The 115,343-nt window shown below is 29.7% G+C and carries 128 protein-coding genes, 7 tRNA genes, 1 rRNA gene, 1 riboswitch and 1 other annotated feature; of the genes, 45 read left to right on the top strand and 91 right to left on the bottom strand.

Going from position 1 to position 115,343, the window contains the following annotated elements; translation table 11 throughout:
* Positions 1-30: 30 nt before the first annotated feature.
* From proC to V2W16_RS09515, 5 genes are all read right to left on the bottom strand, one after another.
* Positions 31-843, bottom strand: a complete 813-nt coding sequence (gene proC, locus V2W16_RS09535; protein ID WP_329384889.1) for a pyrroline-5-carboxylate reductase — start codon at positions 841-843, stop codon at positions 31-33.
* A gap of 13 nt (positions 844-856) precedes the next feature.
* Positions 857-1,552: a M48 family metallopeptidase gene (locus tag V2W16_RS09530; protein ID WP_329384886.1), complete on the bottom strand. Its 696-nt coding sequence runs from the start codon at positions 1,550-1,552 to the stop codon at positions 857-859.
* Between the two features lie 12 nt (positions 1,553-1,564).
* Positions 1,565-2,473, bottom strand: a complete 909-nt coding sequence (locus V2W16_RS09525; protein WP_329384883.1) for a magnesium transporter CorA family protein — start codon at positions 2,471-2,473, stop codon at positions 1,565-1,567.
* Positions 2,474-2,557: 84 nt separating this feature from the next.
* Positions 2,558-2,929 (bottom strand): RidA family protein, encoded by a 372-nt coding sequence (locus V2W16_RS09520; protein ID WP_329384880.1) that lies wholly within the window; start codon positions 2,927-2,929, stop codon positions 2,558-2,560.
* A gap of 15 nt (positions 2,930-2,944) precedes the next feature.
* A complete protein-coding gene (locus V2W16_RS09515; RefSeq protein WP_329384877.1) occupies positions 2,945-3,541 on the bottom strand; it encodes an HD domain-containing protein in 597 nt (198 codons plus the stop codon).
* Between the two features lie 157 nt (positions 3,542-3,698).
* Here V2W16_RS09515 and V2W16_RS09510 point away from each other — a divergent pair, with 157 nt between their 5' ends.
* The 4 genes from V2W16_RS09510 (at position 3,699) to V2W16_RS09495 (ending at position 5,356) form a co-directional block, all read left to right on the top strand.
* Positions 3,699-3,896: a spore coat associated protein CotJA gene (locus tag V2W16_RS09510; protein ID WP_329384874.1), complete on the top strand. Its 198-nt coding sequence runs from the start codon at positions 3,699-3,701 to the stop codon at positions 3,894-3,896.
* Complete coding sequence (locus V2W16_RS09505) at positions 3,887-4,216, top strand: spore coat protein CotJB (RefSeq protein ID WP_138269642.1); 330 nt, start codon at positions 3,887-3,889, stop codon at positions 4,214-4,216. The genes V2W16_RS09510 and V2W16_RS09505 overlap by 10 nt, the downstream gene beginning before the upstream one ends.
* Positions 4,216-4,788: a manganese catalase family protein gene (locus V2W16_RS09500; RefSeq protein ID WP_329384870.1), complete on the top strand. Its 573-nt coding sequence runs from the start codon at positions 4,216-4,218 to the stop codon at positions 4,786-4,788. The genes V2W16_RS09505 and V2W16_RS09500 overlap by 1 nt, the downstream gene beginning before the upstream one ends.
* Positions 4,789-4,930: 142 nt before the next feature.
* Positions 4,931-5,356, top strand: a complete 426-nt coding sequence (locus V2W16_RS09495; RefSeq protein ID WP_253229545.1) for a hypothetical protein — start codon at positions 4,931-4,933, stop codon at positions 5,354-5,356.
* A gap of 47 nt (positions 5,357-5,403) precedes the next feature.
* Here the strand turns inward: V2W16_RS09495 and V2W16_RS09490 are convergent, their stop codons facing one another.
* On the bottom strand, positions 5,404-6,438 hold the full coding sequence (locus V2W16_RS09490; protein WP_138269648.1) for an alcohol dehydrogenase catalytic domain-containing protein: 1,035 nt from the start codon (positions 6,436-6,438) through the stop codon (positions 5,404-5,406).
* Positions 6,439-6,637: 199 nt separating this feature from the next.
* Here V2W16_RS09490 and mtaB point away from each other — a divergent pair, with 199 nt between their 5' ends.
* Both mtaB and V2W16_RS09480 read left to right on the top strand, forming a co-directional pair.
* Positions 6,638-7,921 (top strand): tRNA (N(6)-L-threonylcarbamoyladenosine(37)-C(2))-methylthiotransferase MtaB, encoded by a 1,284-nt coding sequence (gene mtaB, locus V2W16_RS09485; RefSeq protein WP_329384865.1) that lies wholly within the window; start codon positions 6,638-6,640, stop codon positions 7,919-7,921.
* Positions 7,918-8,799 carry a PHP domain-containing protein gene (locus V2W16_RS09480; protein WP_329384862.1) on the top strand — a complete coding sequence of 294 codons (882 nt, stop codon included), beginning with the start codon at positions 7,918-7,920 and terminating at the stop codon, positions 8,797-8,799. Before mtaB ends, V2W16_RS09480 begins: the two co-directional genes overlap by 4 nt.
* 67 nt (positions 8,800-8,866) lie before the next feature.
* On the opposite strand, the gene V2W16_RS09475 is transcribed toward V2W16_RS09480, so the two are convergent.
* The 6 genes from V2W16_RS09475 to V2W16_RS09450 all read right to left on the bottom strand — a co-directional run bounded on the left by V2W16_RS09475 (position 8,867) and on the right by V2W16_RS09450 (position 14,193).
* Positions 8,867-10,039 (bottom strand): D-alanyl-D-alanine carboxypeptidase family protein, encoded by a 1,173-nt coding sequence (locus V2W16_RS09475; RefSeq protein ID WP_329384859.1) that lies wholly within the window; start codon positions 10,037-10,039, stop codon positions 8,867-8,869.
* A 54-nt stretch (positions 10,040-10,093) separates the two neighbouring features.
* The gene (spoIIM, locus tag V2W16_RS09470; protein ID WP_329384856.1) at positions 10,094-10,726 is read right to left on the bottom strand and encodes a stage II sporulation protein M; all 633 of its coding nucleotides are present in this window, start codon (positions 10,724-10,726) and stop codon (positions 10,094-10,096) included.
* An 85-nt stretch (positions 10,727-10,811) separates the two neighbouring features.
* Positions 10,812-11,348, bottom strand: a complete 537-nt coding sequence (locus tag V2W16_RS09465; protein ID WP_329384853.1) for an NUDIX hydrolase — start codon at positions 11,346-11,348, stop codon at positions 10,812-10,814.
* A complete protein-coding gene (gene nrdR, locus V2W16_RS09460) occupies positions 11,348-11,812 on the bottom strand; it encodes a transcriptional regulator NrdR (protein WP_329384850.1) in 465 nt (154 codons plus the stop codon). The genes V2W16_RS09465 and nrdR overlap by 1 nt, the downstream gene beginning before the upstream one ends.
* 127 nt (positions 11,813-11,939) lie before the next feature.
* Positions 11,940-13,475 (bottom strand): sodium/proline symporter PutP, encoded by a 1,536-nt coding sequence (gene putP / locus V2W16_RS09455; protein ID WP_329384848.1) that lies wholly within the window; start codon positions 13,473-13,475, stop codon positions 11,940-11,942.
* Positions 13,476-13,587: 112 nt separating this feature from the next.
* The gene (locus tag V2W16_RS09450) at positions 13,588-14,193 is read right to left on the bottom strand and encodes a DedA family protein (protein ID WP_329384845.1); all 606 of its coding nucleotides are present in this window, start codon (positions 14,191-14,193) and stop codon (positions 13,588-13,590) included.
* A 118-nt stretch (positions 14,194-14,311) separates the two neighbouring features.
* Between V2W16_RS09450 and V2W16_RS09445 the strand changes: the two genes are divergently transcribed.
* Both V2W16_RS09445 and V2W16_RS09440 read left to right on the top strand, forming a co-directional pair.
* The gene (locus V2W16_RS09445; protein ID WP_138268671.1) at positions 14,312-15,223 is read left to right on the top strand and encodes a LysR family transcriptional regulator; all 912 of its coding nucleotides are present in this window, start codon (positions 14,312-14,314) and stop codon (positions 15,221-15,223) included.
* 96 nt (positions 15,224-15,319) lie between these two features.
* Positions 15,320-16,444 carry a 5-methyltetrahydropteroyltriglutamate--homocysteine S-methyltransferase gene (locus V2W16_RS09440; RefSeq protein WP_329384840.1) on the top strand — a complete coding sequence of 375 codons (1,125 nt, stop codon included), beginning with the start codon at positions 15,320-15,322 and terminating at the stop codon, positions 16,442-16,444.
* A gap of 55 nt (positions 16,445-16,499) precedes the next feature.
* On the opposite strand, the gene V2W16_RS09435 is transcribed toward V2W16_RS09440, so the two are convergent.
* The 5 genes from V2W16_RS09435 to V2W16_RS09415 all read right to left on the bottom strand — a co-directional run bounded on the left by V2W16_RS09435 (position 16,500) and on the right by V2W16_RS09415 (position 21,105).
* Positions 16,500-16,763, bottom strand: a complete 264-nt coding sequence (locus V2W16_RS09435; RefSeq protein WP_138268669.1) for an HPr family phosphocarrier protein — start codon at positions 16,761-16,763, stop codon at positions 16,500-16,502.
* Positions 16,764-16,855: 92 nt separating this feature from the next.
* Entirely contained in the window at positions 16,856-17,497 is a 642-nt protein-coding gene (locus V2W16_RS09430; protein ID WP_329384836.1) for an O-methyltransferase, read from the bottom strand.
* Positions 17,498-17,500: 3 nt separating this feature from the next.
* The gene (gene mltG, locus V2W16_RS09425; protein WP_329384833.1) at positions 17,501-18,862 is read right to left on the bottom strand and encodes an endolytic transglycosylase MltG; all 1,362 of its coding nucleotides are present in this window, start codon (positions 18,860-18,862) and stop codon (positions 17,501-17,503) included.
* A 127-nt stretch (positions 18,863-18,989) separates the two neighbouring features.
* Positions 18,990-19,934: a TIGR03943 family putative permease subunit gene (locus V2W16_RS09420; RefSeq protein WP_138268666.1), complete on the bottom strand. Its 945-nt coding sequence runs from the start codon at positions 19,932-19,934 to the stop codon at positions 18,990-18,992.
* A gap of 13 nt (positions 19,935-19,947) precedes the next feature.
* Positions 19,948-21,105 carry a CobW family GTP-binding protein gene (locus tag V2W16_RS09415; RefSeq protein WP_329384830.1) on the bottom strand — a complete coding sequence of 386 codons (1,158 nt, stop codon included), beginning with the start codon at positions 21,103-21,105 and terminating at the stop codon, positions 19,948-19,950.
* A 338-nt stretch (positions 21,106-21,443) separates the two neighbouring features.
* Here V2W16_RS09415 and V2W16_RS09410 point away from each other — a divergent pair, with 338 nt between their 5' ends.
* From V2W16_RS09410 to V2W16_RS09385, 6 genes are all read left to right on the top strand, one after another.
* A complete protein-coding gene (locus V2W16_RS09410; RefSeq protein WP_329384827.1) occupies positions 21,444-22,706 on the top strand; it encodes a pyridoxal phosphate-dependent aminotransferase in 1,263 nt (420 codons plus the stop codon).
* A gap of 109 nt (positions 22,707-22,815) precedes the next feature.
* The gene (gene rpsT / locus V2W16_RS09405; protein WP_138268663.1) at positions 22,816-23,079 is read left to right on the top strand and encodes a 30S ribosomal protein S20; all 264 of its coding nucleotides are present in this window, start codon (positions 22,816-22,818) and stop codon (positions 23,077-23,079) included.
* Positions 23,080-23,147: 68 nt separating this feature from the next.
* Positions 23,148-23,534, top strand: coding sequence for a holo-ACP synthase (gene acpS, locus V2W16_RS09400; RefSeq protein ID WP_329384823.1), 387 nt, complete (start codon positions 23,148-23,150; stop codon positions 23,532-23,534).
* A gap of 325 nt (positions 23,535-23,859) precedes the next feature.
* Positions 23,860-25,689, top strand: coding sequence for a glutamine--fructose-6-phosphate transaminase (isomerizing) (gene glmS, locus V2W16_RS09395; RefSeq protein WP_329384820.1), 1,830 nt, complete (start codon positions 23,860-23,862; stop codon positions 25,687-25,689).
* A gap of 200 nt (positions 25,690-25,889) precedes the next feature.
* Positions 25,890-26,369: a QueT transporter family protein gene (locus tag V2W16_RS09390; RefSeq protein WP_329384816.1), complete on the top strand. Its 480-nt coding sequence runs from the start codon at positions 25,890-25,892 to the stop codon at positions 26,367-26,369.
* The gene (locus V2W16_RS09385) at positions 26,369-26,806 is read left to right on the top strand and encodes a nucleoside deaminase (protein ID WP_329384813.1); all 438 of its coding nucleotides are present in this window, start codon (positions 26,369-26,371) and stop codon (positions 26,804-26,806) included. The genes V2W16_RS09390 and V2W16_RS09385 overlap by 1 nt, the downstream gene beginning before the upstream one ends.
* 28 nt (positions 26,807-26,834) lie before the next feature.
* Here V2W16_RS09385 and V2W16_RS09380 read toward each other — a convergent pair whose 3' ends face one another.
* The 5 genes from V2W16_RS09380 to V2W16_RS09360 form a co-directional block, all read right to left on the bottom strand.
* Entirely contained in the window at positions 26,835-28,115 is a 1,281-nt protein-coding gene (locus tag V2W16_RS09380; RefSeq protein WP_329384810.1) for a patatin-like phospholipase domain-containing protein, read from the bottom strand.
* A 104-nt stretch (positions 28,116-28,219) separates the two neighbouring features.
* Positions 28,220-28,492: an HU family DNA-binding protein gene (locus tag V2W16_RS09375; RefSeq protein ID WP_329384807.1), complete on the bottom strand. Its 273-nt coding sequence runs from the start codon at positions 28,490-28,492 to the stop codon at positions 28,220-28,222.
* Positions 28,493-28,570: 78 nt separating this feature from the next.
* Positions 28,571-29,914 carry a nucleoside triphosphate pyrophosphohydrolase gene (gene mazG, locus V2W16_RS09370; protein WP_329384804.1) on the bottom strand — a complete coding sequence of 448 codons (1,344 nt, stop codon included), beginning with the start codon at positions 29,912-29,914 and terminating at the stop codon, positions 28,571-28,573.
* A 17-nt stretch (positions 29,915-29,931) separates the two neighbouring features.
* Positions 29,932-30,714 (bottom strand): ZIP family metal transporter, encoded by a 783-nt coding sequence (locus tag V2W16_RS09365; RefSeq protein WP_425353961.1) that lies wholly within the window; start codon positions 30,712-30,714, stop codon positions 29,932-29,934.
* Positions 30,715-30,876: 162 nt separating this feature from the next.
* Positions 30,877-31,260, bottom strand: coding sequence for a VOC family protein (locus V2W16_RS09360; protein ID WP_138268655.1), 384 nt, complete (start codon positions 31,258-31,260; stop codon positions 30,877-30,879).
* A gap of 148 nt (positions 31,261-31,408) precedes the next feature.
* Between V2W16_RS09360 and V2W16_RS09355 the strand changes: the two genes are divergently transcribed.
* Positions 31,409-31,783 carry a DUF4186 domain-containing protein gene (locus V2W16_RS09355; RefSeq protein ID WP_138268654.1) on the top strand — a complete coding sequence of 125 codons (375 nt, stop codon included), beginning with the start codon at positions 31,409-31,411 and terminating at the stop codon, positions 31,781-31,783.
* A gap of 18 nt (positions 31,784-31,801) precedes the next feature.
* Here V2W16_RS09355 and V2W16_RS09350 read toward each other — a convergent pair whose 3' ends face one another.
* From V2W16_RS09350 to V2W16_RS09330, 5 genes are all read right to left on the bottom strand, one after another.
* Positions 31,802-32,032 (bottom strand): KH domain-containing protein, encoded by a 231-nt coding sequence (locus V2W16_RS09350; protein WP_138268653.1) that lies wholly within the window; start codon positions 32,030-32,032, stop codon positions 31,802-31,804.
* A gap of 12 nt (positions 32,033-32,044) precedes the next feature.
* Positions 32,045-32,287, bottom strand: a complete 243-nt coding sequence (gene rpsP, locus V2W16_RS09345; RefSeq protein WP_138268652.1) for a 30S ribosomal protein S16 — start codon at positions 32,285-32,287, stop codon at positions 32,045-32,047.
* Between the two features lie 68 nt (positions 32,288-32,355).
* Entirely contained in the window at positions 32,356-33,678 is a 1,323-nt protein-coding gene (gene ffh, locus V2W16_RS09340; protein WP_138268651.1) for a signal recognition particle protein, read from the bottom strand.
* 10 nt (positions 33,679-33,688) lie between these two features.
* Positions 33,689-34,003: a YlxM family DNA-binding protein gene (ylxM, locus tag V2W16_RS09335; protein WP_138268650.1), complete on the bottom strand. Its 315-nt coding sequence runs from the start codon at positions 34,001-34,003 to the stop codon at positions 33,689-33,691.
* Between the two features lie 182 nt (positions 34,004-34,185).
* Positions 34,186-35,514: a RuBisCO large subunit C-terminal-like domain-containing protein gene (locus V2W16_RS09330; RefSeq protein WP_329384795.1), complete on the bottom strand. Its 1,329-nt coding sequence runs from the start codon at positions 35,512-35,514 to the stop codon at positions 34,186-34,188.
* A gap of 345 nt (positions 35,515-35,859) precedes the next feature.
* Here V2W16_RS09330 and V2W16_RS09325 point away from each other — a divergent pair, with 345 nt between their 5' ends.
* The 8 genes from V2W16_RS09325 to V2W16_RS09290 all read left to right on the top strand — a co-directional run bounded on the left by V2W16_RS09325 (position 35,860) and on the right by V2W16_RS09290 (position 38,162).
* Positions 35,860-37,029: a polysaccharide deacetylase family protein gene (locus tag V2W16_RS09325; RefSeq protein WP_329384792.1), complete on the top strand. Its 1,170-nt coding sequence runs from the start codon at positions 35,860-35,862 to the stop codon at positions 37,027-37,029.
* Between the two features lie 82 nt (positions 37,030-37,111).
* Positions 37,112-37,187 (top strand) — tRNA-Val (locus V2W16_RS09320).
* Positions 37,188-37,211: 24 nt separating this feature from the next.
* Positions 37,212-37,288: transfer RNA gene (locus tag V2W16_RS09315), tRNA-Asp, on the top strand.
* A 6-nt stretch (positions 37,289-37,294) separates the two neighbouring features.
* Positions 37,295-37,370: transfer RNA gene (locus V2W16_RS09310), tRNA-Phe, on the top strand.
* Between the two features lie 6 nt (positions 37,371-37,376).
* Positions 37,377-37,451: transfer RNA gene (locus V2W16_RS09305), tRNA-Gly, on the top strand.
* 9 nt (positions 37,452-37,460) lie between these two features.
* A tRNA-Cys gene (locus V2W16_RS09300) sits at positions 37,461-37,534 on the top strand.
* A gap of 11 nt (positions 37,535-37,545) precedes the next feature.
* Positions 37,546-37,634: transfer RNA gene (locus V2W16_RS09295), tRNA-Leu, on the top strand.
* Positions 37,635-37,733: 99 nt separating this feature from the next.
* Positions 37,734-38,162, top strand: coding sequence for a hypothetical protein (locus V2W16_RS09290; RefSeq protein WP_329384789.1), 429 nt, complete (start codon positions 37,734-37,736; stop codon positions 38,160-38,162).
* Positions 38,163-38,513: 351 nt separating this feature from the next.
* Here V2W16_RS09290 and V2W16_RS09285 read toward each other — a convergent pair whose 3' ends face one another.
* From V2W16_RS09285 to V2W16_RS09230, 12 genes are all read right to left on the bottom strand, one after another.
* The gene (locus V2W16_RS09285; protein ID WP_329384786.1) at positions 38,514-39,812 is read right to left on the bottom strand and encodes an NAD(P)H-dependent oxidoreductase; all 1,299 of its coding nucleotides are present in this window, start codon (positions 39,810-39,812) and stop codon (positions 38,514-38,516) included.
* Positions 39,812-40,183 carry a PTS glucitol/sorbitol transporter subunit IIA gene (locus V2W16_RS09280; RefSeq protein WP_253229563.1) on the bottom strand — a complete coding sequence of 124 codons (372 nt, stop codon included), beginning with the start codon at positions 40,181-40,183 and terminating at the stop codon, positions 39,812-39,814. Before V2W16_RS09280 ends, V2W16_RS09285 begins: the two co-directional genes overlap by 1 nt.
* A gap of 39 nt (positions 40,184-40,222) precedes the next feature.
* Complete coding sequence (gene srlE, locus V2W16_RS09275) at positions 40,223-41,209, bottom strand: PTS glucitol/sorbitol transporter subunit IIB (RefSeq protein ID WP_329384782.1); 987 nt, start codon at positions 41,207-41,209, stop codon at positions 40,223-40,225.
* 14 nt (positions 41,210-41,223) lie between these two features.
* Positions 41,224-41,751 (bottom strand): PTS glucitol/sorbitol transporter subunit IIC, encoded by a 528-nt coding sequence (gene srlA, locus V2W16_RS09270; protein WP_329384778.1) that lies wholly within the window; start codon positions 41,749-41,751, stop codon positions 41,224-41,226.
* A gap of 61 nt (positions 41,752-41,812) precedes the next feature.
* Positions 41,813-42,256: a transcriptional regulator GutM gene (locus V2W16_RS09265; protein WP_329384775.1), complete on the bottom strand. Its 444-nt coding sequence runs from the start codon at positions 42,254-42,256 to the stop codon at positions 41,813-41,815.
* Positions 42,257-42,270: 14 nt separating this feature from the next.
* On the bottom strand, positions 42,271-43,215 hold the full coding sequence (locus V2W16_RS09260) for a sugar-binding transcriptional regulator (RefSeq protein ID WP_329384772.1): 945 nt from the start codon (positions 43,213-43,215) through the stop codon (positions 42,271-42,273).
* Between the two features lie 172 nt (positions 43,216-43,387).
* Positions 43,388-44,788, bottom strand: a complete 1,401-nt coding sequence (locus tag V2W16_RS09255) for a polysaccharide deacetylase family protein (protein ID WP_329384769.1) — start codon at positions 44,786-44,788, stop codon at positions 43,388-43,390.
* A 122-nt stretch (positions 44,789-44,910) separates the two neighbouring features.
* Positions 44,911-45,690 carry a ParB/RepB/Spo0J family partition protein gene (locus tag V2W16_RS09250; protein ID WP_329384766.1) on the bottom strand — a complete coding sequence of 260 codons (780 nt, stop codon included), beginning with the start codon at positions 45,688-45,690 and terminating at the stop codon, positions 44,911-44,913.
* A 1-nt stretch (position 45,691) separates the two neighbouring features.
* Positions 45,692-47,578 carry a tRNA uridine-5-carboxymethylaminomethyl(34) synthesis enzyme MnmG gene (mnmG, locus tag V2W16_RS09245; protein WP_329384763.1) on the bottom strand — a complete coding sequence of 629 codons (1,887 nt, stop codon included), beginning with the start codon at positions 47,576-47,578 and terminating at the stop codon, positions 45,692-45,694.
* Between the two features lie 8 nt (positions 47,579-47,586).
* Positions 47,587-48,963, bottom strand: coding sequence for a tRNA uridine-5-carboxymethylaminomethyl(34) synthesis GTPase MnmE (gene mnmE, locus V2W16_RS09240; protein WP_329384760.1), 1,377 nt, complete (start codon positions 48,961-48,963; stop codon positions 47,587-47,589).
* A 161-nt stretch (positions 48,964-49,124) separates the two neighbouring features.
* Positions 49,125-49,715 (bottom strand): hypothetical protein, encoded by a 591-nt coding sequence (locus V2W16_RS09235; RefSeq protein ID WP_329384756.1) that lies wholly within the window; start codon positions 49,713-49,715, stop codon positions 49,125-49,127.
* A gap of 1 nt (position 49,716) precedes the next feature.
* Positions 49,717-50,670, bottom strand: coding sequence for a 3'-5' exoribonuclease YhaM family protein (locus V2W16_RS09230; protein WP_329384753.1), 954 nt, complete (start codon positions 50,668-50,670; stop codon positions 49,717-49,719).
* A gap of 94 nt (positions 50,671-50,764) precedes the next feature.
* On the opposite strand from V2W16_RS09230, the gene V2W16_RS09225 reads away from it, so the two are divergent.
* The 4 genes from V2W16_RS09225 to V2W16_RS09210 all read left to right on the top strand — a co-directional run bounded on the left by V2W16_RS09225 (position 50,765) and on the right by V2W16_RS09210 (position 54,328).
* Entirely contained in the window at positions 50,765-51,766 is a 1,002-nt protein-coding gene (locus V2W16_RS09225; RefSeq protein ID WP_138268635.1) for a DnaD domain-containing protein, read from the top strand.
* Between the two features lie 2 nt (positions 51,767-51,768).
* Positions 51,769-52,710, top strand: coding sequence for an ATP-binding protein (locus V2W16_RS09220; protein ID WP_138268634.1), 942 nt, complete (start codon positions 51,769-51,771; stop codon positions 52,708-52,710).
* Between the two features lie 95 nt (positions 52,711-52,805).
* On the top strand, positions 52,806-54,149 hold the full coding sequence (locus V2W16_RS09215) for a butyryl-CoA:acetate CoA-transferase (RefSeq protein WP_329384747.1): 1,344 nt from the start codon (positions 52,806-52,808) through the stop codon (positions 54,147-54,149).
* 2 nt (positions 54,150-54,151) lie between these two features.
* Positions 54,152-54,328, top strand: coding sequence for a DUF6440 family protein (locus V2W16_RS09210; RefSeq protein ID WP_329384743.1), 177 nt, complete (start codon positions 54,152-54,154; stop codon positions 54,326-54,328).
* Positions 54,329-54,339: 11 nt separating this feature from the next.
* On the opposite strand, the gene V2W16_RS09205 is transcribed toward V2W16_RS09210, so the two are convergent.
* The 6 genes from V2W16_RS09205 to V2W16_RS09180 form a co-directional block, all read right to left on the bottom strand.
* On the bottom strand, positions 54,340-54,783 hold the full coding sequence (locus tag V2W16_RS09205) for a helix-turn-helix domain-containing protein (RefSeq protein ID WP_329384739.1): 444 nt from the start codon (positions 54,781-54,783) through the stop codon (positions 54,340-54,342).
* Positions 54,784-54,901: 118 nt separating this feature from the next.
* Positions 54,902-55,297 (bottom strand): energy-coupled thiamine transporter ThiT, encoded by a 396-nt coding sequence (locus tag V2W16_RS09200; protein ID WP_329384736.1) that lies wholly within the window; start codon positions 55,295-55,297, stop codon positions 54,902-54,904.
* Positions 55,221-55,565 (bottom strand): hypothetical protein, encoded by a 345-nt coding sequence (locus V2W16_RS09195; RefSeq protein WP_329384733.1) that lies wholly within the window; start codon positions 55,563-55,565, stop codon positions 55,221-55,223. Before V2W16_RS09195 ends, V2W16_RS09200 begins: the two co-directional genes overlap by 77 nt.
* Positions 55,566-55,598: 33 nt before the next feature.
* A riboswitch (TPP riboswitch) is annotated at positions 55,599-55,699 on the bottom strand.
* A 58-nt stretch (positions 55,700-55,757) separates the two neighbouring features.
* A complete protein-coding gene (locus V2W16_RS09190) occupies positions 55,758-56,003 on the bottom strand; it encodes a helix-hairpin-helix domain-containing protein (RefSeq protein ID WP_253229577.1) in 246 nt (81 codons plus the stop codon).
* Between the two features lie 2 nt (positions 56,004-56,005).
* Positions 56,006-56,272 carry a hypothetical protein gene (locus tag V2W16_RS09185; protein WP_329384730.1) on the bottom strand — a complete coding sequence of 89 codons (267 nt, stop codon included), beginning with the start codon at positions 56,270-56,272 and terminating at the stop codon, positions 56,006-56,008.
* Between the two features lies 1 nt (position 56,273).
* Positions 56,274-56,564, bottom strand: a complete 291-nt coding sequence (locus tag V2W16_RS09180) for a NifU family protein (RefSeq protein WP_329384727.1) — start codon at positions 56,562-56,564, stop codon at positions 56,274-56,276.
* A 132-nt stretch (positions 56,565-56,696) separates the two neighbouring features.
* On the opposite strand from V2W16_RS09180, the gene V2W16_RS09175 reads away from it, so the two are divergent.
* A complete protein-coding gene (locus V2W16_RS09175) occupies positions 56,697-58,076 on the top strand; it encodes a sigma-54 interaction domain-containing protein (RefSeq protein ID WP_329384724.1) in 1,380 nt (459 codons plus the stop codon).
* Between the two features lie 13 nt (positions 58,077-58,089).
* Here V2W16_RS09175 and V2W16_RS09170 read toward each other — a convergent pair whose 3' ends face one another.
* The 3 genes from V2W16_RS09170 to metG are packed head-to-tail and all read right to left on the bottom strand — an operon-like array spanning position 58,090 to position 61,541.
* On the bottom strand, positions 58,090-58,938 hold the full coding sequence (locus V2W16_RS09170) for a bifunctional 5,10-methylenetetrahydrofolate dehydrogenase/5,10-methenyltetrahydrofolate cyclohydrolase (RefSeq protein ID WP_329384721.1): 849 nt from the start codon (positions 58,936-58,938) through the stop codon (positions 58,090-58,092).
* Between the two features lie 3 nt (positions 58,939-58,941).
* On the bottom strand, positions 58,942-59,580 hold the full coding sequence (locus V2W16_RS09165) for a cyclodeaminase/cyclohydrolase family protein (RefSeq protein ID WP_329384718.1): 639 nt from the start codon (positions 59,578-59,580) through the stop codon (positions 58,942-58,944).
* 5 nt (positions 59,581-59,585) lie between these two features.
* Entirely contained in the window at positions 59,586-61,541 is a 1,956-nt protein-coding gene (gene metG, locus V2W16_RS09160) for a methionine--tRNA ligase (RefSeq protein ID WP_329384715.1), read from the bottom strand.
* 204 nt (positions 61,542-61,745) lie between these two features.
* Between metG and V2W16_RS09155 the strand changes: the two genes are divergently transcribed.
* The 6 genes from V2W16_RS09155 to V2W16_RS09130 all read left to right on the top strand — a co-directional run bounded on the left by V2W16_RS09155 (position 61,746) and on the right by V2W16_RS09130 (position 68,957).
* Positions 61,746-63,905, top strand: coding sequence for a RelA/SpoT family protein (locus V2W16_RS09155; RefSeq protein ID WP_329384712.1), 2,160 nt, complete (start codon positions 61,746-61,748; stop codon positions 63,903-63,905).
* An 11-nt stretch (positions 63,906-63,916) separates the two neighbouring features.
* The gene (gene deoD, locus V2W16_RS09150) at positions 63,917-64,627 is read left to right on the top strand and encodes a purine-nucleoside phosphorylase (RefSeq protein ID WP_329384708.1); all 711 of its coding nucleotides are present in this window, start codon (positions 63,917-63,919) and stop codon (positions 64,625-64,627) included.
* Between the two features lie 179 nt (positions 64,628-64,806).
* On the top strand, positions 64,807-65,625 hold the full coding sequence (locus V2W16_RS09145; RefSeq protein WP_138268621.1) for a DUF8171 family membrane protein: 819 nt from the start codon (positions 64,807-64,809) through the stop codon (positions 65,623-65,625).
* Between the two features lie 5 nt (positions 65,626-65,630).
* Positions 65,631-67,325 carry an ABC transporter ATP-binding protein gene (locus tag V2W16_RS09140; RefSeq protein WP_138268620.1) on the top strand — a complete coding sequence of 565 codons (1,695 nt, stop codon included), beginning with the start codon at positions 65,631-65,633 and terminating at the stop codon, positions 67,323-67,325.
* Entirely contained in the window at positions 67,326-68,159 is an 834-nt protein-coding gene (locus V2W16_RS09135; RefSeq protein WP_138268619.1) for an energy-coupling factor transporter transmembrane component T family protein, read from the top strand.
* 9 nt (positions 68,160-68,168) lie between these two features.
* Positions 68,169-68,957, top strand: coding sequence for a PHP domain-containing protein (locus V2W16_RS09130; RefSeq protein ID WP_253229582.1), 789 nt, complete (start codon positions 68,169-68,171; stop codon positions 68,955-68,957).
* Between the two features lie 11 nt (positions 68,958-68,968).
* Here V2W16_RS09130 and V2W16_RS09125 read toward each other — a convergent pair whose 3' ends face one another.
* Positions 68,969-69,808 (bottom strand): MurR/RpiR family transcriptional regulator, encoded by an 840-nt coding sequence (locus V2W16_RS09125; RefSeq protein ID WP_138268776.1) that lies wholly within the window; start codon positions 69,806-69,808, stop codon positions 68,969-68,971.
* 153 nt (positions 69,809-69,961) lie between these two features.
* Here V2W16_RS09125 and glpK point away from each other — a divergent pair, with 153 nt between their 5' ends.
* A complete protein-coding gene (gene glpK / locus V2W16_RS09120; RefSeq protein WP_329384698.1) occupies positions 69,962-71,458 on the top strand; it encodes a glycerol kinase GlpK in 1,497 nt (498 codons plus the stop codon).
* 25 nt (positions 71,459-71,483) lie between these two features.
* On the opposite strand, the gene V2W16_RS09115 is transcribed toward glpK, so the two are convergent.
* The 4 genes from V2W16_RS09115 to V2W16_RS09100 all read right to left on the bottom strand — a co-directional run bounded on the left by V2W16_RS09115 (position 71,484) and on the right by V2W16_RS09100 (position 75,074).
* On the bottom strand, positions 71,484-72,263 hold the full coding sequence (locus V2W16_RS09115) for an ABC transporter ATP-binding protein (RefSeq protein WP_329384695.1): 780 nt from the start codon (positions 72,261-72,263) through the stop codon (positions 71,484-71,486).
* On the bottom strand, positions 72,260-73,138 hold the full coding sequence (locus V2W16_RS09110) for an ABC transporter permease (RefSeq protein WP_253229584.1): 879 nt from the start codon (positions 73,136-73,138) through the stop codon (positions 72,260-72,262). Before V2W16_RS09110 ends, V2W16_RS09115 begins: the two co-directional genes overlap by 4 nt.
* 117 nt (positions 73,139-73,255) lie before the next feature.
* Positions 73,256-74,269, bottom strand: coding sequence for an ABC transporter substrate-binding protein (locus V2W16_RS09105; protein ID WP_371922819.1), 1,014 nt, complete (start codon positions 74,267-74,269; stop codon positions 73,256-73,258).
* Between the two features lie 63 nt (positions 74,270-74,332).
* Positions 74,333-74,576 (bottom strand) — a binding site (T-box leader).
* A gap of 78 nt (positions 74,577-74,654) precedes the next feature.
* Positions 74,655-75,074, bottom strand: coding sequence for a hypothetical protein (locus tag V2W16_RS09100; RefSeq protein WP_329384690.1), 420 nt, complete (start codon positions 75,072-75,074; stop codon positions 74,655-74,657).
* 187 nt (positions 75,075-75,261) lie between these two features.
* Here V2W16_RS09100 and V2W16_RS09095 point away from each other — a divergent pair, with 187 nt between their 5' ends.
* The 4 genes from V2W16_RS09095 to V2W16_RS09080 all read left to right on the top strand — a co-directional run bounded on the left by V2W16_RS09095 (position 75,262) and on the right by V2W16_RS09080 (position 77,648).
* Positions 75,262-75,483, top strand: coding sequence for a hypothetical protein (locus tag V2W16_RS09095; protein WP_138268770.1), 222 nt, complete (start codon positions 75,262-75,264; stop codon positions 75,481-75,483).
* A 102-nt stretch (positions 75,484-75,585) separates the two neighbouring features.
* The gene (locus tag V2W16_RS09090; RefSeq protein ID WP_138268769.1) at positions 75,586-76,302 is read left to right on the top strand and encodes a GntR family transcriptional regulator; all 717 of its coding nucleotides are present in this window, start codon (positions 75,586-75,588) and stop codon (positions 76,300-76,302) included.
* A gap of 13 nt (positions 76,303-76,315) precedes the next feature.
* Positions 76,316-77,491, top strand: coding sequence for a sn-glycerol-1-phosphate dehydrogenase (locus tag V2W16_RS09085; protein ID WP_329384687.1), 1,176 nt, complete (start codon positions 76,316-76,318; stop codon positions 77,489-77,491).
* Positions 77,492-77,572: 81 nt separating this feature from the next.
* Positions 77,573-77,648: transfer RNA gene (locus tag V2W16_RS09080), tRNA-Lys, on the top strand.
* 95 nt (positions 77,649-77,743) lie between these two features.
* Here V2W16_RS09080 and atpD read toward each other — a convergent pair.
* The 15 genes from atpD to V2W16_RS09005 all read right to left on the bottom strand — a co-directional run bounded on the left by atpD (position 77,744) and on the right by V2W16_RS09005 (position 88,686).
* Entirely contained in the window at positions 77,744-79,150 is a 1,407-nt protein-coding gene (gene atpD, locus V2W16_RS09075; RefSeq protein WP_329384684.1) for a F0F1 ATP synthase subunit beta, read from the bottom strand.
* A 31-nt stretch (positions 79,151-79,181) separates the two neighbouring features.
* Positions 79,182-79,622: an ATP synthase F1 subunit epsilon gene (atpC, locus tag V2W16_RS09070; RefSeq protein WP_138268764.1), complete on the bottom strand. Its 441-nt coding sequence runs from the start codon at positions 79,620-79,622 to the stop codon at positions 79,182-79,184.
* A 12-nt stretch (positions 79,623-79,634) separates the two neighbouring features.
* The gene (gene atpG / locus V2W16_RS09065) at positions 79,635-80,504 is read right to left on the bottom strand and encodes an ATP synthase F1 subunit gamma (RefSeq protein WP_329384680.1); all 870 of its coding nucleotides are present in this window, start codon (positions 80,502-80,504) and stop codon (positions 79,635-79,637) included.
* Positions 80,505-80,518: 14 nt separating this feature from the next.
* Complete coding sequence (atpA, locus tag V2W16_RS09060) at positions 80,519-82,027, bottom strand: F0F1 ATP synthase subunit alpha (RefSeq protein WP_329384677.1); 1,509 nt, start codon at positions 82,025-82,027, stop codon at positions 80,519-80,521.
* A 14-nt stretch (positions 82,028-82,041) separates the two neighbouring features.
* The gene (gene atpH / locus V2W16_RS09055; RefSeq protein ID WP_329384674.1) at positions 82,042-82,584 is read right to left on the bottom strand and encodes an ATP synthase F1 subunit delta; all 543 of its coding nucleotides are present in this window, start codon (positions 82,582-82,584) and stop codon (positions 82,042-82,044) included.
* Complete coding sequence (gene atpF / locus V2W16_RS09050) at positions 82,577-83,095, bottom strand: F0F1 ATP synthase subunit B (RefSeq protein WP_329384670.1); 519 nt, start codon at positions 83,093-83,095, stop codon at positions 82,577-82,579. The genes atpH and atpF overlap by 8 nt, the downstream gene beginning before the upstream one ends.
* A 36-nt stretch (positions 83,096-83,131) precedes the next feature.
* The gene (atpE, locus tag V2W16_RS09045; RefSeq protein WP_138268759.1) at positions 83,132-83,386 is read right to left on the bottom strand and encodes an ATP synthase F0 subunit C; all 255 of its coding nucleotides are present in this window, start codon (positions 83,384-83,386) and stop codon (positions 83,132-83,134) included.
* 76 nt (positions 83,387-83,462) lie between these two features.
* Positions 83,463-84,269, bottom strand: coding sequence for a F0F1 ATP synthase subunit A (locus V2W16_RS09040; RefSeq protein WP_138268758.1), 807 nt, complete (start codon positions 84,267-84,269; stop codon positions 83,463-83,465).
* Between the two features lie 21 nt (positions 84,270-84,290).
* The gene (locus V2W16_RS09035; RefSeq protein WP_171020588.1) at positions 84,291-84,698 is read right to left on the bottom strand and encodes an ATP synthase subunit I; all 408 of its coding nucleotides are present in this window, start codon (positions 84,696-84,698) and stop codon (positions 84,291-84,293) included.
* Positions 84,699-84,767: 69 nt separating this feature from the next.
* Positions 84,768-85,001 (bottom strand): AtpZ/AtpI family protein, encoded by a 234-nt coding sequence (locus V2W16_RS09030; RefSeq protein WP_329384664.1) that lies wholly within the window; start codon positions 84,999-85,001, stop codon positions 84,768-84,770.
* On the bottom strand, positions 84,988-85,446 hold the full coding sequence (locus tag V2W16_RS09025; protein WP_138268755.1) for a deoxycytidylate deaminase: 459 nt from the start codon (positions 85,444-85,446) through the stop codon (positions 84,988-84,990). Before V2W16_RS09025 ends, V2W16_RS09030 begins: the two co-directional genes overlap by 14 nt.
* Positions 85,447-85,461: 15 nt before the next feature.
* On the bottom strand, positions 85,462-85,914 hold the full coding sequence (gene rpiB / locus V2W16_RS09020) for a ribose 5-phosphate isomerase B (protein ID WP_138268754.1): 453 nt from the start codon (positions 85,912-85,914) through the stop codon (positions 85,462-85,464).
* 62 nt (positions 85,915-85,976) lie between these two features.
* Entirely contained in the window at positions 85,977-86,999 is a 1,023-nt protein-coding gene (locus tag V2W16_RS09015) for an L-threonylcarbamoyladenylate synthase (RefSeq protein ID WP_329384661.1), read from the bottom strand.
* Between the two features lie 280 nt (positions 87,000-87,279).
* Positions 87,280-87,996, bottom strand: a complete 717-nt coding sequence (locus tag V2W16_RS09010) for an HAD family hydrolase (protein ID WP_138268752.1) — start codon at positions 87,994-87,996, stop codon at positions 87,280-87,282.
* Between the two features lie 21 nt (positions 87,997-88,017).
* Entirely contained in the window at positions 88,018-88,686 is a 669-nt protein-coding gene (locus tag V2W16_RS09005; protein ID WP_329384656.1) for an HAD family hydrolase, read from the bottom strand.
* 151 nt (positions 88,687-88,837) lie between these two features.
* Here V2W16_RS09005 and V2W16_RS09000 point away from each other — a divergent pair, with 151 nt between their 5' ends.
* The 3 genes from V2W16_RS09000 to V2W16_RS08990 all read left to right on the top strand — a co-directional run bounded on the left by V2W16_RS09000 (position 88,838) and on the right by V2W16_RS08990 (position 92,809).
* Positions 88,838-89,836 (top strand): polysaccharide deacetylase family protein, encoded by a 999-nt coding sequence (locus V2W16_RS09000; protein WP_329384653.1) that lies wholly within the window; start codon positions 88,838-88,840, stop codon positions 89,834-89,836.
* A gap of 170 nt (positions 89,837-90,006) precedes the next feature.
* Positions 90,007-91,455, top strand: coding sequence for a 4-hydroxyphenylacetate 3-hydroxylase family protein (locus V2W16_RS08995; protein ID WP_329384651.1), 1,449 nt, complete (start codon positions 90,007-90,009; stop codon positions 91,453-91,455).
* Positions 91,456-91,504: 49 nt separating this feature from the next.
* Positions 91,505-92,809, top strand: a complete 1,305-nt coding sequence (locus tag V2W16_RS08990) for an acetyl-CoA hydrolase/transferase family protein (protein ID WP_329384648.1) — start codon at positions 91,505-91,507, stop codon at positions 92,807-92,809.
* Positions 92,810-92,900: 91 nt separating this feature from the next.
* Here the strand turns inward: V2W16_RS08990 and V2W16_RS08985 are convergent, their stop codons facing one another.
* From V2W16_RS08985 to spoIIP, 9 genes are all read right to left on the bottom strand, one after another.
* On the bottom strand, positions 92,901-93,938 hold the full coding sequence (locus tag V2W16_RS08985; RefSeq protein ID WP_253229594.1) for an electron transfer flavoprotein subunit alpha/FixB family protein: 1,038 nt from the start codon (positions 93,936-93,938) through the stop codon (positions 92,901-92,903).
* Between the two features lie 25 nt (positions 93,939-93,963).
* The gene (locus V2W16_RS08980; RefSeq protein ID WP_138268746.1) at positions 93,964-94,746 is read right to left on the bottom strand and encodes an electron transfer flavoprotein subunit beta/FixA family protein; all 783 of its coding nucleotides are present in this window, start codon (positions 94,744-94,746) and stop codon (positions 93,964-93,966) included.
* A gap of 21 nt (positions 94,747-94,767) precedes the next feature.
* Positions 94,768-95,907 (bottom strand): acyl-CoA dehydrogenase, encoded by a 1,140-nt coding sequence (locus V2W16_RS08975; protein ID WP_138268745.1) that lies wholly within the window; start codon positions 95,905-95,907, stop codon positions 94,768-94,770.
* Between the two features lie 15 nt (positions 95,908-95,922).
* Positions 95,923-96,759, bottom strand: coding sequence for a 3-hydroxyacyl-CoA dehydrogenase family protein (locus tag V2W16_RS08970; RefSeq protein ID WP_138268744.1), 837 nt, complete (start codon positions 96,757-96,759; stop codon positions 95,923-95,925).
* Positions 96,760-96,825: 66 nt separating this feature from the next.
* Positions 96,826-97,596: an enoyl-CoA hydratase-related protein gene (locus tag V2W16_RS08965; RefSeq protein ID WP_138268743.1), complete on the bottom strand. Its 771-nt coding sequence runs from the start codon at positions 97,594-97,596 to the stop codon at positions 96,826-96,828.
* Positions 97,597-97,626: 30 nt separating this feature from the next.
* Complete coding sequence (locus V2W16_RS08960) at positions 97,627-98,808, bottom strand: acetyl-CoA C-acetyltransferase (RefSeq protein WP_329384639.1); 1,182 nt, start codon at positions 98,806-98,808, stop codon at positions 97,627-97,629.
* A 174-nt stretch (positions 98,809-98,982) separates the two neighbouring features.
* A complete protein-coding gene (locus tag V2W16_RS08955; protein ID WP_329384637.1) occupies positions 98,983-99,627 on the bottom strand; it encodes a redox-sensing transcriptional repressor Rex in 645 nt (214 codons plus the stop codon).
* Between the two features lie 119 nt (positions 99,628-99,746).
* On the bottom strand, positions 99,747-99,983 hold the full coding sequence (locus tag V2W16_RS08950; RefSeq protein WP_329384634.1) for a hypothetical protein: 237 nt from the start codon (positions 99,981-99,983) through the stop codon (positions 99,747-99,749).
* Position 99,984: 1 nt separating this feature from the next.
* Complete coding sequence (gene spoIIP / locus V2W16_RS08945; protein ID WP_329384630.1) at positions 99,985-100,971, bottom strand: stage II sporulation protein P; 987 nt, start codon at positions 100,969-100,971, stop codon at positions 99,985-99,987.
* A gap of 194 nt (positions 100,972-101,165) precedes the next feature.
* On the opposite strand from spoIIP, the gene V2W16_RS08940 reads away from it, so the two are divergent.
* The gene (locus tag V2W16_RS08940) at positions 101,166-102,458 is read left to right on the top strand and encodes an NAD(P)H-dependent oxidoreductase (RefSeq protein ID WP_253229597.1); all 1,293 of its coding nucleotides are present in this window, start codon (positions 101,166-101,168) and stop codon (positions 102,456-102,458) included.
* A 144-nt stretch (positions 102,459-102,602) separates the two neighbouring features.
* Positions 102,603-103,004, top strand: a complete 402-nt coding sequence (locus V2W16_RS08935; RefSeq protein ID WP_329384627.1) for a helix-turn-helix domain-containing protein — start codon at positions 102,603-102,605, stop codon at positions 103,002-103,004.
* Positions 103,005-103,032: 28 nt separating this feature from the next.
* On the opposite strand, the gene V2W16_RS08930 is transcribed toward V2W16_RS08935, so the two are convergent.
* The 10 genes from V2W16_RS08930 to V2W16_RS08885 form a co-directional block, all read right to left on the bottom strand.
* Complete coding sequence (locus tag V2W16_RS08930) at positions 103,033-103,479, bottom strand: Hsp20/alpha crystallin family protein (RefSeq protein ID WP_329384624.1); 447 nt, start codon at positions 103,477-103,479, stop codon at positions 103,033-103,035.
* A gap of 414 nt (positions 103,480-103,893) precedes the next feature.
* The gene (locus tag V2W16_RS08925) at positions 103,894-104,973 is read right to left on the bottom strand and encodes an FUSC family protein (RefSeq protein WP_329384621.1); all 1,080 of its coding nucleotides are present in this window, start codon (positions 104,971-104,973) and stop codon (positions 103,894-103,896) included.
* Positions 104,960-105,406: a MarR family winged helix-turn-helix transcriptional regulator gene (locus V2W16_RS08920; protein WP_329384618.1), complete on the bottom strand. Its 447-nt coding sequence runs from the start codon at positions 105,404-105,406 to the stop codon at positions 104,960-104,962. Before V2W16_RS08920 ends, V2W16_RS08925 begins: the two co-directional genes overlap by 14 nt.
* A gap of 322 nt (positions 105,407-105,728) precedes the next feature.
* Entirely contained in the window at positions 105,729-107,306 is a 1,578-nt protein-coding gene (locus V2W16_RS08915; protein WP_329384615.1) for an MBG domain-containing protein, read from the bottom strand.
* A complete protein-coding gene (locus tag V2W16_RS08910; protein ID WP_329384611.1) occupies positions 107,245-107,481 on the bottom strand; it encodes a hypothetical protein in 237 nt (78 codons plus the stop codon). The genes V2W16_RS08915 and V2W16_RS08910 overlap by 62 nt, the downstream gene beginning before the upstream one ends.
* Positions 107,482-107,718: 237 nt before the next feature.
* Positions 107,719-108,225 carry a hypothetical protein gene (locus V2W16_RS08905; RefSeq protein WP_329384608.1) on the bottom strand — a complete coding sequence of 169 codons (507 nt, stop codon included), beginning with the start codon at positions 108,223-108,225 and terminating at the stop codon, positions 107,719-107,721.
* A gap of 629 nt (positions 108,226-108,854) precedes the next feature.
* Positions 108,855-109,394 carry a DUF1697 domain-containing protein gene (locus V2W16_RS08900; protein ID WP_329384605.1) on the bottom strand — a complete coding sequence of 180 codons (540 nt, stop codon included), beginning with the start codon at positions 109,392-109,394 and terminating at the stop codon, positions 108,855-108,857.
* A gap of 107 nt (positions 109,395-109,501) precedes the next feature.
* The gene (locus V2W16_RS08895) at positions 109,502-110,134 is read right to left on the bottom strand and encodes an ABC-2 transporter permease (protein WP_138268733.1); all 633 of its coding nucleotides are present in this window, start codon (positions 110,132-110,134) and stop codon (positions 109,502-109,504) included.
* A gap of 1 nt (position 110,135) precedes the next feature.
* Positions 110,136-110,978, bottom strand: coding sequence for an ABC transporter ATP-binding protein (locus V2W16_RS08890; RefSeq protein WP_329384600.1), 843 nt, complete (start codon positions 110,976-110,978; stop codon positions 110,136-110,138).
* Positions 110,965-111,351: a GntR family transcriptional regulator gene (locus V2W16_RS08885; RefSeq protein ID WP_329384597.1), complete on the bottom strand. Its 387-nt coding sequence runs from the start codon at positions 111,349-111,351 to the stop codon at positions 110,965-110,967. The genes V2W16_RS08890 and V2W16_RS08885 overlap by 14 nt, the downstream gene beginning before the upstream one ends.
* 151 nt (positions 111,352-111,502) lie before the next feature.
* On the opposite strand from V2W16_RS08885, the gene V2W16_RS08880 reads away from it, so the two are divergent.
* A complete protein-coding gene (locus V2W16_RS08880; protein WP_329384594.1) occupies positions 111,503-111,970 on the top strand; it encodes a DUF1307 domain-containing protein in 468 nt (155 codons plus the stop codon).
* Between the two features lie 26 nt (positions 111,971-111,996).
* Here V2W16_RS08880 and V2W16_RS08875 read toward each other — a convergent pair whose 3' ends face one another.
* The 4 genes from V2W16_RS08875 to rrf all read right to left on the bottom strand — a co-directional run.
* Positions 111,997-112,650 carry a trimeric intracellular cation channel family protein gene (locus V2W16_RS08875; RefSeq protein ID WP_329384591.1) on the bottom strand — a complete coding sequence of 218 codons (654 nt, stop codon included), beginning with the start codon at positions 112,648-112,650 and terminating at the stop codon, positions 111,997-111,999.
* Positions 112,651-112,662: 12 nt separating this feature from the next.
* Entirely contained in the window at positions 112,663-113,361 is a 699-nt protein-coding gene (locus V2W16_RS08870) for a hypothetical protein (protein ID WP_329384588.1), read from the bottom strand.
* A 93-nt stretch (positions 113,362-113,454) separates the two neighbouring features.
* Positions 113,455-114,978, bottom strand: coding sequence for a L,D-transpeptidase family protein (locus V2W16_RS08865; protein ID WP_329384585.1), 1,524 nt, complete (start codon positions 114,976-114,978; stop codon positions 113,455-113,457).
* A gap of 257 nt (positions 114,979-115,235) precedes the next feature.
* A 5S ribosomal RNA gene (gene rrf / locus V2W16_RS08860) occupies positions 115,236-115,343 on the bottom strand; the annotation flags it as partial.

Below are 115,343 nucleotides of genomic sequence, written 5' to 3'. Positions count from 1 at the left end.
CAATATCTTTTTTAATCTTTTTTTATATTTTTATTTATTATTACTCATTTCTAAAGTTTTATTTATACTTGCAAGTAATGCATCTATTACAACTCCTCTGAAACCAGCCTGTTCAAGAGAATTTACACCTTTTATAGTCGTTCCCCCCGGAGAACAAACATTATCTTTTAATTTACCTGGATGTTCACCACTTTCTAAAACCATCTTTGCTGAACCAAGAACCATTTGTGCAGCAAGCTTATATGCTAAATCTCTCTTAACTCCACTTTCAACAGCGGCGTCTGCCAAAGCTTCAATATACATATATGTATAAGCAGGACCACATCCGCTTAGACTTCCGGCTGTATCAATTAGTGCTTCTTCCACTATTTCACTTTTACCAAAACTATTAAATATTTTTACTACATTTTCTACATCTTCATTTGTTGCTTTTTTATTCGCAGTTATAAGTCCCATTCCTTCTCCAACAAGTGCGGGAGTATTTGGCATGGTTCTTATTATTCTTAGTTCCCTACCAAACATATCTTCTATATTTTCTATTGTCTGCCCTGCTGCAATTGTTACAATAAGTTTATTTTCATCAACAACATCTTTTATTTCATCTATAACAGTTTTATAAACATTTGGTTTAACTGCTAAAAAGATAATATCTGTTTTTTTTGCAACATCTTTATTATCTTTGCTTGTATTTACACCATATTTTTCTTTAACCAAATTTATCGTCTTATCAGAAACCGCAGTGGCATATATATTGTCTTTACTTACAAGATTACTATCAATCATACCTCCAATAATAGCTTGTGCCATATTTCCACTGCCTATAAATCCTATTTTTAAATTCATAACTATCTCCTTTTTATATTAAAAACCATTTATTTGAATAATTAAAATTTTTCTTTAAATAATTTGAATATTCATCATAATTGGGACAAACCTTGTAAAGAAGTTCATAAAATCTTTTTTGATGATTCATTTGTTTTATATGACAAATCTCATGATATAAAACACTTTTTATAATTTCTATATCATATTTCATTAAAGCAAGATTTAAACATATTGAATTTGTTTTCTTTGAATAACTTCCAAACCTGCTTTTCATAAGTCGCACTTTAATATTAAAATCATTTTTTATTTCAATAATTTTAGCTTCTTGCATACATTCTTTAATAATATAGCAGTTTAAATTATTAAGAAACAACTCTCTTAAATATTTATTGATTAATTTTACCATACTTTCAACATCATCATATTTTGTATAAAGAAAAAAATAATTTTCTTTTAGTTCTATTTTATTTTTCTTATCTTTAATAACTTTTATTATATACTTTTTACCAAATATAGAAATTTTTCTTCCATTAATATCATAAACTTCATTTTTATTATTTATAGCTTTTAATCGTTTTTGAATCCAAGCATCTTTTTCATTTAATAAATCATAAATATATTTGTCTTTTACCCTTTTATTCGCATTTACAACCACATTTCCATTATCATCAACTCTTATATAAACATTTTTAATTTTTTTTCTGTTTATTATTATATTATAATCCATACTCTTCTCCATTTAATGAAAATGCTTCTTTATAAGATAATATCCAAGTCCCACTACGGATAAACTAAGAGATATTACAAAAAAATATCCATACCTCCATGTAAGTTCCGGCATATATTTAAAATTCATCCCATACCACCCTACAATTAACGTAAGTGGAGAAAACACAGCCGTAATAACTGTTAAAGTCTGCATTGTCTTGTTTTGCCTGATATCAGCTTGAGCTTGATATAAATCTCTAAGATGTCTGGTATACTCCATTAATGTATCGACTTTAGAGTTTAGTCTGCTAACTTTATTCGTAAAAATTTTAAAAAGTCCTTTATAAGAATTATTAAAGATATCCTCTTCATGTTCTTCAAAAACAAGCCCTACATCTACAAGCTGATCGTAATAATTATTAATAACCAAAAGCTGTCTTTTCATTGAAACAATAAGATAATTAAAATTTCTTAAATCGCCGTCAAGAACTTTATCCTCAAGGTTATTTATATTCTTTTCAAAATGCTCTAAGTAATTTAAATCTTCACTAATTAAAATATCCAAAAAATCATATAAAAAATGCGCTATGGATGGATTTTTCCACTGTCTTTGTTTGCTTATTTTTTCAATAATTGGAAGAACTATATTATCATCATCAATAAAATAAATTCTATGTTTTTTTAGATAATACCCAAACTTACCATTTAAACATTCTTCTCCCTTTTTAGGAATAAAAAATGTTCCCGCTATTATATCTTTATATACTTCAGACTTTGAAAAACTAATATTTTCAAAATCTATATAATAAGTATATATGGCATTTTGTTTACATGTTTCTTTCCATTCGTCAAGTGTTAGAACAATTAGAATATCTTCACTGTCAGATAAATTTTCTATACTGTCTATTTGTTCAAGTACATTAGAAACTCTATAATACATCCTATCACCTCATTAAAATTATGATACCACATATTATAAACTTTTATAATATAAATAATAAAAAAGGATGAAAGAATCATCCTTTTAAACTAAAGCTATTATTTCAACCTCAACTAAAACATCTTTTGGAAGCTTGCTTACTTCTACACATGAACGAGCAGGTTTGCTTACAAAATATTCGCTGTATACTTCGTTGAAATCATTAAAGTCATTAATATCACTTAAGAAACAAGTAGTTTTTACTACTTTAGAAAAATCACTTCCTGCTTCTTTTAAAATTTCACCAATATTTTCACAAACTCTCTTTGCTTGAACCTTAATATCTCCTTCCATTATTTCTCCACTTTCGGGAATAATTGGAATTTGACCTGATGCATATAACGTTCCATTTACTATAATTCCTTGTGAATATGGTCCTATTGCGGCAGGAGCCTTTTTTGTTGATACTACTTTCATATTATTACCTCTCTTTTATAAATTTTTTTCAAAATTTTCCATAAATTCATTTATTCTGTCTTCATTTGCTTTCATAGCTTCCAAAGTGTCACTTAAAAGTTCATTTAATTCAACACCCATCATTTCTGCACCTTTTTGTATAACATCTCTGTCACACCCTGCAGCAAAACCTCTGCTTTTAAATTTTTTCTTTAAACTTTTAAGGGGCATATCTTTAGTACTTTTAGAAGGACGCATTAACGCAGCAGCATTTATAATTCCGGTAAGTTCGTCTGTTGCAAACAAAACTTTTTCCATTTTTTCTGTGGGCTCTATATCACAGCATATTCCATAACCGTGAGAACAAACACTATGTATTATATCATCATTTACGTTTTCTTCTTTTAATATCATAACAGCCTTTTTACAATGTTCATTTGGATATAGTTCAAAATCAACATCATGAAGAAGTCCTACAATTTCCCAGTAATTTTTATCACCTTCTATACCTAATTTATCACAGTACCACCCCATAACCGAAGATACCGTAATTGCATGTCTTATATGAAAAATATCTTTATTGTATTTTTTTAATATTTCAAAAGCTTCATCAAATGTAATATTACTTTCCATTTTTCCTCCTATACGTTAAAAAATATTATAAACCCATTTAAAAGCATTATCAACATAAAAATTTACAAAAAATTGCGACAATTAAATTTAATTTATCACAATAAAAAAATAAATGAATATATTATATTGAAATCAAATTTATCGGGAGGATTTAAAATTGAATGAAAGAAATTACAAACCAATTGTTCCTTATATGCCTTTAATCCCTAAAATTGCAAATGCATATGTGCCATTTCAATTAAACAGCGATATGTATGATGCACAAGAAGGTTTAATGAAAAAAGGAACAATGTTTGAAGCTTTATATTCACCATTTAACACAAATTTAAAAGGAAGTGATACAGTATGCAAATAGATATGGGACACGGATGCAGCGGAGCAGACGGAACAAATAATAACGAAAATATAAATAATATGAGCATGGAAGAAATTTACAATAAAATAAAAATATATACTTTTGCAACTCAAGATACCGCTCTTTATTTAAATACACATCCAGGGGACATGGATGTACTAAAAAGACACAACGAATATTCAAAGAAATTAAAAGAAGTAAACGAAGCTTATGAAAAATTCAATAACCCTATTGACAATACAGGTAGCAGTGAGGGATTTTGGAAATATATAGAAGGTCCTTGGGCCGCTCAAAACATGAACTGGGAGGATAATGAATAATGTGGATTTATAAAAAAATGTTGCAACATCCCGTTACAGTTTCGGGAAAAGATTTGAGAATGGCAAAAAACGTATTAACACAATACGGCGGACCTGACGGTGAACTTGGTGCGTCTTTAAGATATTTAACACAAAGATTTTATATGCCACTAAAAGAAGGCACAGCCACACTTACAGATATAGGAAGCGAAGAACTTGGACATCTTGAAATGATAGGAACTATTTTTTCAGAACTTGTTAAAGGAGCAACTAAAGACGAACTTATAAACAGCGGTCTTGGAGGATACAATATAGAACATGGTTGCAATCCTTTCTATATTAATGTAGATGGTGTACCATGGACTGCAAGCTATATCGGTTCAAAGGGAGATCCAGAAGTAGACATGTATGAAAACATGGCTGCGGAACAAAAAGCAAGAATAACCTATGAAAACTTAATAAAAATGACAGATGACCCTCTTCTAATAAACACTTTAAAATTCTTAAGAGAAAGAGAAATCGTTCATTTTCAACGTTTCGGAGAAGTATTAAGAATGGTTCAAGAAGACAAAGAAAAGAAAAAAATATTTTAAATAATAAAACCTTTAAACTTTTTCGACAAATTTATATATTTTTATATCTCCTTTATGCTAACATTATAATGAAAAAATTAAGGACTTGATAAAACATATTTATTAAGTCCTTTTTAAATAAAATTAAATTAAAGGTGGAAAAATGAATATTAAAGAAAAATTATCAAAACCATATCTTATGAACGAAAAAATAGAATATACCACAAATCAAATAAGAGAGTGTGAAATGTACATAGAAAGGATTTCTTCCTATATAAACGAAAGCGGAATAAAAGCAGAAAAAAACAAAGACAATAAAACAGAAAGCATAATTAATTTAATTTTATATAAACAACAGCTTATAAAGGAAATAAATACATTATATAAACATAAAATGGACGTAAACAATATTATAAATTCTCTTGAAAGTGAACTTGATAAACTTATAATGAAAAAACATTATTTAAATTATGAAACATGGAGTAAAATTTCAGAAGATTTATCAATAACCTATCAAACCGTACATGCACACCATAAAAAATCTATAGAAACATTGGAGAAATTTTATAAAAAGAAAAAAATGCAATAGGAAGCAGGTCATATAAAATGACCTGCTTTGAAGAAAACAAATAGACTTTAATTGTATGTAATAAAGTTTTTAATAACTTTACCTTCAGAATGTTCAATAAGAGCTTTTTCCAAATCATCAAGTTTATATTCGTTTTGAACAAAATCTTTTTCGTCAATAACGTGCATTTTCAAAAGCTCAAATGCTTGATTTACATATAAAGGTGTTGTATGGAAAACGCCTTTAATTGTAATTTGGCTGTAATGAAGTAATTTTGTATCAACTGTTATTGTATCTCCTGCTTTTGTACCTCCGAAGCAAAGAACAAATCCGCCAGGTCTTGCCATTTGAATTGCAAGTTCCCAAACTTTTGCAAGTCCTGTTGCTTCAACAGCTACGTCAACACCTCTCTTATCAGGTGTTAAATCTTTTACTGCTTGTATTTGATCATCAACTTTGTTTAAATCTACAATATCAAATGCACCAAGTTTTTTAGCCATTTCAAGTCTATTTTCGCTCATATCACAAGCTATAACTCTTGCACCTTTCAAATATAATAATCTTACAAACATTAAACCTATTGGTCCACATCCGTTAACAACAACATAATCACCTTGTTCTACAGGAACATTTGCTGTTCCATATACAGCACATGAGAATGGTTCCAATAATGCTGCTTGTCTATAACTCATATCATCAGGAATATGGAACATATTTTGATTTACAATTCTTTCCGGAATCAATATGTATTGAGCAAAGGCACTGTTATTTTTGTTATTTATAATTAAATCTTCACACATTGAGTGAAGCCCTTTTTTACAAAAATAACATTCATTACATGGAGCTGAGTTATGAGAAACAACTCTATCTCCCACTTTGAATTTTGTTACATTTTCTCCTACAGCATAAACAGTTCCGCTTGATTCATGTCCCAAAGGGAAAGGAGGTGTCATAAGAGGATATCCTCTTTTATAACTTTTTACGTCAGTACCGCAAGTTAGCGATATTTCATTTTTGATTACCACATCACCAGGACCAGGAACAGGAATATCAATTTCTTCAATTCTCAAATCTTCAGGTCCGTAAACAACGGCTCTTTTCATTTTGCTCATTTTAAAAATCTCCTTTATTAATTCGTTATCATTACCTATATTATACCACCAATTTTTTTATAGTCAATAATTTTTAATACTTTTGTAATGTAAATTTTAATCAAATTATTACATTTGTAATATATTTTACAAATGCATTATATTTTAATTTGTGATATAATAAAACAAACAGAAAAAAAGGAGATACATTTTGAAAGCAGCATTTTACACTCTGGGTTGCAGAGTAAATAGTTACGATACACAAGCAATGATAGAATTATTCAAAGAAAACGGATACGAGATAGTTGACTCTCATGAAAAAGCCGATGTATATGTTATAAATACCTGTGCGGTAACAAACGAAAGCGAAAGAAAAAGCAAACAAATTGTTAGAAGATTAAAGCACCAAAACGAGAATGCCATAACAGTATTAACAGGTTGCTTTGCTCAAAGTAACTTTGAAGAAGCACAAAAAGTAGAAAGTGCGGATATCATATGCGGAACACATAAAAGAGAAAAAATTATAGATTATATTAATGAATTCAAATTAAGTAAAAATAAAGTATATAACATAGAAGAAGACAGTAAAGATTTTGATAAAGTAGGAATTACAACATATGAAGGCAAAAGCAGAGCTTTTATAAAAGTTCAAGACGGATGCAATATGTTTTGTTCTTACTGCATTATCCCCTACGCAAGAGGCGTATTAAAAAATGCATCAGTTGAAAAAGTCTTAAATCAAATTGAAGAACTAAGCAAAAGAGGATATAGGGAAGTTGTAATCACAGGTATCCACATTGCATCATATAAAGCAGACACAGGAGAAAACCTTATAGAATTACTTGAAATAATTGATAACCAAAACCAGGTTGACAGAATAAGACTTGGGTCACTTGAACCTAAATTATTAAGCGATAATTTTCTAGAAAGATTAAGCAAACTTAAATCTTTCTGTCCTCATTTCCATATTTCTCTTCAAAGCGGATGTGATAAAACATTGAAGGAAATGAACAGACATTACAACACTAAAGAATACTTTGACATAGTAACAAAAGTAAGAAAGTATTTCGATAATCCCGGAATAACAACAGATATTATAGTTGGTTTCCCAAATGAAAATGATGAAGATTTTGAAACAACAAAAAAATTCGCAGAAAAAATTGGATTTTCATATATTCATATCTTCCCATTTTCACCAAAACATGGAACACCTGCCAGTACAATGAAAAACCAAAACACAAAAGAAACAAAAAGTAAAAGAGCAAAAGAATTAAAACAAATAATGCTTAAAAAAAGACATGAATTTTTGGAAAACATGAAGGGAAGCACCCAAAAAGTATTAATAGAAAAGAAACTTAGCGATAATATTTACGAAGGTTACAGTGAAAATTATATATATGTTGAAGTTAAAAGCGAAAAAGACATATTTAATAAAATAGTAAATGTAAAAATAACAGGTCAAAACCAAACACATTTGGAAGGGGAATTATTATGAAAATAGATTTACACATCCATTCAAACGCAAGTTCCGATGGTGAAGTAGAAGTCGAAAAAATAATTGATATGGCAATTGAAGAAGGACTTAAATATATTGCAATAGCAGACCATGAAAGCATAGCAAACGTAAAAAAAGCTTTAGAATACGCAAAAAACAAAGACATAACCGTTATACCTGCAACGGAAATATTTGTCTCACACAATGGTAAACTTCTTCATATGCTTGGATATGGAATAGATGTAGACGATAAAGCTTTAAATGAAGAAATAGATAAAATATGGCAAGGAAGAAAAGACGGTATACAAAAACAAATTGATTTAATTAGAGAAAAAGGACTAAAAATAAATGAAAAAGAGGTCTTTGATTATGCAACAGGCGATATACCTCTTTTATCAGCATATATTCATGCTATATTAATTGAAGAAGAAAACAGAAACCACCGATTAATACATGGATTACAGCCAAATATTGAAAGCATAATAACTCTTTCCAGAGAAGCTTTCGGAGTAGGCAAAGAACTTTATGCCCCTACTTATATGCCAAGTAGTAAAGATTTAATAAAAGTTATAAAAAATGCATGTGGAGCCTGTGTAATAGCTCATCCGGGAGTCGACATAAAAGATGAAACACATATACTTGACGAGCTTAAGGAATATGGAATTGACGGTGTTGAAGCATATTATACATCTCATACAAACGAGCAAAGTGAAAAGTACAAAAATTATGCAATAAAAAATAATTTATTTTACACCTGTGGAAGTGATTTTCACGGAAGTTTCAAACCTAAAAACGCACTTGGATGTGTACAAACAGACAATAACGAACAGGCTATAAAAGGAATATACGAACATTCAAAAAATTTAAAATTAAATTAATATATAAAATCCCGATATATTTCGGGATTTTATTTTTATAATGAACTTATGTAATAAAATATAAAAACTATATAATTATAAATTTTTTAAACATATTTAACACATATGTTATTATATTTATTTTTTCAATTTTTTTAGAAATAACTAAATCCACACTTCCTATAATGTCACTCCCTTCTTTTACATTTATTACCCCTACTTTCTGCCCTTCTTTTACAGGTGCATTAATCACACTACTGTTTAATTTTATATCGGTTGTATATTTTTCATTTTCATTTTTACCGCTTAAAACTGTAAAATTATCCTTTGCAACTACCTTAACATTATACTCATTACCTTTGTTTATTTTAATTTCTCCAAACTCTCCTCCCTTAGTTACAATATTTGTTCCTTTGTAATTACTAAAGCCATAGTTTAAAAGCTTGTTTGCTTCTTCAAATCTTGTTTTGGAATCTGGAGCATTTAAAATAACTACAATAAGACGAAGATCTCCCTTTTTACCCGTAGCAGAAATACAGTGTCCCGCATCAGCCGTATACCCTGTTTTTAACCCATCAACATTATCATTCATTTTTAAAAGTTTGTTTGTATTATTAAGAAGTCTCTCTTTATCATTATTTTTACCTATTTTTATGGTTTTCTGCCAAGTGGAACTTATTTTAAAAACATCAGGATACTTACACACTTCTTTTGTCATTAATGCAATATCATAAGCACTTGAATAGTGATTATCCACGGGAAGTCCGTTTGAATTTACAAAATGAGTATTTTTCATTCCGAGACTCTTTGCTTTTTCATTCATCATAAGAACAAATTTCTCAATGCTCCCCCCTATAAATTCTCCCATTGCAGCACAAGCATCGTTTGCACTTTCTATTATAATTGCATTCAAAAGCTCTTCAACACTTCGCATCTCTCCTTGTTCAAGATAAAGCTGACTCCCTCCCATGTTACTTGCGTAATCTGATATTGTAACCATATCGGACATATTGATGGTTTTATTATCAATGGCTTCTAATATCAATAGTATCGTCATAACTTTTGTAACGCTTGCCAAAGGAAGTTTCTTATTCATGTTTTTTTGATACAAAACCTTTCCGCTTGACGAATCCATTAAAACTACAGCCTTACTTTTTATGTTCAAATCTACTTTTTCCTCTTCTGCCCCTTTTACAAAAGTAGGCATAATATTAAACAAAAAAGCAAATATTAATACTATAGAACTTATTCTTTTTAACATAATTTTCTCCTCCCTTTTAATATTTATTAAAGCAAAATATAAATATTAATATTATTACAAAAAAGAAGAAGAAAATAATACCATAAGCATAGGAGCAACATAACTTTCAAAACATATACCTATAACATTAAATAAAAAAGCCACTACTATGTATATAGTATATCTAAAATAAAAAGAAGAATTTCTCACTTTACCATATTTGTTCTTATTGTTTTTTTGAATTGAACTTTTAAAACAAGAAGACATCACAAAGGCAAACATCAAGGCAAAATTTTTAATTATATTTGGAATTATCAAAACACAAATTAAAAATAAAATTCCTTTAAAACCATAAGAAGATATAAAAAACGTTATTACAAAACCAAACAAAAAACCTTTGTAAAACATTATACTTATAGAATATAAAATGCTTATTGCACTAAGCCCCAAAATAAGAAGAAAAATATATATTTTTATATCCGAATACATTGTTTGAGTAAAAATCTTTTTACTGTCTATACTTGATGTGTCTTTTGTAAGAAGTTCAAAAAACGAACCTATGTAATTTTTAAGCTCATCCAATTGTGTAGAGCTTAAAAAATATATACTGACTCCTCCTATTATAATTCCAAGAATAAAAACAAGAATAAAAAATAAATATTTATTTTTGTTTTCCATAAAATGATAATTTATAAATTCTCTAATCATAAAATATTATTCCTTATTTTTTGTGACATAAAAAAGACATGCCCTATTAATAAAGGGTATGTCCTTATTTATATTTTATGACTGTTTAAATATTATTTTCTAAACAATATTTAAGAAAGGGAACAATAATTTTTGAATCTGTTATTTTTCCTTCAAAAATCTTTTGTTTTAATTCTTTTATATTTATTTTATATACATTTATAAACTCATCATCATCCAAATCTTGACAGGTTTTAACCAAATCCTTTGCTAAATATACATATATTAATTGATTACCTAATCCTATATCAGGATAAAATTTCATATATGGGATTATATTACGAGAAGTATATCCTGTCTCTTCTTCGAGTTCTCTTAAAGCTGCAACATCAGGATCTTCTCCCTTTTCTAATTTACCAGCGGGAATTTCATCTGTAACATCATAAATAGAGCATCTAAACTGTTTTACTAAAATAACATTATCATATTCATCTATTGCTAAAATAGCACAAGCTCCCATATGTTCAACATTATCTCTTGTTGCTTCATTTCCGTTTGAAAGTATGACAGTATCTCTTTTTACATCAAATATATTCCCACTTAAAAGCTTTTCGGTTTTAATAACGGTTTCTTTTATTTCCATTATTTATTTCCTCGCTCGTTTAACATACTTTTAAGTTCATCCATAAAGCTATTTACATCTTTAAACTGTCTATAAACAGAAGCAAATCTTACATAAGAAACTTCATCTAAATCTTTTAGGTATTTCATTATCTCTTCACCTATTAAATTTGATGGTATTTCTTTCTTTGCTATTTTTTGAATATTACTTTCTATTTCATTTACAACATGTTCTATCTGCTCAATAGAAACAGGTCTTTTTTCACATGATTTTATTATACCGTTCATAAGTTTATTTCTGTCAAAAGCTTCTCTAGTACCATTTTTCTTAACTACAATTAAAGGTATCGTTTCTATTTTTTCATAAGTTGTAAATCTTTTTGCACAAGATAAACACTCTCTTCTCCTTCTTATAGCCGTATTATCATCAGTAGGTCTTGAATCTATAACTTTACTTTCGCTAAAACCGCAATGTGGACACTTCATTTTTATCACCTTTCGTTCCTAAAATATATAAAAATTATATAATATATTTTTATTTAACTCAACCTTAAGAATATATAAATTATTTAAACAAAAATAAAAAAGCGGATAACTCCGCTTTTAAGAAAAATTATAATAAACTTTGTACTTTATCATATTCATCAGTTATTTCTTTTTCAGGTTCAGGAGTAAGAAGACTTACCACAACCATAAATATACAACCTGTTAAGAAAGCTGGTAATAATTCATAAATATCAAATAAACCGCCTAAATTACTTATAACGTATTTCCATAAGAATACCATAGCCCCACCGGAAATCATTGAAGCAATTGCACCGTATTTATTAGCTCTTCTCCAGAAAAGAGCAAATAATACAACTGGTCCAAATACAGCACCAAAACCTGCCCATGCAAATGATACAATAGAGAATACTGAGCTGTTTGGATCTTTTGCAAGGAAAATACCAAGAACAGCAATTGCAATAAGACATCCTCTTGCTACAACCATTCTCTTTTTACCATCAAGTTCTTTACCAAAGAAACCACCTATAATGTTTTCAGATACACTTGAAGAAGCAGCAAGAAGTTGTGAATCCGCAGTAGACATTGTTGAAGCAAGAATACCTGCAAGTATTACACCGGCAAAACAAGCAAATATCCATCCATGTGTACTTAGTACATTTGCAATTTTAACTATTACTGTTTCAGAAGATGTTCCTTCAAGGAATGGAATAACAGATGCTTTTGTCATTCCATAACCAATTATACCTATCAAAATAGAAGCAAACATAGAAATTACAACCCATATAGAAGCAACTCTTCTTGAAATTTTAAGTTTGTCTTTATCTTCAATAGCCATAAAACGAAGTAATATATGAGGCATTCCAAAATAGCCAAGTCCCCAAGCCATTTTTGAAACGATTGTTAAAAAGCCGTAACTTTCAGCGCTGCCCGTTGTCATATTATGAGTTGAAACCATACTCAAATATCCGGGAAGTTCTTTTGCATTGTTTATTACCATATCCATACCGCCTGCGGCACTTATTCCAAAAACAAGAATAATAACAAGAGCAACTGACATGATTATACTTTGAATAAAATCTGTAGTGCTTGCAGCAAGGAAACCTCCCATTGCTGTATATAAAATAATAACCACTGCACTTACAACCATTGCGGTAAAATAATCAATACCAAATAAACTTGAGAATAATTTACCGCAAGCAGCGAATCCTGAAGCAGTATAAGGAATAAAGAAAATAATTATAAATAATGAAGATATAAGCATTAAAATCTTCTTTTTATCTCTAAACCTATTTGAAAAGAAATCAGGAAGAGTAAAAGAGTTCTTTGAAACTTCCGTATATAATCTTATTCTTTTTGCTATAATAAGCCAGTTTACATATGTACCTATTGCAAGACCTAAAGCTGTCCATCCTGCATCGGCTATACCTGATAAATAAGCAACTCCAGGTAGTCCCATAAGTAACCAACTACTCATATCAGAGGCCTCGGCACTCATAGCCGTTACAAAAGGTCCAAGTTTTCTTCCTCCTAAATAAAAATCGTGAGCCGTCTCGTTTTGTTTTGATAAAAATGCTCCAATAACAACCATACCTATTAAATAAATAAATATGACCGCAAGCATTCCTATTTGGTTTGCCTCCATTACAATTTCTCCTATCTTTTTAATTATAAAAAACAAAGGTCCTATGAAAATAGTACCTTTGTAATATTTTATATTAAGTTTATTTTTTTGTCAAGATTTGCCTATATATCGGCTATTTTTTACCTTTTTTGTATCTTAAAATATAAATAATAATGAAAGCAAAAATCAATATCCAAACTATGTTTGAATAGCTTTTAAAATAAGGAAGAAAACTTTCCCATGCATCTCCAAGAATAACACCAAGAAAAACAAGTAAAGTATTCCATATCAATGTACCAAGTGTACTTAATATAATAAAATAAGAAAACTTCATTCTGGAAAGTCCCGCAGGAATTGATATAAGACTCCTTGCTACAGGTATACATCTGCATATAAACACAGCCTTATTTTCAAATTTTAAAAACCAATTATAACTTAAATCAATATATTCAGGTTTTAAATGTAAAATTTTTCCGAATCTACTGGAAAACAAATCTCTAAGTTTTTCCCTTTTAAACATATACCCGAGTATATAAAGTATAACCGCACCAAGAATTGCACCTATCGTTGCAAAAATAATTACAACAATCGGGTTTAACCCTGCTGCAACTACCATATATCCCCCAAACAACAAAACAACCTCTGAAGGAATCGGTGGAAAAATATTTTCAACAAGTATTAAAATCATTATCCCAATATATCCGTAATCTCTAATAAAACTTAACAGTGTTTCTTGCATAAATCCCCTCTTTTACTTTCTAAAACAATTTATATGTATATTATATTTTTGTATGATATAATATATTGCATACTAATTAAAGAAAAATTAAAGGAATGTAAAATTTAGGTAAAATAAAATGACATTACAACAACTTAAATACATAATAGAAATAGTAAACTGCGGTTCAATAAACGAAGCTGCAAGCAGATTATTCATAACTCAACCAAGTCTTTCAAAATCCGTAAAAGAACTTGAAAACGAACTTGGCATTGAAATATTTGTCCGTTCAAACAGAGGTATATCTCTGTCCTCAGATGGTGCCGAATTTTTGGGATACGCAAGACAAGTTATAGAACAAGCAGAACTTTTGGAGCAAAGATATATGAATAAAACTCCATCAAAAAGAATATTCTCTGTTTCCACACAGCATTATGCTTTTTCCGTTCACGCCTTTGTAAACATGGTTAAAGAATTTGATAAAGACGAATATGAGTTTGCCATAAGAGAAAGCAAAACCCATGAAATAATAGAGGATGTAAAAAATCTTAGAAGCGAAATTGGAGTAATTTATTTAAACGATTTTAACGAAAAAGTAATAAATAAAATTTTAAAAGATAACGGCTTAGTTTTTACTCACCTTTTCGATGCAAGACCTCATATTTTTATAAGCATAGATAATCCCCTTGCAAAAAAAGAAAAACTTACTATAGAAGACCTTGATCCATATCCAAGAGTTTCCTTTGAACAAGGTACATATAATTCTTTTTATTTCTCGGAAGAAATTTTAAGTACGCTTTCTCATAAGAAAAATCTTTTAGTAAGTGACAGAGCAACTCTTTCAAACCTTCTTATAGGTCTTCAGGGATATACCATAACAACGGGTATTTTAAGTGTTGAACTTAACGGAAGCAACCTTGTTTCAATTCCTCTTGAATCTGATGAAGTCATAAGACTTGGTTATATAAAACACAAAAATGCAAGCCTTAGCATACCGGCAAAGAAATACATTGAAAAATTAGAAGATTATATAAAGGAATATCAATATTGATATTCCTTTTTTCTATATCAAAATATAAAAAATGTATATTATCACATAATAAAAAAACATGATATACTAACAAAGCAACTTAAGGAGGAATTAATTATGACAAAAAGAACAAACGTACCATTTAGAAATGATATCGTAGGAAGTTTCCTACGTCCTTTAGAACTTAAAAATGCTAAGGAAGATTATATAAAAGGAAAAATTAATTTAGATGAATTAACTAAAATCCAAAACAAATGTATTGAAGAACTTGTAAAAAAAGAAAAAGAAGCTGGATTAAAATCAGTTACAGACGGAGAATTTACAAGAAGTTGGTGGCATTTGGATTTCATGTGGGGGCTTAAGGGAGTAAAAAAGAAAGAACTTGAAAAAGGATATCAATTTAAAGATGAAGAAACAAGAGCTGAAACAGCATCTTTAGAAGGAAAAGTAGAATATAATGAAAACCATCCTTTCTTTGAAGGTTATAAATTTTTACATAAAATAGCTTTAAATAACGATGTAATTCCAAGACAAACCATACCTGCTCCAGCACAGTTTTTCGCAGAATTACAAAGACCGGATAATGCATCAGAGGTAAAAAAATACTATAATGACACAAACAAATTAATTGAAGATATTGCAAGCGCTTATAATAAAACAATTTTGAAATTTTATGAACTTGGATGCAGAAATATTCAACTTGATGACTGTACATGGGGTATGCTTTGCGACAAAAATGCAGTAAAACTAATAGGGCTAAGCGAAGAAGAAGTAACTAAAACAGCAAAATTATATGTAGAGTTAAACAATAAAGCAATAGAAAATTTACCAAAAGATTTAATAGTTACTACTCATGTATGCAGAGGCAATTATCACTCAACATATGCAAGCGAAGGAGGCTATGAACCTATTGCAGAAATTCTATTTAAAGAAGAAAATGTAAAAGCATTTTATCTTGAATTTGATGATGAACGTTCAGGAGGATTTGAACCTTTAAGATTTGTACCAAAAGATAAGTTTGTTGTTCTTGGTCTTATAACATCAAAAAACGGAATTTTGGAAGATAAAGAAATAATAAAGAAAAGAATAAAAGAAGCAACAAAATATATAGATTTAGAAAATCTTTGCCTAAGTCCACAGTGCGGATTTGCTTCAACCGAAGAAGGAAATATCTTAACAGAAGAAAATCAATGGGAAAAATTAAAATTAATAAAAGAAATAGCTAAAGAAGTTTGGAAATAAAATTTAAAATAAAAAAGACATATCAAAAGATATGTCTTTTTTTTATATAAGTAAATTATTCACCAAAACCGTCTTCGATTAAAGCTGCTAATGTATCTACAGCTTCTTGTTCATCAGCACCGTTAGCTCTGATTTCTAATTCTGTACCTTGAGATAATCCACCAGCCATAACGCCCATGATAGATTTTGCATTGATTTCATTTCCATTCTTAACTAAAAGAATTTCTGATGAGAATTTAGCAGCTGTTTGTACAAATTGAGATGCTGGTCTAGCATGAAGACCTGTAGGATTTGTAATTGTTACATTTTTTGAATACATATATAATTCCTCCTAATTTTTTTTCTTTTATCGGTATTAATTAGATTATAACATAAATTTATCAAAATACTATTAAAATTTTAACAAATTCCTTATTTTTTTATACTTATACTTAAACCATCCCCTATAGGAAGAACAGAAGTAGTTAATTCACTATCTTCGCTTATAGCATCTAAAAACTTTCTAAGCCTTTTTACAATAGTTATTTTTCTTCTGATTAAAGGTTTACTTTTATCAATCATTCCTCTAAATAAAACATTATCACATATCAAAAGCCCGCCTGGTTTTAATATCCTTTTACAGTCTTCAAGCATATGAATATAATGTCCTTTATTTCCATCAAGGAAAACAACATCATATGTCTTTTCTTCATTTTTTAATACTTCTCCTGCATCATCAAGACATAAATCAATATTATCTTCAAAACCGTATTTCTTTATATTATTTTTAGCTTCGATATATCTTATTTCATCTCTTTCTATAGTTTTCACATAACTATCTTTACCCATCGTATCTGCAAACACACAGGAAGAATAACCTACAGCGCTTCCTACTTCAAAAAGAGACTTTGAAGAACTTAGCTTTAAAATAATTTTTACAAGCCTTTCAACATCTTCCGTAATAATAGGTATATTATTTCCTTTTGCTTCTTTTCTAAACTCTAAAAGAGCATCTTCTTCACTACTTAAGTGAAGAAGACCCTCTAAATATTCCTTTGTTATTTCATCTATCATTTTTTATTCCCAGTTCCCACTATATTTTTGTATATTGGCTTCATGCTCTTCATAAGTCTTAGCAAAAGCACTTGCTCCCGTACCGTCATTTTTTGTACAGAAATACAAATAATCGGTATCTTCAGGATAAAGTGCAGCTTTTAGAGAAGCTGCTCTAAAGTTTGATATAGGTCCTGCAGGAAGCCCTTCATATTTATATGTATTATATGGAGAATCAATATTCTTTTGTGATTCTGTAAAAGAGAATTGATAATCCTTATAAATATATTGTAGCGTTGCACAAGACTGAAGCATCATACCTTTTTCAAGTCTGTTATAAAATACCCCGGCAACAGTCGGCAGTTCAGAATCAAGTATTGTTTCTCTTTCAACAACCGATGCCATGGTTACAATTTCATCAATGGTTTTACCCATTTCTTTTGTTCTTTTCTTATATTCGTCTGTATATTCTTGATCGAATCTATCAAGCATTTTTTCTATTAAATCTCTTGGTGTAGAATTTACATAAATATTATATGTATCCGCAAATAAATATCCTTCCAAAATATATTCTCTATCCTTTGGAACACTTGATAAGAAATCATATTTTTCTCTGTAATAATCCGCATTATTTTTAATTTCACTTAAAAATTCTTCTTTTGTAAATATTCCTTGCTCCTCTAAAGTATCACCAATTCTGTTAAGGTCAAGACCTTCTTTTATTGTAACAGTTGCTGTATCGCTATTACTGCCTTCCATCATGATAGAAACAATATCTCCTGCTGATTGACTTTGAGAGAAAGAATAATATCCGGCCTTTAAATCATTTGATTTTCCTGTTAATTTAACATAAACTTTAAATGCAAGTTCACTTCTTATTAAATCTTTTTCTTTAAGCGTTTGAGAAATACCTGAAAGAGATGAACCTTCTTCTATTGTAACATCCATTTTATTTGTATTTGAAGAATCAACAGCTCCTAATAAAACGTTATAACTTACAATAATAGCTACAACACATATTAAAACAAATGCCCCTATTCCTCCAAGTATATATTTCTTCTTGCTTGCTTTTTTATTATTTTTCTTAGTTTTGCTATTTTTGTTATTTAAAACAACATCTTTTTTACTTTGTTTTACATCATCAAATTGATTTTCTTTTATATTAGAAAAATCCTCTGTTTTTACATCTACATCTTCAAAAAGCACATCATCTTTGATATCAATATTTTCTTTTGTTCCTTCATCAACTGAGATGTTAGAAAGTACTTTTTCATCTTCAAAAAGATTATTATCCATAAGATTTATATTATTATCTTTGTTTATTTTTTTTCTTTTAGGTCTTCTCATCGTTTTTTTTACTTTTACGACTCTTTTTCTTTTTTCCATACATCCTCTCCTTTTAGCATACTTAAATTATATATGTATTTGACAAATAACACAATATTTTTAACTTTTATTTAACAATTTTTAAGAAATAAAAAAGAAGATATATGAAAACATATATCTTCTAATACTACATAAAATATACAATCTCATCTTCAGGTTTAGCTGCTTTTTTTATACTTTCAAGATATAACACAGGAACATCTTCGCCGTATTCAACGTTAAATTCATACTCAACATGCACAAGTACCTCAACCCAGTCTCTATTTTTATAACTGAAGTTTTTCAAAAAATACTTACATTCATGTCCCAAAAATTGTATATCATCAGCACAGCAAGTCATTGCAAATCTTCCAGGAACAAACGTATTTCTACCTAAACTCTTATCAGTATAAACCTGAGCTTTAAACCTTACTTTTTTGCCCATATAATGTCCCGGATTATCAAGTGTATCAATAAACCATACACCATAATCCACATCACTTACATCTATAATATCTGCATTTATATCAAAAGGCAAATCCTCTTCGGTTTCTTCAACAACGCTTCCGTCGCTTCTTTCAAATACAATTTGAACTGTTGGATTTAAAGCTTTAATATTTCTTCTAAGTTTAGCTCTGTCCATATCATCTTCATATCTGTTACATATTATTAGACTTGATAAATTAAGAGGCTCCATAAACATTGCTCTCATGTTAAGCATATATATTTCTGCTGTTTCACAGTTAACCAAAGAATACACGCTTGCAATCTGCCAATTTTCAGGAAAATCTGTTTTAAGAAGCGTATCCATACTCCATGTCCCATTGTATTCCATAACAACCTGATTTGGTCTATATAATGCTTCATAATTTTGAAGAAGTGTTGGAGTGAACTTCTCTATATCATCAATTGTTACCTTTGTTATTTGACATTCACTTAAAAAATCTCTTTCAAACTCTTCTTCCCCATCTTCACACATAATAAGAAGAGTAGGTCCGTTATTTCTAAAATCAGGACTTCTAAACATATTCTTTATTAAAGTTGTTTTACCGCTATCTAATAAACCTGATATAACAAAAACCGGTGTTACCATAATATCACCTCTGTTATTTAAATATTTTTTCTAATTTATCTTTAAGCAAGTTTGAACCAATTACACAAACTTTACCTATATAATCGGCATTTCTTTCTCTAATTTCGTATTCACCCGGAACTAAATCAAATTCATACCAGCTTTCATCTTCTCCGCTTACAACACCTTTAGCTCTTAAAATAACTCCATAACTACTGCCTTCTGCCAAATCTTCCAAAATATCATTTAACTGATCCTTTGTAAATTTATGAATTGTTTCCACTCCAAAGCTTTCAAAAACTTCATCTGCATCATGTCCATGATGATCATGTCCACATCCACAATGTTCATGATGATGATGGTGTTCATGGTCGTGTCCACATTCACAGTGTTCATGATGATGGTGTTCATGGTCATGTCCGCATTCACAGTGTTCATGGTGGTGATGGTGTTCATGATCATGTCCGCATTCACAGTGTTCGTGGTGGTGATGGTGTTCATGATCATGTCCGCATTCACAGTGTTCGTGGTGGTGATGATGTTCATGACTTTCCATTTCTTCTCTTTTTAATTCTTCAAGCATTTTATTTTCTTTATCAAAATTTGTAAATGCATCAAGTATTACTCCTTTATTTAAATCATCCCAAGGCGTTGTAATAATATTTGCTTTATCATTATGTTTCTTTAATTCTTCAAAACATTCATTTATCTTTTCTTCTTTCATAAGTTGAGTTCTGCTTAAAACAATAACATTTGCATTTTCAACTTGATTATTAAAGAATTCTCCAAAATTCTTCATATAAACTTTTGCTTTCTTTCCGTCAACAACAGTTATTTTACTGTCTACAGAAAGATCAAGTTTATCTTTAACATCAACAATTGCCTTTTCAACATCTGAAAGCTTACCAACACCTGAAGGTTCAATAATAATTCTGTCAGGAGAATATGTGTTTATTACTTCTTCAAGAGATTTACTAAAGTCCCCTACCAAAGAACAACAAATACATCCAGAATTCATTTCTTTTATTTCAATTCCGGCATCTTTTAAAAAGCCTGAATCAATCCCAATTTCTCCAAATTCATTTTCTATTAAAATTACTTTTTCATCCGTAAATACTTCACTTACCAATTTTTTTATAAATGTAGTTTTACCGGCTCCTAAAAATCCGGATATTATATTTACTTTTGTCATAAAAACCCTTCTTTCTATTATTAAATATATCTATTTTATACCAAAAACAAAAAAAATACAAACAAAAACAATGTTAGCATTTACTAACATTATAACATAAAATAATTTTAATTCAACAACTTATAAAAATAATTTTTTTTGAGTAAATACTTAATTTATTTAAGATAGAAAACATTTACAATAAATAATACATAATTTAATTAACTATTTTTATAATTTGACATATTATAATAATGTATAAATAAAAAATTACCTTACTTATAAAATTAATACTTGAAATACGCTTTATTTTATGATAGTATATCTTATAGTAAGATAATAAAATAAAGGAGAAAGTTATGTTTTCAAATAAAGTTACATCAATCGGACAATCTCCAATAAGAGAATTTGCCCCAATACAAGAAAAAAGAACAAAAGAAGGAACTCATGTATATCAATTAAATATTGGGCAACCTGATATAGTTACACCAAAGGAATTTTTTAGCGCGGTAAGAAACTTTGATGAAAACATATTATCATATACAAACTCAAAAGGTATTCCTGAACTATTGGAAGCATTTGAAGAATATTACAAAGAAATTGGTTCAAATATGAAAAAAGAAGACATGATAGTTACAAACGGAGGAAGCGAAGCTATATTATTTTCTTTCCTAACTCTTTGTAATGAAGGAGATGAAATAATCGTTTTTGAACCTTATTATACAAACTACAATATTTTTGCTACTCAAGCTGGAATAAATATGATTTCAATAACAACAAAACCTGAAGAAAACTTCAGACTTCCAAGCAAAAAAGAAATAAAATCAAAAATAACAGATAGAACAAGAGCTTTTTGTATAACAAATCCTTCAAATCCAACAGGAAGAGTTTATACAAAAGAAGAAATAAAATTATTATGTGACATCGCAAAGGAAAATAATTTATTTATAATAGTAGATGAAGTTTACAGAGAATTTGTTTATGACGGTAAGTTCATAAGTTTTTCGTCTATAAAAGAAGTTGAAGATAGAGTTGTAATAATAGACAGTATTTCAAAAAGATTTTCTGCATGCGGAGCAAGAATAGGTCTAATCGCTTCAAAGAACAAAGAATTTATGGCTCACGTTTTAAAACTTGCACAAGCAAGACTTTGTGCTCCTTATATAGATCAAGTTGGAGCAGCAGCAGTTTTAAAACACACAAGTAAAGAATACATAGAAAGTGTAATAAAAGAATATAAACACAGAAGAGATACAATTTATCAAAGACTAAAAAAAATAAAAGGTATCCAAGTACAAAAACCTGCAGGAGCATTTTATTTAATAGCAAAACTTCCTGTTGAAAATGCTCATGAATTCTCAAAATGGTTACTTGAAAATTATGATTATAACAACGAAACAGTTATGCTTTGCCCTGCAAGCGAATTTTATTCAACAAAAGAACTTGGAATAAATGAAGTAAGAATTGCATATGTATTAAAAGAAGAAGACTTAATAAATGCAGTTAATATTTTAGATAAAGGACTTATGGAATATCAAAAAGTATTTAATACAAATAAAGTAGTTGAAACAACGAAGAAAAAAAGTAAAATTTTAATAGCAAAAGAACAACCTGCTATTTAATATATAAACAATAAGAAAACATGAAAAGAAAGTAAAAAAATGCTTGCATTTGGTATATATAGGTGCTATAATATCATTCGCGAGACTATTTAAAGTGGAGGTGTAGCAAGTGGCAAACATTAAATCTGCAAAGAAAAGAGCAATTACAAACGAAAAAAGCAGACTTAGAAATAAAGCTATCAAAACTAACTTAAAAACAGTTGAAAAAGATTTTGAAAAAGCTATTTTATCTAATGATGTTGAAAAAGCTAATGAAGCATGCAAATTAGCAAGCAAAAAATTTGACATGGCTGCAAGCAAAGGTATTATTCATAAAAACGCTGCAAACAGAAAAAAAGCTCAATTAGCAAAAAAAGTCAATGCTTTAGGTTAGTATTATATATAGACTATTCAAGACCTTTCATATCAGAGAGGTCTTTTTGCAGTTAAAGGAATAATTATATGATAGATAAAGAAATAATATCAAACGGTGTTGATATAATAAAAGTAGATAGAATAAGAAGAATACTAAAAAGACCTTATAAAGATGCTTTTTTAAAGAAAATATTTAACACAGAAGAAATTGATTATTTTAGAAATAATAAATATGATGCAAAAAGCATATCAGGATATTTTGCCGTAAAAGAAGCTATAATGAAAACTTTAAAAAAAGGAATGAACAAAACAAGCTTTAAAGACATAACCATTCTCAAAACAGAAGATAACTGTCCTTATATAAAGCTACAAGGCAATGCAAAGAAATATATGAAAGAAAATAACATAAAAGATTTTAAAATATCCATTTCTCATGAAAAAGAATATGCCATTGCGTTTGTAATCGCAGTATAAAAATGCTTTTTAAGCATTTTTTTTATTTGCAAATTTTCTGAATATTAAAAAATAATTAATTTAGTTTTATATTCCATATTATTTTGTTATAATGTATAAAGGAGGTTTATAGACTGGGAATTTAACAAATAAAAGCGCCAGAACCGAATTCCCAAATATATTTTAAGGTTGACGAGGTAAAGGGCTTATCGATTTTTCGGCGGATACCCTTTGGGATTTAAAGTTATTCCTTACAGCTTAAGACAAAACTTAAAAGTAATTTTAAGGACAAAACTTAGCTTAATACTTTATAAAAAATAAAATTATTTTAAGGAGAACGTATAATATGTGCGGAATAGTAGGTTATATAGGTAACAAAAAAGCCAGCGACATTTTAGTAGATGGACTGGAAAAACTTGAATACAGAGGATATGATTCAGCAGGGATTGCTGTTTTTGAAGATGGACAAATAACAATAAGAAAACACAAAGGCAGACTTGACAATTTAAAAGAAAGCTTAAAAGAAAAAGACATTAACGGTCATGTAGGTATTGGACATACAAGATGGGCTACACACGGTGAACCATCAGATATAAACTCTCACCCACACGCAAGTCATAACGGTAAATTTGTAATAGTTCATAACGGTATCATAGAAAATTACATTGAATTAAAAGAAGATCTTGTAAAAAAAGGATTTAGATTTATTTCAGATACAGATACAGAAGTTGTTGCTCATTTACTTGAAGATTTAGATAATGGTGATTTATTATCAACAGTAAAAGAAGCTACAAAAAAATTATCAGGCTCATACGCTTTAGCTGTTATGTGCAAAGATGACCCTGAAGAACTTGTTGCAGTAAGAAAAGACAGTCCTTTAATTATTGGTAAAGGAGAAGGCGAAAACTTTATCGCAAGTGATATACCTGCAGTATTAAAACATACAAGAGATATTTATCTACTTGATGATGATGAAATTGCTGTAATAACAAAAGATAATATTTCAATTTATGATAATGAAGGCAACAAAGTTGGAAAACAAATTTTAAAAGTTAACTGGGATGCTGCCGGTGCAGAAAAAGGCGGATATGAACATTTCATGTTAAAAGAAATCCACGAACAACCAAGAGCAATCAGAGATACTTTAAGAGGAAGACTTGATGTAGAAAAACACGAAGTAAAACTTGATGATATTACAATAACAAAAGAAGATTTAGATAAAATCAACAAAATTTATATTGTAGCTTGTGGTACTGCTTACTATGCAGGAAACGTAGGTAAAAACGTAATAGAAAAATATGCAAGAATTCCAGTTGAAGTTGATATAGCAAGTGAATTTAGATATAGAAATCCAATTATAGACGAACATACTCTTCTTATTTCAATTTCTCAATCAGGAGAAACAGCAGATACTCTTGCAGCAATGAGACTTGCAAAAGCTCAAGGAGCCAGAGTACTTGCAGTAACAAACGTAGTAGGAAGTACTGTTTCAAGAGAAGCAAGCGACGTATTATATACATGGGCAGGTCCTGAAATTGCCGTTGCTTCAACAAAAGCATATTCTACACAAGTTGTAAGTATGTACTTAATTGCTTTATTATTCGGTAAATTAACAGGGAAATTAAGTGATGAAGATTTTGAAACAATAGCAGGCGGATTAATGTCAATAGACAAAAACGTTGAAAATGTTCTAGCAAGAGAAGAAGAAATCAAAAAAATAGCTTATGAACATTTCAAAGTACACGATGTATTCTTCCTTGGTAGAGGTCTTGATTACTTCTTATCACTTGAAGGTTCTTTAAAAATGAAAGAAATTTCATACATTCATTCAGAAGCTTATCAAGCTGGAGAATTAAAACACGGACCTATCGCATTAGTTGAAGAAGGAACTCTTATTATAGCTCTTTGTACTCAAGATGCTTTATTTGAAAAAATGCTAAGCAACATTAAAGAAGTTGTTGCAAGAGGTGCTTATATCGTAGCTTTTGCAAAAGAACAAAACTCAAATGTTGAAAAAGAAGCAAATAAAGTAATGTATATAGATAATGTAATTGATGATTTAACTGTAATACCTACAGTTGTATATCTTCAAACTCTTGCATACTACCTTGCAGTTGCAAGAAACTGTGACGTTGATAAACCAAGAAACTTGGCTAAATCTGTTACAGTAGAATAATAAGGTTAATAACATTTAGTATAAGAGGCAAAAACAAGAGGGACTTCCCTCTTGTTTTTACTGGTATATGAAACGTCGTGGTTTCATGGTTTTTCATATACCCTTTAGGGGTACCTAAGGCTGTTATACTTGTTATTATATATAACAAATACCACGAACTCTTTTTATAAGAGCTTTTTTGTGGTGGATAGGAGCCAATTATGCAAAACAGTAAAATTCAATTTATCACAAAAGCTGCAATAATAGCAGCTATCTACACAGTATGCACAATGCTTATCTCTCCACTTGCTTTTGGAGAAAATCAAGTAAGAATATCGGAAGCTTTAAATGTATTGGTATACTTTACACCATCGGCTGTTCCGGGATTATTTGTAGGATGCATTTTATCAAACCTTGCAAGTCCTTTTGGAATCATCGATATCGCTTTCGGTTCTCTTGCTACTTTACTTGCGGGAATGGTTGCAAGCAAAATAAAAAACAAATACCTTGTAGGAATTCCAAGTATTCTTTTTAACGGTGTATTTGTTGGATTTGTTTTATATAAAATGTCAGCAGTTCCATTCATTGCAGGATTCATAAGCGTATGCATAGGACAAGCGATAAGCCTATATGTTATAGGACTTCCTCTATTATTAGTAATAGAAAAAAATGAAAAATTAAGGACACTTTTATCTCACTAATGAATGAATATATACTTCTGGCTTTAGAAGAAGCTAAAAAAAGCAATGATGACATTCCTGTGGGCGCAGTTATTGTAAAAAACAATAAAGTAATATCAAAAGCCCACAATGAAGTTATAAAGAGAAATGATTCAACGGCTCACGCAGAAATAATAGCAATTAAAGAGGCTTGCAAAAAACTTAATACCTATAATTTAAGCGGTTGCACCATATATTCAACATTAGAGCCCTGTCCTATGTGCACAGGAGCTATAATAAACGCAAAAATAGATAAAGTAGTATATGGAGCAATGGACACAAGCTATGGAGCTTGTGGAAGTAAATATAATCTCTTAAATAACAATAAAGCCAAGAAAATAGAAGTATATGCGGGAATAGAAGAAGATAAATGTAAAACAATAATAAAAGATTTTTTTAAAACAATAAGAAAAAAATAAAAGCAAGGGGTACCCACCTTGCTTTTTTTTAATATAGTAAATATAATAATGTTACAATGCCAAGTCTCATTTTATCGTTTATTTTATTAAAAATATTAACATAAAGTCTTTCATAATTTCTTGGGTTTGAACTTACAAGAAGTAAAAAATAATCCAAGAAATTATCTTTATTCACACTTAAAATCTCTTCTTTACTATTTATCATTTTTGATAAATAGTTTTTATCTTCAATTTTTCTTAAATGAGAATTAACTTCATGTTTATATATTTTCTCAATTTCATTTTTTAACTTCGTAAAAGTATATTTTTCTTTTTCTTCAATACCAAATATATTAGATAAATTTTCCATTAAGGAAATTAAAGCATTATTCTCTTTTCTATATTCGGAAAATCTTATCATATCACAAAGGGTTTTTCTTATTAAATTCTTATTGTTAGAATCTAAATCTAAAAGCTCCATAATAAGATAATCTTTATTATCATTGAAACTATCTCCCATATGTTTTTCAAATAAAGTATAAGAAGAATCATTCTCAAAATTTATATAATAGTATTTTCCACAAACCTTTTTTAAAACTTTTAAAGTATTCAAATACCCTATTTTTATATGCTCTTTCATTACGTCAGTATTGTATTTATCTTCAAGTTCCAAAAAGTCACTGCTTTTAATTATTGTTATTTTTTTCAATGAAGATTTATCTACCATTTCTTCTATGGATATTATATTTTCGTATCCATTTTCCACAAGTACATCAATTAAATTACCATTATAATTTTGCATTCCCCCCATATTTGAATCCATATTTGAAATTTCAGGGAAACATACACAAAGTAAGATATATGAATGAAGCTGTCCTTTAGGAATATCATCAATACTTAAAGATGTAAATTCCATTGTGTTTAAATCTATTACATCAAAAAAAAGCTTAATATCGCTATTTCTTACATCATCTTCATTTATATATTCTCTTAAAGCTTTTTTAAGATCTTTTAATCTTTTATCTGTAGATAGAAATTTTGCAAACTCTTTAACAAAGCCTTTTTTAGATAACTTAGACCATGAATGTTCATATAAGCCTGCTATAAGATTGTTTACTTTAAACAAATTCTTTCCAACTGCCATTGTCCAAAATTTAACAATCTTATCCATATCTTTCATAGAAAAAAAAGCAGCATTTATAGCCCCCATACCTCCCGCACAAACAGCCTTAAACTTCATATCACTTTCCATAAATGCGGCAAATGAGCCTATTTCATAAAACTTTTTACTGCCATCTAAATTAAGTATAATTGCATCATAATCAGGCATCGTATCACTCCTATTTTTTAGTAAGATTATTATAGCATAAAGAACAATAAAAAAATACCTTATATATTAGGTATCTTTTTATTTTATTATATTAAAAAATTTAATTAGTTTAAAGAATCTTTTAAAGCCTTACCTGCTTTGAAAACTGGAGCTTTGCTTGCTGGAATAGTAATTTGTTCTTTAGTTTGAGGATTGATACCTTTTCTTTCTGCTCTTTCTCTTACTTCAAAAGTACCGAAACCTACTAATGAAACTTTATCTTCTTTTTTTAATGTTTCTGTTACAGTTTCAATAAATGCTCCTAAACAGTTATCACATTCTTTTTTTGTAAGTCCAGTTTTTTCGCTTAAAGCGCTTACTAATTCTGATTTATTCATTCTAAATTTTCCTCCAAATTAATTTTTGTTGATATATCAACTTTTAAACTCTAGATTATATTTTACCAAAAAAATTATTTATTTCAATAGTATTTTAGCCATTTCCCAATATTTTTCCAAATTTTCTTGGTCCAAACACATTATATTTTTACTATCCTTTTCGATTAGTTCTTCCATTAAAACAAAACGGCTTATAAACTTGTTTGTAGAAGAATTTAAAGCCTCCTCAGAGTTTATTCCCATTAGCCTTAAAACATTTACCACACTAAAAAGCAAATCCCCCGCTTCCATAAATAGGTTATCTTCATTTTTCCCTATTTCATTTTTAAACTCTTCAATTTCTTCATAAAGTTTGCTTAAAGCATCTTTGTAATCTGCAAAATCAAAATTTGCATCTCCTGCTCTCTTTTGAATTTTTTGTGCATATAAAAGTGCCGGAAAACCTTTTGGAACATCTAATAAAGTCTGTCTGAAATTTATAAAAGATTTCTCTTCCTTTTTAACACTATTCCAAACAGCTACAGTGTCATCCCCTTCTAAAACAGTATCTGAAAATACATAAGGATGTCTTCTTATCAACTTGCTTGAAACATTTAAAATTACATCTTTATAATCAAATTCTTTACTTTCTTTAGCTATTTGACTATGAAGAGCTATTTGCATAAGTAAATCTCCAAGTTCATCGCTTAAGGCATTCATATCTTCCTTATCAAGAGCATCAAGAACCTCATAAGACTCTTCTATTAAATGTTTCTTTAAACTCTTATGAGTCTGTTTTCTATCCCAAGGACAACCCTTATCGCTTCTAAGATAATCAATAAGTTCCATAAATGCATCAAAACTTCCTTTTACATCAGTAAAATTCTGCTTATCTATGGCTAATGTAAAAACCCCTTCTGTAAAAGATTCATCAAAATCTTTTAATTTTATTTTGTCTGTTTTATCTTCTTTTATTACATATATTATTATGTTTTCACTAAAACTTTTTAAAAGTTTTTCTTTTAAAGAAGAGAAATTATTTTTATCAATATTTTTAATAATATTTATACCGCTAAAATCTATATTTATATTTTCGTCAATTCTTAAATCTATTATTTTATAATTACTATTTTTACCAAATAAAATATTTACTAGATTATTTTCATCTAAAGTTATATTTAGTGAATTATCATCAAACATTAACTCAACAAAATCACGGTATTTATTTGTATCAAAAATAACAGTTATATCTTTATTATTAGCAATTTCATTTTTAAAGTTATTATAATCATTAAAATCAAAACTAATACTTTTTTTTAGAATATTATTCTCATATAAATCTTTTTGAATAATAACATTATCCATAGTTTCAATTTTATTTTTTATCTTTAATGTTATTTCATTTATATCTTTTATATTTAATACAAAAATATTTTTTTTCATTTGTATACCTCGTTATATTAACCTAAAGCAACGTCTAAAATCATCATAATTAAAAAACCTATAGAAAAACCTATAGTTCCCAAATTGGAGTGACTTCCAATAGAAGACTCTGGAATAAGCTCTTCAACAACAACATATATCATTGCACCTGCAGCAAAAGACAATAAATACGGTAAAAATGATACTATATATGATGATAATAAAATCGTAATAAACGCACCTATTGGCTCTACAGTGCCCGACAATACTCCATATGAAAAAGCCTTCTTTTTACTTACGCCTTCATTTATAAGAGGCATTGAAATAACAGCCCCTTCCGGAAAATTTTGAATCGCTATACCTACTGATAATGCAATTGCACCTGCAAGAGTTATACCTGCACTGTTTGTTAAAAATCCGCTAAAAACTACCCCAACAGCCATTCCTTCAGGTATATTATGAAGAGTTACCGCAAGAACAAGCATTGTTGATTTTTTAAGACTGCTTTCCATCCCCTCTTTAGAATTATCTATGTGCATATGCGGAATAAGTTTATCAAGTAAAAGTAGAAAAAGTATTCCAAGAATAAAACCTATTGCTGCAGGTAAAAAAGAAAATTTACCCAAGCTTTCTGACATATCTATTGAAGGAATTAATAAAGACCATACAGAAGCCGCAACCATAACTCCTGAGGCAAACCCAAGAAGTAAATTCTGCATACTTCGCTTCATATCTTTTTTTAATAAAAAAACACATCCGGCACCAAGAGAAGTGCCTAAAAACGGAATTAGAATTCCTATTATTGTATTTATGTTAAACATAACTCCCCTCCTTATTCTAAACATTAGTTATTGCTAACAATATTATATAAAAATTTACTGTTTACTATATTTTTTAACAATATACTATTATATAAAAATTATGTCAACAAATTAATAATAAAAAAAGAGATAAATTTTTATTTATCTCTTTAAATTTTTAAATTATTTTTTCTCTCTGATAATTTCTATATCATAACCGTCAGGATCTGTAACAAAGAAATAATTTGGTTTATTTCCTTTTAATCCGTAAAAATCTGTTACCTTATATCCTTTTTTGGCAAGTTCATCGTGTGCAGCTTCCAAATCTTCAACATAAAATGCAAGGTGAGCAAATCCGTTTCCGATTTCATATGGTTTTTCAGGATCATAATTATATGTTAGCTCAACTTCACAAGTTTTGTTAACATCTTCCAAAAATACCAAACAAAAATCTCCAGGATAATCTTTTCTTCTTGTTTCTTTCATTCCTAGAGCTCCTACGTAAAACTCCAAGCTCTTATCTAAATCAAAGACTCTTATGCTTGTATGCCCAAATCTAAAATTCATTTTCGTACCTCCTTTTAATTATTTTTATTATATCATAAAATTTTATCCCCCAATAAATAAATTAAAAAAATAGCTACAATATTGACAAAACATATAATGACTTGTATAACATAAATATATCTAATAAATATTATAAAAGGAATATATAATGAACGAAAAATACATTCAAGATAAATTAAATGCTTTATCAAAATCTAAATTTAGAAGCAGTTTTCATTTAAAGAAGAAAGATATAGAATATATTGATAAAAAAGGTATAAATACAATAAAAAGCCATGCTTTTGACTTCATAGAAAAAAGAATAGCACCACAATACATAAAAAACGATGGAAAACAAACACCAACTAAAAACCACCCTGTATTCATCGCTCAGCATGCTACAGCAACATGCTGCAGAAATTGTTTATATAAATGGCACCATATACAAAAAAATAAACAACTTAATCAAGAAGAACAAGAATACATAGTAAAAGTAATAATGGAATGGATAAAAAAAGAATATAAAAAAGAACCCAAACAATAATAGTTTGAGTTCTTATTTTTATTCTTCAATATCTAAAACAACCCTTTTATCAGCTTTTATTGCAGCAGCTTTTAAAACATTTCTTATTGCTTTCGCAATTCTACCTTGCTTTCCGATAACTTTACCCATGTCATCTTTAGCAACTTTAAGCTTAATTACTGTTAAATGTTCCTTTTCAATTTGTTTTACACAAACTTCTTCGGGACTGTCAACCAAAGCTTTTGCAATTGTTTCAATTAATTCAACCATATTGGTCTCCTATTATTTTATAATACCGTTTTGTTTGAATAACTTAGCAACAGTATCAGTTGGTTTAGCACCTTTGTTTAACCATTCTTGAGCTTTTTCAGCATTAATTTCAATGCTTTTTTCTCCAACTGGTTTATATCTTCCGATTAAGTCGATGCTTTTACCATCTCTTGCTGTTCTTTCATCTGCTACTACGATTCTGTAGTATGGTTGTTTTTTTGAACCCATTCTTTTTAATCTGATTTTTACTGCCATGTTTTTTCTCCTTTTATTTTAATAATTATATTTTTATATTAAAGAAATTAAATTTCTTTTTTGACTTGTTACATAAACGGGAATTTCATCTTAGGTAATCTCATCTTACCTGAATTAAGCTGTTTCATCATTTTTTTACTTTGTTCAAATCCCGTTAAAAGTTTATTTACATCACTTACTTTTGTACCGCTTCCAGCAGCTATTCTCTTTCTTCTGCTGGCATTGATGATACTTGGATTTTGTCTTTCCTTTATTGTCATTGACTGTATTATTGCTTTTTGTCTTACAAGCTCTCTTTCATCTATTGATAAATTCTTAAGCTTTCCTGCACCCGGAAGCATAGATAGTATACTTTCAATTCCACCCATTTTACTCATGCTTTCCATTTGATCAAGAAAATCTTCCAAAGTAAAAGAGTTCTTTCTTAATTTTGCTTCCATCTTCTTAGCTTCTTCTTCGTTATATACGCTTTCCGCTTTTTCTATCAAAGAAAGAACGTCACCCATACCAAGAATTCTTGATGCTACTCTATCAGGATGGAAAGGTTCAAAGTCTTCCATTTTTTCACCAAATGCAGAAAACTTAATAGGCTTATTTGTTATATAAGTAACACTAAGTGCCGCACCGCCTCTTGCATCAGAGTCAAGTTTTGAAAGAATGAAACCTGTAATTTCAAGATTTTCATCGAAAGCTTTTGCTGCATCTACGGCTTGTTGTCCCATTAAAGAGTCTATTACAAATAGTGTTTCGTCAGGATTAATAACTTTTTTAACCTTTACGGCTTCTTCCATCATTTCACTGTCAACATGTTGTCTACCGGCCGTATCTACGATTACAATATCAGCGCCTTTACTTTTTGCATATTCAACACCTTTTTTTGCAATCTTTCCTGCATCTTTACTATCAAGTGAAAATACCTCAATATCAAGACCTTCACCAAGAATTTTAAGTTGATCTACCGCTGCGGCTCTGTGAATATCACAAGCTACAAACACAACTTTTTTATTCTTTTTATTTTTAAAATAGTTACCCATTTTACCGATACTTGTAGTTTTACCACTACCTTGTACCCCGACAACCATAATAACAGTCGGAGGAGTGGATGAAAAGTTTATATCTCTGCTTTCCCCTCCAAGCAAATCGATAAGTTCATTGTTAACTATCTTAATAACTTGTTGTCCCGGAGTCAAAGATTTTAAAACCTCTTCCCCCATACATTTTTCTTTTAAATTTTTTGCAAATGTTTTTACTACTTTATAGTTTACATCAGCTTCAAGTAAGGACATTCTTATTTCTCTTAAAGCTGCATCGATATCTTTTTCTGTAAGTTTTCCTTTTCCTCTTAACTTTTTAAAAGTTTCCTGTAATTTATCACCTAAAGCCTGAAACATAGAAACCTCCTTATAGGTTTTCCTTTACCTTCTCTATTAAAGATAAAGCCTCTTTATTATCAATCAAAGCTTCTGCTTTTTCAAGCATTTTAATGTTTTGTTCATATTTATTTAATAACTGTAATTTATCATCATAATCAGATATTATTTTTTCTGCCCTTTTTAAAGTATCATAAACACCTTGTCTAGAGATATTCAAAATACTTGCAATTTCACTTAGTGATATATCATCACTGTAATAATATTCAAGCACTTTATACTGTTTTTGAGTAAGAAGAGATGCATATATATCTATTAAATACGACATCTTAAAATATTTTTCCATACTACTCTCCTTATACTGACTAAAGGATTATAACAAAAGGAAAAGACATTGTCAAGGTTTTTTACTTGACAATTAAAATACTTTTTTTTAATAATAAAAAAAACAACCCCCAACTATCGTTGGGGGTAATAATTTATTCTTTTTAAGAGGAAAACATGACTTTATGTTATAAACTCAAAAGTTTATTTTTTCATGTCAAATAAATCTTCTTTTTCACCACATCCCCAATCATCAAGAGCGATTTGAAGATCCGGTTTATCTTTTGCATATTCTCTTAATGGAATACCAGCCATAGCAGCATCAATTGCTTGTCTTAGAGATCTTGCACCTGCTGTAGCACCGTTTCTATGTCCATGAACAGCACCGCCTGCTGCAATCATAACATCAGTACCAACTTCATAAATTGTTTCTGGAACAACACCTTGATACATTCCACCGCTTGGTGCAGGAAGACAATCTTTAATATTATGGAATTTCATCTTAAGATCTCTACAAGTTCTTAAGTATGAATCTCTAAGTACAGGAATCTTACCATAATAGTTTGTTGTTATTGCCATATCAGCTCCGGCAAGTCTTACAAGTTTACCCCAAAGTAATGCTACGGCAACACCTGTATCAGGAGAGTAAGATTGTGCTGCAGCATAGTCAGGATGTGACATAATAGGAACTTGAATATTAGGGTCTTCAGCTAACATTCTAAGAGCTGAGAAACCTGCTGTATATGTATTAATCATTAAAGCATTTGCACCTGCATCTAAAGCTCTGTATGCAAGGTCTTTAATCTTAAAGCTGTCTTCTGTTAAGTTAACAGTATATAAATGTTTTTCACCTGTTTGTTCATAAGCTCGAAGACCTGCTTCTGTTATTGCTTTAACTCTTTTTTCAATAGGACACCATGCAGGATCCGCAACAAGAAGTTCATCATCTTTTATTACATCAATACCGCCAACATAAGCATCCCCTGCCATTATTGCACCTTGTTCAGGAGTCCAACCTGTATCAGGTTTAATCATTGCACAAGTAAGTGGTCTTTCAGGAATATCAAGAATTTCTCTTACGCCTTTTATACCAAATTTTGGACCTTGGAAATGGTCTGTATATTCTTTAGGGAATTCAAGGTCTACAAGTTTTAATCTTGCAGCAGAAATATTACCTATTGCAGTTGTAAAAATCATTGGGAAATTAGTTCCTATGTTTTCCCAAGGGAAAGCAAGTCTAACTATCATATCTCTGTATTGTATTCCGTCAGGAAGTTCTCTGTCATAAGCAGGTGTTTCATAAATACCAATAACTTTTGCAGCATGTCTTTCAACAATGTCATCTGTTTCAAAAGGAACATCAATCCATGTACCTGTTGCTTGTTCTGCAGCTATTGATTCTGCAAATTTGGCAAGGTCAAGTTCCATAGGATTATTTCCTTTACCTCTCATATAATATGTAGCAACAATATATTTGCTCATATCTAAACTTTCACTACATTGGAACATCAAAGGGTTATATTTTTGTTTCATTATAAAAATCCTCCTTAAACTTTAAGTATTTAACCGTCTACCCTTAAATGTAAAAACAACTTTATAAACATAGTCCTGTCTTTACGCTTTTATATTAACATGGTAATTATGTTTTGTCAATATTATAATTTATATTTTACTTTTATTTCTATTTAAAATAACTTAATGTTATAATATTATTAACAAGTAACAAAATAAAAACAACAAATAAACTATAATGGTTATATACACCATTATAAAAACATATATATTGTTAAAAAGCAAAAAACATCTTAAAATTAGAAAATATTTTTTTCTACTTAACATATATTTTAATGTAACAAATAAAAAGAGAGGTAAAAACAATTGTCAAACAAAAATAAACATAATGATGATTTTAGAAAAAAGATTACCAATCTAAATATGTTTATAAAAAAACAAAGGTATTACATTATAATTTTAGTACTTCTTTGTTTTATTGCCATGTTAGTATCTTTTAATATAAATAAATTTTCAGCTTATATAAATACTCAAAACGAAGTAGAGATAAAAGAAGATGTATCAAAGACAGATATTGACTATAAAAATATTAAACCAAATGAAGCCGGTGATATTTTAGTTGTTATGTACCACAGTATAGATGATAAAAAGAATCACTATCCATGGCACAGAAGCAAAAAAGAATTTAAAGAAGATTTGGAATATATGTACCAAAACGGATATGTTTTAATTTCCATGAAAGAGTATTTAAGCAATGATATAGATATACCTGCAGGGAAAACCCCTATTTTGCTAACTTTTGATGATGGATTAAAAAGCTGTTTTTCCCTTGTAAAAAATAAAGAAGGAAAACTTGTAGTAAATGATGATACACTTATAGGGATTCTTGAAAATTTTAAAGCCGAGCATCCCGATTTTGGAAATGGAGGAGTTTTATATATAACAGACAATCCATTTGAATATGATGCCTACCATAACAGTAAATCAGAAGGCACCTATGAGGATAAATTCAGAGTTTTACAGGAATTAGGATATGAGATAGGAAATCATACTTATAGCCATTATAATATGAATGAGCTAAGTAATAGCGAGATAACAAAAGAAATAGGAAAAGTAAATAATTTAGTTTATAACAACACAAATAAAAACAAGACTGTTTATTTAGCTTATCCATATGGTGATAAACCAAACAAAAATGGATTAAAAGCTGTAAAAAGCGGAACATATAAAGACATTTCATACAATATAGAAAGCGCAGTTCTTGCAGCACCGGAAAAACCTTATTTTACAAATCCAATAAAAAATGACTTTGATCCTTATTATATAAGCAGAGCTATAGCAAATAAAGGACAACACCAAGATATGTACTGGTATTTTGATTATTATAAAAAAAATCCGGATAAAAAATATATTTCAGACGGAGATAAGAGTGTTTTATCTATTCCATCAAATTATAAAGAAAGCATAAACACTGCAAAAATAAAGGGTTGCAATGTTATCTATTATAACGAAAAAACTTTTGAAAAAATAAATTAAAAAAATGTTAATTTATACTTGACATAATCTTTGCATTGTTATATAATAAATCAGCGCTGAAAAAGTGGCAACAAAAAAAAATGGTCGCATAGCTCAGCTGGGAGAGCACCTGCCTTACAAGCAGGGGGTCATAGGTTCGAGCCCTATTGCGACCACCATTAAAAAATTAATATTAAGAATGCGGCTCGGTAGTTCAGCTGGTTAGAATGCTAGCCTGTCACGCTAGAGGTCGAGGGTTCGAGTCCCTTCCGAGTCGCCATTTTATGCCCAGGTAGCTCAGTCGGTAGAGCAGCGGACTGAAAATCCGCGTGTCGGTGGTTCGATCCCGCCCTTGGGCACCATCTTAAGCGAAAGTGGCTCAGTGGTAGAGCATCGCCTTGCCAAGGCGAGGGTCGCGAGTTCGAATCTCGTCTTTCGCTCCATTTTTTTTAGGCGGCATAGCCAAGTGGTAAGGCAAGGGTCTGCAACACCCGTATCCCCAGTTCGAGTCTGGGTGCCGCCTCCATTTTATCTTAAGCCGAAGTGGCGAAATTGGCAGACGCACAGGACTTAAAATCCTGCGATCCTTACCGATCGTACCGGTTCGACTCCGGTCTTCGGCACCATCCTTTTATGTTAGACCTCAAGGTCTTTTTTTTATATTTTTTTCTCTTCCTTTGTGATATCATTAACTTATAATATAAGTTTCAAGGAGGGAATAAATTATGAAACTAAAAAAATTATTAGCATTATTAATTGTTGCTCTTATGGCTGTTTCTTTCGTTGCATGCGGAGGAGAAACAAGCAGTTCTGGTGAAACACAAACAAGCGAACCTAAAATCACAGTAGAAGAATTCAAAGCTGAACTTAAAAATCTTGGAATCGAAGGAACAGAATCAGAAACAATGTACGAACTTGTAGGTGCAACTGCGGGATTTAAATTTACAGCCGATGATAAAACTTTAGAATTATATACATTTGATAAAGATTCAGATGCATATAAAAATGCTGAAAAAGATGGTAAATTAACAATGGAATCTCTTGGAAGCGAAATAACAGAAAATGTTACAGTTGCAAACGGATATGCTATTATACTTCCTACAGATTTCCCTCAACACGATGCTGTTCTTGACTTATTTAACAGATTACAATAATAAATGATATATTACAAACTTTTCTTAAACAACATATATTTAATAATTTTTGAAAAACATTATAAGACTTCATAAAAAGCCATTTAAACAAAATAAATAATACATAGGTTAGAGTTGTTAGTTATATATATTCTCCTTCAAATAAAGCTTACAAAGCCATAAATACAAATTAAAATATATACAATGCTCTTAATCATATTTTATTAAAATATATATCATTTATTACTGTATTCATTATATACTTATATTAATAACATTATTTATTATGTTTTTAATATAATTAAAATAATAAACCCAAATATGAATTAAATTTCATATTTGGGTTTATTTAAATCAAAATGTTATATTATTTTATCCAAAAAATCTATCTTGTAATTTTCTAAGTTGTACAATTAATGAATTATCATCTAAATCAACCATATCATATGTGATTGTTTGTCCTTTTTTAACATCTTTAAGAAGTTTTGTATTCTTTGTAATAACGCCCAAAGGAACTCCGTTATCTTTAAGCATGTTTTCGTGTGTATCAACAACACCGTATACAGTGTATCCGCCAATACCGTCAAGCATTTCGCCTGCTTTTAAATCTTTCTTAGCAACTGCTACTGTTTCACAAACTAAACCACCGTCCATAGGAACTAATGTTGAAGTATTGTCAACAACTGCTTTTGCTACTGTTAATGGTGTTTCTAAAGAACATAAATGATAAGGTCTGTATAATACCCAGTTAGGACCTTCGCCCATGCTTAGGTAATTCATTTCATGTTTAACAAAAGGAAGATCGCTTGAAATGATTACAAATACACCAGGAGCAATACCGTTTACCCATTCAACTTTTCCATATCCATTTTGAAGAATACCACCTTCTTCAGTAGGTCTAAATAAGTTAGGTAAATCTTTTACTTCAGCTTCAGGTCCATGACCTCCTCTGATATCAGGAATAAAGCCTGTTGCGTTAGCCATAGCAGTAAGTTCAACCATTGTTTTTGTTCCGTCTGTAAATGCTGTTTGCATCTTAGGACTAACACCTCTCTTAGCTGCATATTCAGCTAATGTTGTAGGGTTTGCATCATAGTCGATTTTATTGTTTTTACCTTTACCTATAACTCTTACATCAAATCCTGCAGCTGTTGCAAAGTCATATAATTCTTTAACAGCACCAGGTTCGTCCCCTGCACTACCTGTATAGATAACACCTGCATTATCAGCTAATTTTTTAAGCATAGGTCCGATAACAACATCTGTTTCAACATTTAACATACAAATATGTTTACCTTCGTTTATTGCATCAATAGCAACTCTTGCACCTACTTCAGGAACTCCTGTAGCATCAACTGCAGCTTGAATAAGGTTTGCTTTTGCACCAAGTTCTGAATTTTCTGTTGCAATATACTTACCTTTTTCAAGATATGCATTGGCTTCACTTAATTTATTTGTTATAATATAATCATCTTTGGTTAATCCAGAGTTTTCAAATGCGGCAATGACATTATCAATATTAATGTCAGCAACAATTGCGGGCTTCATACCTTTCATCCTGATCATTTGACTGGTCATGCCCCTGCCCATTTGTCCTGCTCCTATTATACTGGTCATAATAGGAGCATTTTTTTCTTCTAGCTCTGCTAATTTGTAATTCATTCTTAACATTATTCGTTTCCTCCTAAAAATTGTATTTTAATGTAATCTCCCACCTTTAAATCTGGAAGTTTTTCACCTTTTAATTGGATTTGTCCGGGAAGTTCTACGCTGTCTTTTCCTCCAAATACCAAACAACAATGTCCCAACATTTTTAATGTTTCTTTCGCTTCTGAGCCTACGGCAGTAACAAGATAATCATCTTCACCAAGAGAAATAATATCACCCACACAAACATCCCTTGTTAATTCTTGCTTTTCATGTAAAATAGATAATTCCGCAAGTTCAACTGGAGCATCATCATTAAACAGTATAAGCATATTTTCTTGTAAAAAATCTAAAGCCATGTCGCCAAATCCGGTTATTTTTGATATATAATTCATATTATGTACTTTCCTTACGTTTAAAATTTTTTATGTCTATTAATATAATCCAAATGAACAGAAGTATGCGATTATAACCGCAATAGGTCCTGTAATAAGTCTAGAGAATAACATTGCAGGAACCCCGATTTCAACTGTAGAAGGTTCAGCTTCCCCTAAAGATAATCCAACAGGAACGAAGTCAGCACCAACTTGAGCATCTATAGCAAATAATGCTGGTAATGCATATGTTGGAGGAATAGTTCCTTTTGCAATTTCAGCACCAACTAATACACCTACTACTTGAGCAATAACTGCCCCTGGTCCAAGAACAGGTGATAAGAATGGAATCGCACAGATTATTGATAAAACAATCATTCCTGGAAGAGAACCAGCAAGAGGACTTATAGCTTTTGCTATTACATCACCAATACCTGATGCAGAAATTATACCAAGAAGCATACTAACGAATGCCATAAATGGTAAAATATTTCTTATTGTAGTATCAATAGCATCTCTACCTGCTGCGAAGAATTTATTTACAACTCCACCAACTGCTTTACCTATTTTTGCAATAACTCCAACTAAACCTTTTTGTTCTGGTCCGTTATTTTGACTAGATGATGGTTTAACTTCTTCTGTAACAGCTGAAGGTTCTTCATCACTAACTTCACCTTCATATAATGTTACGTTATTTTCTTTAACGTCTGATACATATATTTCTTCTTTAATATATTGTGCAAGTGGTCCAACAGCTCCTACAGCGTTAAGGTTAATTGTATAAACGCCTTTTTTAGGATAAACACCACATCTTGCAGTACCGCCACAATCAACGATAACTACAGCCATTTCTTCATCAGGTACACCTGTAGAGAAAGCATCAACGGCTTGTGCTCCCGTTAAGTCTGCAATATATTGTGCAAGAGGATGAATTCCACCACCTGTAACACTGGCAATTTTATTTTTCTTTTCAGTTGGTTTAATAATTAACGGTCCACCCCAACCTTGAGAACCTTTTTCGATCTTAACTGCTTTATAATTACTCATATCTTTTCCCCTTTCTATGCATCTGCACTTTTCTTACTACTCATAATTGCATATAATCTTTCAGTAACAACACCTCTGATTAAGATTACAACAACACCAACCAAGAAATATCTTAAAGCAAGTGGTGTAGTACTTAAACCTAATGCTGTAATACCATTTGCAATACCTAAGTAAACAAATAATTCACCGGCATTTGCATGAGGGAATAAACCTGTTATTGGATGACAGAATGAAACCGTAGAATCGTAAAATGCAACTTTATGTTCTTCTTTTAAGAAACGACCAAATGAATACGCCATTGGATTACATAAGAAAAACATAGCTAAAACAGGCATTAAAGTATATCTTGTTATAAAACTCTTAGATAATACTTTCATAGCTTTATCTACTCTTTCTTCACCTATAATTTTAATTAAAGCATTAATAGCTGTAATTAAAACGATAAGAGTAGGTATGATACCTGTAACCCATCCAACAAAAGTTTCACCTCCTGCGTTAAATAGTCCGATAAAACCTTCTGCAAGTTTTGTCAAGAATTCCATAAAAAATTCTCCTTTCTATATTTTTTATTTATGAAAGACAACTTCTGCCTTAACATACAATTTATTCAAGTACTTCTTTTAATTCATCTCCTTCTTCTTCAATCTCTTGAGAATTATTTTTTTCTATTATTCCAATCAAACCGTTTACAACTTGAAGTAAAGAACTTCCTTTTTTCTTTCTTCTCTTACTTCTGATTTTTTTCATTTTCTCTTCTTCTTCTTCTTTTAAGTCATAAATGGACTGTCCATTTAAAACATCGAAATCTTTAAATCTGGCAAAAACACTAAACCCTTTCATGATTTTACCTTTTGTAACATAACCATTGTTGTCACAAGCCAAAATCAGAATAACTCCATATATAAAATATTGCTTATCTTTGCCTACGCTTACATTTCCATATTTTCGAATCTCATTAAATGATATAGTAAAATCTTTAGCTTGTTTATAAGTTAAAATTGAATTAAAAACCATAAGAACAAAAGCTACAGCAAAAATCTTCCACATAATATTCCTCCGATTTAATCTTCAAGCAATAATTTTGCAGTGCTTGAATTTGTTACAAGAACATTTACAATCTTTCCGTTTAAAGCTCCTTTTATTGCCTTAACTTTCTCTTCCCCTGCGCTTATCCCAACAACTCGTCTTACTTTCTTTAAAGACTCTAAATTTATTCCAAATATATCATTATTATATGAATAGTCTGTATTACCTTCTATATCATACATTTGAAGACATATGTCGCCTACGATTCCACTGTTTTTCATTTCAACAATATCTTCTTTCTTATAATATCCTGTTTCCATCATTGTTGAACCGGGAACAGCTGTACCTATACCAACAACTGCAGTCGTAATTCTATCCAATAAATCAAAAACTTGTTTTATATGAATATCATTTTTTAGGCTAAGCATTAAATTGGGATCTGCTATCATTGCCGGTGCATGAAGAAGATGATATTCTCCCCCAAAAGCTCTAAAGAAATCAATTACTATTTGATTACAATGAAGTTCAATACCAACTTGCCCCATTCCTCCAAGTAGAGGCACAAAAGAAATATCTCTTGGCTTATCTTGATGAACATATTGTGCTATGGTTTTTATTGTTTTCCCCATCGATAACCCAACAATTTCCCCATCTTTCAAAACTCTTTGCAAAAATTCTGCACAAGCTTTACCAAGAGCGTCTCTTTCATAAGAAGCATCAGTAACATCTTCAGCAATAATAACTTCTTTTAAGTGAAATTTTTCTTCTAATTGTTTTTCTAGCTTGTAATAATCATTTTTCAAAGGATTTATAACTTCTATTTTGACAATCCCTTCGCTTTTTGCATTTTTTAAAATTCTGGATATTGTCGCTCTGGATATTGAAAGTTTGGAAGCAATTTCTTCTTGTTTCATATCATTGTTATAGTATAAGTCACATACTTTAACCATTAATTTAGTATCATCAGAAACTTTTTTCAAAATTCTTCTCATCCCTTTCCGTTGAAAAATATTTCCATTTAATTTATTTTTACATTTGTTCAATATTTGAAAAAATGTTCTTTTTATGCTCTTATAATAAATCAAAACCAATCAAAAGTCAACCTTTATTTGCAAAATTTATAATAAAAAAAACACGCCTAATAGACGTGTTTTAATTATTAACCCCATGATGAGGCGCAAAAGAGTTATCATCAATAGCCTTAAATTTATAACCTCTATCTTTGTAATATTTAATTATTTTAGGAAGAGCTTCAACAGTAGTATCTTTCGCATCAGTATCATGAAAAAGTATATTAATATTGTTTTCACTACAATTAGTTGCATTTTCAACAAGCTTACCTACAGCTACATTATTTCCGGAAGCATCTGTAGAATCACAATTCCAATCGTAATATTGATACCCTCTGTTTTGAACCTCTTTTGTAAGATATGTCATAATACCTTTTTTATATGCACTGCTTATTGTGTTAGATGAACCTCCTGGAAATCTTATATATTTAGGTGAATAACCAAGAATTCCTTTTAACATATTCTCAAGTTTGTTTAAATCATCAAAATACGAATATTTAGATTTATATACTTTTGCATAATCATGTGTATATGTATGAAGCCCAATTGTATGCCCTTTATCATGAGCTGTCTTTATTAAATAATTATATTCTTTATTATTTCCAGTTACAAAAAATGTTGCTTTCGCATCATATTTATCAAGTATATCAAGTATCTTTTTAGTATTGGAAGAAGGTCCGTCATCAAAAGTCAAATATACTACTTTTTCCTGACTTTCATCTGTTGTGCCTATCGCCTTTACAACATTAACCTCTCTTTTTACAATACTAACATTACCGGCTCTATCAATAGCTTTATATGTAACAAAATATTTACCTTCTTTGTTAGGATTAAAATTTCCTTTTTCCAAAATAAGTTTAGGGTTTGGATCATGATCATCTTTCACAATAACATCTTTTTCCCAACCATTATCCCCGCCAATAACCACATCAATTGCAGATATATTTTTTATCTCCGGTCCTTTGTTATCTTCAATTACATGAACAATAGTATTTTTACTTGTACTGTTATCATAAATATCACTGACAATAACCTCTACATCATAATCGCCTACGTCATCAAACTCATAATCTTCTTTAAAAGATACTGTTGTTTTACTTGTATCTTTTACATCTTTTACCAATTCTTTTGGATCTAATTTTACTCTGTTTTCTATGGTAATTTCTTTTACATTAAAAACAGGAGGTGTTGTATCAACAACATTTACACTAACAGGATATTCCTTATTTTTGTATTTATAAATAATAGAATATTCGCCTACTTTATTAGTATCTAAATTCTTTTTATCTATTAAAACATCTTTTTTATCACCAAAAACAACATACTTTATGTTACTTTCAGGATTAAATTCATGCTTAACTTCTACCTCAATATTTTTATCTTTTAAAGATAATGGACTTATAAAAATTTTAAACACTCCAATTAAACAAATTAATGCTATTATTCCAAAAAAAACATATTTTTTATTAATTCTCATTTTCATAGCAAATGCCTCTTTCATATTCAGTGGAGTGATTATATCAAATTTCGACATAACAGGCAATAAACAAAAAATTAAGTGAAAATTAAATTTTTATTAACTAAAAAAAGCATACTGAGTATGCTTTATTTTTTAGGAATTGTTATAACAACTTCAATTCTATCGTCATAATCTTTTTCTTTATAATCACAGTCAAGCCCTGTATTAAAAATACTTTTATAAGCTTGTTTTATAGTGTTTGTGTATATTTTGTAATTGAAAATATTCTTTACGTTTGTTTTTGAAGAATTAACAATAACTTCTTGTTTTAATCTTTCAACCAAAAGCTCTGAATTTTTAACATTCAAATCTTTTTTAGCCATTTCCTTTGCAGCCTTTACTCTCATTTTCCTGTCAGGAAGAGATAAAAGACATCTTGCATGACGCTGAGTAAGATTATTTTTTATTATTATTTCCAAAACTTCTTCATCAAGATTCAAAAGTCTTACCAAATTTGATATTGTAGACTGTTTTTTTCCTATCTTTTTTGATAATGCTTCTTGACTAATACCATATTCACTCATTATTTTTTTATAACTTAAAGCTTCTTCATAAAAGTTCAAGTCTTCTCTTTGAATGTTTTCAATTAAAGCTATTAAATCATTTTCTTCATTGTTTATATTGGCAATAATACAAGGAATATTCTCTAACCCTGCAATCTTAGCTGCTCTTAATCTTCTTTCACCACTTACAACCTCATATAAACCATCTTCACTTTCTCTTACTGTAATGGGTTGAATTATACCTAAACTTTTTATTGATTCGGCAAGTTCGTTTATACTTTCTTCATCAAAAAATTTTCTTGGTTGTTCTTTATTTGCTTTGATTAATTCTATGTTAATTTCATTTATATTCTTATCTGACACTTTATTCTCCCCTTTTGGTATTTTTTGCAAGCTCGATTAAAAGCACATTTATATCTGCAGGAGAAACTCCTGATATTCTTGAAGCCTGTCCTAAATTCTTCGGTCTTATATCTTCAAGCTTTTGTCTTGCTTCCAATCTTAAATTCTTTATTTCATTATAATCTATATCATCAGGCAACAGTTTCTTTTCCATTGACTTAAATTTTTCAATACTTGCCTGTTGTTTTAAAATATAGTCTTCATACTTTATTTGAATTTCTACCTGCTCACAAGCTCTCTTAGAAAGAGACGGTCTGTTTTCATCAAAAATAATTGTATCTTTATATGAAAGATCAGGTCTTTTAATCAAATCATATAATGTAACAGCATTTCTTAATGGAGTTGTTCCAATTTCAACGAGTTTTTGATTATTTTCCTTGTTAGGAGTTATTTTAATTCCTTTTAATCTTTCTTTTTCACCTTCAACGGCATTTTTATATTTTATTAAATTATTATACCTTTCTTCACTTATAAGACCTTGCTCATAACCATAAGGAGTAAGTCTTAAATCCGCATTATCTTGTCTTAATAATAATCTATATTCAACCCTTGAAGTAAACATTCTGTAAGGTTCTTTTGTTCCCTTTGTTGTAATATCATCAATCAATACACCTATATAACTACTTGCTCTGTCAAGCACTAAAGGTTCTTTTCCCTGAACATAATTTGAAGCATTTATTCCTGCTATTATACCTTGTGCAGCAGCTTCTTCATATCCACTTGTGCCGTTTATTTGTCCGGCTGTAAAGAAGCCTTTAAGTACCTTACTTTCAAGAGAAAGGCTTATTTGCGTAGGTTCTATTGCATCATATTCTATTGCATAAGCAACCCTCATTATCTCAACATTTTCAAGTCCTTTAATAGTTCTTAAAAAAGCAACTTGAACATCTTCAGGTAAAGAAGAGCTCATTCCTTGAAGGTACATTTCATTTGTATTTAATCCTTCAGGCTCTACAAAAAGCTGATGCTTTTCTTTATCGGCAAATCTAACTATTTTATCTTCAATACTTGGACAATATCTTGGGCCAACGCCTTTTATATTACCGCTAAATAGTGGTGAACGATGAAGATTTGCTTTTATTACATCATGTGTATTCTTGTTTGTATAAGCAAGGTAACAAGGCTGTTCATCAAATTCAATATCTTTACCTTCATTCTCAAAAGAAAAAGGAGTTATTTCCTTATCTCCATATTGAATTTCCATTTTTGAAAAATCAATACTTCTTTTATTTACCCTTGCAGGAGTTCCTGTTTTTAATCTTAATAATTTAAAACCTAAATTTTTCAAGCTGTCACTTAACTTATTTGCTGCAAATATACCGTTAGGTCCTCCCGAATAACTTACATCACCTATGATTATTCTTCCTTTTAAGTATGTTCCTGAACAAAGAACAATTGCTTTTGTATAATATATTGCACCTGTATTTGTAACAATACCTTTTACTTTTCCGTCTTCTGTTAAAATTTCAACAGCTTCTTGTTGTTTTAAATCAAGGTTATCAGTATTCTCTATTACAAGCTTCATTTCTTCTTGATATCTTTTTTTATCAGCTTGCGCTCTCAAAGATTGTACGGCTACACCTTTTGCAGTATTTAAAGTTTTGATTTGGATAAAAGTTTTATCTATATTTTTACCCATTTCACCGCCTAATGCATCTATTTCTCTTACCAAATGACCTTTACCAGTACCGCCTATTGAAGGGTTACAAGGCATCATTGCAAGAGCTTCCAAATTCAATGTTAAAAGAAGAGTCTTGCTTCCTTTTCTTGCACTTGCAAGAGCAGCTTCACAGCCTGCATGACCGGCACCGATAACTATTACTTCATATTCTCCAGCTAAAAAACTCATATTTACCTCTACTTTCCTAAACAGAAATTCTTAAATATTTCATCTATAATATCTTCACTTGTGGTTTCTCCAGTAATTTCTCCCAGTTTTGAAAGAGCTGAATTTATGTCTATTTCAACCAAATCAACTTCTAATCCAGAGTGAACCATCTCTACTGCATGATCAAAATCTTCTTTTGCTCCAAGTAAAAGATTTTTATGTCTTACATTACTTACAAGTATTTCTCCAACTTCATCATTATCATTTACTTTGGCTATATCATAAATTGCATTTTCGATTTTTTCTATTCCCTCTTGTTTTAGCGCAGATATTTCTATTGTTTTATAATTTTCAAAAGCATTTATTGTTTCTTCATTTACATCTAAATCCATTTTGTTTAAAACAACGATTATATCTTTATTTTCAGGAAGCATTTTTATTATTTCAATATCTTCACTGTCTAAAGCACGAGAAGAATCTATGCAAAATAAAATTATATTACTATCTTCAAGCATTGATATAGACTTATCTATTCCTATTTGCTCAACTTTATTATCGGCATTTCTTATTCCTGCGGTATCAATGAATTTAACAGGAACACCTTTTATATTTACAACTTCATCAACGATATCCCTTGTTGTTCCTGCCTCGTCTGTTACAATTGCTTTATTTTCGTTTATAAGTGCATTTAAAAGCTGAGATTTTCCTACATTGGGTTTACCTATTATGGCAACTTTTATCCCCTCTTTAAGAATTTCACCTTTTTCAAAAGTTGATATAATTTTCTTTAACTTAAAAGACATTTTTTCTATTAAATCAACAATCTCATTATCCGTTAAATCTTCTTCATCATATTCAGGATATTGAATTGTTACTTCAAGTCTCGCAAGCATATTTGTAATATCCGCTTTTATTTCATCTATTTTTTCTGATAAATCACCTTTTAAAGAGTTCATGGCACTTTTTGCAAAACTATTTGTTTTAGCCATAATCAAATCACTTATTGCCTCAGCTTGAACCAAGTCTATTCTGCCATTCAAGAAAGCTCTCTTTGTAAACTCTCCTGCGTCGGCAAGTCTTGCTCCGCTTTCCAAAACCAATGCTAAAACCCTTGAAGTTACACTCATTCCCCCATGACAGTTTATTTCAGTTACATCTTCTGCCGTAAAAGAATGTGGTGCACACATCTTTGATACCAAAACTTCGTCAACAACTTCGTTTGTTTTTGGATCTATTATATGTCCATAATTTATGGTGTTTTTACTAACATCATGTATGGTTTTATTTTTCATTTTAAAAATTTTATCTGTAACATCAAAAGCATCACTACCGCTTATTCTTATTATAGAAACGCCCCCATAACCTGAAGGAGTTGCAATAGCAGCAATTGTATCTTCTTTAAACATAATTTACCTCTTTAAAATATTTCCTAAAAATTTATAAATATTTCCCGTATAACTTTTAAATTATATCATACAGATTTTTAAAAAGCTATATTCTTTTAAATTAAAGAATATATTTTGTAAAATAAATTAAAACCATGTCTATTAGACATGGTTTTATAATGTTATTTTCTTCTTTTTCCTCTTTTTTTCTTATTAGGTCTTACACCATAATAATTTGCAGGTTTACCTTTTACTCCAACATTAACCCTTAGAATTTTATCAACATCGTCTTTATCTTCATAATCTAAAAACATAATTTGAGTTGCATTTAACATTCCTGATTTAGGTTTTACCTTTAATGATAGACCTTTATGTTGTTTTCTTTGTAAAATTTCGTATGAATCTATTTTTTCATATACCAATGCACCAGTCATTGATCTTACACCATATTGATAAAGACCTCTTCCTCCAAGTATACACATAAAAATAGAATAAGTTGCAAAGCCAAAATAAACACCAATTAATCCCATACAATAAAAGAATATTGTTGCATTTAAGAAACCAAGAATATCAATAATCAATATAGCAGCAATTACCAAAACAAAATATAAAACCTGCCATTTAAAATCAGTATTCCCAAGTCCTTTCGGTGCAGCGTAAACCATCTTACCTAATTTTTTATTGTTTTTTGAAAATCCTATAATTTTTATTGCAAGCATACCAAAGTAGCCTATACAAAAAATAACTAATGAAGCTGCAAGTTGTACACTCATGTTATTCCTCCTCCATACCTTCTATATTATAATGATATATATTTCTATTATCAAGCATTCTTACCCTGCTTGAAAATTCATTTTCTTTTGTAGCATTAAAAGCAGTTTGCATTTGATTCATTCTTGAATCCAAAATATCAAGATAATGAAGCATTTCTGCTTCCGGTATCATAGGATACTTTGGAGATCCAAACTCAGGATGATAATGATGAGAAAGAACCATATGTTTAAGCAAAAGCGGAACTTCACTTTCAATATTTAATGTCCTGCTTACATTATCTATTTCACAAATACACTGAATTATATGACCAAGAAGTTGTCCATCTTTTGTATAATTTTCAACAACACCCAAATCATTACATTCCATCTCTTCTGTTTTACATATATCATGAAGTATAACGCCTGCAAAAAGCAAATCTGTATTTAAAAATGTATATGTAGCACTAAGTTTTTTTGCATTTGTAAGCATTGTGAAAGTATGAAATAATAGTCCACTTTTCATAGCATGATGAAAAGATTTTGCCGCAGGATATGTTTTAAATTTGTATTCATACTTATCAATTAAAGTCTTTGTGATAAGTTTAACATCTTTATTTTTGAAATTATTTATAGTTAAAATAATTTCTTCAAACATCTTATCAGCATTCAAAGGAGCGGCTTCAACAAGCTTATTCATTTCTTCATCGTTCAATTTAACTTTTTCAATATGTTCAATCTTAACTTGAGGATTTGAACCAAAGCTGTCTACTTCACCGCTTACTTTTACAACATCACCGGCTTTAAAACTATCCTTTTGTTCTTCTTCCACATTCCATAATTTTGCGGCAATTTCACCGCTTTTATCTTTAAGGATTATATCAAGATAATCTTTACCTGTTCTTGTCTTTCTAAGCATAACGCTCTTTAAAATAAAATTATCGAATACCTTATCGCTAACTTTTAAATTACTAATCATTTACTACCTCGTAAAATTAAAATACATATTATATTCTACACTAAAGTTACAAAATATGCTATAATTGTTTTACTTTATTTTGGAGAAATTTTAAATGAATAGATTTGAATTTATAAACAACAACGATGATATAGGTGTAACAATAGTAGAAAATATTTTTATAAACCACTTTATGCCAATGGCAAGAGGAGATTATGTCAAAGTATATTTATATGGACTAAAATGTACACAAAGCTCAATTGCCGAAATGCCTTCAAATAAAAAAATCGCAAACACTCTTGGAATGAGTGAAGGTGATGTAGTAAAAGCGTTTAAATATTGGCATGAAAAACAAGTTTTAACTTTTATTCATACAGATAAAAGAAACTATGTAATTCAATATAAAAATATATCTACTATGATATTTACTCCTGAAAAATTCAAGAAAAACGGTTCTTACAGCGAAACAATAGAATATAACACCAAAAAACAAAGTTTATTTGACGAACTTAGTAAAGAATTTGAAGCTTCCATTGAGGAAGGTGGACTTGGAAGACCGATATCACATCAAGAAATGGAAATGTTCTCTGACTGGATGGAAGATTATTCTTTTAGTACAGAAACCGTTAAATTAATAGTAAATACATGTCTTATTAAAAGGAAAATAAAACAAAGAAAATATTGGAATGCAGTGGCAATGGACTTCCACTCAAAAGGAATAAAAACCTTTGACGAAGCCGCAATGGAATTTAACAAAAGCGATAAAAGATATCAAGAATATCAAAAAATATTTAAATATCTTGGACTTAATACAAGAGGAACATTTATTACAAAACCTGAAGAAAATCTTGTGGATAAATGGCTTGATGAATATAAATTAAGTATGGAACAAATTTTAAAAGCCTGTGACGAAACCATTGCAACAAACAAACCAAGCTTTAAATATGTTGATAGTGTAATTTATAGCATGTATATAAACAAAGATAAAAACACAAAACCTCAAAACAGCAATAAACAATATAATAAACCTTCAAGTACAAAAGAAACGATACAAGCAGATCTTGATTATGAATATTATAATGAAGAAGATATTATAAAAATGATGAGTGAGGATTAATCATGAATATTAACGAAAAAAAAATGATTGATTTTAACAATAAAAGACATTTAAAAGAAAAAGAATTAGAAAGAAAAATAGATTATGTAAAACAAAATTATCCTAAAATAAAGAAAATCCTTAACGAAATTAACGAACTTGGAATAAGCGCTTGTCTTGGTAATCTAAGTAGTGAAAAATACAAAGAAAAAGAAACAAAACTAAATAATCAATTAAGAGAAGAATTAATAAAAAAGGGTTTTGATGAAAATTTCTTGGAGGTAAAATACGACTGTAATAAATGCAAAGATACAGGATATATAAACGGACATATGTGTGATTGCTTAAAAGAATTTTTACATTTTAATGTAAAACCTCACCCTTTACTTTTTAGAAAGGGAAGCTTTGAAGAATTTAATGAAAATCTATTTACTAATGAATCAAAAAAAGGAGAAATATCACCAAGGGAAAATATTTTAAAAAATAAACAACAATCTTTAAGGTTTATAAATGAATTTAATGACAGTAATAATAACATAGGTTTACTAATGTCAGGTAAAGTTGGAAGTGGAAAGACTTTTCTTGCAGCTGCAACAGGAAAGGTTTTATTAAAAAAAGGATATAGTGTTGTTTGTTTAACTGCAAGAGAATTTGAAGATGCAATAAAAAATTTCTCTAATCCATCTTTAGAAGAAGATAAACAAAATATATTAAATGCAGATTTATTAATTCTTGATGACCTTGGAATAGAAACCCAAAGTGAATATGTTAACAATGAAATATTAAAATTAATTGATTATAGAATCACTTACAATAAAAAAATGATAATAACAACAAATCTTAATCTCAATGAAATAAGCGATAAATACAAATCAAGAATATATTCAAGGATAGTAAGTAATTTTAAATATTTACATTTTATCAGTTCAGATATAAGAATAAGAAATAAAATGAGAAAAAAATAAGTAATTTTTTACTGATTTAAAACTTTAAGCTATTGACCCTTAATAGTTATTAATGATAAAATATAAATAATTCAAATAAACGAGAGGATACTAATATGGATTATAAAAAAGAATATGAACAAAAATTAGTAAGTGCTGAACAAGCAGCAAAAACAGTAAAATCAGGCGATTGGATTGATTACGGTTGGACAGCAACAACTCCTGTTGCATTCGACAAAGAATTAGCAAAATTAATGCCTAACTTAAAAGACGTAAACGTAAGAGGCGGTATCTTAATGTGGGAACCTGAAATCTTCAAACTTGAAGATGCAAAAGATCATTTCACATGGAACTCTTGGCATATGGGCGGAATTGAAAGAAAAGCAGTGGCTAAAGGATTCTCATTCTATGCGCCAATTCGTTACTCAGAACTTCCAAGATACTATAGAGATGGAAATACTCCGGGAGCAGATGTTGCTGTTATGCAAGTTTCTCCAATGGATAACCATGGATACTTTAGTTTTGGACCAAGTGCTTCACACTTAATGGCTGTATGCGAAACAGCAAAAAAAGTTATTGTTGAAGTAAACGAAAATGTACCAAGATGTTTAGGCGGATTTGAATCTGCAGTTCATATCTCAAATGTAGATATGATTATCGAAGGAGACAACCCTCCAATGGCTGAAATGGGTGGCGGAGGAGCTGCAACAGACGTTGATAAAACAGTTGCAAAACTAATCGTTGAAGAAATCCCTAATGGAGCTTGTTTACAACTTGGTATCGGTGGAATGCCAAACGCAGTTGGTTCTTTAATCGCAGAATCAGACTTAAAAGACCTTGGTGTTCATACAGAAATGTTTGTAGACGGTTTTGTTGATATTGCAAACGCAGGCAAAATCAATGGTTCTAAAAAGAACTTAAACAGATTCCGTCAAACATATGCATTTGCAGCAGGTACAAAAAAATTATATGATTACTTAAATGACAACCCAGAATGTATGTCAGTTCCTGTTGATTATACAAACGATGTAAGAGTTATCTCTGAACATGATAACTTCATCTCAATCAACAATGCTGTTGATATTGACTTATTCGGACAAGTAAGCTCTGAATCTTCAGGAACAAAACAAATTTCTGGAGCAGGCGGACAACTTGACTTCGTTCTTGGTGCTTACTTATCAAAAGGAGGTAAAAGCTTTATCTGCTTATCTTCTACATTCAAAAACAAACAAGGTGAATTAAAATCTCGTATCTTACCAACACTTCACCCTGGTTCAGTAGTTACAGATACAAGAGCAAATACTCACTATGTTGTAACAGAATATGGTAAAGTAAACTTAAAAGGACTTTCTACATGGCAAAAAGCTGAAGCTTTAATCAGTGTTGCTCATCCTGACTTCAGAGAAGAACTTATTAAAGAAGCAGAAAAAATGAACATCTGGAGAAGAAGCAATAAATAACAATGAAAAAAAGATTCATAAAAGTTCATAGTGAAGGAACAATAAAAGGTAATGAAATTTGGGTTGACAGAGAAACAGGAGTAAATTATTTATTCCATTTCGACGGTAATGCAGGCGGACTTACACCTTTACTAAACAAAGACGGAAAACCTTTGGTTACTCCAATATATAATGAATAAAAAAGGACTGTTTAACAGTCCTTTTCTTTTTTTTCAATATTTAAAAACGCTTTATAAAATACATCTTTTAAAACGAGAACAGCATCTTCAAGAGAATAATCATATTTTTTCATTGCTTCTTTTATCATCTTCTCAAAATGAGATAAATAATAATCCATATCTATTTCATTTTGATACTTAGTTAAAATAGGATATACTTTGGTCCAATCCATTTCAAGCCCCTTTTCTCCATTTTTCACTTCAACCTTATAATTTTTTTCTTCACCTTTTAATAAATAATCTATACTTACCTCAAGTATATCACAAAGTTCTATAAGCTTATTTGTACCAACTAAAATAATATCCTGCTCCCATTTTGAAACTGTTTGTCTTGATACTCCAAGTTTTTCTGAAAGCTGTTCTTGTGTCAAATTAAGATTTCTTCTTTCACGTGCTATTCTTTGTCCTATACTCATAACATTCCTCCAAACTATATTAAAATAATTATAACACTAAAAACTAAATTATAAATATATTACAAAGTTCAAAAAGCACTCCTTAATAATAAAAAAGAAGAAGTAAAACACTTCTTCCTTAAATATTATTTTTAACTCTTTCAAATCCTTTTTTTACAGCCGGTATTGAAATTACAATAATTGTAAGAATTGCTTCAGCTCCTATATATATTCCGTTATATACCAAAGAATAAGCAAGTGGCGACCAGCCTGCCCAAGCATATTCAGCAAAAAATATAAACCCTGAAAGGACTGCAAAAATATATCTTCCGATAACACCAACTATATATCCCTTTAACAAACCGTTTTTTGATTTATAAAATATTCCGGATAAACCAAGAGCACCAAAAGCAAGTAAATAATCAACTATTACTTGCAAAGGAAAAACTATGTAAGGCTCAATAATCAGTTGCAAAATACCATATGCAGCACCTGTAAAAATACCTGTTGCAGGCCAAAAAAAATAACCCGCCAAGCATACAAAATAACATACTACATAAAGTTACGGAACCTCCAAATGGAAACTCATATACTTTAAGCATTGATGCTACTGTTCCAAGAGCAATAATCATTGCACAAAAAACCATTTTTTTGGTACTGATACTTTTTTGTTTTTCTTTCTTATTTGATTTTGATAAATATACACCTATAACCAATGCCGCAATAAGTAAAACTGCTAAAGTTATATATCCTATTGTTGTTGGCATATAACCGTCAGGTGTAGATGATACAAAAATTGACATAAAAATACCTCCTTTTATAAACATAGGAGGGGTTAAGAAAATATTTAGCTTCCTTACGCCGGCATAACCCGGATCAAGTAGTAAGGGTAAACACGAATAGTTCTCTCAGCCCATAGGCTCCCCTAGCTTATTTGTATTATTTTAATTTCACAATATTTTACCACTGACAACATAATATGTCAAATACTAGTATTATTTATCTTTAAAATCCCACCACTTTTTATTCTCTCTATCTTCTCCTTCGTTCGCATAATAAACAGCACATCTATATACATAAAGCTGACACCTGTCAACTTTACAGCCTTTTTGTTCACATTCCTTTAAATATATTTTTTCAGGATCTTCTCCTTTTAAGGACTCAATATTTTTATACCCTAACATTATTAAATCTTCTTCTGTTTTCTTCCCTACACCTGGTATTTTTCTAAGTTCACCCATAATCAATTCCTTTGTAATTTATTTAATAAAATAGATTTTATTTTATAAAAATCTTCCTTATCCTTTAAAATATATTTATTTTCAATTTTTATTTTATCCATACAAACGCAAGCATTATTACATCCGCATACAATAAGCGCAATATCACAAATGTGATTATCATCATAATAAAAACATAAATCAGGGAATTCCTTTTTTAATTTTTCAACTTCACTAACCCTGTTATATGTTTCATTGCAGCCGCCACAGTATTTTAAATATACATTCATTTTATTTCTCTTTTAGAAAATTTTTTGCAAAATCAAGAAGTTCGTCATTTACTCCCTCAACAAGAATTACATCTTTTATGCTTGGTATTTCTTTTAATAAGTTATATTTTATAAGTTCTTCATTTGTTGTCTTTGCACTTACACAGTTTGCACATTGACCTATTAATTTTACTTTCAGTATTCCTTCTTTATATTCCTTTATAACAACATTACCGCCATGATTTTTTAAATAAGGACGAACCTTATCATTTAAAACTTTTTCTATTTCTATTATTTTATCATCTTTTAACATAACTCTACCTCTACCCAATTATATAAAACAATTATATTTTTTTCAAATATATTTATTGCTTATATTACTAAAAACAGGTTGTTGCATTTTTGCAACATGCATAGTAAAATAAATTTATATATGAGGTGTAAAATGGAAAATAATATCTTTAATAATCTCCAAGAAGCAAATGAAAGACTTGATGCAATAATAGAAAACTCATTTGACGGTATTTATATAACAGATAATAAGGCAAATACAATAAAAGTAAATAAATCTTATGAGGTAATTACCGGATTAAAAAAAGAAGAAGTTCTAGGAAAGAACATGATTGATCTTATAAAAAATAATGTAATATCTATATCAGGTTCGGTCTTAGCTCTTCAAAAAAAAGAACCAATAACCCTTCAACAAGAATTTAAAACAGGAAAAAAAGCGTTAATAACAAGCTCTCCTGTTTTTGACAAAAAGGGTAATATAATAATGGTTGTAACAAACGTAAGAGATTTAACGGAAATTTATAAATTAAAAAAAGAAGTAGAAAAAAACAGCTTACTGACAAAAAAAAATATAAATATAGAATCAACAAGTATTAAAGAAAATGAAAAAATTATTTGCGTTGATGAGAATTCAAAACAAGTATTAAATATAGCAAAAAAAGTTGCAGGTCTTGATACAACTGTAATGCTTATTGGACAAACCGGAGTAGGTAAAGAACTTTTTGCAAATTATATTTTAAATAACAGTAACAGAAAAAATGAACCTTTTATAAAAGTCAACTGTGGTGCTATATCTCCATCTCTTGCGGAAAGTGAACTTTTTGGATATGAAAAAGGGTCTTTTACAGGAGCCGACAAAAAAGGAAAAGCAGGCATATTCGAGGCGGCAAATAACGGAACCGTATTTTTAGATGAAGTTGGAGAACTTCCTCTTTCATTACAAGTGAAACTTTTAAGAGTCATTCAAGAAAGAGAAATAGAAAGAGTCGGTGGAACAAAATCGATAAAAGTTAACGTTAGAATAATAGCCGCAACTAATGCAGACCTTGAACAACTTGTGGAAAATAATTTATTCAGAAAAGATTTATATTATAGACTAATGGTTTTCCCTATATATATTCCGCCTTTAAAAGAAAGAAAAGAAGATATTATCCCTCTTATAAATTTATTTAAAGATACATTTAATAATAAATACGGCTTTAACAAATCATTTTCAAAGGAAGCACTTGAATTTTTAAAAGAACAGGAATGGAAAGGAAACATAAGAGAACTAAGAAATGTAGTAGAAAGAGGATTAATACTTTCTGATAATGTAGTAACGACAAAAGATTTAAACTTTCCTAAATATAATAAATACATTATAAAAGATTTTAAACTTCCTAAAACAGACAATTTAAAAGAACTTATAGAACAAATTGAACTTGCATATATAAATAAGGCTTATGAAAAATATAAAAATGTAAGACAGGCAGCGGCAAGTTTAAATATGGATCCGTCTACATTTGTAAGAAAAAGAAAAAAATATTCAAAATAAAAAAACGGATAAATTATCCGTTTTTTTGTTTACATGCTTTTAAAACATTTTTAACAAGACAAGCCGTTGTTACACTGCCTACTCCTCCTGGAACAGGAGTAATCATACCTGCAACTTCACTTGCACTTTCATAATCAACATCACCTGTCAATTTACCATCATAAAAATTAATTCCTACATCTATGACAACAGCATCTTTTTTAATATATTCTTTATCTACCATATTTACTCTTCCAACAGCAACAATTAAAATATCTGCTTTTTTGCAAACTTCTTTTAAATTTTTTGTTCTTGAATGACAAATCGTAAGAGTAGCATGTCTGTCTAAAAGCATCATACTTAAAGGCTTGCCTACAACAAGACTTCTACCTACGATTACAACTTCTTTCCCTTCTGGATTTATTCTGTAATAATCTAGCATTTCCATAACTCCAAGAGGCGTACAAGGATAAAAACCACTTGTATCTGAAATAAAAATTTTTGCCATATTTACAGGAGAAAAACAGTCAATATCTTTACTTGGAGAAATAATGTATTTTATTTTATCTTCATCAAGCTGAGCAGGAAGAGGTCTAAATACCAAAATCGCATTTATACTTTCATCTTCATTTACTTCTTTTAATGATTTAATAAAATCATCTTCTTTAATATTCTCATCTAATACTATTGATTTTACGGATATATCAGCTTTTTCCATAAAATTCATTATGCTTTTTTCATATGAAATATCACTTGCATTATTACCCACTCTGACAACTGCTATTTGAGGATTTATTCCTTGTTCTTTTAATTCACTACATTCTTTTTTGCTATTTATTATTATTTCATTTACAACTTTGCTGCCAAGCAATTTCTTTGTCATTTTTTATTCTCCTATATTTAGTCTATCCAAAACTTTATCATATACTTCGTCGCACAAAATTAAGCCACTATCAACTTTATCTTTACATTCTTTTAAATTTTTTTCTATAAAAGAAGAATCTTTTATTGTTTTCATGTTTATCAATACATTCAAGTAAGCACCTTTTAAAGCTGTTCTTAAGCATTCAACTCCTACGCCAACATCACTTATTAACAACACAGAACCTTTTGTTAAAAGTTCTTTATGAAGTAATATTGCTTCATAGGAAATATCTATAATCTCTATTGGTACCTTACATGCAATAACGGAACATCTTGAAATTTCATCATCTTTAAATTTCTTTTCTTCCTCACTTTCTGCTTTTAAACCATATGCTTTTGACAAAGGTATAAAATTCTCTTCATCTTCATCTATTAAAGATAAAAATCGTTCTTGAAGTCTCTTTGCATCTTTTATTATTTTTTGAATATCCTCTTCATACTGTGCATACTTTTTCTTTCCTGTCGTAAAATTAGAAACCATTCCCGACAATGCCACACCTAAAGAGCCACATAAGGAACAGACCCCGCCCCCTCCGGGAGCAGGGTCTTTGCTGTACGTTTTATTAACAAAATCTTGTAAAGTATAATCTTTATAAGCCATATAAATTATCTAACCTCTAATCCACTTTCAATATCTTCTTCAGGAGATACAAAAGTAAGCTTTCCGTCTTTATCTTCCGCAAGAAGTAACATTCCCTCAGAAACTTCACCTCTAAGTTTTGCAGGTTTTAAGTTTGCTACTACTACAACATTTTTACCTACAACTTCTTCAGGGGTAAAGAATTTTGCAATACCTGAAACAATCTGTCTTTTTTCTTCTCCAACCATTACTTCAAATACCAATAATTTATCAGCATTAGGATGTTTTCTTGCACTTACTATTTTTCCCGTTTTTAACTTAACTTTTGCAAAATCATCAATGGTAATTTCTGTATTTTCTTGTTCTTCTTTCTTTGCTTTTTTATTTTCTTTTTTATCTTTTTTCTTTTCTTGTTTTTCTTCTTTACCAACTTGTTTCATAATTTCTTTTGGATCAAGTCTGTTAAATAATACAAATGATTCATTTAGAACTATGTCTTCTTCTAAACCGCCAAAACTTAACACACTTTCATAAGAATCATTTTTTGTATTTAACATTTTAATGATATTTTCACCTGTTTGAGGCAAGAAAGGTGTAATTAAAATACCGATAACTCTTATTGATTCTAAAAGATTATATAAAACAGTTTTTAATCTGTCTGCTTTGCTTTCATCTTTAGCAAGTACCCAAGGCATTGTTTCATCAATATATTTATTACTTCTTCTTGCAAGAGCAATAATTAAATTAATTGCATCAGCAACTTTTAATTCATTCATTTTTTCTTCAACAAGTCTTGGTGTATCTGTAACGTGTTTAATTAAATCATCATCAACATCTTCTTTAACATTAGGATTTGTAACTTTACCATCAAAGTATTTTTTACTCATTGCTAAAGTTCTGTTTACAAGGTTACCTAATATATTTACAAGTTCTCCGTTAACTCTGTCAATAAGTTGTTCATAAGTTAATGTACCGTCTTGAGCAAAAGGCATTTCTCTTAAAAGATAATATCTTACACTGTCAACACCAAATACATCAACAAGGTCATCAGCATAAATTACATTACCTTTTGATTTACTCATTTTACCTTCACCAAGAAGTAACCAAGGATGTCCAAAAATTTGTTTTGGAAGAGGGATATCAAGAGCCATAAGCATTATAGGCCAGTATATTGTATGGAATCTTAAAATATCTTTACCAATTAAATGAACATCTGCAGGCCAGTATTTCTTAAATGTATCTTCATGGTTTCCATCAACATCATATCCAAGGAATGTAATATAGTTTGAAAGAGCATCAATCCAAACATATACAATATGACCTTCATCAAAATCAACAGGTATACCCCATTTAAAACTTGTTCTTGATACACATAAATCTTTAAGTCCGGGTTTTAAGAAGTTATTAACCATTTCATTTTTTCTTGATTCAGGTTGAATAAATTCAGGGTGAGAATCTATATATTCCATTAATCTGTCAGCATATTTGCTTAATTTGAAGAAATAAGCTTCTTCTTTTTCATAAGTAACTTCTCTTCCACAGTCAGGACATTTTCCGTCAACAAGCTGACTTTCTGTAAAGAAAGATTCGCATGGTTCACAGTACATTCCTTCATATACGCCTTTATATATATCCCCTTTTTCATATAATTTTTTAAATATTTGTTGAACTTTCTTTTCATGATAAGGGTCTGTTGTTCTGATAAATTTATCATAACTTGTATTCATAATATCCCAAATTCTATGAATTTCGCCTGATACATTATCTACAAATTCTTTTGGAGAAATTCCGGCTTCATTCGCCTTTGTTTCTATTTTTTGACCGTGTTCATCTGTTCCTGTTTGAAAATAAACATCGTACCCAGTCATTCTTTTATATCTTGCTATACTATCCGCCAATACAATTTCATAAGTATTTCCAATATGAGGTTTACCTGATGTATAGGCGATTGCTGTTGAAATATAATATGGTTTTTTACTCATTTATCACACTCTCCTTAAATAAAAAGCTATAATAATTTATATTACCAAATATACCCTTTAAAATCAATTATATACTAAATAAATATTTAATCTGTAGGTTTATTTTACATTAAATAAAGTTGAACAGATGCTCACTTTGTGTTATTATAAAAGATAACAAAAAAGGACTAAACATGTAATGTTTAGTCGGTTGGGAGGATGCCTATGGAACTTCTTAGAAAACTTGAAAACAGTATAAGAGAATATTCAAAAGATGCAAATTTTGAAATCATAGAAAGAGCTTATTTGCTTGCAAAAGATGCACATAAAAATCAAACAAGATACTCAGGGGAACCTTATATATCTCACCCTCTTGAAGTAGCTTTTATTTTAACGGATTTACACATGGATACGGATACCATTTGTGCGGCAATTCTCCACGATGTTATAGAAGATACTCCTGCAAGTTATGAAATGATAAAAACAAACTTTAATCAAACAATAGCAAATTTAGTTGACGGAGTTACAAAAATAGGCAAACTTCAATTTATAACAAAAGAACAAAGAGAAGCCGAAAACCTAAGAAAAATGGTTATAGCAATGGCAAACGATATAAGAGTCGTAATAATAAAATTAGCCGACAGACTTCATAATATGCGTACTCTATCAGCCATGAGACCGGATAAACAAAAACAAAAAGCAAGAGAAACTCTTGATATTTATGCGCCTATTGCTCATCGTCTTGGTATCTCTAAAATAAAATGGGAACTTGAAGACTTGGCTCTTCTTTACCTTGACCCTGAAGCATACCACGACATAGCAAGAAAAGTTGCACTAAAAAGAGAAGAAAGAGAAGCTTTTATAGATAATGTTAAATATATGTTAGGTAAGGTTTTAAAAGAATCCGATATCGAAGCAAAAATAGAAGGAAGACCTAAACATTTTTATTCAATTTACAGAAAAATGAAAAAAGGAAAAGCCTTTGAAGAAATATATGATTTATTTGCAATAAGGGTTCTAGTTAAAACAGTAAAAGACTGTTATGGAGTTCTTGGTATGGCTCATACACTATGGAATCCAATGCCCGGAAGATTTAAAGATTATATAGCAATGCCGAAACCAAACATGTATCAATCTTTGCATACAACTGTATTCACAAAAGGCTCAGAACCTTTTGAAATACAAATAAGAACCTATGAAATGCACAGAACGGCAGAATATGGTATCGCTGCTCACTGGAAATACAAAGAAGGAACAACAAATAAAAAAGAAGACAGTTTTGAAAAAAGACTTATTTGGATAAGAGAATTAATGGAAATGGAAAACGAAGTCGAAAACTCTGATGAGTTTATGGAAGGAGTAAAATTTGACTTATTTACTGATGAAGTTTTCGTTTTTACTCCAAATTCAAAGGTTATTCAGCTTCCAAACGGAGCCTGCCCTATTGACTTTGCATATAGAATCCATTCAGATATAGGTAATCAGTGTGTAGGGGCAAAAGTAAACGGGAAAATGGTACCTTTAACATATAAACTTCAAAATGGAGATATAGTAAACATAATAACTTCTCCAAACTCTAAAGGTCCAAGCAGAGACTGGCTTAATATCGTAAAAAGTTCTCATGCTAAAACAAAAATAAAATCTTTCTTTAAAAAGGCAGACAGAGAAGAAAATATCATTAGAGGAAAAGAAGCCCTTGAAAAAGAAGTTAAAAAAGACGGATACTCTCTTAACACTATCGCTACAAACGGTCATTTGGAATTCGTAAAAAAACGTTTCAACGTAAATACTTGGGATGACTTATATTCAGCTATTGGATACGGCGGACTTAAAAGTGGAATGGTATTCCAAAGAATAAAAGAACATTTCAAAGATGAATTTGAAAATGAAGCAAAAGAAAAAGAAATTAAACTTGTAAAGAACAAAAAAAGCAAAAACAGCAATGCAATCAATGTTCAAGGATATACAGACCTTGCAGTATTTTTCTCAAACTGTTGCAATCCTGTTCCGGGAGACAATATTGTAGGGTATATTACAAAAAACAGAGGGGTATCAATTCACAGAGCAGACTGTATTAACGTAAGTAATTCAATCAACAGAGAAAGACTTATAAACGTATCTTGGAACACAGCAGAATTAAAAGAAAATAAAACTTTTGAAGCTGATGTAAGAATTACCGCTCATGATAGAATTGGTTTATCAGCTGAAATAACAACAATAATAAGTAACGAAGGCTTTAATATGTCTAACTTCTCGGCTACATCAGATAAAAAATACGGCTCTGTTGTAAATATAAGTTTAAATGTTCATAATACTAAAGAGTTAGAAGATTTATTCAGAAAACTTAAAAATATTAACGGAGTAAAAGAAGTTTACAGAATTTAGGAGGAATAAAAATGACAACACCTCATATTAATGCAAAAGACGGCGATTTTTATAAAACAGTTTTAATGCCGGGAGATCCTCTAAGAGCAAAATATATTGCAAAAAACTTTTTAGAAAATGCAAGAGAAGTAACAAACGTAAGAGGAATGCTAGGTTATAGCGGACAATATAAAGGTAAAAACATATCCGTAATGGGTTCAGGAATGGGTATACCTTCAATATCAATTTATTCACATGAATTATATAGTTTTTACGGAGTTGAAAATATAGTAAGAATAGGAAGCTGTGGAGGATACAGCGAAGATGTAAAAGTTAACGATGTATTAATAGCACAAGGTGCAAGTACAAATTCAAACTTTGCTTCTCAGTTCCACTTAGACGGAACTTTCGCTCCCCTTGCTGATTTTGATTTGCTTATTAAAACTTACAATAAAGCAAAAGAACTTAATATTGATATAAAGGTAGGAAATATTCTTTCAAGCGATAACTTCTATGCACAAGGCAGTGACGGCTGGAAGAAATGGAAAGATCTTGGAATTCTCGGAGTGGAAATGGAAGCAGCAGGCTTATATAGTGTTGCAGCAGCCTTAAATAAAAAAGCTCTTGGAATTTTTACGGTAAGTGATCATTTTATTTATACCGATACTATATTGTCAAGTAAAGAAAGAGAAACAAAACTAAACGATATGATAACTCTTGCCCTTGAAACTTTTGCAGAATAATTATAATAATAAAAAAAAGCACATTTTATGTGCTTTTTTTTTTACAGGATTATGAAATATTTTTTTCATATCAGCACATAATGAAAATTTACTTTCTTTTTACCGTTAAAAGAAAGATTATTTTACATAAAATATTTATAATAATTTTAGATTTATATATTTTGGAGGAAAACAAAAAAATGAACAAACAAACACAAAATTTAATGATTTTTATTTTATCAATGGCATTATATGGGATTGCCACTTTATTTACAGAACTAATACCTTCATTTCAAATAGGTATAATAGAAATTTCTGTTGAATATTTCTTATTTATTCCATTAACATTGGCAATGCTTTTTTCACCTTTACCAGTTGCTCTTGGTGCAGCAACAGGAGAAATTGTTTTTAGTGAAATAATGCTTGGACAATTTGGAGGAATAGGTGAACTTGAAAAATTTATAACACTAGCAATAGGTATTTATATTGCAGGAAGAATGGTAAAAGATCCCAAAAACAAAAAAATGGTTGCAATAGCTGCAATATCAGGTGTAATAATACAACAATTCATGGGATGTTGTATTGATATTTTAAAAGTTCAATTTGCAATAGAAGAGTTTGAAGCTGTTGCGGGGCTTCCAGAAAGTGTCTTCTTTACAGAAGGATTTGCATTTTTAAATGACGTTCTATTCTCAGGAATACTATTTTGTATGTTACCTACAATTTTCCTAGCTCCTAAACTTTATGGAAAAATAGAACCTCTTCTTGGAATGAGACCTAGAAATCCTCAAACTTCTTTTGAAGGCATTTCTCCAAAAATTATTTTATCATCTATAGGATTCTTTATTCTTGCAATTATCAGTGAATTTCTTGCAGAAAACGGCATGGCATTAATTGAATGGGAAGCTGAATGGGCAGGAAATACAAATTCAATATTTATAGGAATAATCGTTGCTTTTATTATTTCAATTATTACTCTTTTCGCAATGAAGAAAAAGAAAAATACAGAGGTTAAATAAAGGATATGATAGAAATTAAAAATTTAACATTTACATATCCTGCTGCAAAAACACCTACATTAAAAAATATTAATCTAAATATTGAAGATGGTGATTTCCTTGCAATCATTGGTAACAATGGTTGCGGGAAATCAACTTTTTGTAAAACATTAAATGGATTAATACCTCACTTTATCGATGGTGATATAACAGGAGATATTTTTATAGATAAAACAAATACAAAAGAGGCAGATATCGGACAACTTGCATGTAAAGTAGGATATGTATATCAAGACTTTGAAAATCAAATAGTTAGACCAACTGTTTTAGATGAAGCATCATATGCATGTTTAAATTATGCATATGAAGATTATGAAGAAAAAGGTAAAAAAGCAGTAAAATTATGTGGTCTTGAAAAAAATATGAATGATTATATTTGGCAACTTTCAGGAGGGCAGAAACATCTTCTTGCCTTGGCTGGAACAATTTCTCTTAGTCCAAATATTTTAATCTTAGATGAGCCAATTGCTCAGCTTGACCCTCAAAATGCAAAGAAAATATATGATACATTAAAAATGCTAAATGAAAAATATAATAAGACAATAATTGTAATAGAACACCATACAGAATTTATTGCACAATATTGTAAAAATGCAATTTTGATGAAAGACGGGGAAATCTTATGGAAAAAAAATGCTAAAGAAGCACTAAGAGATGTATATAAGCTACAAGATAATAACATCTTCCCTCCACAAATCACCATTGCAGCAAAAAAATTAATTGATAACAATATAATAAAAAATAATACAAAAAAACTTCCAACAACATTAGAGGAAGGTTTAGATTTCTTTAAAAATTACAAATATAAATTTAATAATAAAAATAATTTTCATGAAATCAAAGAAAAAAAAGATGTTATCTCGTTTATAAATATAGATGTATCATATAGAGCTGTAAAAGGTAAAAGAAACAATATAATGAAATATATGAATTTAAACATTAAAAAAGATGAAAAAGTTGCTTTAATTGGCTCTAATGGAGCTGGAAAATCAACGATAATGAAGCTTATAATGGGGCTTATAAAACAAGATAATGGAAATATTTTAATAGATGGAGAAAATATAAAAGATATCCCTTATAAAGACTTATCAAAAAAAATTTCACTGGTATACCAAAACCCTGAACAAATGTTTATTAAAGATTCAATAGAGGAAGATATAAGCTTTGCTCTTAAATCAAGAAATATTGATAATTATAAACAAAAAACCATTGAACTACTTAAAAGATTTAATTTAAATGAAATAAAAGACAAAGATGGCAGAATGCTATCAGGTGGACAAATGCGAAGAGCTTCACTGGCAATAGGAATAGCGTTAAACCCTTCAATTTTATTGCTCGACGAACCTACAGCAAATTTAGATATTGCTACAAGGAAAGAAATAATGAAAACATTAAATGATATTAAAGATATCACTCATACTGTTATTATTGCCACACACGATATGCAACTTGTATGTGACTGGGCAGATAGAATAATTGTGTTATCAAGTGGACAAATTATAGATGACGGCAATAAAGATAAAGTATTTTCCAATAACATTGTAACAGATATTATGGGAATAAATCCGCCACAAATATATTCTATGGCAAAAATGCTTGACAAACAATCCAATTGTTATACAATAAATGAATTTTGCAATGCTTTTGGAGGTAATGCATAAATGAAAAACAAACTATCAGAAAATATTTTAGATAAAATATCTATTGATTATATAAGAAATCAAGTTCTAAAAAACGCATATGGAAACGATGATACAAAAATAGCGAAACTAGATCCAAGAGTTTTATTATGTTGGTATTGTTTCTTTGGAATAGTACCTTGGTTTTTAAACAATATAATTATTCTGCTTGGCATTTTTATTTTGGTTGTCATAACAACAAAATTAGCTAAAATCGCACCTTTAGTTTTATTTTTATTTTGCCTTGGTGTATTTTCTCAAACAGGATATTTATTTTTTGTTGCTTTATTTTTTGGTGGAAATACAACAACGATTATCCCATTATTAATAATGACATTAAAAATAGCAATCGTTTCCCTTGCTTCAATAACAGTTTTTTCGGGCTTAGATCCAGATAGGCTTGCAAATGGACTTTTATGGTTTAAATTTCCGGAAACTCTTTCTTTTAGTATTTCTTTTGGATATAGAATTTTACCTATACTTATGGAAGAATTTCAAAATATTCTTCTATCTTATAAACTTAGAGGAAACCCACCTCAAAACAACACTCTAATTGGAAAAATAAAATATTTAATTTATCAAATAAAAATAATTATTTTATCATTTTACCCATTAATGCTTAATATGGCAAAAAAATCAAGAACAACAGTTGAAGCTTTAGAAATAAAAGGTTATAGATACTCTATGAATAATGAAAATGTAAAGAAATTAAAACTATCTTCATTATGCATAACTAAAATGGACATTAATTTTATTATAATTTCTGTTTTATGGATATTCGTTTGTATTTTATTTTCAAAGCTAATTATTTTATAAGGAGAAAAAATGAATTTAGATATACATACTCACGGTAAACTTGCAAAAAAATTACCCTTTTCACAAGAATATACAAAGTGGCTTTTTCAACAAGCAAAAAATAGTAATTTAGATGCAATCTGCTTAACAGAACATTTCAATACACTTGAATTTGATTCTTTATATAATTTTATTTCCCATATATGCAAAAAAGACAATGATACATTTATATATGATAATTTAAAAATATTTTGCGGAATGGAAATAGACATAAAAGAATCAGGACATATTTTAGCAATTTCAGATTTTGAAACGATTTTAAAATTAAACAAAAAATTAAAACCAAATATGAATAAAGATAATTTCCTCACTTTTGAAAATTTAATATCTCTTCTTAAATCTTATAATATAATTATAGGAGCAGCTCACCCTTATAGAAAAGGAAGCAATATACCATCTCTACCCCTTAAATTATTAAATCAACTTGATTTTATAGACTTAAATGGAAAAGATATTGCTTTAAATAAAGACTACACAATAAATAAAACAAAAGAATTAAGTGAAAAACTAAATATCAATTATATAGCAGGAAGTGATACTCATCAAGCAACTCAATATGGTTGTATTTATAACAGTATATTTGATGATATTAATACTATTGAACAATTAAAATATTCAATAAAAAATAATAAATATTCAATTAATATTTCTGAAAGTATAGATATACAAGTTGAGAGTGCAACATTATTAAAAAAATGTTTAAAGAAAATCTATTCTATGGGTGGAAATTATGTTGATGTTTTAGTATCGCCAAGATAAGTATGAAATACTTATCTTGGTATTTTATCTATATAATAATCTTTTAAGCAATGAAGTTCTTCCAATTTATTTATAACATCTTCTCCCATTTTATATGCCGTTAAAATTACCAAGCTATCTAAAAGAATAACAGGAGCAGCCATTGAATGATATTCATTAGGTTGTCCTCTATACACATTTACAACAAAGTCAACGCAATCTAATAACTTATCATGTTTTCTTCTGGTAAAAATTGCAGTTTTAAAGTAAACCTTCTTTGCATAAGATAAAATAACTTCAACTTCTTTTGATAAATTTTCAAAGGAAAAAATTATAACTAAATCATCTTTTCTAATATTAATTAAATCTTCAAACATTTCCGAGCCGCTTGAATTCATTATAATTACATTTTTCCCAAATCGTTTTAATCTAAATTTTAATAAATCACATAAACTTTTTGCAGCACCTTTACCATATAAAAAGATATTTTTAGAATCAATAATACTTTGTGAAATATTATCAATTACATTTAAATCAAGCATATCAAAAGTTTTATTAATGCAATTCTGTTGATATAAATAAAAAGAAGATATCGGATCATCAATATTTTTGTCTATAGATACTCTAATTTTTTCCCCGGGTGTCTTTTTTCCCAGATTACTTAAAATTGCATTCTTTAAAGATTTAAAATTTGAATATCCAGCATGCCTAACAAATCTAGAAATCGTTGCTTGAGAAATGTTTAAATCTTTTGAAATTTCACCAATTGTCATAAAAAAAATAGAATCTATATTATCATAAAAATAATCAATAATTCTTTCTTCTAATTTTGTATAATTTTTGTTCTTATCAAAAAATTTATATATATCCATTTTATATTACCTTTAATCATATTATTTTATATTATATCATTAAAATAAATATCTTAATATTATATTTACAAACTATTTACATAAAATTATTATATTGCTAAACGTATACATAATGAAGTATAATATTATATATAAACATAAAGAGGTGAGCCTATGAAAAAATATATATTGGCAATCGACCAAGGTACAACAAGCTGTAGAACGATTTTATTTGATGAAAACGCAGAAATAGTAAGTGTTGAACAAAGAGAATTTAAACAAATTTATCCAAAAGCAGGATATGTTGAACACGACGCAATGGAAATATGGATGACACAATTGTTTACCATAAAACAATGTGTTCAAAAAGCTAATATAAATATTGATGATATTAAAGGAGTTGGTATAACCAATCAAAGAGAAACCACTGTTTTATGGGATAAAGATACAGGATATCCAATATATAACGCAATAGTATGGCAGTGCAGAAGAACTGCAGATATATGCGAAGACCTAAGAGAAAAAGGTCTTGAACAACACATAATAAATACAACAGGACTTAAGATTGATGCTTATTTCTCAGCAACAAAAATCAAATGGATATTAGATAATGTTGAGGGCGCAAGAAAGAAAGCCGAAGAAGGTAAAATTCTTTTTGGAACCATTGATACATGGCTTATATATAATCTTACAAAAGGTAAAGTACATGCAACAGACTATACAAATGCATCAAGAACAATGCTTTATGATATCCATAATCTAAAATGGGATGAAAAAATAATGGAAGCTTTAGATATTCCTAAAAATATCTTGCCTGAAGTTGTTAATAGCAGTGGAATACTAGGATATATGGATAAAGAAATTTTAGGAAAAGAAATTCCTATTGCAGGAGTTGCTGGAGACCAACAATCTGCCTTATTTGGTCAAGGATGTTACAATGTAGGAGAAGCAAAAAATACATATGGCACGGGACTATTCCTACTTATGAATACAGGAAAAGAACCAATAAAATCTCATAACGGACTTTTAACAACTATCGCTTATGGTATTGACGGAAAAATCACTTATGCCCTTGAAGGAAGCGTATTTATAGGGGGCGCTGTTGTTCAGTGGCTAAGAGATGAACTTGGTATGATTCAAACAGCAGCAGAAACATATCAAATCGCAACAAGTGTAAATGATACTAATGGTGTATATATAGTGCCTGCATTTACAGGTCTTGGAGCTCCTTATTGGGATATGTATGCAAAAGGAATTATAACCGGAATTACAAGAGGAGCGAAAAAAGCGCATATTGTAAGAGCGGCTCTTGAAAGCATATGCTATCAAACAAAAGATCTCCTTGATGCAATAGAAGATGACAGTAAGATTCCGCTAAAAGAACTTATGGTTGACGGCGGTGCTTGTCAAAACGACTTTATAATGCAGTTCCAATCAGATATACTAAACTGCCCTGTAAACAAACCAAACTGCATAGAATCTACAGCAATGGGAGCAGCATTCCTTGCTGGACTTGCAACAGGAGTATGGAATAGTGAAGAAGAATTAAAAGAAGTAAGAAAAACAAGCAAACTTTTCAATAGTGAAATAACAGAAGAGAAAAGAAAAGAATTATATGCAGGCTGGAAACATTCTGTAAAAATGTGTTTAACAAAAAAAGATGAAATATAAAAAAGACCTTATATAAGGTCTTTTTTTATATTGAATTTCCAAGTTCAATGCTTATTTCATTAAATTTAGAAAGAAGATCATCTATATCTATATTTTCTTTTTCTTCCCCTGCTTTATCAATAATCACATTACCTTTATGCATCATTAAAATTCTATTTCCATATTCGGTAGCAAAACGAAGATTATGAGTTACCATTATTGTAGTTATCTTCTTTTCTTTTACAATCTCATCTGTAAATTTCATTATTAAATCAGCGGTTTTTGGATCAAGCGCAGCAGTATGCTCATCTAAAATTAAGAATTTTATATCTGACATTGTTGTCATTAAAAGAGCCATTGCCTGTCTTTGCCCGCCGGATAATGCACCAACTTTCGTGTCTAGCATATTTTCAAGTCCAAGGTTTAATCTAGACAAAAGATCTTTATAATAATTTACTCTCTTCTTATTTGTCCCCATTCCAAGCCCATAAGATTTTCCTTTATTATCAGCTAAGGACATATTTTCAAGTATAGTCATGCTTGGACAAGTTCCCATTGACGGATCTTGATATACTCTTCCTATTTTTCTACTTCTTATATATTCTTTTTGTTTTGTTATATCTTCATTATCTAATATAATTTTACCATTTTCAGGTTCTAAACTTCCACATATTAAGTTTAATACCGTAGTTTTTCCTGAACCGTTACTTCCTATAACAGAAATAAAATCACCATCATTTATGTTTAAATTAAAATCTTTAAATAAACATATTTCATTTATTGTTCCAATATTAAAATACTTATCTATATGTTCAAGTTTTATCATGATTTCACCTTCTTCTTCCTATCCATGCTGAATACTAAAATAACAAAGAATAAAACAGCCGTTACAAGTTTCAAATCAGAAGCTTCAAGTCCACATTCAATAGCTATTGCAACACATGCCTTATAAATAACAGAACCTAAAACAACTGCGGTAGTTGCTTTTAACTTATTTGTTTTAAAAACATTCATACCTATAATTACGCTTGCAAGCCCTATAACGATTGTTCCCGTTCCCATTGTAATTTCAAAAAATCTTTGTTGTTGACACATTACACTTCCCGCAAGAGCAACAAGCCCATTTGCAAGAGCAAGCCCAATTATCTTTGTTATTCCACTGTCTTTTGCAAGAGAAGTAACTATTTTTTCATTATCTCCTACTGCTCTTAATAAATATCCTGATTTTGTTTTTAAATATAAATCAAGTAACAATTTAGCAATTAAAAGTATAATAAAAACTACTATAACTGTTTTAAACTGCGATATGGAATCAGGGAAAATACCATTTATAAAATCATTATCAAAAATAGTTTTATAATTAAAAATAGGAACATTTGCCACTCCACCGGCTATTCGTAGATTTATAGTATATAAAGCTGTCATCATAATAATCCCTGAAAGCAAGTCCCTTACTTTAAACTTTACGTGTATTATACCCGTAAGCACTCCGGCTAAAGCTCCCCCAAGTAGAGAAATGATTAAAGTTACATAAGGATTAACTCCCATTGTAATAAGTACTGCAGTAATTGCAGCCCCAAGGGGAAAAGTTCCGTCAACTGACAAATCCGGAAAATCCAAAATTTTATATGTAATATACACACCAAGCCCCATTATTGCATATATAAAGCCCTGTTCAAAAATACTAAGTAATAAATCCAAAACACTCTCCTCTTTTCTTAAAATGTATAAATATGAAATTAAATATTAATCTTATATTTATAAACTTTTATAGTTTGCCATATATAAGAAAACTTATATATGGCAATTAAATTATTATTATTCTTCAGAAGCAACACTATCAAAAGTTTGTGAAGCACTTGATTTTACACTATCAGGAATTGTTATTCCAAGATCAGATGCAACTTTTGTATTTATAACAATTTCGCCAGCATTAAATGTTTCAAATTCCATATCTTTTGCTGTAGCTTCACCTTTTAATATTTTTGCAGCCATTTTTCCTGTTTGGTTTCCAAGTTTTACATAATCAATACCGACACAAGCAATACAACCATTTTTTATTTGTTCAACTTCAGAACCGAAAACCGGAATTTTCGCTTTGTTTGCTTTATCTAAAATTGTTGGAAGATTGCTTACAACAGTATTATCAGTTAAATTTGTTATACAATCAACTTTTTTAAGTAAACTGTCTGTTGCCATAGGAATATCAGCAGAAGAGCTTATACCTTGTGTAACAATAGTTATTCCATATTTTGAAGCTGCATTTTCATATGCTTCAATACCTGACTGTGAATTAACTTCACTTGTACTGTAAAGAATTCCTACATTTTTAACATCAGGCATCATATCTTTTATTAATTTTAATTGTTCGTCTGCCAAAATCAAATCAGATGTACCTGTTATATTTCCAACATTTTTATTATTATCGTCTACAAATCCAGCAAGTTTTGGAGATGTAACAGCTGTGTAAACAACGGGAATATCCTTATCTTTAGTTGCGTTGTATGCGCTTTGTGCACTTGGAGTTGCTATTGCACAAATAAGATCATAATCTTTTGAAGCAAAACTTGATGCAATTTGATTATCAGTTGCCATATCTGAACCTGAGTTTTTATATGTAACTGTTAAATTCTTTCCTTCTTCAATTCCTTCTTCCTTTAATCCTTGTAAAAAACCTTCTCTGCAGTTATCCAAAGAACCATGATTTGCAAATTGTAAAATACCTATTTCATAATTTCCGTCACTTGATCCTGATGAATTACCACATCCTGCAAGCACTCCTGCCATACACATTAAACTTAGTCCTACCATTAATACTTTTTTCATGTTCATTTGTCTTTCCTCTCTTTATTAAAAATTTTTATTTTTAATATAGAAAAAGCCTCAAGCAATTTTGCTTGAGGCGAAATATCCGCGTTGCCACTCAAATTGACATATATAATATGCCCACTCAAATTCGTATACCATCATATACGCCCTTTATGATAACGGGTCGGGTGCCCGATGGCCCATACTTTTTTCATTTCAAAGCCACCCTCAAAAGTCCATTCAACAAGGAAATCATGCTATAATCTCACCGTCTTATAACTCTCTGTAAATCATTCTTATCTTGTCTACTACTCTTTCTCTACGGTTTTCTATATTAATGTTGTTTTGATGATACTACCTTTTAAAAGAATTGTCAATAGTTTTTTGAAAATTTAGACAATATTAAAATTTATTCTTTTATAAATAAAGGCGGCGTAATTGGTGGAATTCGACCAAATGCAGACAAAATTTGAGAAATTAAAAGAGAAACTGTACAAATTGAACAGCTTAAAAAGAAATCCTCATTTTCGAGTATCACTTTTTTCAAATCCTCTTGTTTTATTTTAGATAGAAAAACAATTGTATTATCAAATTCTTTCTTAACCTTGAATGTAATCAAAACGCTTATTTCAAGGAACAATTCATCAAGATCCAATTCAATAAGATTTCTTGTAAATTCTATGGTTAACATTTTATCATTTACATCGATAATTTCTATATGGTCATTTATTTTAAAATCCACATCAAAACCAATTTCGGGATTTTCAAAATTAATACTGCTTAATTCACTTATTTCATTTTCTTCAAAATAATCAACAAAATTATTCAACGTTATCTCCTTAAAATTTTATAGGTTTATTATATCAAAAAAAGACAAATCTTTAATAAAAAAAGGTATATAATTTTATAACAATAATAAAATCTCACAATATTAATTTTTAATTATCAGATAATATACAAATAAATGACAAAAAGAAATGATAACATATGTATATAAATATTAAAGGAGTGATAAAATGGATACATATATAAAAGCGACCATTGATGCAAGAAAAAATTTAATATTTAATCATTGCTATAATAGCAAAATAAAAAAATTTACTGATTTTTTATTTGAAAAAATAGAAAAAATGGCCGAAAATTGTAAAAATGTTGAAGAATTTGAAAACAAATTTTTAGAAAGTAAACTATGTGACAGATATAGATATATATATGAAAAAACCAATAATATAAAATAATTAAAAGTATATCCACTGGATATACTTTTTTTATTGACTTTTTTTATTTCTTGATATAATATATAATTATAATATATCCACTGGATATATAAAGGAGGTAAAATGAGCAAAGAACCTTTATATAAAAAAATAAAAGAAGAATTAATAACAGACTTTAAAAACTTAGGATATTATTCAATATTACCAAGCGAAAGAGAACTTTGTGAAAAATATAACGTCAGCAGGCCTACAATAAAATCTGCATTAAAACTTATTGAAGAAGAAGGATTAATAGAAAAACGAGAGCGAAAAGGTACTTTCTATTTAGGCAATAGCCCTTATATAGACCATCAACTTACTTCAACATTAGGTTTTTACAGTGATGCAAAACTTCAAGGCAAGGAAATAAAAAGTAAAGTTTTATTTCAAAACATATGGAAAGCTGATGAATATATTGCAAAAAAATTAAATATAAATGAAGGTGATGAAGTTTTTAAACTGGAAAGACAAAGATATATAGATGATAAATTGTTTTCCCTTACAACATCTTACTTATTAAAAAAATATGCAAAATATTTAATGAAAGAAGATTTTACAAATGCATCTTTGTACAAAACATTATCAAATATAGGCATAATACCTTATAAGGGAAAACAGGAACTAGTAATAATTAAAGCTGATGAATACGATGCAATGCATTTAGACATTAAATTAAATGATCCAATAAGTTTATTAAAATCAACAACTTATACAATAACAAATGAACCAATCGAATATGTCGAAGCAAAATCAAACGCATACAAAACAAGATACGAAATGGAAGTATACCATAGAAAATAAAAAGGAGATTAAAATGAAAGATATATTAGAAATGAGTATAAATGAAATGTCAAACCTAAGTTTTGATTGTAAATGTGGAAAACACCATACTTTAAACATACACGATATATGTATAAAAGAAAATGCAATAGAAGAACTTGATAGAATAATATCACCTTTTAAAGATAACAAGATTTTTGTATTCAGTGATACTAATACTTTTAAAGCAGCAGGAAAAGAAACTTTAAATGAACTTGATAAAAACAATTATAATTATAAAAACTTTGTAATTGAAACAGGAGAAGAAATATTAATCCCTGATGAAAAAGTTGTTGGCAGACTTTTTATGGAAATGGACAACGATACAAAACTTATTATAGCCATAGGAAGTGGAAGTATAAATGATATTGGTAAATTTTTATCTGTAAAAACAGGTATTCCATATATAATTATATGCACTGCTCCTTCAATGGACGGTTATGCATCAGACGGCGCTCCTCTTATATGTAACGGAATGAAAATATCTTTTAATGCAACTTTAGCTTATGCAATCATAGGAGATATAAACATAATGAAAAATGCTCCAATGAAACTTATAAGAGCTGGATATGGAGATATAATAGGTAAAATAACTGCTTTAATGGACTGGGAATTATCAAAAGAAATAAACGATGAATACTACTGCGAAACCTGTATTCAATTAACAAAAGAAGCTGTTCAAAAAACAATTAATAGCGCTGACAAATTAAAAGACAGGGATGAAAATGCGATAAAATACTTAATTGAAGCCCTTACACTTACAGGAGTTGCAATGGGACTTGTAGGTGTTTCTCGTCCTGCATCAGGAGCAGAACATATGCTTTCACATTATTGGGAAGTAGATTTTATAAAAAATAATAGATTCCCCGAGCTACATGGAATCAAAGTAGGAATTGCCACTCCTATTGTTTCAAAAATGTTTTACTTATTAAGAGATATTATACCTAACAATATAATGGAAAATGTTTATACTCCCGAAGATATAGAAAATATGTTAAAAATAATGGGAAATCCGGTTTTACCAAAAGATATCGGTATAGATAAAGATTTATTTTATGAAAGCATGCTAAAATGTTATAAAATAAGAGACCGTTACAGTATATTCAAATTTGCATTAGATAGAGGAAAACTTGAAGAGTGTGCAAAAAAAATCACTGATGAAATATATTAAATATTTAAAAAGAAATCTTTTATAAATGTAAATTATTGACTTTTTTATCATACTTTATTATAATAATAAAGCATGATAAATGGTCCGTTAGCTCAGCTGGTAGAGCACCTGACTCTTAATCAGGGTGTCCAGGGTTCGATCCCCTGACGGATCACCATTTTTTGAAATTTAAGCCTTAAGATATTCTTAAGGCTTTTTTATTTATTGCAATAAAAAAATACATTTATGAAAATCATAAATGTATTTTTTTTATTATTCAGCTTCTTCAATTTCTTTTGCTTTTTTAACTGCATCATCAATTGTTCCAACAAGTAAAAATGCAGCTTCAGGTAAATCATCATGTTTACCTTGTAAGATTTCTTTAAAGCCTCTAAGAGTTTCTGAAATAGGAACATATGCTCCTTGTAAACCTGTAAATTGTTCAGCAACATGGAATGGTTGAGATAAGAATCTTTCAATTTTTCTTGCTCTTCCAACAATAAGTTTATCTTCTTCGCTTAATTCTTCCATACCTAAAATTGCAATGATATCTTGAAGTTCTTTGTATCTTTGAAGTATTTCTTGAACTCCTCTTGCAATTTGATAATGTTCTTCACCAACTACTTTTGGATCCAAAATTCTACTTGTTGATTCAAGAGGGTCAACAGCAGGATAAATACCTTTTTCACTGATTGCTCTTGAAAGTACAGTTGTAGCATCCAAGTGGGCGAATGTTGTTGCTGGAGCAGGGTCTGTTAAGTCATCGGCAGGTACGTATACCGCTTGAACCGATGTAATTGAACCATTCTTTGTAGATGTAATTCTTTCTTGTAATGCACCCATTTCTGTAGCAAGTGTTGGTTGATACCCTACGGCTGAAGGCATTCTACCAAGTAAAGCAGAAACTTCACTTCCGGCTTGAGTAAATCTAAAGATGTTATCAATGAATAAAAGTACATCTTGATTTTCTTCATCTCTAAAATATTCTGCCATAGTAAGCCCTGTTAAAGCAACTCTCATTCTTGCTCCAGGTGGCTCATTCATCTGACCAAAGCATAATGAAGTTTTTTCCAAAACTCCTGAATCTTTCATTTCATAATATAGGTCGTTTCCTTCTCTTGTTCTTTCACCTACACCGGCAAAAACAGAAAGACCACCATGTTCTGTGGCAATATTACTGATAAGTTCTTGGATTAATACAGTTTTACCAACTCCGGCACCACCGAATAAACCAATTTTACCACCCTTTGTGTAAGGACAAATTAAGTCTACAACTTTAATTCCTGTTTCAAATACTTCAGGAACAGTTTGTTGTTGTTCAAAAGATGGAGGATCTCTATGAATTGGAGAAAGTTTAACTCCATCCATATCCATTTCTTTTCCATCTATTGGTTGTCCTAAAACATTAACCATTCTGCCTAATGTTTTTTCTCCTACCGGAACCATAATAGGATTACCGGTAGCAGTAGCTTCCATTCCTCTGATTAGCCCGTCAGTTGTATCCATAGCAATACATCTTACTGTATTGTCCCCGATATGTTCGCTAACTTCGATGATTAATTCTTCACCGTGATTATCAATTTTGATAGCTTCGTTTGATTTAGGTAATTCTCCGTCGTTAAACTGAACATCAACAACCGGTCCTACAACTTGGACTATTTTTCCTTTTATATTTTCCATAGGACTTTTTTGTCTCCTTTAATTCATGTGACTAATATTTCTTATGTCTAGAAATACCTTCATACGTATTTGCTAAATCTATTCTTACTAAAGCTTTCTTTAACTTATGTTCTGCATGAACAAATTCTTGACGGTTATATTTGCTTGAATGAAGTTTTTCTTCAGCTCTTCTTCTAGCTTCTTCAGCTCTTTTTACGTCAACTTCTTCAGGCCATAAAGCATCGTCTGTTACAACAAGGATTTTATTGTTTTCTATTAAAACAGTTCCTCCAAACAATGTCGCCTCTTGCCTTTCACCTTCTAAATTTGTTATATGCATTATTCCAATATCAGCAACAGTCATTGTAGGCACGTGATTACGCAGCACTGTCATTTCTCCGCTTGTAGCTCTAAAAGTAAATTTCTCTACATAATCTTTATAAAAAGTCCTTGTAGGAGTTGCAATTTCTAAATGTAAATTTTCATCATTCATTGTTTTTCTCCTTTACTTCAAGGCTTCTGCACCTGAAACTATTTCTATAAGTTCATTTGTAATACTTGACTGTCTGGCTGAATTGTATCTTATTTCAAGTTCATCTAAAAGCTCATTTGCATTGTCTGTAGCTGCACTCATTGCCATTCTTCTTGATGCTTCTTCACCAGCATGATTTTCAATCATAGCACCATAAAGAAGACTTGTTATATATTGAGGAACTAATTCTTCCAATAATTCCTCTCCACCCGGCTCAATGACTAATTCACTTTTAACATCAGTGCCGTCGCTGTTCTTCGCTTTTCTTGATATAGGAAGAACTTTTGCACTTAATACACCTTGAGATACAACAGAGTTGAATTTAGAATAAATCATTCTTACCCCTCTAACATCTTTATTGCTGCTATAAAGATTAATTACTGTACCGATAATCTTTTTAGCAACACCATAGTTAGGGTCATCGCTTATTCCAATATATTCACCTACAACATCATAACCATTTTTCTTAAAATAGTCCGCTCCTTTTGCTCCAAGTGCAAAAATATAAGCATCTTCTTTTTTATCGCCTATTTGACTTACGGCTTCTTTAATAACATTAGAGTTAAAACCGCCGGCAAGTCCTTTATCACCGCTTAAAACAATATATATTATTTTATGAGCATCATCTCTTACATTAAAATATAAATTGTTTATATGAGAAGTATATTTTGCTATTCTAAGAAGAAGTTGATATGTTGCATCTGTGTAATGACTTCTGCTTATAGCTCTTTCTTTTGCTTTTCTTAGTTTTGAACTTGCAACAAGTTCCATTGCTTTAGTTATTTGCTTTGTACTTGACACACTTTTTATTCTTCTTTTAATGTCTGCCATATTTTCAGCCATAACTCATAGCTCCTTTATTCTCGACCACTTAGAAAGATATCTTTATAGTCGTTAATTAGTTTTGTCATTTCTGCTTTTAATTCATCATCAAAACCTTTTGCAACTTTTAATTTTTCTAAAGTACCGGCAGCATTTGCATGTGCATATTCAACCAATCCTTTTTCAAATTCTTTTATGTCATCTACTTTAACATCTCTTGCAAAGTTATTTGTAATAGCATAAATAACAAGCACTTGTTCTTCTACTTTCATAGGAGAATATTGTTCTTGCTTTAACATTTCAACAATTCTCTTACCTTTTTCAAGACTTGCCTTAGTTGACTTATCAAGATCAGAACCGAATTGTGCGAATGAAGCAAGTTCTCTATATTGTGCATACTCTATTCTAAGAGGTCCGCCAACTTTTTTCATTGTTGTAATTTGTGCATCTCCCCCAACCCTTGAAACTGAAATACCAGGGTTTACAGCTGGTCTTACACCGGCATGGAAAAGTTCACTTTCAAGGAATATCTGTCCGTCTGTAATTGAAATTACGTTTGTTGGAATATAAGCAGATATATCCCCGGCTTGAGTTTCAATAATAGGAAGAGCAGTTATTGAACCGCCTTTTTCAAGTCTAGCAGCTCTTTCTAGAAGTCTTGAATGTAAATAGAATACATCCCCTGGGTAAGCTTCCCTTCCTGGTGGTCTACGAAGTAGTAATGTCATTGAACGATAAGCCACCGCATGTTTACTTAAATCATCGTAAACTATTAATACATCTTTTCCTTTTTCCATGAAATATTCTGCAATTGCACATCCTGAATAAGGAGAAAGATATTGAAGTGGCGCCATTTCACTTGCTGTGGCACATACTACTGTTGTATAATCCATTGCACCATATTCTTCAAGTGTTCCTACAATTTGCGCTACTGTACTTGCTTTTTGTCCGATAGCAACATACACACAAATTACGTCTTCATCTTTTTGATTTAAAATTGTATCAACTGCTAAAGCAGTTTTACCTGTTTGTCTATCACCAATGATAAGTTCTCTTTGTCCTCTTCCGATTGGAATTAAAGAGTCAATAGCTTTATAACCTGTTTGTAGCGGTACACTTACTTTTTTTCTTTCAATTACACCGCTGGCTTTTACATCGGCTCTTCTGTATTCTTCAGCTATGATATTTCCTTTACCGTCAATAGGTTCACCAAGAGCATTTACAACTCTTCCGATAACACCTTCTCCTACAGGTACACTCATAATTTTACCTGTACATTTTACAGTGTCTCCCTCTACGATATTTGTATCATCACCAAGTAGAACACAACCAACATTGTCTTCTTCAAGGTTTAAAACCATACCATAAACATCACCAGGGAACAAAATAAGTTCACCCATCATTGCGCCATCTAAACCATGAACTCTGGCGATACCATCACCAACACTTAAGATAGTACCTACTGAAGTAGTTTCTATTTTTTGGTCATAGTTTTTAATTTGGTCTTTTATAATTCTACTGATTTCTTCGGGTTTTAAATTCATTTTTATTTCCCTTCTTAAACTATCTTTGTTTCTTTTAACTGTCTTTTTATTTGATTAAGTTCATTTTTTACTGATAAATCAATCATTTTTCCATTAATAAATAGTACGATACCCCCAATGATATCTTTATCTATTTTTTCATTTAAGATAATTGTTTTATCAAGTTTTTTTGATAACTTATTTTTTAAACTTTCTTTTAATTCATCACTTAACGGATTTGCACTTACAACCTCAACATCTAAAATACCTTTATATTCTAAGTACATTTTCTTAAAATTAAGATATATCATTTTGATTTCGCAAATCCTATCCTTATCAACTAAAATATTAAAAAAGTTTTTAAGTATTTTATTATCTTCATCACTAAGAATATTGTTAATGATACTTTTTTTATCTTCTTTCATTATTGTTTCGTTTGAAAAAACGTTATAAAGTTCTTCGTTACTTAATAATGAATCATAAAATGATGTAAATTTATCATATATAGTATCTATTATGTTTTCTTCTATACATAAAGATGATAAAGAATAAGCGTATCTGTAAGCAGCATTACTCATAATGCACCTCATCCAAACTTGCAATAGCTTTTTTAATCAATGCTTCATCAGCATCTTTATCAAGTTTTGCATCTATAACTTTATTTGTTATATCTAAAGAAATATCGATAATATTATCTTTCATTTCTTTCATTGCAAGTTCTTTTGCACTTTCAATATCTTTTTTAGATTTAGCTTTAATCTTCCTAGCTTCCTCATTTGCTTCTGAAATAATGTTTTCTTTTATTTCTTTAGCTTCTTTGGTAGCCTCGTTAGTAATAGCTAAAGCCTCTTCATTGATACTTTTTACTTTCTTTTCATATTCTTGTTTTAAAGCGTTTGCTTTTAAATTTTCATTTTCCGCTTTGTCAAATTCTTCGGTTATAATACTTTGTCTTTTATCAATAACTTCTACGACTTTATCATAAAAGAATTTCTTTACCAAAATAAAGAATAGTAAAAATATTGCACCCTGAATTAACATTTGATAAAGCATTTCAGTTGAAAAGTTTATTAATGATCCAGCTAGCATATAATCACCACCTTACCTTTATTATCGTTGTCTTTTTTAGCTAAAAGGTTTAACAAATAATAAAATTAAAGCGACAACCAAACAATAAATAGCTGATGTTTCCGCAACAGCACAACCTGTTAATAATGTTTTTAATATTGTTCCTTCTGCTTCTGGTTGTCTTGCAACTGATTCACAAGCTTTACCTGTTGCATTACCTTGTCCAACTCCTGTACCTAATGCACCTATCATGGCAAGACCGGCACCTATTGCTGAACATGCTAAAATTAAATCACTTCCTGAAATATTCATTATTATTTCCTCCTTGAATAAAAAAGCATTTTTCTATTTTTATATTTTATCCGATTAAAAATCGGGTAAAGGCAAATTATTCTTCATCCATTGCGGATGAAATGAATACCATCGATAACATACAGAATATAAATGTTTGAAGTATTCCGGCAAACCAGTCAAAATAACCGTGACAGAATGCTACAAAGAATGATGGTATAAGTAATAATATGGCAACAATTCTAACAATCTTATTTTCCGTAAATTTGTTTGCTTTTCCAAAACATAAGTAAAGACATAAAATCAATGATGTAAAGAAAACAAACATTGCAACTTTTGCGGAACCGACAAATATAGAATATACCAATGATAATATTATAAGTCCACCTGTAATGTTACCGAATAAACGGAAACCAAGTGAAACAGGATTTGCGATTTCACCAATAATATTTATAGGTAAAAAGAAAAATACCGGTTCTGTAAAATCCTTCAAGTATTTTTTTATACCTTTTGTTTTTAATCCATAATATTGAGTTAATACAAAAGTTATAATTCCAAGTGTAAGTGTTGTAGCCAAATCCGCAGTAGGAGGTCTTACTATCCCAAGGAATACAAAACTACTTAAGTTTGCAACAAGCAAGAAAGCAGCCAAGGCAAAAAAGTATGGTGTAAAACCAATGTTTTTCTTACCCATAGTACTGCTTACAAAATCTCTGCAAGCACTTACCATATATTCAGCAATAACTTGTTTTTTAGAATTAGGTCTAATTTCAAGACCTTTTGCTAAATACATTAAAAAAACGAAGGTTAAAGCTAAAATAATTACAGTCCAAATAATTGTATTAGATATAGGTATTTTGCCGATATTAAAAATATTATCAACAGTACTAATACTTACATTCATTTTCTCTTCTCCATTTTTTTATTACTTGTTTTTTAAACTAATAAGATTATAAACATATAACACGGCTCTAAAAGATAATAACCCTATTATTAGTCCTATTACATTTACTTTTATCCACTTATTAGCCACAAGAAAAACTAATACCAATATCAAGAGTACTTTTCTTATGGCAGCATGTAAATTGGCATAATTTACGGCACTGTCCTTATCCATCTTTATTGCCGTTCTTAAATCATTGAATAACATCCAATGAAATATTAAAGCAACAAGACATCCTGATATTATTCCAAGAATTATACTCTTATCTAATTTAAAAAGCAATACAAAAATTATAAAAATAAAATTTAAAATCAAAGTAAATATACTTATTTGAATTTGCTCTTTTAGTAAATCTTCAATAGTAAAATTCTCGTTATTTTCCTTATTCATTTTAAGCCTCATTCATTATTATTCGTATTGCTTATATGGTGGTTTGCAAAAGCAAACCACCATATTTTTTTATTCTTTCATTACATTTTTAAGAATATAATACATATTCCTAATGGCTGCCAATATACCAAGAAATAAAAATATTAACGTCCAAATATTACCCGTTTGAAACTTTGAATCTAAGAATTTTCCAAAGAATAAACATAAAACTATTGTTACAACAATAGTAATGCCCAGCTGAAAAAATATAGCCAAAGCTTTTGCAATACTTGAGATATCATTATTTTTATTATTTTCCGTCATATTTAACAACCTCAACTCCTGCTTCCTTTAATAATTCCATACTAAATTCATCAGGATAATTACCTTTATATACAATTCTTTTAATACCTGCATTTATTAACATTTTTGAACAGAGAATACAAGGAGAATCAGTTATATAAATATCTGCTCCTTCTACACTTACTCCCATGGTTGCAGCAGAAATAATAGCATTTTGTTCTGCATGGGTAGCTCTGCAAAGCTCATGTCTTTCTCCGCTTTTTATATTGTTTTTAAGTCTTATGCAAGTATCTTTTGTACAATGCTTAAGACCTTTTGGTGCTCCGTTATAACCGGTAGAAATAATTTTATGGTCTTTTACTATTATTGCTCCAACTTGTCTTCTTATACAAGTTGAACGAGTTTTTACAACTTCCAACATATCCATAAAATATTCATCCCACGAAGGTCTTTGATTATTTTCCATTATTTTTCCCTTTTTTTATTTGTATACTTTTTCTTCGTATGCTTTAATTTTGTTAATTCTGTTTTCGTGTCTTCCACCTAAGAATTCTTTTTCATCTAAATATGCTCTAAGGATTTCAGCAGCAAGTTCAGGACCTGTAATTCTTCCGCCTAAAACAATGATGTTTGCATTGTTGTGTTGTTTACACATTTTAGCAGAGAATGTATCTGTACAATGAGCAGCTCTGATACCTTTTACTTTATTAGCAGCAATGCTGATACCAATACCTGTACCACAAATTAAAATACCTCTATCAAATTCTCCTGCTGCAACAGCTTCGCCAACTTTAATTGCATAGTCAGGATAGTCAACACTATCTGCAGAATCTGTTCCGTAATCTACAAAATCATAACCTTCCTTTTTAAATGTGTCGATTAAGAATTGTTTTAATTCATAACCACCATGATCACTTGCAATAACTATTTTCATAATTTTTCTCCTTTAAAATTAATTTATTTAAACTGCAAAGCAGTTATTAACTATTTATAGATTTATAGATTTATTATATCTCCGGATGCAGACTTAAGAAGTCTATTCATATACGCAAGCCCTATACCTTCCGTATCCATAGCTTGAGCATAAATCACATTTAAATTTTCTTTATCCATTTCCCTTAAAAGAAAATATAAATTTTTGCTTGCATCAACAATATCTTTTCCCAAAGATTTTAGGAATACTTTATCATTTTCAATTTTACCTAAAATATTATTTAATCCTAAAAATCCTATATGTTCTTCTTTTAAATTATTTAGATAATTAATAATAGATTTATCTTCACCGCTTAAAACAACCACCTTTGTTTTAGGTTTATAATGTTCATATTTCATTCCCGGAGATTTTGGAAGAAGTGCATCTTCTTTGCTGTATCCATAAACTTTTTTGTTTATTACCTCTTCAATTTCTTTTGCACTTATTTTTCCCGGTCTAAGTAATTTTACTTTATCAGTCGAAACATCTAAAACCGTAGATTCCAAACCTATTTGAGATTCCTTTGAACATAGAATCATATCTACTTTACCACTAAGTTCCTCTACCAAATATTTTTTATTAGTTATACTTGGTCTTTTTGATATATTTGCACTTGGTGCTGCTATCGGAGTATTACAAGCTTTTATAAAAGCATTTGCTTCTTTGTCACTTGGCATTCTTATTCCAACGGTATCCAAATGATTTGATACGCTGTTTGGAATATTATCTGATTTTTTCATAATTAAAGTAAGAGGACCCGGGAAAAATTTATCCATTAGTTTTTTTGCATCATTGCTTACTTCTCTAACTAATCCCTCAAGCATACCAAAATCACTAATATGGACTATTAAAGGATTATCCATAGGTCTGTTTTTTGCTTTAAAAATCTTTTTAACAGCTTCATCATCGTAAGCATTTGCTCCAAGACCATATACTGTTTCCGTTGGGAAAACAACGGTTCCCCCTCCATTTATAACCCTAGCGGCTTCATTAAAAATATCTGTTAAATTGTCATTATTTGTTAAATCATATATTTTTGTTTCCATAATATTCCTAAAACATTTTTCTAAATTATATCATTAATTTTTTCATTTACATACAATTTATAATCAAATATATTACATTATTTATAAAATAAATTTTAGTGTATGATAAAATTTTATTATATATATCTATCCAAACTAAAAGGGTGCCAATTATAAAAATTACACCCTTGTAAAAAATATTATATTTTTATAAATCTCGGTAATTAATACTCATTATCAATTAATAATCATTATAATTACAATTCTTAAAATAACCTTTAAAAATTTATCAAATTAAAAACTATTTTAATATTTTTAGTATCAATTTAGCTTCATCCATAATATTTTTAAGACTTCTCTTATTAAGAATATTTACTACTTCCAATACGTGCATAGGTTCATGAATAACATAGTCGGCACCAGCCTTAATCAAGGATTCACCACCTCTGAATCCCCAACCACAACCAATAGAGAAAGCTCTTGCATTCTTTGCAATTTGGATATCAACTTCGCTGTCTCCTATAAATACAACTTCATCATGATGTATATCAAGTGTCTGCATCAATTGATTACAAGATGCAGGATTTGGTTTTAAAGGAAATCCTGAATCTGCTGCTATAATATGTTTAAATTCAATATCTTCAAAAAATTCGTTTAATAAAGGAACCAATAATCTTGAAGGCTTATTTGTTATAACACATAAGTCTATATTCTTTTTTCTAAGTCCTCTTAATGCATGTCTTATATTTTTATAAGGCTTACAATTTTCATTAAAATGTTTTGAATAATAATATTGTACTTCAACATCCATTTCATGTAAAAGTTGTGGATCGTTCATTGATTTTGGAGTAACCATGTTTATCATATCATAACAGCTTCCTCCAAATACATCCTTATATTGTTCAATTGGAACTTCATCGAATCCATGAGCTTTTAATACATGATTAATACTGTTTGCAGTATCCACCAAAGTATCCATTAACGTTCCATCAAAATCAAATACTGCTGCTTTTATCATATTTCTTCTCCTTTTATATTATTAATTATTTAATTTATTTACTATATCAATAATTGCTTCTGGGCTATGCACTATATATTTTGCCCCGGCTTGTTTAAGTTCTTCAACAGGTCTAAAGCCCCAGCTTACACCAATTATTTCACTAATATTTCCGTTTATTGCTGTTTGCATATCAACATTGCTGTCTCCAATATAAATGCATTCTTCACCACTTACTTCTAATTTATTCATTACATAATCAATACATTCTTTGCTTGGTTTAACGGGGAATTTATCAGTTTTACCTAAAATCACACTAAATGGAAAATCTCCATAAACTTTTTTTAGCATAGGAACAGTAAATTCATGACCTTTATTTGTAAGAACTCCTACTTTTATGTTCATATCTATAAGTTTATTAAGCATATTTTCAACACCCTCATATGCCTTTGTATTATCCATATAATGTTTACCATAATATGAATTAAAATCATTAAATATTTTATTTATTAATTCTTCATCACTTTTCTTTTCTTCAGGTAACATTCTTATACATAAATTTCTTATGCCGCTTCCAACAAAAAATCTATATTTTTCTATATCATGTACCTCAAACCCGTTTTGTTTTAACACATTATTGCCTGCTTGCGCCAAATCTTCAAGAGTATCTATTATTGTTCCGTCTAAATCAAATATTGCTGCTTTAATCATAAATATTTTCCTCTCTATACTTTTATAATTTTAATATTTTATTTATTTTATTTTTTGATATAATAATACAAGTATGAAAAATTTATTAATAAAACTAACGAAAAAAAACAATTTAATATATTTTTTTATTATTATATATGTCCTTTTCATTTTGTGGATTTTAAATATATCGTATAGTAATAATTATAACAAAGTATGCAAAATTTTACAAAATAAAAATGAAATAACTTTACTAAGCAAAAGTTCTTCTAATCCTATAAATTATGAAAGAAATAAAAATTCAAACTATATTATTGTAAAAGAAAGTATATTAACAAACGAAAGAAATGAATGCATAGGATTTATAGATAAAGGTAATAAAATCAAAATAATAAAAAGTAATAATGATAAAAAAATAATAGCTTTTGCAAATACAAAAAGAATATCACTATCAAAAACTTTTTATAAAATAAAAAACCTTCCTTTTCATATATTAACAATAGGTAGCATTAATAGCGACAGCATACAAAAAATAAAGTTAAAAAAAATTTATTTAACATTTGATGACGGCCCTACACAAATGACAAAAGAAGTATTAGACGTATTAGAGAAAAATGATGTAAAAGCGACCTTTTTCTTTAATGCTGCAAAAGGTAAAGAAGATGAAAAAATAATTAAAGAAATAGTAAACGACGGACACCTTCTTGCTCTACACACTTATTCTCATGATTACAAAAAAATTTATAAAAATCCCAAAGCTTTTATTGAAGATTTAGAAAAAAACAGAAAAAACTTTAAAGACATAACAGGATATGATTGTAGAATTTTTAGATTTCCTGGAGGAACAAACAATACAGTATCATTCTTTTATGGAGGAAAAAAAGTAATCAAAAATATAATAAAACTGTCAAAAGAATACGGATATGATTATGTAGATTGGAATGCATTCCCTAATGATACAATATCAAAAGTTTCAACAAAACAATATAGTATTATAATAAAACAAGCAAAATGGAATGAAGAAACAGTTGTTTTAATTCATGTATTTGACAGAAATAAAAGTTTACCCAAAGGACTTGATAACGTAATAAAACAACTAAAAAAACAAGGATATACCTTTGATACAGTAGACAATCTTTCAACGGAAATAAAATTCTCACCTGCAAATTAAAAGGCCCAGCGCCTTTTTTTTTGTATTTTTGCATTGCATTTTTGCAACAAAAATATAAATTTCATTAAAATATACCTATTTTAAGATGAAATTATTGGCACGATATTTGCATTATATATTATAAAACCCAACTACCCTAACATAAAACATTCGAAAGGAAGGTATATATTATGGCTTTAATGACAGGTAAAGAATATATCGAAAGTATACGAAAATTAAATTTACAAGTATATATGTTTGGAGAAAAAATTGAAAATCCAGTGGATAATCCAATTTTACGACCTTCATTGAATTCAGTAAGAGCTACATATGACTTAGCACAAATGCCGGAATACGAAGATTTAATGACAGTAACATTAGAAGACGGCAGAAAAATAAATAGATTTACACATATTCATCAAAGCACAGATGATTTAATTAAAAAAGTCAAAATGCAAAGACTATGCGGACAAAAAACAGCATCATGCTTTCAAAGATGTGTAGGAATGGATGCATTCAATGCAGTATATAGTACAACTTACGAAACAGATAAAGCACATGGAACAAATTATCATGAAAACTTTAAAAAATTCTTAAGATACTGCCAAGATAATGACCTCGTTATTGACGGTGCAATGACAGACCCTAAGGGAGACAGAGGACTTCCTCCTTCTAAACAAGAAGATCCGGATTTATATTTAAGAGTTGTTGAAAGAAGAGAAGACGGAGTTGTTGTAAGAGGTGCAAAAGCGCATCAAACAGGAATGGTTAACTCTCATGAAGTTTTGGTTATGCCTACGATAAATATGACAGAACAAGACAAGGACTATGCTATTTCCTTTGCGGTTCCAACAGATACTGAAGGTATTTTAATGATTGTAGGCAGACAATCTTGTGACACCAGAAAACTTGAAGATTCTGATATGGATGTAGGAAATGCAGAATTTGGAGGAATGGAAGCTCTTGTTATTTTTGATAATGTTTTTGTTCCAAATGAAAGAATATTTTTAAATGGAGAATATGATTTTTCAGGAATGCTTGTTGAAAGATTTGCAGGTTATCACAGACAATCTTACGGAGGATGTAAAGTTGGTGTAGGAGATGTTCTTATAGGTGCAGCAGCAGTGGTTGCAGAATATAACGGAGCAGCAAAAGCTTCTCATATAAAAGATAAATTAATTGAAATGACACATCTAAATGAAACTTTATACAGCTGTGGAATAGCTTGTTCCTCTCAAGGATATGAAACAATGTCCGGTAATTATATGATTGATTTACTTCTTGCAAATGTATGTAAACAAAACGTAACAAGATATCCTTATGAAATTGCAAGACTTGCAGAAGATATTGCAGGCGGAATAATGGTTACAGCTCCTTCACAAAAAGATTTAGAAAGTCCTGTTGTAGGAAAATACGTAGAAAAATATTTAAAAGGTGTAGCTAATATACCTACAAAAGACAGACTAAAAATTTTAAGACTTATAGAAAATCTAACACTTGGAACAGCAGCAGTAGGTTACAGAACAGAATCCCTACACGGAGCAGGCTCACCTCAAGCTCAAAGAATCATGATAGCAAGACAAGGTAATTTAAATATGAAAAAAGAACTTGCAAAAAATATTGCAAATATAAAAGAATAACTTATATTTTTCTTTTACCTTAATCAAAATAAGAGGAAAGGAGTAAAAGATGGATATAAATAAACTATATAAAAGCAAATTAAAAACAGCCGATGAAGCTGTAAATTATATAAAATCAAACGATAGAGTAGTTATTGCCCATGCGGTAGGAGAACCTATTTATATTGTAGATAAAATGGTAGAAAATTATAAAGCATATAATAATGTTGAAATTGTTCAACTTGTTCCTATGGGACATTCTCTTTATGCAAAAGAAGAAATGAAAGAACACTTTAAATTAAATGCTTTCTTTCTTGGGGGGAATACAAGAGATGCTGTTTATGAAGGAAGAGGAGATTTCACCCCATGCTTCTTTTATCAAATTCCTACTCTTTTCAGATCTTCTCTACCTGTTGATGTTGCTTTAGTTACTGTTTCTCCTCCTGATAAAGATGGATTTTGTTCCCTTGGGACATCATGTGACTACACAAAACCAACAACACAAGCCGCAAAATTAACAATTGCACAAGTAAACAAAAAAATGCCAAGAACTTTAGGAGATAATTTCTTGCATATTAGTGATATTGACATCTTAGTTGAACACGATGAGCAAATTCCAGAACTTCCAAATCCTAAAATAACAGATGTTGAAATGAAAATAGGAGAAAATTGTGCAAAATTAATTAATGACGGAGATACACTTCAACTTGGCATAGGTGCTATTCCTGATGCAGTGTTAAAATTTCTTACAAATAAAAAGGATTTAGGCATACATTCAGAAATGATTTCTGATGGCGTAGTTGACTTATACGAAAAAGGTGTAATAACATGTAAAAAGAAAACTTTACATAAGAATAAAATGGTTGTTGCATTTTTAATGGGAACCCAAAAATTATATGACTTTGTTCACGATAATCCTATTATAAACATGATGGATATTGAATATGTAAATAATCCAATTGTAATAGGACAAAATGATAATATGATTTCCATCAATTCAGCATTGGAAGTTGATTTAATGGGACAAGTTTGTGCTGAAGCAATAGGATTAAAACAGTTTAGCGGAATTGGAGGACAGGTTGACTTTGTAAGAGGTTCTGCTTTTTCAAAAGGCGGAAAATCCATAATTGCATTTCCTGCAACCGCGAGAAACGGCACAATTTCAAAAATTGTTCCGTTTCTTCAAAAAGGAAGTGCTGTAACCACATCAAGAACTGATGTAGATTATATTGTCACCGAATACGGGATTGCCCATTTAAAAGGTGAAACATTAAGAACAAGAGCAAAAAATCTTATCAATATTGCTGCTCCTCAATTTAGAGAAGAACTGATTATTGAATACGAAAACAGATTTAAAGAAAAATTTAATAACTAAATAAAAACCACATATATATTACGTGGTTTTATTCATAAAAAAAGGAGTGTAATAATACACTCCTTTTTACTAGTTAGATTTTATGATTATATTAAGCATTCTTAATAGCTTCTGTTAATAATGGAACGATTTTGTTTAAATCGCCTACTACACCATAATCAGCAATGCTGAAGATTGGAGCAGATTCATCTTTGTTGATTGCAATGATAATATCAGATTCTTCCATACCAGCAGCATGTTGGATAGCACCTGAAATACCAATAGCAAAGTAAACTTGTGGACGAACAGTTTTACCTGTTTGACCTACTTGGATATCTTTTGGAACCCAACCAGCGTCAACACAAGCTCTTGAAGCAGAAACTTCACCACCAATAGCATCAGCTAAATCTTCTAATAATTTGAAGTTTTCAGCACTACCTACACCACGACCACCTGATACTAAGATTTTAGCTTCAGAAATATCAACTTTGTCTTTTACAGCTTTAACAACATCTAGTACTTCTACATATTTGTTGTTTTTAGTAAAGTCAACTTTAACTTCTTCTACGTTAGCTTTAGCACCTTCTTTAGGTTCAATTTTTTGCATAACGCCAGGTCTTACTGTAGCCATTTGAGGTTTGTTGTCAGGACATACGATTGTAGCCATTAAGTTACCACCAAATGCAGGTCTTGTTGCATTTAAGAACATTTTACCTTCATAACCTTTGTTTACGTTACCTAAAGCATTTTTAAATTCACCGATTTCAAGAACTGTACAGTCAGCTGTAAGACCTGTAGCAACTCTTGCAGAAACTCTAGGAGCTAAATCTCTACCGATTGCAGTAGCACCGTAAAGAACGATATCTGGTTTATATTGTTTAATAATTTCATCCATAGCATGTGCATATGGTTCTGTTGTATATGTTTCTAATGCAGGATCATCTACAACTAAAACTCTATCAGCACCATAAGCTGCTAATTCATCAGCTAATCCTTTTACATCTTTTCCTAAAAGAACAGCTGTAACTTCTGTGTTTAAAGCAGCAGCAAGCTTTGTAGCTTCACTTGTTAATTCAAGCGCAACATTGTTGATAACACCATCAACTTGTTGTGCGAAGACAAATACGCCTTTATATTCTTCAAAACTCATTATTTCAATTTCCTTTCCTAATTAATTAGATAATATGTTTTTCTTTTAATTTTCCTAAAATGTAATCAGCTGAAGCATCAGCATCTAATTCAACTTTTTCACCTGCAGCTTTAACAGGTTTAGGGAATGATTTAGCAACATTTGTAGGAGAACCAGCTTTACCGATTTTTTCATCAGCGATATCAACATCTTTTCTTGTAATAATTTGGATGTCTTCTTTAAATGCATCAAAGATTCCGCCCGGTGTCATATATCTTGGTTTGTTTAAATCGCCAAGAGCTGTGATTAGGCAAGGCATTTGAGCTTTTTCTACATGATAACCATCATCATATTGTCTTTCAACAGTGATGCTATCATCTGTTACTTCAACAACTTTTTGAACATAAGAAATGTTTGGAATTCCTAAATGTTCAGCAATTTGAGGACCTACTTGAGCTGTATCACCATCGATAGCTTGTCTACCTGTGATGATTAGGTCATATTCCATTGTTTTTAAAGCAGCAGCTAATGTATTAGATGTTGCAAGAGTATCAGCACCACCGAATGGTCTGTCTGTTACTAATACACCTTTATCAGCACCCATAGCCATAGCTTCTCTTAAAATTTCTTCTGCAGCTGGTAAACCCATTGTTATAACAGTTACTTCTGCACCTGTTTTATCTTTAATTTGAAGTGCAGCTTCTAGACCAGCTTTATCATCTGGGTTCATAATAGCAGGTACGCCTTCTCTGATTAGAGTACCTGTTTTTTGATCTATTCTAACTTCGTTTGTATCTGGAACTTGCTTAGCGCAAACTACGATTTTCACTATAATTATCTCCTTTTCCTATTATTTTAATAAGTTACCTGAGATTACCATTCTTTGAACTTCTGAAGTTCCTTCGTAAATTTCAGTAATCTTAGCATCTCTCATCATACGTTCAACATCATATTCTCTTGTGTAACCATATCCACCGTGAAGTTGAACAGCTTTTGTTGTAACTTCCATAGCAACTTCTGCAGCATATAATTTAGCTTGAGCAGCTTCGAAAGAGAATCTCTTTTGATTATCTTTAGCTCTTGCAGCTTTGTAAACTAATAATCTAGCAGCTTCAACTTTTGTTGCCATATCAGCAAGTTGGAATTGAGTATTTTGGAATTTAGCGATAGGTCTACCGAATTGTTTTCTTTCTTTAACGAATTCAATTGTAGAATCTAAAGCACCTTGAGCTAAACCAAGAGCTTGAGAAGCGATACCAATTCTACCGCCATCAAGTGTTTGCATAGCAATAGCAAATCCCTTACCTTCTTGACCAAGAAGATTTTCTTTTGGAATTCTGCAGTCTGTAAAGATTAATTCATATGTAGAAGAACCTCTGATACCCATTTTCTTTTCTTTAGTACCAAATGTAAATCCAGGTGTTCCTTTTTCTACGATGAATGCAGAAATACCGTGATTTCCTTTTGATTTATCTGTCATAGCAAAGATTACATATGTATCAGCTTCTTTACCGTTTGTGATAAAGATTTTAGAACCGTTAAGTACATATTCATCTCCGTCTAAAACAGCTTTTGTTTGTTGACCTGAAGCATCTGTACCAGCGTTTGGTTCTGTTAAACCAAAAGCACCAAGTTTTTCACCACTGATAAGTGGTCTTAAGAATTTTTCTTTTTGTTCTGGTGTACCGAATTTTTTAATTGGTTCAGCACCTAAAGATGTATGTGCAGAAACGATAACGCCTGTTGTACCACATACTCTAGATAATTCTTCAACACAGATTGCATATGTTAAAGAATCACAACCTTGTCCGCCGTATTCTTTTGGCATAGGAATTCCTAAGAATCCTAATTTTTGCATTTTTTCAACAGTTTCTCTTGGGAATACTTCTGTTTCATCTACCTCTTGAGCTAGAGGTTTTACTTCTGTTTCAGCAAATTCTCTGAATAGAGATCTCGCCATTTCATGCTCTTTACTTAATGTAAAATCCATTTGTTTTGAATCCTCCTATTTATAATCATAAAATCCGTGACCAGATTTTTGACCTAACTTGCCGCCACGAACCATTTTCTTAAGTAATGTGTGTGGACGATATTTAGGGTCGCCAGTTTCATCATATAAAACGTTCATAATAGCTAAACAAACGTCAAGACCGATTAAGTCACCTAATGCTAAAGGTCCCATTGGGTGGTTAGCACCAAGTTTCATAGCTGCGTCGATACCTTCAACGCTGGCAACGCCTTCTGCATAAATAGCAACAGCTTCGTTAATCATTGGAATTAAAATTCTGTTTACAACGAATCCTGGAGCTTCAGCAACTTCTACTGGAGTTTTACCGATTTCTTTAGAAATTGCTTTAATTTTGTCTACAATTTCTACAGGAGTATTTAAACCTGCGATAACTTCTACTAATTTCATTACAGGAGCTGGGTTAAAGAAATGCATACCGATAAGTGGTCTGTTTACTTTAGCACCGATTTCTGTAACTGATAAAGAAGAAGTGTTTGTAGCAAAGATACAATCTTCTTTACAAATTTTATCTAATTCTTGGAATGTTTCTTGTTTGATAGACATAACTTCAAGAACAGCTTCTACGATTAAATCGCAGTCACCACAGATATCTTTAACACCTGTTGTAATTTTAGCTAAAATTTCATCAGCTTTAGCTTGTTCCATTTTGCCTTTTGCTACTCTTTTAGCAAATCCTGCTTCAATTCTTTTTTTACCGTTTGCAGCGAATTCTTCATTGATATCACATAAACAAACTTCATAACCTTCTGTTTGTGCAAAAGCTTGAGCTATACCAGAACCCATAGCTCCAGCACCAATAATACCTACTTTCATTATTATCCTCCAAATTATTTTTTTAAGTCCGGAAAAATCCGGACTATATTTACTTAAATTAAAACACTATTTGTTTTGGAATTCAGCTTTTCCTTTTTCTAAGAATGCTTTCATGCCTGCTTTTTGGTCTTCACTATTGAAGCAATCTCCGAATAATTTTTCTTCGATTACGATAGCTTGATCCATATCTACTTGTAAACCTTCGTTCATTGCTTTTTTACAATTTCTTACAGCAATAGGAGCTTGTTTAGCAATTTTACCTGCTAATTTTTTAGCTTGTTCCATTAATTCTTCAGGAGCATAAACAGCATTTACAAGGCCGATTTCCAAAGCTTTATCGGCTTTAATGTTGTATCCAGCATATACTAATTCTTTAGCCATGCCAACACCGATAATTCTTGCAAGTCTTTGTGTTCCGCCAAATCCAGGAGTAATACCAAGTCCTACTTCAGGTTGACCAAATAATGCTTTATCAGAACAAATTCTGATATCACAACTCATAGCAAGTTCGTTTCCGCCACCTAAAGCAAAACCGTTAATAGCAGCGATTACAGGAATTGGGAAAGTTTCGATTTTTCTGAAGATGTCATTACCAAATTTACCGAATGCTTCACCTTCTTCAGCAGTCATTGTGCTCATAGATGCAATATCAGCACCTGCTACGAAAGATTTACCTTCACCTGTTACGATAACTGCTCTTGTGTTATCTAAATCAATAGCATCAAAAGTAGCTTCTAAATCTTTTAAAACTTCTTCGTTTAAAGCATTTAAAGCTTTTGGACGGTCAATAGTAACTATACCTACAAAACCATCTTGTTCATATCTAACAAAACCCATTTTTATAATCTCCTTAATTTAATCAATAAATTAGTCTCTTTCAACGATAGTAGCACAACCCATACCACCACCGATACAAAGTGTTGCTAAACCTTTTTTAGCATCAGCTTTTTGCATTTCATGTAATAGTGTTACAAGGATACGACAACCTGAAGCACCTACTGGGTGACCAAGAGCGATAGCACCACCGTTTGGATTTAATTTATTTAAGTCAAATCCTAATTCTTTACCAACAGCGATTGATTGAGAAGCGAAAGCTTCGTTTGCTTCGATAATATCGAAATCATCAACACTCATACCAGTTTTAGCTAAAACTTTCTTTGTAGCAGCAACAGGACCGATACCCATAATCTTAGGATCAACACCGCCTAAAGCACCTGCTACCCATGTAGCCATTGGTTTAACACCAAGTTCTTTAGCTTTTTCTTCGCTCATTACAACAACTGCAGCAGCACCATCATTAATACCTGAAGCGTTACCAGCTGTTACAACACCGTCTGGTTTGAATGCAGGACGAAGTCTTGCAATACCTTCAGCTGTTGTTCCTGGACGAGGACCTTCGTCTTTGTTGAAGATAATTGTTTCTTTTTTCTTTTTAACTTCTACAGGTACGATTTCATCATCGAAAGCACCTGCTTCTTGAGCAGCTACAGCTTTTTGTTGAGAATTAGCAGCAAATTCATCTAATTCTTCTCTTGATAAATTCCATTGTTCAGCAATGTTTTCAGCTGTAATACCCATATGATATTGGTTAAATGCATCCCATAAAGCATCATTTACCATTGTATCAACTAAAGTACCATTGTTCATTCTGTAACCATAACGACCATTCATTACTGCATATGGAGCCATTGACATGTTTTCCATACCACCTGCAACAACGATATCAGCATCCCCTGCTTTAATCATTTGTGCAGCCATGTTTACACAGTTAAGACCAGAACCGCAAACTACGTTTACAGTAACAGCTGGAACTTCAATTGGTAAACCAGCATTGATTGAAGCTTGTCTTGCTACGTTTTGACCTAAACCAGCTTGGATAACACAACCCATATATACTTGATCAACTTGATCAGCTGGAACATTAGCTCTCTTTAAAGCTTCTTTTATTACAATTGAACCTAATTTTGCAGCAGGTGTAGTGCTTAATGTACCGCCCATTGTACCGATTGCAGTACGACAAGCACCTGCTATAACTACTTTATTTGCCATTTTTTTTCCTCCTAAATTTAAACTTTAATCATAGCAAAAGGCAAAGCTATGAACTTATATATAAGCCGGTATATATTACCAAACTTTTATAAACTTAATTATTTAAACCCCTATAAATAAAGGTTTTATTTATATTTTGATTATATAATAATATCAAAAACTTTACAATATTATTTATTTATCTTTATCCATTTTTTCACGTAAATGCATAGATAACAGTGCTAAAGAAGCAGCTGTATTTTCATGCTGAACAAGAATATTATCAGGAACTACCAAGTGAGATGGAGCAAAATTCCATATAGCTAAAATCCCACATTCAACAAGCATATCACATGCATCTTGAGCTTCATTTGCCGATACTGTTATTATACCGATATGAATGTTATTTTTTTTGCATACATCATATAGCTTGTTTACATGATAAATTGGTTTACCTTTAAATCTCTTACCGATAATGTCCTTATTTACATCGAAAGCAGCAACAATTTCAAGTCCATAATCCGCATATCCGTTATAAGAAAGAAGCGCTCTTCCAAGCTGTCCTGCCCCTATTAATACGGCTTTATCCGTTTCATCATAACCAAGGAAATTTTTTATATCTCCTATTAACGTATCAACGTCATAGCCAAGCCTTGGTTTACCTCCGGTAGAACTTATTGCCGCCAAATCTTTTCTGACTTGGACTTCATTCAATCTCAAATCACTTGCAATTGTCGGAGAAGATATGTTTTTTATATTTTCTTTCTTTGCCCAATTAAGATAATTCAAATAAGAAGGTAATCTTTGGAGAGCTTGTTTTGAAACAGAATTTCTTTCCATTTTATATGATTTTCCTCCTTATATCAGTATTTTTTTATCAGTATAATTATACTGATATATAAAGTTTATGTCAACCAAATTTAATTTAAATTTAAAATAAAAAAAAGATTCCCACAATCTTATTTTGTGAAAATCTTAAAGTTATCAATATTAATTTCATATCCAAAAATATTAATAATATTACTTTCATTATTGCTATCTTCAGTGCTGTTTTGGTCGAGAAAAACACTTGTTTCATGTTCTTTAAAACTATCATAATACATATTTTTTAGATAACAGAACATATATATTCCTGCTATAATTATCAAAACAAGAAAAAAAATCATTGTTTTAAAAGAAATATTTCGTTTATACATATTATTTCATATCCTCTTTTATAACCTCTCCAACTACTCTTCCAAGAAGCTTTGCCGAATATTTTGCTTCTTCCAAATTATTTAAATTACTCCCTATTTCAAAAAGCAGACTGTTTGGACTTAACCACTGATTGTATCTATATGGTTCTCTTTTTATTATTCCAAGATTAATATCAGGATACATACTGCTAAACTGTTTATTTATTTTATTTGCAAAACTTAAATTTTTACTAGAATTTTTGTGATTCATCCCGAGAACAGTCATAACTTTTGCAGCAGACTTACTTCCAACCTTCCCATTATATTTTTCATTATTATTAGAAGAAGGAAGTCCGTCTCTATGTATATCAAAAACGTATTTTATACTTGGATTTTCTTTTAATATTTTCTCTGCACTCTCAAGAGAATTATCGTACGCTGCATTATAACTTGGATAATCATGTAAAGAAGTATCATGAATACAAATAATACCATATTCTTTTTCTAAAACTTCTGCCATTTCCTCTCCTACACTTACCATATTTTCGTCATTTTCTCTTGAACGATAAGTTCCTTTTGAAGTTTTGTCTTTAAAAGATTCTGTAGCATGAGTATGATATATTAAAACAAGAGGTTTCCCATCATTAACTTTACTTACGGTTTTATCATCATTCATCTTTTTATTTGCAATCTTAAGCTCGCTACTATTTGATGTTTCTTCTTTATCTTTATCTACTTCAACTTCTTCATACCCCATATCATTCAAAGATAGACAAGGCACTGTAAGAGATAAAATATTTTTCGTAAAACCATAAATACTTCCTGTTTCTTCATTGCTGTTTGATTCATCATTCATTACTACAACAGTTTTTTTTATAATGTCTTTAAAAACAGCCGTACCGTTAGTCTTCTCCTCTATTTGACTCTTTATACCAAAAGGAATCGAAAAATTAAAAATTAATAAACATATTAAAATTAACCCTTTGTTTTTAACTAATCCACTTAACACTTGTTCACCTTTTCCTTTTAGAAAATAATAAGACTTAACAATAAAAAACTTTGTATATACTTGTCATATTAAAATTAGAATTTAATTAAAAATATATAATTTTAAATATTATGGTGCTATAATTGTTCTGCTTAAAATATGTACATTTGAGGGGATGAACATATTTAATATAGAAGGAAAGAGGAAAATTATCTATGCTAGGCATGAATTACAGATTAAAAGATTTACATGAAAAAAATAATCCTATTAAAGTCGGCATAATAGGTGCCGGACAAATGGGAAGAGGTTTAATAAGCCAGTTATACAAAATGAAAGGAATGACACCAAGCGTTGTATGCGACATAGACGTAAATAAAGTTTTACATGCATTTTCAAAATCAAATATTACAGAAAATGATTATGTCATTACAAACAATTTATCACAAGCAAATGATGCTATCAAAAAAGGTAAAATTGTAGTAAGCGAAGATAAACAAATTGCTTCTTTTGTTGAAGCAACAGACTGCGTTGTTGATGCAACAGGGTTTACTGATATAGGAGCAGAAATTGCAATTGATACAATAAACAATGGCAAAAACATTGTAATGCTTGATGTTGAAGCAGATGTTGTTGTTGGTCCTATTTTAAAAAGAAAAGCTGACAAAGCAGGTGTAATTTATACAGGAAGTGCAGGAGACGAACCTGGGGCAGTTAAAGAAATGTTTGACTTTAGTGAAGCTTTGGGCTTTGATATAAAAGTAATAGGAAAAGGAAAAAATAATGAAGTTGATCACAGCTGCACACCTGACAGTATAAGAGATTATGCAATAAGCAGAGGCGTAAGCCCTAAAATGCAATGTTCTTTCTCCGACGGAACAAAAAATATGGTTGAGCTTTGCTGTATGGCAAACTCTACAGGACTTGTTCCAGATGTTAGAGGCGGACATGGCCCAAAATGTGACATTAAAAACCTGGATAAAGTTCTTTGTTTAAAAGAAGAAGGCGGTATTTTAAACAATTATGGTGTTGTAGAATGGGTAAATGGTATTGCCCCTGGTGTATTTGTAATAGTTTCATCAGATCTTGAGTTTATACATCATGAAATGCAATACTTAAGAATCGGAGATGGTCCAAATTACGTATTATACAGACCTTATCACTTATGCGGAATGGAAACACCACTTACAATAGCAAGAGCAGTTTTAGATAAAGCACCAACAATCGTTCCTATGGATGGTCTTGTATGTGAAGCTATAACAGTTGCAAAAAAAGATCTTAAAAAAGGAGAATCAATAGACGGTATCGGAGGTTTTTCTACTTACGGAACAATTGATAAAAGAGAAGTTGCAAAAGAACTAAATGCACTTCCAATAGGTCTTATAAATAAAAACACAAAAATGGCAAAAGATGTTAAAAAAGGTGAAATTATAACTTATGATGATGTCATCTTGGATGAAGATTCTTTACTTGTTAAACTTAGAAGAGAACAAGATAAGATTTGGGAATAATAATAAATTAAAAGACAAAATATAAATTATATTTTGTCTTTTTTTATGTAAACTGTCGGTTTACCTTTTTCTCTTATAAGTAGATAGACTATTTATTTATAATGAATTAAAATATATCTATAATAATTGGTCAAGGAGAAAAATATGAATTCAAATATAGGTGAAAAAATAAAACAAAAAAGAAAAGAAAAAAACATGACACAGCAAGAACTTGCAAAAAAATTAAATATTACAGATAAAGCTGTGTCAAAGTGGGAAAGGAATTTATCATATCCTGACATTTCAATAATACCTCTCCTTTGTGAAATTCTTGATATGGATACAAATGATTTTTTAGGTTTAGAGCAAAAAAAGTTAGATTTTAAAAACTTAAACAAATCAGACTTTTCAGAAATGATTAACTTAACAGCAAAATGCGTGGGATTAGCTCTTGGCATTGGAGTACTTGTTTTAAATATATTAAAAGAAATATCTGTAAACGACAGTATAATATTATTAAGCCTTTGTATAGTGTGTTTTGGTATTGTGCTTTTACAAAAAAAATAAGACTACCTAAAAGGTAGCCTTATTTAAATTATCCTTCAATCGCTATAGTTTTCTTTTCTTCAACTTGTTTTTGATCTTTTTTAGGAACATTTAATTTCAAAATACCATTTTCGTATTTAGCTTTAATTTCATCTTCTTTAATTTCAGTTCCTATATAAAAACTTCTTGAACAAGAACCACTATAACGTTCTTTTCTTATATATTTTCCGTTTTCGTCTTTTTCATCATTATTTACATCTTTGCTTGCGCTTACTGTTAAATAACCATCTTTCAAATGAGCTGAAATTTCATCTTTACTAAATCCAGGTAAGTCAATATCTACTTCATAATTTTCTTCATTTTCTTTAACATCAGTTTTCATTAAATTTGTTTCTTGTTTGTATAGTGGATTTTTACCACCAAAGAAATCTCTATCCAAAGACAAGTCCATTAAATCATCAAATAAGTTTTCTCCAAAAATACTAGGTAACATCATAAGTCATTCCTCCTCTTCTTAGACATTCTATCTATGTCACTAGTTTTTTTGAACTATGGGGTTTGAATCTTTCTGAGGTTCTCCTCTTTGTTCAAGTATAATATATCACTTTTTGTTAGCACTGTCAAGCCTTGAGTGCTAATTTTTTTAATAATTTTTTGGAAAACCTTTAATAAGCCTAATTTTATAAGCTTTTTCAGGCTTTCCAATTTTTGATTTTTTTTCAATAGAATACTAGGTAATCCCCCTATAATATCAATCACGTAATTTAAACTTCATCTATTTTATTTAAGAACAATATAAGCTACTATTCATATATCTTTTTATAATACAAAAACACACTTAATTAACTTTAAAATATATTAATATGTACTTATTTTAATCAAATAGTTAGATTTTTTTAATTTAAAGCTATTATTCCGTAATGTTAAGTGATCTCCATCTAATTGAACTTACTTTTTCATAAATATATCTTTCATATATATAATAGAATAGAAATGCAAAAATAATCCCTATAATTGTATCTGCAATTCTTAACAAAATAGCCGATTGCAATCCATATATTTGAGATGCTATCATTAAAGCTCCAAAACAATTCAATGCTGTCTTATATTTATAGTCCACACAAAAACCTAAACAAAATCCTCCAAAAGGACCTATCATACTATGTAATTCCATAGGAAGTAGGCAATATACAAAATAAAACAGAACCGACCCTGCTATCACACCTATAAATCTTTGCATGAATCTCTCTTTTATTTTTGACTGCTTAGAATACTCTGAAAGCAAAGAACCACAAGCAAATCCGTCCCACATAAACCGCTCAATGTTAAAGGCAAGACCTAATGATAATATTGCACTTACACCCATAGACATTCTAAACATCCATTGATATTTAAACTCTTTCATATCCATCTGTTTTATTTTTTCGAAAAAGCTAATATCTGTGTTTTTATCTCTATGTTTTACATAAAAAATCAGTCCGCATATAAAAAATCCTGTAATAGTAAGATAAATTCTATATATAAAATCTTGCCCATATACCGGATTTCCGGAAAGATAAATATAAGCAAAACTAAATAACCCTCCATTGCCCGTCTCGGGTTTATCACAAGTAATAAATAAAATGGCAAAGAAGGATATAAAATGAATAATAAATCCTAACAAAGGAAAAGCAATATTTGCAATTACAGGAGAAACAAGCAAAAGAAAAAATACAAAAAATAATGTTACTAATGAGTCCCTAATGATGTAACCAAAATCAACAAATCGTACACCTAATAATATACAAAATATAGCAACTGCCATAGGAGTGTTTTTACTTCCAAAAATAGAGGTCAAGCCTGAAATAAACGCTATAGCAAACAACACAATCAATATGGATCGCATGAACATTCCGATACCTAACTTTATTTTTTCTTTTTTTGAAGTTTTTTTACTCATTAACGTTTTAGTCACCTGAGGATCCCATTGAAGAATATCATAGAACTTCATTCTTTTCCTCCTTATAGATAACCATCGTTTTGTTTGCTTTTGAAATCAGACTGAATAAAGTTTCAAAATCCTCCCCCATTTCCCTATATAAATCATAAAATTTTTGTAACATAATCTCAAAGTCATTTTGTAGAGCTTTTTCTCCTTCACTTGTCAGATAAAGAGCATAGCTTCGTTCATTGGTAAATTTCTTTTCCCGTTTAACACATCCTTTTTCATAAAGACTTTTTAAACAGCGACTAACTGCTTCTTTTTTCATCCCTGTTACTTTACTTAAATATAAAGGAGTGCAGTTATCCTTACTCAGATAAACCCATGCCAACAATTCTCTTTCACTGGATGTCAAAAATTGTTTTTGTTTTTTTGTTAGCATCACTCTTGCAAACTGATGTAGCTCTTGATGTATAGTTAACATTTCCTTCCAATCAATCATATTATCTCTCCATTCATATAGTTAACATTGTTAATTATATGAATGTTTATTTCATTTGTCAATATCTAACTTTTTCTAAAAAATCACGATACATGTGTTTAAAATCTAGCTTGATATTTAATATGAAATAAGCAAATTCCATAAATACTTATAAAATAATCCAAATATAAAAATAAAACCATAAAATATAGTAGAACAAACCTACATTAAATAAACTATGATATGATTGATAATATTTTCAAAATAAAAAACAGCCCACTTAATCTTTTTTATGAGCTGTTTTATATTCAGTGTATATCATTCTTGTAATAATATTTATGACTTATCTATTTTTTATTTGTTTAAATAAAGCTAATGAAACGATTCCCGCTAGTGATACCAATAATAAAGCATACCAAACAAAAACATTTGTATTATCACTTGTTGATACTTTTTCAGATGTATCAGATTGATTAGTATTATCGGTTTTATCTGTATCACTTGGTGGTACATTTTTTTCAACAACATTTACGATAATATCTGTTTCCACAACTTGATAATTTTGAGTATCAGCTGGTGTATAAATGGCTTTAAAAGCATGTACACCTGATCTATCAGCTATCTGATTTTCATCTTTCCATGAAAAACCTTTAGGAAGCTTTATAGTTGAAAGAGATTCCCCTTTTTCAATAGTTATATTATTTGGAATTTCATATTCGGGAACGGCTTTTTTAATCTCGAAAGTTTTAACAGTTTCCAAACCCACATAGTTTCTATTTTCTTCTACTGTTGCCTTAACATACCATATTCCTGCATTTGTTGGAACTGTTTCTTTATAGGTGCCATCTTCCTTATCACTATACGAAAACTTAACTGTACCGTGTTTTGCCACTGCGATAGGAGAATTTTCTTTTTCTCCGTAAGCCCAGTCTGAAATAGCAAGCTCATCTATCCACTCATTTGACATTTTACTTATAGTAAATTCCAGTTCATCAGAAGCACCATTATAGTTATTATCAGCTTCTACACTTGAAATAACCTTATAATTCCCTGCGTCAATAGGAGCAGATTCAATTTGAATCCAAGAATTATTATCTTTTTCAAACCATCTAATTGTATAATCTTTACTGCTTCCTATTTTATCTATATCAGGAGTATTTACAGCATTTCCATCAAATTCTTTATCAAGACTCTGGTTTTTAATTGTAATCTTACTATCAGCTTTAGAGCTATTAACTGTTAAATTACGTTCTACATAATGTCCCTGTGCATTATATCCTTCCACATTTGCAAAGCCATATTCATCTTCATAAGCTGAAACATCAAAACGAGCAAGATATGTCTTTCCTCCTACAGAAACCGCGGTATCTTCATCTGACCATGTCCAGCCATCCGGTAAATTAATATCCAACAGTTTTTGTCCATAAACAGCAGTTAAATTAGTTGGAGGATTTATAATAGTATTTCCATCAATATACGCAGTTGCTTCAGGTAAAGAAAGATATACATCACTATTTGGGGTACCTTGAATAATAAAGCCATTATCTGTTTTTGTTATTTGTAATGCCTCTAATACATTTAAAGCCATAATTTTATCAATATAATCATCCGGTAGATAATAGCCTTCGTTTACTTTAACTTCGATAGGTTCAATACTACCCCTTACACCTGTTTGAGAACCATTATTGGATGTAATATTCATACTAACTCCAGTTTTGAATTTTACATTAATATCTCTTTTATTATAACTCGCCAAATTTGCATAGGTTATTCTATCTGATGTTGTTTCTAACCAAACCTTGCAATTTTCAAATGAAGATAGAGAATCAGAAACTTCACTTGCAAACAATAAGTCATTATTAGATACTTTTTTTTGCCCATGCCCCTTCACTGTTTTGCACAACAAGATAGGTGTTATCATTTGTAATACCACTTACTGAAACACTTTTATATTCTCCGCTGAGTGTTGCAGTACCTACATTTCCTTGATATCTAATTGTAAAGGCACCATCACCATCAGTATCAGATAATGTCATAGAACCATCAGATGTTGCCGGCATCGCAGCAGATGCAAAAATAACAGATGATAAATCCAATTCAAAAGCAGGAGCTAACCCACATGGTTGTTCAACAGCTCGATCCGATGTATAAGAAGAGCCTCCAATATATCCATACCATGTACGTGCTGCACCTGGTAAAGTCCCTTTTGATGTACGTAACCAGAAAGTTTTTGGTCCACAATAGTTTCGATCAACACGAAGACCATTATTTAGATCCTGATTTTCTTCGACATAGACGTTTTTACCAACAGTTATATAATCATCTTTATTAAATCAAGAACAATATCCAAGATATAAAATATCAGTTGTAGAATAATAAGTACTATTTCCTGTATCTTCAGTATAAACTGTTGTTTCTTTCATTAGTTTTTGCTCTGAACTTGAAAAAAAGCTTTTTTGCAATTCATCTAATCTATCCCTTAACGGACTTCCACCGTAATGACTTGCATTTACTTTTGTAATACTATTTCCATTTGGATATTCACAGTTCCAACTTGGATCATAGTCTTTCTTCATATAACCAACTATACCATCGGATCCAAATTTCACACCATCTTCCAATAAAGTTGTACTAAAAAGCGTCATACTATTATCACTTTGACTACCTGCTATCCACCACTGCTGATTGTTATTCCCAAAGTATACTTTTGCAGGATTAACCGAACCATCAGTATCATCAGTATTAAACGACCTCAACTGAGAAACAGTTGCAAACTCAGTAATACTCGGACTTTCTGCTGCATAAACATTTGTATTAAATTGAAATACGATTGTTAGCATAAACATAAAAGCGAAAAAATTAATTCCACTCTTTTCCAGTTATGTTTTTGTTTCAATTAAAACAGCCCCTTTCTTTATTTAACTATTTATCCATTCATTATTAAAGCACATACATAACAAATAATTAAAAATAGACTTTTTATTATATCTTTATAATAAAATCAAATACTTATCTTATTTTATCGATTATTTTTATTTGTTTTCCATTTGTTAAAATAATTTATCTGCATTAACATTCTATTTAAAAATTATCAATAATTTTTCTTTTAGTATAATAAAGAATCATAAAAAGAGAATAAAATATACTTAGAAAATATTTTTATGCTGTTCCTCTACACTATTATTAAATATATTTTAACATAATTATTTTTTCTTGAGTACACCCGTTTTTGATGAAAAATGGGGGATATATAATTGAATTTTATTTGTCTTTTTAGTTAAGATAATAAAAATTATAATAAGGAAATATTATATTTTATAATATTTTTATCATTATATTAAATCTTAAAATTGTTTACTTGTTTTTAATATTGTTGTTATAAGCATTTATACATATACTTAATAGAAAATAAAATAAATATATGTTAGAAATGCATTATAAGTATTCTATATATACAATTTTTAACATGTTACATTTCAACGATTTTTCTAACAGTATTTGCCGTCCTTATAGTTAGTTTTTTACTGATATCGCCACTTGCTGTTTTAGACCACCAGTTTGTCTTTTGATAATCTTTACGAACAAAAGACCAAAAGATGACATTTTTATAATTTTGAATTTTTTCTAATCCTCTCTTAGGCTGTCCAATCTTTTCATAAACATCATCAAAAGTCATAGGTGGAATAATAAAAATTAAATTATCATAAATCTCTTTATTATCATTCCCCCACCATTCAGGCACATTTTGTAAAATATCAACAAGATCTTCTTTTGATAAAACTAAAACAGGAATATCCAAATTAAATTGATTTTTAATCATCATCTCAATTTGTTCGCTAAGTTTTTTCGTGCTTTCTTCATTACTTGTAAAAATCACATTACCACTATTCAAATAAGTTTTTACATCTTCAAAACCAATTTCTTCAAAATATTTTCTTAACATTGCCATTGGCACTTTATTTTTTCCGCTTACATTAACACCTCTTAATAAGGCAATATATTTTTTCATATAATAAATCTCCTATTTTTATTTAATAAAAATTATATCATTCTTCTCATATAAATTTATAACATAAAATTAATCAAATAAAAAAAAGAGATACCCCAAAGTATCTCTTATAAAGCTCTCTTTTCATATATTTTAACCGAAACAAAATATGATACTATCCATAAAAGAGCGATTAAAACTAAATACACAAAAGAAGGTATATTCATAAAATAATTTATTAATTCAACACTGCCTGATGATTGAGAAAAAAGTCCTCCACCAATTACACCAATAATAACACAAATCAAAATCGTTCCAAGTCTTCCCTTTTCAGCACCAAATTTAAAATTAATAGGTAGATTAATTGAACTTATTATTATCGCCATAAGACAAAATGGAAGTATAATATTAAAAGAATCTACAATGCTCATTGCATAACTTGAATTTATAAAATAAATAATAATATTTACAAATTCATATAAAACAGACATAAATATTACACCGCCTAATGACAATATATATTTACTTAATACCATTTCTTTTCTTGTATAAGGCATTGTTATCGCATAACTTTCCCATTTACTCCTCTCATCTAATGCCATAATTGTAGTAGGCAGTAAAGAGAAAAATATTATTGAAAAAGCTAAGAAAAAATATCCGCTTTCTGTATAAGATAAAAAAACATATACTACACAAAAAAGTAAAATAAATTTACATTGCTTTATAAGTTCATACATATCTTTTAAAAGTAAACCTTTCATCTTATTTTCCCTCCTTTGCCATAAAAACAATAATATCTTCAATGGTTGGTTTTTCTAAATTAAATACAGGATTAATTTTTTCTTTTAAAACTAAAGCTTCTACTCCATAAGGAGATTTCCTTAGTCCAACAATACAGTCTGAATCAACATTTTCAAAATCATCTTTTGAACATTTTAATATTCTGTAATTATCAAGAAGCACATCTTTTTCCTCTACAAATAACATTTTCCCTTTATGAATAAAAGCTATATAATCACAAAGCTTTTCAAGGTCAGAAACAATATGTGAAGAAATTAAAATTGAGTGGTCTTCCTCTCTTGTGAATTCATAAAACAGCTCTAAAATTTCATCCCTTACTATTGGATCAAGACCACTTGTTGCTTCGTCTAAAATAAGTAATTTTGCATCATGACTCAATGCAACAGCAATCATAAGTTTCATTCTCATTCCCCTTGAAAAATCTTTAAAAGATTTCTTTAAAGGCAACTCAAACTGTTTCATATAATTAAAAAATGTATTTTCATCCCAATTTTTATATGTGTTTTTCATAATGGAATTAACCTGTTTTGGGTTAATACTTTCAGGAAAGTGAGCTTCATCAAGAACAACGCCAATATCTTCTTTGGTTGCTTTAAAATTATCTTTATTATTCTTACCTAAAATAAATATTTCTCCATCATCTCTTGTAATTGCATCAAGAAGTAATTTTATTGTCGTACTTTTCCCGGCTCCGTTTTCTCCGATAAGCCCCATTATACATCCCATTGGAAGTGTAAAACTTATTTTATCAAGAGTAAAATCACTATACCTTTTTGTCAAGTTTGTTACCTCAATCGCATTCATCGTTATCCTCCGCAATAATATCAAACATCTCATAGATGTCTTCTATTTTTAATTCATTTATTTTTGCCAGCTCCAATATCTCTTTAATATGAAATTCAATCTTTTTTAAGTTCTCTTCCTTAATTAGTTTTATGTTCTTTTTATTTACAAAGGAACCTTTTGCCTTAACCGTATAAATGTATCCGTCTTTTTCAAGTTCTTCATAAGCTCTTTTGGTGGTTATAACACTTATTCTTAAATCTTTTGCTAAATTTCTTATAGAAGGAAGAGAATCACCTTCTTTTAATTTACCGGATACAATCATGTTTTTTATTTGTATATATATTTGCTCATATATTGGTTTATCGTCTATATTACTTATAATTATATCCAAAGCATTCATCCTTTCTTTGTTTTCTGTATATATATAATATATACAGTATAATCAGTTTTGTCAAGTAATTTATAAAATTTCATTGTTATTCGTTTACAAATATAGTATGATTATTTTAAGAATAATAATAAAATTTTTATGGAGGGAAATTATGAAAAAATTATTTAAGGCTGTTATTATTTGTACGTTAATTTTATCTTTATTTTCTTTAACAGGCTGCGGAGGAAAAGAACAAACGGTAATATTAAAATGTGATTATGCCGCTGGAGTAGAAATACAAGCAACTTTACATGCAAAGGGGGATACAATAGACAAAATCAAACAAGTAACATCAATAGATATTTCTAATTATTCAGATAAGCAAATAGAAAGTTTATATAATCAAAATGATATATTAAAAAAACAATTTGAATCAATTGAAGGGCTAACCTATGACATAAAAGAAGAAAATAAAGTAGTATATGAAACTATAGAAGTTACATTTACAAAAGATAATATGAAACAACTAGCTAATGCAAATATTTTTATAACTAATGGAAGTAATGTTAGTAAAATATCTTTAGAAAAAACTATAAAACAATTTGAAAGTCAAGGATTTGAAATTGTTGAACAAAAATAAAAAAGGTAAGATTAATTTCTTACCTTTTATTTTTTTACCCTTGGAAGTGACCATTCGTATTTTTTTGATAAAACTCTAATTAAAATTGTAATCAATATACCTATAATCAAGGAAAAATTCGAATTAATTCCATTCTTTAAAAGAACGATATACACCCCGCCTCCCAGTATTGCTGCAAGTGCATATATCCTCTTCCTAAGAACAAAAGGAATATCTTTAACCATTATATCTCTAAGTATTCCACCACCTATACCTGTTATTACACCTATAAACATAATAAGAAAATTATTATCACTATATCCACTATACATTGCAGTGTTTATTCCAAGAACAACAAAAACGCCAAGTCCTATACTATCAAAAAAATTTAAAGCATTATCAAATATTTTCCTATTTTTTTGTATATATTTATATTTATAATATGAAAAAATAAAAATTATAAGAGAAGATATTGCAGCCAAGGCCGCATAATTACTACTTATAAACATTGTTGGAGGATTTATTGCAAGTATCAAATCTCTAATAACTCCTCCCCCAAGAGCTGTTGTTACGCCAAGAACAACTACTCCAAAAATATCTAAATCTTTTTCTATAGCCACCATTGCACCTGATATTGCAAATGCAATTATACCTATGATTTCACATATATTTACAAGCTGTTGAGTAAAAGTATATTCCATATTATATCCCTATTAATTACCTATTATGTCATATGGAGTAATCAACCCCATAAGCCTTTCATTTTCTTTTCCGTTTTTTGTAATAAATATTACACCTATTCTTTTGTTACTTTTATAAGCTTTATAAAGTATATCTTCTAATTCAATCATTAGTGTATGTTCATTTGTAAAAATAAAACTACCTGTTATGGTGTTATCCAAACTTAAATATTTCTTTATATGATAAAATTTTGTATTTTCGTTTATTTCATTTATACCTTCATCCAATACACATTGAAATACCGTACTTTCTCCAAATACTCCTCTAACAAATCCTTTATCATCAAGAATAGGTATATAACTAATTTGATTTTGCTCCATTTTTCTCATATATTCCATTATATTATTACCAATATTTGCACTTATTATTTTACCAATGGGTTTATAAAAATCAACAACTTTTTTTGGTGATTCTATTTTTTTTATAACACTTTCCAAAAGTTCTATCATCGCTTCATTTGGCTCTATGGCATACTCATTATTTATTTTAGGATTATGCTGTAAAATATTTCTTATTTCCTTACAATACGCAAGTTCTCTTCTAATATCTTTATAGCATTTTAAATTCATTAATCTTGTAATACTTTTTCCATCCTTTGGAAAGCCGTATTCTAATACTGCTATTTGTTCAAGCTTAGTATAAAGTTGTATAAATTTTTCCGTACGATTCATTTTCTTATCCTTTTATATTAATAAAACTATTTCTTTGTTATTATACTTAATTTATAACAAAAAAAGAGGTATTTGAAAATACCTCTTTTAAAATTAATAATGAACAACGATTGGATATCCTGCCTCAATGTTATCATAAACGATTCCTGCTTTACTTGGCGGCATGTTTACACATCCATGACTTCCCCCACCCTTATAAATTTCTCCGCCAAATGTACTTCTCCAATTAGCATCATGCATTCCGATACCTCCGTTAAAAGGCATCCAATAAGTTACAGGAGAAGCATAATCGCTACCGTCAGCATTTTGACCTTTTAAAGTAACATGCATTGTCTTATATTTTAATATATAAACACCAGGAGGAGTATCATATCCTGCATATATATTTCCTGTTACAACAGGCATTGAAATAATAAGTTTTCCATCTTTATATAGCCACAATGTCTGATATGTTAAATCAATTTCAACGTAACTATCTCCAATATCGTTAGCATTTTTATATCCTTCTTGGGAATATTTAGGTTCTCTTGTGATATCTTTTTTATTCTTTAGCTCTGATATTAATTTCTCTGTTTCTTTATCTTCATCTATAAAGTAACCATAATCCCCACCACTTACAGTTATTTTTCCTTGTTTTGCTGAATTAAAAGTATGATCTGACCAAGCAGTATCATATTCTTGTGCAAGTTCATGAACAAAATTTTTAACACTTTCTTCATCAACTTTTAATTCACCAATACTGAAATTATCATATAGGTTTTCTTCACTTATACCATACATTTTTAAAATATCAACTTTATTTACTTCTACATTTCCGCAGTACATTTTATATGTAATTGATGGTATGTCTAATTCTCTTAAATAACTTTGCTTTTCTAAAAGCTCTTTATCTGTAGATAAAATATCAGGTTTAACATAGAAATCTTCAGGAATAAAGTTCATAGAAAATTTACCACTTGAAATATATTTTACTATTTCTTTTGTAAGTAATTCTTTATCAATATTATTGCCGTAAACTTCCTTTACTATATCAAAGTTAGCACTTTCCAAGTTAATATAAGCATTTTTTGTTTTTGTTATTTTACCTGTTAAATTATAAATATCTAGAGAATTTATTTTTTTATTAAATTCATCAGGTATTTTGCTTATACTCATGTTAATTCTAATATTATCACTAAATAAACCTATTTTTATTAAGAAAAATTCAAATTTACTTTTATTTAATATATTATTCAAATTGTCTTCTATATCATATGTAAAACCAAAATCAGATATTGTACCAAGTACTTTCTCATTTGATTTAGATGAAATCAATTCTTCTTCCATAGATTTTACAATTTGTTCATTTGGTGATATTATTTCTTTAGTTGACCAAGTTCTAGGAATATAAAACTTAAATGCTGTATTTGGTGATTTAACAATAAATTCTTTATTATTCCATTCTTTAGTTATTTTCTTTTCTGCTTCTTTTACTGTAAGTCCGGAACAGTCAACCCCGTTTATACTTATTCCATCTGGAAAAACATTTGATTCATATTTAAAACTTGAAAAAACAAAATAAAAACAAATAAAAATAATTGCTATAAAAATTAATAAATACTTCTTCTTAAATTTCATTAACTTACCCTTAAATATCGACATTTTAAATGAATATTCGACTTATTATAACACAAAAATTTATTTATATATCAAAAATATATAAAAAAATATAAACATATTATTTAATTATATAAAAATTCAAATCAAATAGAATAAAACATATAAAAAATATCAAGAGTTATTTAAGTAAAGTAACATACAACCAGATAAAGACATAATACAAGACAAGGAAATAAAAAAAGAACCTAAAAAGTAGGTTCAAAGGAATAAAAAAAACCCCGCGACTACCTACCCTCCCAGTCCGTCTCCAGACAAGTACTCTAGGCGTGGACGGGCTTAACTTCTGTGTTCGGAATGTTTACAGGTGTTACACCGTCGCTATC

The sequence above is a fragment of the Anaerofustis butyriciformans genome (assembly GCF_036289385.1).
In the GTDB taxonomy this organism is placed as follows: Bacteria; Bacillota; Clostridia; order Eubacteriales; family Anaerofustaceae; genus Anaerofustis; species Anaerofustis butyriciformans.
This window is presented reverse-complemented; position numbering and strand designations above follow the sequence as displayed.

Excerpts from the sequence above, each read along its gene's own strand:
- V2W16_RS09290 (WP_329384789.1), top strand. The coding sequence starts at position 37,734 with ATGAAACTAAAAAAATTATTAGCATTATTAATTGTTGCTCTTATGGCT.
- V2W16_RS09140 (WP_138268620.1), top strand. The coding sequence starts at position 65,631 with ATGATAGAAATTAAAAATTTAACATTTACATATCCTGCTGCAAAAACA.
- V2W16_RS09015 (WP_329384661.1), bottom strand. The coding sequence starts at position 86,999 with ATGGAAACAAAAATATATGATTTAACAAATAATGACAATTTAACAGAT.
- V2W16_RS09035 (WP_171020588.1), bottom strand. The coding sequence starts at position 84,698 with ATGAATAAGGAAAATAACGAGAATTTTACTATTGAAGATTTACTAAAA.
- V2W16_RS09085 (WP_329384687.1), top strand. The coding sequence starts at position 76,316 with ATGAAAGATATATTAGAAATGAGTATAAATGAAATGTCAAACCTAAGT.
- V2W16_RS08875 (WP_329384591.1), bottom strand. The coding sequence starts at position 112,650 with ATGGAATATACTTTTACTCAACAGCTTGTAAATATATGTGAAATCATA.
- V2W16_RS09130 (WP_253229582.1), top strand. The coding sequence starts at position 68,169 with ATGAATTTAGATATACATACTCACGGTAAACTTGCAAAAAAATTACCC.
- V2W16_RS09265 (WP_329384775.1), bottom strand. The coding sequence starts at position 42,256 with ATGTGGAAGATTTTTGCTGTAGCTTTTGTTCTTATGGTTTTTAATTCA.
- V2W16_RS08970 (WP_138268744.1), bottom strand. The coding sequence starts at position 96,759 with ATGAAAGTAGGTATTATTGGTGCTGGAGCTATGGGTTCTGGTATAGCT.
- atpA (WP_329384677.1), bottom strand. The coding sequence starts at position 82,027 with ATGAATTTAAAACCCGAAGAAATCAGTAGAATTATAAAAGACCAAATT.
- atpF (WP_329384670.1), bottom strand. The coding sequence starts at position 83,095 with ATGCTAGCTGGATCATTAATAAACTTTTCAACTGAAATGCTTTATCAA.
- V2W16_RS09505 (WP_138269642.1), top strand. The coding sequence starts at position 3,887 with ATGCAAATAGATATGGGACACGGATGCAGCGGAGCAGACGGAACAAAT.
- V2W16_RS08895 (WP_138268733.1), bottom strand. The coding sequence starts at position 110,134 with ATGAAAGGTTTACTTTTAAAAGATATGTATGAACTTATAAAGCAATGT.
- mltG (WP_329384833.1), bottom strand. The coding sequence starts at position 18,862 with ATGGAAAAAAGAAAAAGAGTCGTAAAAGTAAAAAAAACGATGAGAAGA.
- V2W16_RS08960 (WP_329384639.1), bottom strand. The coding sequence starts at position 98,808 with ATGGCAAATAAAGTAGTTATAGCAGGTGCTTGTCGTACTGCAATCGGT.
- V2W16_RS08865 (WP_329384585.1), bottom strand. The coding sequence starts at position 114,978 with ATGAAATTTAAGAAGAAGTATTTATTAATTTTTATAGCAATTATTTTT.
- ylxM (WP_138268650.1), bottom strand. The coding sequence starts at position 34,003 with ATGGAAAAATATTTTAAGATGTCGTATTTAATAGATATATATGCATCT.
- V2W16_RS09355 (WP_138268654.1), top strand. The coding sequence starts at position 31,409 with ATGAACGAAAAATACATTCAAGATAAATTAAATGCTTTATCAAAATCT.
- V2W16_RS08920 (WP_329384618.1), bottom strand. The coding sequence starts at position 105,406 with ATGATTGATTGGAAGGAAATGTTAACTATACATCAAGAGCTACATCAG.
- mnmE (WP_329384760.1), bottom strand. The coding sequence starts at position 48,963 with ATGTTTAAAGAAGATACAATTGCTGCTATTGCAACTCCTTCAGGTTAT.
- V2W16_RS09125 (WP_138268776.1), bottom strand. The coding sequence starts at position 69,808 with ATGGATATATATAAATTTTTTGATAAGAACAAAAATTATACAAAATTA.
- putP (WP_329384848.1), bottom strand. The coding sequence starts at position 13,475 with ATGGAGGCAAACCAAATAGGAATGCTTGCGGTCATATTTATTTATTTA.
- V2W16_RS09530 (WP_329384886.1), bottom strand. The coding sequence starts at position 1,552 with ATGGATTATAATATAATAATAAACAGAAAAAAAATTAAAAATGTTTAT.
- rpsP (WP_138268652.1), bottom strand. The coding sequence starts at position 32,287 with ATGGCAGTAAAAATCAGATTAAAAAGAATGGGTTCAAAAAAACAACCA.
- V2W16_RS09350 (WP_138268653.1), bottom strand. The coding sequence starts at position 32,032 with ATGGTTGAATTAATTGAAACAATTGCAAAAGCTTTGGTTGACAGTCCC.
- rpiB (WP_138268754.1), bottom strand. The coding sequence starts at position 85,914 with ATGAAAATAGTTATTGCAAGTGATCATGGTGGTTATGAATTAAAACAA.
- V2W16_RS08890 (WP_329384600.1), bottom strand. The coding sequence starts at position 110,978 with ATGAATGCGATTGAGGTAACAAACTTGACAAAAAGGTATAGTGATTTT.
- V2W16_RS09095 (WP_138268770.1), top strand. The coding sequence starts at position 75,262 with ATGGATACATATATAAAAGCGACCATTGATGCAAGAAAAAATTTAATA.
- ffh (WP_138268651.1), bottom strand. The coding sequence starts at position 33,678 with ATGTTTCAGGCTTTAGGTGATAAATTACAGGAAACTTTTAAAAAGTTA.
- nrdR (WP_329384850.1), bottom strand. The coding sequence starts at position 11,812 with ATGAAGTGTCCACATTGCGGTTTTAGCGAAAGTAAAGTTATAGATTCA.
- V2W16_RS09420 (WP_138268666.1), bottom strand. The coding sequence starts at position 19,934 with ATGGTAACACCGGTTTTTGTTATATCAGGTTTATTAGATAGCGGTAAA.
- V2W16_RS08880 (WP_329384594.1), top strand. The coding sequence starts at position 111,503 with ATGAAAAAATTATTTAAGGCTGTTATTATTTGTACGTTAATTTTATCT.
- V2W16_RS08985 (WP_253229594.1), bottom strand. The coding sequence starts at position 93,938 with ATGAGTTTTGAAGAATATAAAGGCGTATTTGTCTTCGCACAACAAGTT.
- V2W16_RS09220 (WP_138268634.1), top strand. The coding sequence starts at position 51,769 with ATGAATATTAACGAAAAAAAAATGATTGATTTTAACAATAAAAGACAT.
- V2W16_RS09490 (WP_138269648.1), bottom strand. The coding sequence starts at position 6,438 with ATGAAAAGAGCCGTTGTTTACGGACCTGAAGATTTGAGAATTGAAGAA.
- atpG (WP_329384680.1), bottom strand. The coding sequence starts at position 80,504 with ATGGCTGAAAATATGGCAGACATTAAAAGAAGAATAAAAAGTGTGTCA.
- V2W16_RS09525 (WP_329384883.1), bottom strand. The coding sequence starts at position 2,473 with ATGTATTATAGAGTTTCTAATGTACTTGAACAAATAGACAGTATAGAA.
- srlE (WP_329384782.1), bottom strand. The coding sequence starts at position 41,209 with ATGAGTAATTATAAAGCAGTTAAGATCGAAAAAGGTTCTCAAGGTTGG.
- V2W16_RS08905 (WP_329384608.1), bottom strand. The coding sequence starts at position 108,225 with ATGCTAACAATCGTATTTCAATTTAATACAAATGTTTATGCAGCAGAA.
- V2W16_RS09170 (WP_329384721.1), bottom strand. The coding sequence starts at position 58,938 with ATGACAAAGAAATTGCTTGGCAGCAAAGTTGTAAATGAAATAATAATA.
- V2W16_RS08925 (WP_329384621.1), bottom strand. The coding sequence starts at position 104,973 with ATGAAGTTCTATGATATTCTTCAATGGGATCCTCAGGTGACTAAAACG.
- spoIIM (WP_329384856.1), bottom strand. The coding sequence starts at position 10,726 with ATGATTAGAGAATTTATAAATTATCATTTTATGGAAAACAAAAATAAA.
- V2W16_RS09445 (WP_138268671.1), top strand. The coding sequence starts at position 14,312 with ATGACATTACAACAACTTAAATACATAATAGAAATAGTAAACTGCGGT.
- V2W16_RS09225 (WP_138268635.1), top strand. The coding sequence starts at position 50,765 with ATGAATAGATTTGAATTTATAAACAACAACGATGATATAGGTGTAACA.
- V2W16_RS09285 (WP_329384786.1), bottom strand. The coding sequence starts at position 39,812 with ATGTTAAGAATGAATTACAAATTAGCAGAGCTAGAAGAAAAAAATGCT.
- deoD (WP_329384708.1), top strand. The coding sequence starts at position 63,917 with ATGACAACACCTCATATTAATGCAAAAGACGGCGATTTTTATAAAACA.
- V2W16_RS09520 (WP_329384880.1), bottom strand. The coding sequence starts at position 2,929 with ATGAAAGTAGTATCAACAAAAAAGGCTCCTGCCGCAATAGGACCATAT.
- V2W16_RS09190 (WP_253229577.1), bottom strand. The coding sequence starts at position 56,003 with ATGGGTGAACTTAGAAAAATACCAGGTGTAGGGAAGAAAACAGAAGAA.
- V2W16_RS09235 (WP_329384756.1), bottom strand. The coding sequence starts at position 49,715 with ATGAGTGTACAACTTGCAGCTTCATTAGTTATTTTTTGTATAGGCTAC.
- atpH (WP_329384674.1), bottom strand. The coding sequence starts at position 82,584 with ATGAGTAATGCTGCTTACAGATACGCTTATTCTTTATCATCTTTATGT.
- acpS (WP_329384823.1), top strand. The coding sequence starts at position 23,148 with ATGATAGATAAAGAAATAATATCAAACGGTGTTGATATAATAAAAGTA.
- V2W16_RS09135 (WP_138268619.1), top strand. The coding sequence starts at position 67,326 with ATGAAAAACAAACTATCAGAAAATATTTTAGATAAAATATCTATTGAT.
- V2W16_RS09385 (WP_329384813.1), top strand. The coding sequence starts at position 26,369 with ATGAATGAATATATACTTCTGGCTTTAGAAGAAGCTAAAAAAAGCAAT.
- V2W16_RS09115 (WP_329384695.1), bottom strand. The coding sequence starts at position 72,263 with ATGATAAAACTTGAACATATAGATAAGTATTTTAATATTGGAACAATA.
- V2W16_RS09365 (WP_425353961.1), bottom strand. The coding sequence starts at position 30,714 with ATGTTTAACATAAATACAATAATAGGAATTCTAATTCCGTTTTTAGGC.
- V2W16_RS09380 (WP_329384810.1), bottom strand. The coding sequence starts at position 28,115 with ATGCCTGATTATGATGCAATTATACTTAATTTAGATGGCAGTAAAAAG.
- V2W16_RS08950 (WP_329384634.1), bottom strand. The coding sequence starts at position 99,983 with ATGTATAAACGAAATATTTCTTTTAAAACAATGATTTTTTTTCTTGTT.
- V2W16_RS09515 (WP_329384877.1), bottom strand. The coding sequence starts at position 3,541 with ATGGAAAGTAATATTACATTTGATGAAGCTTTTGAAATATTAAAAAAA.
- V2W16_RS09465 (WP_329384853.1), bottom strand. The coding sequence starts at position 11,348 with ATGGAAATAAAAGAAACCGTTATTAAAACCGAAAAGCTTTTAAGTGGG.
- V2W16_RS09375 (WP_329384807.1), bottom strand. The coding sequence starts at position 28,492 with ATGAATAAATCAGAATTAGTAAGCGCTTTAAGCGAAAAAACTGGACTT.
- V2W16_RS08915 (WP_329384615.1), bottom strand. The coding sequence starts at position 107,306 with ATGATAACACCTATCTTGTTGTGCAAAACAGTGAAGGGGCATGGGCAA.
- V2W16_RS09495 (WP_253229545.1), top strand. The coding sequence starts at position 4,931 with ATGAATATTAAAGAAAAATTATCAAAACCATATCTTATGAACGAAAAA.
- V2W16_RS08965 (WP_138268743.1), bottom strand. The coding sequence starts at position 97,596 with ATGGGTTTTGTTAGATATGAACAAGATGGTTTTGTAGGTATAGTTACT.
- V2W16_RS09105 (WP_371922819.1), bottom strand. The coding sequence starts at position 74,269 with ATGAACATGAAAAAAGTATTAATGGTAGGACTAAGTTTAATGTGTATG.
- V2W16_RS09440 (WP_329384840.1), top strand. The coding sequence starts at position 15,320 with ATGACAAAAAGAACAAACGTACCATTTAGAAATGATATCGTAGGAAGT.
- V2W16_RS09175 (WP_329384724.1), top strand. The coding sequence starts at position 56,697 with ATGGAAAATAATATCTTTAATAATCTCCAAGAAGCAAATGAAAGACTT.
- V2W16_RS09155 (WP_329384712.1), top strand. The coding sequence starts at position 61,746 with ATGGAACTTCTTAGAAAACTTGAAAACAGTATAAGAGAATATTCAAAA.
- atpE (WP_138268759.1), bottom strand. The coding sequence starts at position 83,386 with ATGAATATTTCAGGAAGTGATTTAATTTTAGCATGTTCAGCAATAGGT.
- metG (WP_329384715.1), bottom strand. The coding sequence starts at position 61,541 with ATGAGTAAAAAACCATATTATATTTCAACAGCAATCGCCTATACATCA.
- V2W16_RS08995 (WP_329384651.1), top strand. The coding sequence starts at position 90,007 with ATGGCTTTAATGACAGGTAAAGAATATATCGAAAGTATACGAAAATTA.
- V2W16_RS08935 (WP_329384627.1), top strand. The coding sequence starts at position 102,603 with ATGAATTCAAATATAGGTGAAAAAATAAAACAAAAAAGAAAAGAAAAA.
- V2W16_RS09430 (WP_329384836.1), bottom strand. The coding sequence starts at position 17,497 with ATGATAGATGAAATAACAAAGGAATATTTAGAGGGTCTTCTTCACTTA.
- V2W16_RS09500 (WP_329384870.1), top strand. The coding sequence starts at position 4,216 with ATGTGGATTTATAAAAAAATGTTGCAACATCCCGTTACAGTTTCGGGA.
- glpK (WP_329384698.1), top strand. The coding sequence starts at position 69,962 with ATGAAAAAATATATATTGGCAATCGACCAAGGTACAACAAGCTGTAGA.
- V2W16_RS09360 (WP_138268655.1), bottom strand. The coding sequence starts at position 31,260 with ATGAATTTTAGATTTGGGCATACAAGCATAAGAGTCTTTGATTTAGAT.
- V2W16_RS09010 (WP_138268752.1), bottom strand. The coding sequence starts at position 87,996 with ATGATAAAAGCAGCAGTATTTGATTTTGATGGAACGTTAATGGATACT.
- V2W16_RS08955 (WP_329384637.1), bottom strand. The coding sequence starts at position 99,627 with ATGGAAAGAAATTCTGTTTCAAAACAAGCTCTCCAAAGATTACCTTCT.
- V2W16_RS08990 (WP_329384648.1), top strand. The coding sequence starts at position 91,505 with ATGGATATAAATAAACTATATAAAAGCAAATTAAAAACAGCCGATGAA.
- V2W16_RS09195 (WP_329384733.1), bottom strand. The coding sequence starts at position 55,565 with ATGTCAATTTTTGTATCATCTACACCTGACGGTTATATGCCAACAACA.
- V2W16_RS09215 (WP_329384747.1), top strand. The coding sequence starts at position 52,806 with ATGGATTATAAAAAAGAATATGAACAAAAATTAGTAAGTGCTGAACAA.
- mnmG (WP_329384763.1), bottom strand. The coding sequence starts at position 47,578 with ATGAGTTTTTTAGCTGGAGAATATGAAGTAATAGTTATCGGTGCCGGT.
- V2W16_RS09210 (WP_329384743.1), top strand. The coding sequence starts at position 54,152 with ATGAAAAAAAGATTCATAAAAGTTCATAGTGAAGGAACAATAAAAGGT.
- mazG (WP_329384804.1), bottom strand. The coding sequence starts at position 29,914 with ATGAAAAAAAATATTTTTGTATTAAATATAAAAGATATAAATGAAATA.
- V2W16_RS09090 (WP_138268769.1), top strand. The coding sequence starts at position 75,586 with ATGAGCAAAGAACCTTTATATAAAAAAATAAAAGAAGAATTAATAACA.
- V2W16_RS09205 (WP_329384739.1), bottom strand. The coding sequence starts at position 54,783 with ATGAGTATAGGACAAAGAATAGCACGTGAAAGAAGAAATCTTAATTTG.
- V2W16_RS09450 (WP_329384845.1), bottom strand. The coding sequence starts at position 14,193 with ATGCAAGAAACACTGTTAAGTTTTATTAGAGATTACGGATATATTGGG.
- V2W16_RS08870 (WP_329384588.1), bottom strand. The coding sequence starts at position 113,361 with ATGAATCGTACGGAAAAATTTATACAACTTTATACTAAGCTTGAACAA.
- glmS (WP_329384820.1), top strand. The coding sequence starts at position 23,860 with ATGTGCGGAATAGTAGGTTATATAGGTAACAAAAAAGCCAGCGACATT.
- V2W16_RS09390 (WP_329384816.1), top strand. The coding sequence starts at position 25,890 with ATGCAAAACAGTAAAATTCAATTTATCACAAAAGCTGCAATAATAGCA.
- V2W16_RS08940 (WP_253229597.1), top strand. The coding sequence starts at position 101,166 with ATGCTAGGCATGAATTACAGATTAAAAGATTTACATGAAAAAAATAAT.
- V2W16_RS08975 (WP_138268745.1), bottom strand. The coding sequence starts at position 95,907 with ATGGATTTTACATTAAGTAAAGAGCATGAAATGGCGAGATCTCTATTC.
- V2W16_RS09435 (WP_138268669.1), bottom strand. The coding sequence starts at position 16,763 with ATGTATTCAAAAAATGTAACAATTACAAATCCTACAGGTCTTCATGCT.
- V2W16_RS09255 (WP_329384769.1), bottom strand. The coding sequence starts at position 44,788 with ATGAAAATGAGAATTAATAAAAAATATGTTTTTTTTGGAATAATAGCA.
- V2W16_RS09280 (WP_253229563.1), bottom strand. The coding sequence starts at position 40,183 with ATGAATTATATATCAAAAATAACCGGATTTGGCGACATGGCTTTAGAT.
- V2W16_RS09230 (WP_329384753.1), bottom strand. The coding sequence starts at position 50,670 with ATGATTAGTAATTTAAAAGTTAGCGATAAGGTATTCGATAATTTTATT.
- V2W16_RS08900 (WP_329384605.1), bottom strand. The coding sequence starts at position 109,394 with ATGAAAAAATATATTGCCTTATTAAGAGGTGTTAATGTAAGCGGAAAA.
- V2W16_RS09030 (WP_329384664.1), bottom strand. The coding sequence starts at position 85,001 with ATGACGGAAAATAATAAAAATAATGATATCTCAAGTATTGCAAAAGCT.
- V2W16_RS09330 (WP_329384795.1), bottom strand. The coding sequence starts at position 35,514 with ATGAAACAAAAATATAACCCTTTGATGTTCCAATGTAGTGAAAGTTTA.
- V2W16_RS09025 (WP_138268755.1), bottom strand. The coding sequence starts at position 85,446 with ATGGAAAATAATCAAAGACCTTCGTGGGATGAATATTTTATGGATATG.
- V2W16_RS08930 (WP_329384624.1), bottom strand. The coding sequence starts at position 103,479 with ATGATGTTACCTAGTATTTTTGGAGAAAACTTATTTGATGATTTAATG.
- atpD (WP_329384684.1), bottom strand. The coding sequence starts at position 79,150 with ATGGAAAATATAAAAGGAAAAATAGTCCAAGTTGTAGGACCGGTTGTT.
- V2W16_RS09040 (WP_138268758.1), bottom strand. The coding sequence starts at position 84,269 with ATGAATGTAAGTATTAGTACTGTTGATAATATTTTTAATATCGGCAAA.
- V2W16_RS09145 (WP_138268621.1), top strand. The coding sequence starts at position 64,807 with ATGAACAAACAAACACAAAATTTAATGATTTTTATTTTATCAATGGCA.
- V2W16_RS09480 (WP_329384862.1), top strand. The coding sequence starts at position 7,918 with ATGAAAATAGATTTACACATCCATTCAAACGCAAGTTCCGATGGTGAA.
- V2W16_RS09475 (WP_329384859.1), bottom strand. The coding sequence starts at position 10,039 with ATGTTAAAAAGAATAAGTTCTATAGTATTAATATTTGCTTTTTTGTTT.
- V2W16_RS09165 (WP_329384718.1), bottom strand. The coding sequence starts at position 59,580 with ATGGCTTATAAAGATTATACTTTACAAGATTTTGTTAATAAAACGTAC.
- V2W16_RS09410 (WP_329384827.1), top strand. The coding sequence starts at position 21,444 with ATGTTTTCAAATAAAGTTACATCAATCGGACAATCTCCAATAAGAGAA.
- srlA (WP_329384778.1), bottom strand. The coding sequence starts at position 41,751 with ATGGAATTCTTGACAAAACTTGCAGAAGGTTTTATCGGACTATTTAAC.
- V2W16_RS09415 (WP_329384830.1), bottom strand. The coding sequence starts at position 21,105 with ATGACAAAAGTAAATATAATATCCGGATTTTTAGGAGCCGGTAAAACT.
- V2W16_RS09005 (WP_329384656.1), bottom strand. The coding sequence starts at position 88,686 with ATGATTAAAGCAGCAATATTTGATTTAGACGGAACAATAATAGATACT.
- proC (WP_329384889.1), bottom strand. The coding sequence starts at position 843 with ATGAATTTAAAAATAGGATTTATAGGCAGTGGAAATATGGCACAAGCT.
- V2W16_RS09180 (WP_329384727.1), bottom strand. The coding sequence starts at position 56,564 with ATGTTAAAAGATGATAAAATAATAGAAATAGAAAAAGTTTTAAATGAT.
- atpC (WP_138268764.1), bottom strand. The coding sequence starts at position 79,622 with ATGAATGATGAAAATTTACATTTAGAAATTGCAACTCCTACAAGGACT.
- V2W16_RS09185 (WP_329384730.1), bottom strand. The coding sequence starts at position 56,272 with ATGAATGTATATTTAAAATACTGTGGCGGCTGCAATGAAACATATAAC.